Here is a 115,343-nt window from a genome sequence, read left to right as displayed (position 1 = left end):
TCAGCAGAAACTCCCAGCCAACTGGCCGAACAATGCGACGTGGTAATGACAATGGTTTCTGATGATGAAGCAGTGAAAGAAATTTATACCGGAAAAAATGGATTGCTTACAAATGAAAATTTGGGAAAGCTTGCGATTGATATGAGCACAGTTTCGCCGGAAACCTCGCGCTATCTTGCAGATGCTTGTTTTCAAAAAGGAATGGATTTTATAGATGCCCCAGTGTCAGGAAGTGTAAAGCCGGCACAGGATGGCACACTGATTATTATGGCGGGTGGAGCGCAACAGGCCTATGAAAGAGCTAAACAGATTTTTGACGTCATTGGTAAATTCTCAATTTACGTAGGAGAAAATGGCGCCAGGAAGTTCTGCCAAGCTCGCTATAAATTATTTATTGGGATTAAACCTGCAGGGACTGGCAGAAACGATCTTGTTTGCAAAAGAAAAGGGTATAAAGACAGAAGATATGGTTGCCATCATCAATGAAGGCGCTTGCAGTAATGGTATTACCAAACCAAAATCATCTAATATAATAAATAATAATTTTCAGCCTGCTTTTGCTTTAAAACATCTGGCAAAAGATCTAAGGCTGGCAGGCGAGCAAGGTTTACACTCACCCCTCTTTAACCCACTATTACACAGTTACCAAGATGCGTTACAGCAAGGCTTTGGAGAGGAGGATTGCATAGCTATATATAAATACCTGGACAAAAGCGAAAAATAAAGCGTCGGTAATTTTCAAAGTTGAAAAGATACCAATAAAAGTTTCCTCGCAACTCTATATCATTTAACGAAGTTGAGAAAGTTCGTTCACTTTATCTAATAAACGGCTAGCTGCAGTATCTCCTGCCAGGGTCGCCTCCATCAACAGTTTAGAACCTTTTTCCAGGTTTTTGCCAAAAGTGCACCGTTCATAAAACTTGTTTTGCTGCAGAGAACGTTTATCATCTGCAAAAGAGTACAAAAAACCCAGTGTTCTTTTCGCGGGCACATATCCTTTTTCTTCTGCTCTTTTTACGAGGTCAAATGCTTCTGTACACGTAATATTCAAATTCACATTCTGTAAGGCAAGTACGCCATATTCATACATTGCTTCCGGTACTTGCTGTTTTGAGAGATTATTATAAATTATTAATGCCTCTACAGTTTTTCCACTACTTAAAAGCTGCTTTGCATTTTGCAATTGCCCTGTTATTCCTGCATTTTGCGATTCTGCGTCTGACTTTTTTCTTTTGTTCCATTCATCCAATGTCATTACATCCTGGTTACGAAACCATCCCTTCAATTTTTGTCCTTTACGATTTGTTATTTCAGCATAAATAAAACCGTTTTTTTTATCAAAAGCAATTACCGTATCATTTCCGGGAATGGCATAAAAATCGGTCCTTGTAGATTCATCAGGGTCATCATATGCATACGTGTGGGAAGCAACTACTTTGTATTTCCCTATTGGCGTTGTCTGTAGCAATGATAAAAAACTTACTTTTTTGCTTTCTATTAAAATAAATGCAGCTGCACTTAATGCAATTATTACAACTATAGTAAGAATAAGACTTCTTTTGACCGGTGATTTTGACGATTTAACTTTATCAGCTTTTTCTGTATCAAACCGATTATCGGGTTTTTTATAAAAATCGGTTGAATTATTTGGATTGGATGTTGCACCGAATTGCTGATACTGCAATAACTGTTGCTGCAATTGTTGTTTTTCTCTCCGAAGCCTTTTGTTTTCCTGCTCTAAGCTGCTAACACTCTCCTTACTTATCGCGCTATTGCCAGACCTTTGAATACTATGCTCCCAAATGTATTGATGTAATTCTATGCCGTTGGTGTAGCGGTCTTCCGGCTTTTTCTCCAGGCACTTGTATATCATATTCGTTACCCAGTCGGGCACCTTCATTTCATCTTTCTTCTTTTGGTCGCTCCAATTATCAGGCAGTGACTTCTGTCGCAACGAAAGCAAGTCTGGGGGAAGGGATTCGAGATGAGCAAGCATTACCTTATTTCGCGCCGTTTCACCTTTATCATTTAATGGAAAAGGAACTTGTCCCGCTAACAATTCAAACAGTATTATTCCAAAACTATATACGTCAGTCTGAAAAAGCATCTGACCTTCATTCTGCTCCGGCGCCATAAATTCTATTGCACCCGCGTGTCGCAGGCTTGTTCGCCTTTGCTCATCAGACATTACAGAAAGGCCAAAATCGAGCAGCACATAATTCCCCGTGCTCACATTATACTTTACATTGTTACTTTTAATATCACCATGCCTTACATCTATTTTATGGCAATGTGCCAATGCAGATGATAATTGGTCTGCGACTTTAAGCACTTCCTTTATTGTAAAAACAGGATCGTGAGGCGGTTGTAATAATTCTTCCAGATCAGGTCCTTCTATATATTCCATTTCTATAAAAGGAAAGTTGCCGGAATCAGTTATGCCGTAACTAAGAATTTTAACCACATTAGGATTAGCTTGTTCATTTACTTTTTTTAGCTTTTGAACCTCATTCTGAAAAGCAGTAAAATTTTTATCCTCAGTACTCTCGCTGTGGATAGGTGTCGGCAACAATTTTATAGCAGTAATAATTTCTCCAATTCGCCTTCCTTTATATACTGAACCCTGGCCACCGGTTTTTAAAGCACCCAAATTTTCTAATCCTTCTGTTATTGTAAAAACCTTGGCCATTTTATGTTTTTAATCTTCTAAAAGCTTTATCTGTTATCAACCTTCAATTTTTCATAGCATCATCGTTGCGTCGCACACTTGTACTTTAACCTACTCATTAGCAATTTGAGGCCCAAAAACGAAAAGACACAAAGCTTAGCGAAATTCTTGCGCTGCTTTGTATATCGGTGCCAAAAAATGTTTTTTATTCATTTAAAGACTGAAGGTCTTTTTTTCGCAACCAACCTGTTGAATTCTGACCCAGCTGATTTCTAAATTCCACCAGGATAAAATCATTTTTCTCGTCTAATGCATTTAAAATAGCATTATTTGAAGGAACAACAAATGCATTTCGCCGGGTACTTTCATCTGGAGCGTTATAAAAATATGCTTTTGCGGTAACCATGTATTGATGTTGAGTTCTTTCAGGCGCTTCCGGGGCCTTTTGTTCTACCCGTTGACTATCTCTTGCAGCATTATCCTGCTCATTCCCGGTTTGGCCTTGCTTTACCTGTACCTCAGCATCTCGCGCAGAATCATTTTTTATAGTATTAACAGGTGCCGCTTGTATTTCATTTTTTGTTATAGTACTTTCTTTTTTTTCATTTTCGTCCGCTTGTGTTACAGCCGGCTCATTTGAAATAGTTGTCGTATCTACCAAATTTTTATTATCATCAACTAAGGTCGAGCGACCAGTTTGGGTATTATTTAATAAATTATATGCTGAAAATGTAGCGAGGCCGATCGTAAGAAAAACCAAAACAGCAAATGCTATCTTAGATACTCCCTTTTTGGCAGGCGCCGATGAAGCCCCTTTGTGTCTTTGACTTATTAATACCTTTTCACTGTCTTTATCAATAGAAGTTTTTAACTCCTCTATTTCGCTTTCTTTATTATCTAAGCGCTGCTTGTATTGCAGTATCTGTTGCCGAAGTTGTTCTTTTTCTGTCAGAAGCTGTTGAATATCATCAGGGACAACCTGTATATTACCAGCTTCTCTTTCGTTGAAAGGGTGAATACTGTTATTTATAACATATTCATGAAGCTCTATACCATTTACAAACCTGTTTTCAGGTTTTTTTCTTAAACATTTATAAATAAGTGCTACCAGCCAATCTGGTATCTTCATCTCTCTTTCCTTAGTCTCTGGTGGCCAGGTAAGTGGCAAAGCCTCTTTTCTTAAAGAAACAATATCTGGTGGCAACATTTCCATATGTGCCAGCCGAACATTGTTTCGTGCAGTTTCGCCCTTATCATGTAATGGAAACGGCACTTTACCTGTAAGCAATTCAAACAGTACAATCCCAAAACTGTAGACGTCTGTTTGAAACAGCATCTGTCCTTCGTTTTGCTCAGGTGCCATAAACTCTACTGCACCTGCCTGCCGCAAACTGGTTCGCCTTTGTTCGTCTGACATGATAGCCAGTCCAAAGTCCAGCAACACATAATTACCGCTATGAATATTAAATTTTACATTATTACTTTTTATGTCCCCATGCTTCACACCGAGACTATGACAATGTGCCAAAGCATTTGACAATTGTTCGGCAACTTTTATAACTTCTTTTATCGTAAATACAGGAGGATGAGGAGATTGTAACAATTCTTGCAAATCAGGTCCTTCTATATATTCCATTTCAATAAAAGGAAAATTGCCTGTTTCTGACAATCCTGAGCTCAAAATCTTTACTACATTAGGATTAGGTTTTTCGTTGACCCTTTTAAGTTTTTGCACTTCATTTTTAAAATCCCTGAAATTTTTATCTTCTTCATCTTCGCCATAAATGGGTGTAGGTAATAACTTAACAGCGGTTGTAATTTCTCCAATTCGTCGACCTTTGTATACAGAGCCCTGCCCGCCAGTTTTCATTGCGCCCATATTCTCTAACCCCTGTGCTATTGTAAAAACCTTTGCCATCTAAAAGTATCTTTTTGCTGCTGCAATAGTAAACTTAAACAATTCAGTAAAAAAATTGCCTGCAATTTCTATAAAAGATACTTAATTTATTTCCCGGGAAAATTTAAAATCGAAATTTATTTATTGTATAGGCTTTAAATCTTGTTTTCGTAACCACCCTCTTGAGGTTTGGCCTTTGTCATTAGTATAAACAATATAAATAAAACCGTTCATATCATCAGAAGGGGTCAGGACAGCATTATTCCAGTGAGTAATATAGGCATCACGACTGGTAGTTTCGTCAGGAGTACTATAAAAATATGCTTTTGATAATACTGTATATTTTGTCGCACTCTTATTGGGTTTCTCTTTGTTAGAACTATTAACTGTAGTTTTGTTTGTATCTGCTACAGGCTGTTGTGGTAATTTCTTTACAAGTTTTTTTTGCTTATTACCAGCAACAGAATCTAAGGCAGCCTTTTTATTATTTACCTGGCTTCGTTTCTTTTGAGCTGTTTTTTTTGTTACCGGCGTATTCGTTTTGTGCGCATTTACCTTGTCTTTGTTAGAGGCAGTACCAATTTGCTTATCCTGTTTTACATTTTTAAAATAGGAATAACCTGAAAAAGCTGCCAAAGCAATCGCAAGAAAAAGTACTGCTATAAAAGATGATTTTGCAACGCCATTTTCATCAGATGAAACAGAATTGTTTTTTACTTCTAAAAGCTGAATTCCAGCGTTTTTATTATTAGCTTTTGCCTGCAGTTCTTCATACTCTCTTTCTTTTAAGATCAATTCATCCCTATACTGTAAAAGCTGCTTTTGCAATTGCTGTTTCTCTTGTACCAATAGCGCAGTCTTCTCAGTATCACCGGCATGTAAAACATGAACACTATTTTGAGTAATAAAAGTATTCAAACTGCTACCATTACTAAACCTGTTTTCAGGTTTTTTATTAAGGCATTTGTAAATAACGGAAATGAGCCAATCAGGTATCTCCATTTCTCTTGCACGTTTGTCTTCAGGCCAAGTAAGTGGCAAAGCCTCTTTTCTTAAAGAAACAATATCTGTTGGCAACGTTTCCATATGTGCCAGGCGAACATTGTTCCGTGCAGCTTCTCCCCTATCCTGTAGTGGAAATGGCACTTTACCTGTCAGCAATTCAAACAGTACAATCCCAAAACTGTATACATCTGTCTGAAACAACATCTGACCTTCGTTTTGCTCCGGTGCCATAAACTCTACTGCACCTGCCTGCCGCAAACTGGTTCGCCTTTGTTCGTCTGACATGATAGCCAGTCCAAAGTCCAGCAACACATAATTACCGCTATGAATATTAAATTTTACATTATTACTTTTAATGTCTCCATGCTTCACACCGAGACTGTGACAATGAGCTAACGCATTTGACAATTGTTCGGCAACTTTTATAACCTCTTTAATGGTAAATACAGGAGGATGAGGAGGTTGTAACAATTCTTCCAAATCAGGTCCTTCTATATATTCCATTTCAATAAAAGGAAAATTGCCTGTTTCTGACAATCCTGAACTCAAAATCTTTACTACATTAGGATTGGGTTTTTCGTTGACCCTTTTAAGTTTTTGCACTTCATTTTTAAAATCCCTGAAATTTTTGTCTTCTTCATCTTCACTATAAATGGGGGTAGGTAATAACTTAACAGCAGAAATGATTTCTCCGGTACGTAAACCTTTGTACACAGAGCCCTGGCCACCCGTTTTCATGGGGGCCATGTTTACCAATCCTTCTGTTATTGTAAAAACCTTCGCCATTCAATTATATTATTTGTCCACATCTGAAGTTCGAAATTCAAGTACAGCCGATTCGCCTAATACTATTTGATCACCTTCCTGTAGTCGATGTCCAATTTGAGTTGTTTGGAATTTAACAGGAGTGCCCCCTTCCGTTCTCACTTTCATTTTATTGTGAGGCGGTATTCCACCTTCATCAGCAAATATATAGAAAGCGCTTGCTTCAGTATCCCATTGAATATGCGCATGCTCCCGGCTTACCGACCGGTTGCTTTCATGCTTGCTTGCATCGATAAAAGCAATTTGATTCTCCCTGTAAAAACCTTCTGCGGTCTGTGCTTTTCTCTCGCGGCCAATATTTATTTTACCACTGGTTGAAGTTATTGTGTATACAGGTTTCTCTGCTTCGCCATTCAAAACTCTTATATAAGCTGTTGAAGTCGCATGGATCTTTGGTTTTTTCTTTGTTGAGATAAACAACGCAGCATCTACAACCTGTGCTTTGATGGCTTCCGGTGGCGCCTCATCAACAAACGAGATTTGCATTGTCCAGGTTGATGGCAGGTCTATCGCAAAATCATCTGCTATCTTTTGCACTTCTTCCTCTTTAAAACGATTTTCTTCATCCGCATAAATAGCCCCTTCATACAAATGCTTTTCCTCCGGCTTGCAGGTGATATACAAGTAAATTCCCCGTATATTTTTTCCTTCGCCTCCCTCAGCTTTCTGCAACTGGTCTTTTATAAACTGTAGTAGTTCCCCGCGAATTCCTTTTGTATCGCCTGGTCGGCTTTTAAGAAAATCAAACATTGCTTTTATTAAAAATTTTAATTCTTATCTTTTGGGCTTAAAAAGTAAGAAAAGTTACTTTAAATAAACATACCTGGAATTGAATATAATTGTAAAACTTTTGCTCCTGTCGCCCCCAAAATGAACCCGGAAAGTTATCTACACTCATTGTGTCGTATCAGAAGCGGGATCGTCTCCACTTTTTAGTGTCAACGCAACTCGTTTAATTATAGGTTCCTGACTATTTTTTACCAGCGGATTCTTTATTGTTGGATTTGCTCTTCCTTCCTTTTCAAAGCTTTTTATATAGCCTCTTTTTACCAATATGGGAACAACATACGTTCCTGCAAGTCTTACTGCTTCGCTTGACCCTTTCGCCGCTTCCAGCCGGATACACGTTACAATATGTCCCGTTCCACTTGCTTTGGGAGCAAAGAATACATACCATCCGTCATTTATCCTTTCACTCTTCCAAATACGCTCAGGCGTGCCTGTTTTTCCTGCAACTTTCAATCCCAGCCGCTCTGCCTTATTCGCACTTTGCTCCAGCATATAATCTGTTATATGCTGAGCATACCTGGGATTTTTCGCTATACGCACGCCTGCTTGCACCGGAACCATTTTGCCACTTACACTTAGCACATACCGGTTTGGCATTAGTGTTCCGTTATTCGCTATTCCCGCTGCGACCCTTGCAACCGAAGCTGGCGTTGCAATCAATTCGCCCTGCCCCCAAGCCATACCTGAAACACCTTTACCTCGTGTTCGTTTTATATTGTTTGGATTGTAAGTATTAATGCTCTTAAATTCCGTTTTGCGCCAAAGTTTGCGCCATTCGTTTTGTTGTTCTGTATTGTTTGGCTCGCTTTCATAATAATAACCTCCTACACCGTGTAAAAACATTCCCGTTTGCAGATACAAAGTCCCCATTTCTTCCTGTAACCTCTCCTGGTTGGCAAGACGTATAAAAAAGGAATTATTAGATTTTACAATTGCTCTTTCAATAGATATGTTACCGGCTTCATCAGGTTCCGGGCCTTTTATGCGTATGAGGTCTTGTGGCAGCACACGTATAGTTTTCGTTGCGGCAGCTTCTCCTAATTTGTTAAAAGCGGCCAACGCAGTCACAAGCTTTGCAGTCGAACCTGGCTGTGTCGCGTGTGTAAATCCCATATCACTGTTTACATTCCAGCCAGGAAATTTATTCAGCTCCGCTTCACTTAATGTTAGCATATCCCAATCATTAACAGGGGGTAACGGATATGATGCTGAAGCAAGCACGTCACCTGTATTATCTTCCATTACTACAACTGATACACGTTTTATTTTTACACTATCATCCGTTGCCAGGGCTTTTTGCAAGTTGGTTTGCAGTGCGGCGTCCATAGTCAATTGCACATCACGGTTTTTTCGTTTAAATGAATCCACCTGCTTACTGTTAATACCTGCTAGCAGCAACCTTGAAAGTGCAGTGTAATCTCTTTTAGTTACTGTCATTTCTGTAGATGACTCAGGCAGAAACCTGTCTTGCCTAAACCTGTGGGCACTTACTTCGAATTTTGTTGCAGGTGTAGGAAAGCCGCGTAATTCTGCCGCATGTTCGTACTCACCAAAATAACCATTTGTTGAGCCATTAAAAACTCCGGTATTTGCATCACCTGTCCAGAAAAACATTTGTTCGCCGAACGGGTAATACCTGTCTAAACGTTTATAAGCAAAAGCCTCCAAATTTTCTTTTGGAATGCCGACCGCTAACAGTGAATCTTCCTGGTTTTTAACAAGGTCAACATGGCTGGTGGCCAATATTCTTCCTTTCCTGTCTAATAAATTTCCGGCCTGCAGCCTGTTTATAAGAATAGAAATGCGCGGGTTATAACTAAACATTCTTGCCCCGCTTCTGTCTGCCACCAGTGCAGGTTCTACCACCCATTTATTATTATTAAACAAATATTTTGAAACATTGATACCTAATAATACAATACCGATACAAGCAGCCAAAAGTGCAGGAAGCAAATTTTTATCTTGTTGCTTTGTTATAAATTTCATTTGGGCTGCTGTGCCTTGCAGATGAGAAGCAGACAATAAAAAACCGGCTGCGAGCATGTTACAAAGCAATGATGAACCTCCATAACTCATGAACGGCAAAGCGACTCCTGATAAAGGCAATGCGCCGGTAGAACCCCCTGCAATTAAAATAAATTGTATAAATGTGCTAACCCCAATACCGGCACACAGGTAGAATAAAAAAGGCGTTCCTGTCTGCCGCCCGATATTAAAAGAACGATGCAGGTATATTAAGAAAAGAACAAATATGCAAATGATACCGGCCCATCCAAACTCTTCTCCCATTGAAGGTAGAATCATATCTGTATGCGCTTCCGGAATTGTTTTGGCAAAGCCTTCACCCGCACCCTGTCCTGTAACGCCTCCGCTTGCCATAGCCCAAATTCCATTTGCTACCTGGTCACCACCAAATACCTCGTTGTTCCATGCGTCGAGCCAAATTGCTTTTCTGTCTGTTAACCTATGAACAGGTCCGGGAATAACTTTATCTAAATAAGGAACCTGGTCGAGCAACAAAAAACCTGCAATAACTACCAAAGCCATAATGGACGATTCACTTAATCGCTTTTTAGCAAATAGCATGTAAATAAGTAAATAACCAACTGTAACCCCTGTAGCTATCCAAACATTTTTAAGCACCCATAAAGAAAGAACATATAGAACGATGGCGGCTACCATATTTGCAAAATCGCCACGGGAAAATGAGAAAAGTATAATAAAAGTAAAACAGCAAACCATAGCGGGGCCTAAATCTCCCAATATTAAAAAGAGAAGAATAGTGCCGAGGATTGCAGCCAGGGCGAAAAAGAAAAACGAAAAGCGTTTATGCCAGGACGTATATTGTGAGATGTATTTTTCATTAGCGGCAAAAAAACCAGCAAGGAAAATAATCACCAAAAACTTTACTATTTCGCTTGGCTGAAAACCCAGGAGATTCACTTTCACGCCGCTTCCTTCAGGGCCTGTTCCAAAAAGAATGGTAAGCATTAATAAACCCATTGCTATTAATGCCCACTGCCATCCATTAGCAGCGCTTCGGAGATTCTTAAATACAAATAATCGAAAAAGACCTGAGTCGGAAGTAAACCTTTTAAGATTGAATAACATTAATATAATAATACCGAAGACACCAAAGCCAAAATAAGTCAATGTACTTTTCGCGAAAAAGCGGTCTCTCAATGGATCCTGTAAACTAAATAACGTTAAAAACGAAAGCCCGGTTAAGACCATTATGACCGGAAGAATAAATTGATCGGCTCGTGGAAAACGAACAGTCAGCAGTAGATGAAGAAGCCAAAAGGAAGCAATAAAACTCACTACAATTATCCAAAACCATTTACTTGCTTCCTCAGGTGTACGAACAATTAATGATTTTTCTTTTTTTAAAGTATTAAAATCACGCGTAGAAAACAGTTTTATGGTGTTGGGTATTTGGTAAAAAGTAAATGATGCATTGTTTTCTAATTTTTGCACTCCCTGCGAACGGCCAAACTCATAGCCGGGTTGCAGAGGTAATACTGCAAACGAATTATTTTGAGGCAAACCTGAAAAAGAAAATTTTCCATTAGCATCCGTACGGGCGTAAGCGGTAAAAGATTGCAACTGGCGATGCCCGAGGGAATCGAGTGCGAAAATTTTTCTGACACCTTTAGAATTGACTGTTATTTTCCGGCTGATATCATCTACACTTTCGCTATACAAACTATCCTGTGGCAGGATAAGCTGCAAACGTACCAATACACCTTGCACGTGTATTCCAGCTGTCTTTACAATTTCACCATTTATTGTTCCGCCTCCCATTGCAACAGCGTTAGCTGCCGGCAAGGGGTCTGGTTTTCGCCTTTCTCTATCATATAAAGATGAATCCTGGTCTGTAAAACCTATTAATGACCGCTCAACCTGTGCTCTTCTTTTAAACTCCTCTCCGCCATTTAGTGATGCATCTTCAATGCTTACATTGTATTTGCTTTTATTTAATTCGCCAACGTTATCGGTAATCCCAATAGTTTTGTTTCGGCCCGCTGCCACAACGGAACTTACCAGGTCTATATCACGTTTATCATGAAAGTAAAAACCTTTTGACAGTAAAACTTTTATGCGTTCGCCCGGTTTATCGTCATTAAGATTCATAATAGTACCGTCTCTTAATCGTTTTGGCACATCTGCGAAATCTCGCTTAAGTACCGCAAACAATTTATAAAATAGTACAACCATGACTATTGTAACCAGCAGCAAAAAAACCCTCTCAATATTTCTTGAATAAAATCGTCCGTTATCTGACACCATTCTTAGCGCAATAATTATTGTGAGTTAACTTCTGTATTGTAAAACAGTGTATCCGCAAACCTGCCATTTACAACAGAGGTATCATTAAACATAAATTCCTGTTGCACGGGAACGCGGCAGTTTTTGAATTGAACCTTTTTAAGATGTAAACCCCGGTTTTTTACAAGTACACCAATATCAAAGTTTTCTAAAGTAAGGCTGTCTAATAAAACGTATTTACAGGCAGGAGACAAAGTGAAAGCAGGACCTTTGTAAGTCGTATCACTTTTTATAGTAACACCGTTTCCGATTATATGTAGCGAATCTTTATTTACATAAATAGAATCGGTTATAACAATGGGTGGATTACCGGCTTGGTTTAGCACAAAAACTTCATTTGTTTTCGTACCATTTATACTGTCAGCTAATACCTGCTCCTGTTCATTTCTCCTCTTCAGTATAACATTGTTCGCAACGTTTTTTTCATTCTTATTATTGTAATTCTGATACAGCAACCAGATAAGTGCGCCTAATATCAGCAGGCTTAAAAAGATGAAAAGAGGAACGGAACTACTTTTTTTCTTTTTGTTTGAAACAATTGTTTGTTGAGCAGAAGTACTTTTTATTTCTACTAACTGTTCTTTATTTTTACTATCATTATCTTTTACTGTCACTGCAGGTTTTGTTGCCGTATGTTGTAATGGCGTCTTATTGTTTTGAACCAGAACCACTGTAATATTATCTTTTCCACCAGCATCGTTTGCCGCATCTATCAGCGATTTTCCTTTTAAAGATAAATCTTTGTTCGTATCTAATACAGATGTGATTGTTCTGTTATCAATCATATCTGTTAGGCCATCGCTACATAAAAGAATCATGTCGCCGGGCAGAAAAGGCGATTCGCCGGTCTCTATATAATCCGGCGTTCGCATCTGAGAGTCGAACCCCAGGGCCTTATTAATCTCATTTCGTTTGGGATGCTGCATGGCGGCCTCTTCAGACAAACGTCCACTATCTTCAAGAAAACCAACAAACGAATGGTCTCGCGTGACTTTCACCAAAGAGTTGTCCCTGAAAAGATAAAGCCTTGTATCACCGACATGAGCATAATAAAATTTATTATTAGCAAGGTCGGCAAGGGCCAGTGTAAGCACACACGCCATTTGCTCGTTTTCTTTGCTAATTTGTTTTTCCTTATAGATTGCTTCATTTGCAGCCACCAGCGCTTCTTTCATCACCAGGGTAATATCTGAGCTCCTGTTTCTGTCTATATAAGAAAGAATAGCATCATGAGCCAGGCGGGCAGCTACTTCTCCACCTTCATAACCACCTACGCCGTCAATAACACAAGCAGCTATAAACTGATTATTGAGAACCGGCTCAGCAATAAAAGTATCTTCGTTGTTACTTCTTAACTTTCCTGTGTCAGTTATTCCAAAATAGTTTTTAGCCATTGTGGTTATGTGTATTTTTTATGTCCCAAAAATTAGCAATCAGCAATAAAATACAGATTACTAACAAAGCTATAGATAAAGCGCTGTCCATAATTCTCTTTACAATTTAAAAATGTTTACTCCCACTATTCCATTCAATACCATTCTCGAATTAATAGGCAACTCGGTCCAAACAATATTATTGGTATCGCTTGCAGAGACTTCATTCTCGTTTAAAATGGTTTTTTCACCAAAAGAAGCTACATAAAATTTTCCATCAGATTTATTATAACGAATGCGTAAGTGAGGCGTATTCACCCAGTCAGAAGGAATTTTAAAAATGTTCGATCCTTCTTTGTGTTCATCCTTTCCACTTACTGTAATTTCTTCATCCTTCATCAGGTATTCAATCTTTTTTCCTGCAAAATCCCTATCCGGAATTATTGTTTCAAAACGCGCAAGTACGCCGGTTTGTGCTTTGCTAATCTTTCCTTCCTCAAGAACCAGGTTTTCCTGGTAAGGCACTTCGTAATATCCCTCACTATAAAATGTAAAATCCTTCAAAATGTCATTGTTGACGTCAAACGTTTCTGCAATGCCTGTTTGTCTTGGTATAAAAGTTACCCTTAGATTTTCTTGTTTTTGATGGGTGCTTCCTGGTAGCAATTTTCCTATAAAGCTTTTGTCTCCCTGCCTATAATCAGGATGAGACACAAAACGAAAAACCCATTTATTGCTGGATGGCTCCACGGTTTTGCCCTCGGCCCTGTATTTTTTTAAAATCTGGTAAAACTGTTTAACTGACTCTTGTATGATTAAACCGAAAATACCTCTTTTATTATCCATAAAATTATTGTAGTCTTCGGGGCTGAAGCAAACAATATATTCATGAAAAAAAACAATACGGTTTGCAAATGAAAGCTCCTTTATAGATTCATTGAACTTCTCTACAATATATTTAAATACATCGTCAGGAGTAAGCGTTAAAGTTTGATGCGTTGTTTCAAAAGCTTCTTTCTTAAGAAACCAATCATGCAAGCCCATCCGTTGCCAAAAAGTCGTATTCGATTTCATTCAAAAATTTCTTAAATTGATAAAACTCACTGAAAAAAAGGAGCTGTTACATAAGGCCTACTCATCTTCTTTTTTCTTTTTATGTTTTCCAAAAATCTTATTTAAAAACTTCTTTAATCCCTTTACTACTTTTTCTTCCTCTTGTTCAGGCTTTACCGCTGCTGCCCTCTTTTGCACTTTACGCTCAGTTACCTCGGGGCCTGCTATTGCCAAGGCTGTGTCGGCACTAATTATATTATACAACCTTCCAATGTACAACTTTCTGTGTGCAGGGTTGTCTTTGTACACATTATAGTCATCACTATACACAATAATCTTCTCGCCCAAAGTCGCCGGCTCTTTATCAGAAATGCTCACAACACTGTCCCATGTTTTTCCACCATCTAATGAATAAAGGAAGTTTTTTTTCTCGATATTGTAATACACGTTTTTCTTAGGAAAATAATAAAATTCAAAATTTTCCTTTTCCTCCTGGTTATTCTTGCTTTGGCACGATACTAAAAAGAGTTGTAAGCTCACAACTATTATTATGAACCCTACAACTCTTTTCATTTATTAGTATTTATTGCAAAATCTATTCAAAGATTGTTCCAATGCCGAAATGGAATTGATAGGATAAATATATTGTTTTGGAAGTGAACGTGTTTATATTGTTTTGTTAATCAACTTTACATTGACAAATAAATATTGTCGCCGCTCTCGGTTCTTCGCAAACCTTGGTCGCCCTTTTAAAACGGCAAAAAACCGTCAGTTGTTGGTCAATACATTATAAACAAAGGCTGTTAATCCTTACTCCTCCTTTTCTCCTTTCAACCTTTTTACGCAGTTTGACAAAGAACGAAAGTGATGATAAGTACCTTTCCAAATATGCCCTTTCAACGCTGTTTTGCGTTGAGGTTCTTTATCGAGCCCTTCTTCATACCAATCGCCGTATGTATGATCTATCAGGTAAGTTTGTGCGTATTGCCAAAGTTGTTTAAACTTATCAAAATAGTTCATTGGATCATTAGGAAAGTGATCGGACATTAGCAGCAGCGTGTTTAACCCTTCGGCTTGTGCCCACCAGTTTTTACTATCTAAAATAATAGATATACCGGGCTTGTTTTTAAAATAATATCCCTCGTCATAAAAGCCACCCAGTTTGTTGTCCCAGCCATTTTTCAGGGCATGGTCAACCATTCGTTTGCCAACTGTCATGGTAGTAGTGTCGTCTTTTAGACCCAATGCATGAGAGGCTTCGAGCATAAGATAAGCGGTTTCAACATCATGACCGAAAGAAACATGATCTAAATTGCGATGCCGTAATACAGATGCCTCAGAAGAATCCCTGAAAGATATTGGTGTCCAATCAGGTTTAAAGAAAAGTATAAGGTCTCCTTTTCTATTTGTTATTTTATCTCTTATCAGATATAGCAGTTCCTGCAATCGCTGTTTCACCAACTCATCGGGCCATACACTGTACAATTCTGTAAATGCCTCCAACAGATGAATAGAACTATTTTGATCTTTATAACCAAGATCGGAAGTGTTAGGCACAGTATTATCTCTTTTAACCGGCGTTCCGTCTCTTAGTAAGTGTTGATAGTAACCTTTGTAGATCTGGTCGTGGCTATGTTTCTCCAGCCACATAAAAGCTTTTTTTGCGAGGTTGAGAGCACCGGTATCACCTGTAGCCTTGTTGTAAGCCGCCAAAGCATATATACCAAACGCATTTCCATAAGCCTCTTTTGGTTTTTTGATGTCGCTCTTATCATTTCCCTGCCTGTCAACAAGATTATAGAATCCTCCATATGTTCCATCCCACATCACATCTCTTAAAAATTTATAACCTTGTTCCGCGCAGGTTTTATAATAAGAAACATTCGGGTATAGCTGAGAAGCTTTTGAAGTTGTCCATATATGACGAGCCTGTGTAACAATCATTTTGTCATGGGGACCCGTAGGTTTAAAATCATAAGTAAAGGTGCTAAGAAAGCCGCCGTAAACACTATCTACCGCCTGCGGATACCATTTATTTAATAGCTCAGTTTGTATAGAGTTCTCCATTTCTGCAGCTATTTTCATTCGCTCATCTTTGGTTTGAGAGTTTTTAGTTTGGGCCGTTATGGCAGAAGAAAATAACGCATAAGAAATGAATAATAAGAAGGCAAAAACAATCCGTTTCATATTTCTTTAAAAATTGGTATTAATTAAAACTTATAATAAAGATGGAACATTTATCAATATTAATCATTTTGTTTTATTAATGTTATGGAACTCCCATGCGTAAGTATTTTTTCTACTCGCAACTGACCAGCTAATCGAGACTTTCTTATTATTTTCTGTTTTTCATTTAAAGCTGATAAGTTTAGTATTTACACCTTGTACCTCAAAAGTTATAAGATATACTTCAGCCTTTCATCCCATACCTGCAGCCTCCACTCTTTAAACAATTCATCTTACTTCTATCTAAAGCTTTCAAGATAAATTGTTTATTTAAATTTTTACTTCTATTTTTGGACGAAATTCTGAATTTAGTCGAAAAATGGTTGAGCAAATAACAAAAGACGAATCAATGATCAGGGAAATACTTTCCACTGCTAAAAAATTATTTGCCCAGCATGGTTTGAAAAAAACAACCATGGAAGATATTGCCAATGCAATGGGCAAAGGAAAAAGCACTTTGTACTATTATTTTCCTGGAAAAACAGAAATATTTGAGGCTGTTGTTGATGAAGAATTAAAAAACCTGTTGCGCATTACCCGGCAAGCTATCAACATGGCAACTACAGCCAAAGATAAACTGAAAGCATACGTAAGGACCAGAGTATGTGCTATGGAAAAGTTTCACAACCTTAGTACAGTTATATATGAAGATATATTTAACCATTTAGCAGAAATCATAAAAATAAAAATAAAGCACGAAGAGATTCAGATCGACTTGATTAAAGAGATCATTAAAGGCGGAGTACAATCAGGAGAATTTAAAGAGCTTGCAGAAAGAAACATTGAATTATTTTCCTGCACTTTGGTTGCCGCTTTTCGTGGAGTTGAATTGCCTTTACCAGTATCTAAAATTATAAAGAACCGCGAAAACGGGCCTGATTTATTAGTAGATATTATGGTTGATGGTATTAAGGGCAGGTATTAGAAAAATGGACGAAAAAACGTTTTTGGTCAAAAAATTCCATACCAAAAAAAGATTTTTTAAGCAATGTTTATATCTGCTTACAGCATAAAGAGGATACTAACATTTATATAAGTAAATTTTAAAAACGGTATTTTAAATAAAAAATGTAGGATAAACAAAACTTACATTTTTAAATACTTGAACAATGATAAAATACGTTTTTGTAACTGATTCAAATTTTTAAATTAAACTTAAAAGCTAAAAAAGCTGTATTGAAAATCGTTAATTGACTATTTTTACTTTTAGTGTTTTTAACTTTTGAAAGGTAAAGATGCAAATACTGTTAAGGCACGAGAGACAATAATAATCTGGATAAACTATTTTAATAAAACGATGAAATTGCTTGTTAAATATTGGATATGATGCAGAAAAAACTACATAAGAAGATTGAACAGTTTCATGATGCTGCTCTTGTGAAAGAACAGGGTATATATCCGTACTTCCGTGTTATAGAATGCGGTCAGGATACGGAAGTTATTCTTGATGGGAAAAGAGTTTTGATGTTTGGGTCGAACTCCTACATGGGGTTAACCAATCATCCCAAAATAATAGAAGCAGCAAAAAAAGCAACTGATAAATATGGTACAGGTTGTGCCGGTTCACGTTTTTTAAACGGTACGCTTGATATACATATAGAACTTGAAAAAAAACTTGCATCATATGTAAATAAAGAGTCGGCGTTGCTTTTCAGTACAGGGTTTCAGGTAAATCTTGGAGTTTTATCTTGTGTAACTGGCAGAAACGACTACCTGATACTTGATGAGTACGACCACGCTTCTATTATTGATGGCACACGTCTTTCATTTTCCAGGGTAATCAAATATCGCCACAATGATATGGACGATCTTGAGCAAAAATTATCTAACCTTCCTGAAAGTGCAATCAAGCTCATAGTGGTAGATGGCATATTCAGTATGGAAGGTGATATAGCAAAGCTGCCCGAAATAGTAAATATAGCAGACAAATTTGGCGCAAATATAATGGTAGATGATGCCCACAGCCTGGGTGTTATAGGCGAAGCAGGAGCAGGAACAGCATCGCACTTTGGTCTTACCGATAAAGTTGATCTTATAGGCGGTACTTTTAGTAAATCCCTGGCCTCTTTGGGAGGGTTTGTTGCAGGAGATGAAGTGATTATTGATTATTTAAAACATAAAGCGCGGTCTCTGATCTTCAGCGCCAGCATGACTCCTGCTTCTGCAGCCAGTGTTATTGCAGCTCTTGACATTATACAAACAGAACCGGAGCGCATTGAACAGCTTTGGGCTAATACGAGGTATGCAAAACAGCTTTTACATGAGGAAGGTTTTGAAATGGGACCAACGGAAAGCCCTATTATTCCTGTATACGTAAGAGACAATCACAAAACCTTTTTGCTAACGAAGATGTTACAGGAAAACGGCATTTTTGTAAACCCGGTTGTTTCACCCGCGGTTCCTTCAGATGCGTCACTTATTCGTTTTTCATTGATGGCTACACACACATTTGCTCAAATAGAAGAGGCTGTAGAAAAACTGACAAAAGCAGCAGCCCATTTGGAAATTCCAAGATTGAAGGAAAAGTTTCAACTATGATAACCATCAAGCCGGTAACTACAAAAAAACAACTCGCAACTTTTATTGATTTTCCACATGAGCTTTATGCTGATGACCCAAACTATGTTCCTGAACTGCATATTGCACAAAGAGATATTTTAACGCCGGGAAAACATCCTTTTCACGAACATTCTTCACTCCAATGCTTTTTGGCGGTAGATGAAAAGGATAAAGTAAAAGGAAGAATAGCAGCCATTCTTAATAACAATCATAATAACTTTAATAATACTAACGATGGCTTCTTTGGTTTCTTCGATTGCGTGAATGATGAAAGTATTGCAAAAGCATTGTTTACAGAAGCATCTGAATGGCTTAAGGCGAAAGGCCTTGCAACTATGATTGGGCCTGTTAACCCATCTACAAATGAACCCGTCGGTTTGTTAATAGATGGCTTTAATGAACCTGCGGTGGCAATGATGACTTATAACAAACCTTACTATATCGATCTTGTTGAAAAAAACGGGTTTCATAAAAAAGTAGATTTGTTTGCCTATGATATCAGAACAGATACAGTAAGCGACAGGGCGTTGAAACTGCAGGATGCACTAATGAAAAGGCTCGAACAAAAGAAAATTACCATTCGCCCTATAAAAGTAAAGGATTTTAAAAATGAGGTAAGAAAAGTCAGGGAAATATATAATTCAGCATGGGACAAGAATTTGGGGTTCGTGCCTATGACGGAGAGCGAGTTTAATTACCTGGCCAAAGACCTAAAAAATATTCTGAATCCTGACTTTTGTCTTGTAGCCGAGCATGAAGGGAAAATGGTGGGTTTTGCGCTGGCAGTACCGGATATTAACCAGATACTCATAAAAATAAAAAGAGGCAGATTATTGCCCACAGGAATTTTTAAGCTTTTGTTGGGCTTGAAAAAAATTAACTACTACCGGGTAATAACATTAGGTGTTATAGAAGATTATAGAAGACTGGGGATCGAAGCGTGCTTTTATGCCAAAATTATACAAAAGGGTGTGGATATGAAATTAAAAGGTGCCGAAGGATCCTGGATTTTAGAGACAAATGATATGATGAATAAGGCCCTGCAAAACATTAACGGAAAAGTATATAAGACTTACCGTATTTACGAGAAAGCATTATGAAGCAAAAGGTTTTAATAACAGGCGCCAGTGGTTTTGTAGGCTATCATTTAATAGAAGCTGCTCTTGCAAAAGGTCTTGATGTGTATGCTGCTATTCGCAGAAGCAGTGATATAAAACATTTAACCCCTTATAATATTAAGTATACCTACCCCGATTTTACTAATGTAGACAAACTTGCAAAAGATCTGGATGAAAATAGTTATGATTTCATTATTCATGCAGCAGGAACTACAAAAGCAAAAAACGAGGACGAATACAACCGTGTAAATGCCACCTATGCAGCTAATCTTGCAAAAGCAGCAAAAATGGGTGCAGGACTGCAAAAAATGGTGTTTCTGAGCAGCCTGGCAGCGTTAGGCCCATTAACCGATACAAATGAATTAATAACTGAAAGTACACTTCCATCGCCCGTTACAGCTTATGGCAAAAGCAAATTATTGGCAGAAGCACAATTAAAAGATATTGATTTACCACTGATAATTTTGCGTCCAACGGCGGTCTATGGTTCAAGAGATAAAGACATTTTTATTATTTTAAAGACTTTTAGCAGGGGACTCGAACCCTATATTGGTAAAAAAGCACAACAATTAAGTTTTGTTTATGCCAAAGACCTAGCTCTGGCAACTGTAAATGCCCTGTTCACTGAAGAAACAGCAAATGGCATTTACAACATATCTGATGGTAACTGTTATACTCGCTATGAAATGGCAGACATTACCAAAAATGTGTTAAGCCGAAAAACTATAAAATTTCATTTGCCTTTGACAGTTGTTAAAGGCCTGGCGGTACTGTTAGAAAAAACATATGGGCTGTTTGATAAAACACCAGCATTGAATGTAGAAAAGCTTAATGAACTAACAGCTGTAAACTGGTGCTGCAATATAGAAAAAGCACAGAAAAATTTAAATTTCAACCCTGCTTACAATTTACAGCAAGGGTTGAAAGAGGCGCTGGAATGGTACAAGCAGAATGAATGGTTTTAGTAACACCATCCTAAAAAAGTAAAGGGTTCATAAAATAAAAACATACGCAAATGAAAGAACAAATTTTACCGGCAGAAGGTAAACTTGGTATTCTTATGCCTGGTTTAGGTGCGGTAGCGACAACATTTATTGCAGGTGTTGAAGCTGTTAAAAAAGACCTGGCCCAACCTATTGGTTCTCTCACACAAATGGGCAGCATCCGGTTGGGTAAAAGAACGGAAAACAGGTATCCTAAAGTGAAAGATTTTGTACCTCTTGCACATTTAAATGATGTTGTTTTTGGAGGCTGGGACGTATATGAAGACAATGTTTATAAGGCTGCTATGCACGCAAAAGTGCTCGATAAAGAATTATTGGAAGCCATCAAGCCTGAGCTGGAAGCAATTAAGCCAATGAAGGCAGTTTTTGATAAATCGTATATTCAAAATCTGGATGGGACAAATGTAAAGACAGCAGCTACAAAATATGAACTGGCTTTACAGGTAATGGAAGATATCAGAAAATTTCAGGAAGAAAACAATTGCTCGCGGCTAGTTATGGTCTGGTGCGGTTCAACAGAAAAGTATATTGAAGAAACAGCAGTTCATTCTACTATCGAAAGTTTTGAAGAGGGTTTAAAAAACAACAATACACTCATAGCCCCAAGTATGATATATGCTTATGCGGCTATTAAGTCAGGCGTACCTTTTGCTAATGGTGCACCTAACCTTACATGCGATATTCCTGCTTTAATTGAACTTGCAAAAGAAACAGAAACGCCGATTGGTGGCAAAGACTTTAAAACAGGGCAAACATTAATGAAAACGATTCTTGCTCCGGGTTTACAGGCAAGATCATTAGGCGTTCGAGGCTGGTTCTCTACAAACATTTTAGGTAATCGCGACGGTTATGTTTTAGATCATCCTGATAACTTTAGAACAAAAGAGGTTTCTAAATTAGGTGTTTTGGAAGACATCCTTCAACCCGATATTAACCCGGAGTTGTATGGAGATCTTTACCATAAAATAAGAATAAATTATTATCCTCCTCATGGCGATAATAAAGAAAGTTGGGACAATATTGACATTTTTGGATGGCTGGGCTACAGCATGCAGATTAAAATAAACTTTCTTTGCAAAGACTCTATTTTGGCTGCTCCAATTGTGCTTGACCTCGCTTTGTTTCTTGATTTAGCTAAAAGAGCCGGAATGATCGGTATACAGGAGTGGCTATCTTTCTATTTCAAATCGCCGCAACATGCACCTGAACTTCGTGCTGAGCACGATATTTTCAAACAGTTGATGAAACTGCAGAACACACTTCGCCATATTATGGGAGAAGATTTGATAACACATCTTGGTTTGGATTATTACCAGGAGCTCGTAGACACTTTATGATAAAGCTGCATAAGCTAATAGCCACTGCGCTGGGAATTGGTTATGTGGGAAAAGGCGGAGGGACTATAGCAGCGGCAGTATGTTGTATAATCTGGGTTATAATGCCTGTCAGCAATTCTACAATCTACTCGCAAGTATTAATGACTATTTTGATTTCAGCTTTAGGTGTTTGGTCAGGCAATGCTGTAGATGCAATTTGGGGAAAAGACAGCAGTAAAGTAGTAATAGATGAGGTTGCGGGTATGATGATTACATTGCTACTGATACCGGTACAATTAAAGTATGTTTTAGCCGGATTAGTATTATTTCGATTTTTTGATATAGCGAAACCTTTCTTTATAAGAAAAATGGAATTGCTGCCTAAAGGCTGGGGAGTTATGGCAGATGATATACTTGCAGGAATTTATGCGAATATATTGCTTCAGATTATTGTAGTTTACAAAATATTGTAAAGAGAAATAGAATAATTGTTGCGTTTAAATTCGTTTACAACTGTTCAAACATTTATAATTATTTCTGTCCTCAGTATTGTTTTTAGTTTTGCTTGCCGTGAGAAAAAATCTATAATATCAGGAATTTTTTATTATTTTTCTATGAAAGAAGTGAGAGGGTTATTGCAATTATTGCAGAATAAAATAACATATAAAACCAAATTGTAAAGAATAGTTTGCTTTTTTGTATGGAGTTTTTTAAAGATTGTTGCTTTGTTCTCTTTTCATATTGCACTAAAATCTTTTGGCTTTTTGAAAGTAGCGATGAAAGTTATGAAAGTCCGGAAATCTCCGGGAAGGGAATGAACATCAGTAAAATTAATTAATAGTAAGCAGCTCTAATAGCAGGCGTAACGTAACAAAGATGATTACTTTTCTCAAGGCAAATATATCCTCTTCAATTGCTTCTTTTTTTGATTACCTGGTAACAATTTTTTTGGTAAATTTTTTTCGTATAGATGTCGTTATTGCCAGTACAACAGGTACACTGTGCGGGGGAATTATAAATTTTTTAATTGGCAGAAACTGGGTTTTTGAGTCAAAAAACAGGAAGACGCACCATCAAGCGATAAGGTATGGAATAGTTTGGGGGGGAAATTTGCTTCTGAATACCGGGGGGATGTACCTGATGACCAAGATTTTTAAAGTGCATTATGTAGTTGCAAAGCTTTTTGTATCGTTAATTGTAGGTTTTGGTTACAACTATACTATGCAAAAAAGGTATGTTTTTAAAAAATAACCGAAAATGCAGGAGATAAAGAACAGGGTTATTTTGGTACTGTTACTGTTATCTGCTTGTTTTATAACATCTTATTCGCAAACTGTTGTAAAGGGTGTAATAAAGGATGCAGCTTCTCAACAGCCATTACAATCTGTAAGCGTTTATTTCAAGGGCGGCAAAGGTGTCACCAGTGGTGCAGATGGCAGTTATACGCTTAGGACTGTTAATGAGAAATTTACAACAGTACAATTTTCTTATGTAGGGTACAAAACGGTTACAAAAACCATTTTCCCCGGCAGGGAGCAGGAGATAAATGTACTACTTGAATTAGCAGACGCTCACAATAATGTGTATGTAAAAACAAATAAAAGAAGCAAGTACAGCAACAAAAATAATCCCGCAGTAGAACTGATAAGAAAGGTTATAGATAATAAAAATAAAAACAGGATTTCGGTGTATGATTATGTGTCGTATGACCAGTACGAAAAAATGGAACTGATGCTGACTAAAACACCGGAAAAGCTTTTAAACAATAAGCTCTTAAGAAACTGGAAGTTTATTTTTGAAAACAATGACACAACCAAAATTCAGGGAAGGGTGATGTTGCCTGTTTACCTTGATGAAACCTTTTCTAAAAAATATTACCGGAAAAATCCTGAAAAAAATAAAACTTATATACTCGGAGATAAAAAAGTAAATTTTGGTGAATATGTAGACATTGGTGGAGTCAGCTCTTATTTAGATAGGTTATATGAAGATGTAGATGTTTATCAAAACAATATTTCTTTACTATCAAACACATTTCTCAGCCCTATTGCTGATATGGCTCCCACTTTTTACCGGTTTTACATAGCTGATACAACTGTTATTGATGGCACCAAACTGGTAAGATTAAATTTTTCTCCGAGAAATTTAAATGATTTGCTTTTTAAAGGAACCCTGTTTGTTACACTTGATGGCAACTATTCTGTACAAAAATTAATTATGAGTATTAGCAAACATGCTAATCTTAATTTTGTGCGCGAGTTGCATGTAAATCAAAATTTTGAAAAAGGCTTTGATGGGCGGTATCACGTTATAATGAGCAATACTATAGTGGAGTTCGCTCTATCTAAAAATGCAAAAAGTGGTATTGTGGGAGAAAGAACCGTTTCTTTAAAAAATCTTACAATTAACCAACCCGGGCCTGATAGTGTCTATGACGGAGCTGCAGTTGTTCATTTAGAAAATAACAAAAATGAAGTTGACAGCTTTTGGGTACAACATCGTTCTCCTCCGTTATCAGAGGCTGAGTCAAAAGTATATTCAAACATAGACAGCCTGACACGTCTGAAATCTTTTAAAACTTTTATGGACATTGCCACCTTGCTTTTGGCAGGCTATAAAAGTTTTGGACCGTACGAGGTAGGACCTGTAAATACTTTTTACAGTTTTAATCCTGTGGAGGGCTTCAGGTTGCGCCTGGGAGGGAGAACGACTCCTAAATTTAACCAGAACATATACCTTGAAAACTATTTTGCATATGGTTTTAGAGATGAAAAATTTAAATATTTCGTTTCTGCCGCATATTCGTTTAACCGTTCATCTTACTACTCGTATCCTCATAATTTCTTGCGTTTCAATTATCAGCACGATACGAAAATTCCTGGCCAGGAATTGCAGTTTGTCTCGGAAGACAATTTTTTTCTGTCTTTTAAACGTGGCAAAAACGACAGATGGCTATATAACGATATTTTTAAGGCGGAGTATGAAAGAGAGTTTGGAAAAGATTTTGCTTACAATTTCGCCTTAAAATACTGGAAACAAACGCCGGCGGGTGTTATCTCATATATAAAATCTGATGGAGCAGGCCTTACAAACGTACCCAACCTTACTACAAATGAAATATCAGCAGAACTTTGTTGGTCTCCTCACCATCAATATTACCAGGGAAAAGTCTATCGAATTCCCATTATAAACAAATATCCGATTCTCCGTCTAAGGTACATAGCCGGTATAAAAGGACTTGTAAAGGGCGAATACAATTACCACAATATAAATCTTACTATAGATAAAAGAAGTTATTTGTCTCAATTGGGTTTTGCAGACGTAGTACTTGAAGGAGGTTATATCTTTGGAAAAATTCCTTATCCTTTAATGACCGTTCACAAGGCTAACCAAACATATTCATACCAGCTGCACTCTTACAACCTTATGAATTTTATGGAATTTGTAAGCGATCATTATGCGGCATTAAGCATTGATCAGCACTTCAATGGGTTTTTCTTCAATAAAATTCCATTGTTGAAAAAACTAAAGCTTCGTGAAGTAGCTTCAGCCAAAATTTTATACGGAGGGGTGAGAAATGAAAATAATCCTGATTTTAATCTTTCTACCTTTAAATTTCCCGTAGATAAAGAGACAGATTTACCAACTACCTATACCCTGAATAAAACACCTTACGTAGAAGTAAGTGCTGGCATTATGAATATTTTTAAAATTGTAAGGGTAGATCTTGTAAAGAGACTAACGTATTTGGATCATCCGGATATTGCAGAATGGGGCATTAGAACACGAGTAAAAATAGATTTTTAGAAAAAACATGAAAAAACAATTGTTAAGAGATAGACTGCAGAAGGGAATTTATAAAGTAATTGATCCTTTAGTAAAAGGATTGATAAAACTTGGCCTTACGCCAAATGCGGTTACTACTATAGGACTGATATTGAATATTTTTGTAGCCGTTATTTTTATAGTAGGGGCCGAAGAAAGTAATCGTGGAGATCTTCAATGGGTGGGCTGGGCGGGTGCACTGGTTCTATTTGCAGGCCTATTCGATATGCTTGACGGGCAGGTGGCGCGCCTAGGCAATATGAGTTCTATTTACGGAGCCTTGTTTGATTCGGTCTTAGACAGATATAGCGAGTTTGTAATGTTTTTAGGCATTTGTTATTATCTCGTCGCCAAGCACTACTTTATCAGTTCATTATTTGCTTTTATTGCGTTAATAGGCTCTATGATGGTAAGTTATACCCGCGCACGAAGCGAAGGTTTAGGAATACAAAATAAAGGAGGACTGATGCAAAGGCCCGAAAGGGTTGTACTGGTAGGTGTTTCAGCTATTGCGTGTGGCATTACGGCACACTTTATAGGTGGCAACTACAAATTATTTATTCCCGGCATTCGCTACCATGTATTTGAGACCATGTCGGTCTTTACACTGCCCATTACGGTTATGGCAGTCCTAACTAACATTACAGCCATCAAAAGAATGATTGATGCAAAAAAAGCTCTCGAAAAAAAAGAAAAAATTAAACTAAATGAACCGACTTATCAATAGAAAAAAAATATTCTATTTATCGCTCATAGGGCTTCTTGCCTCGATAACGTTGCACGCGCAGGAAAAGTTTCCTGTACCTACCGGCAACAGCAACCAGCTCTTTTATCTGCAAAGAAATCCTAATACAAATACAATAGTGTATGAGGTGAATTACGAAAAGAATACCATAAATGCTGAAGATCCAGTACACGTATATTGGATAAGGTACAACGAGCAGGGGCAGCAGGAAGAATTGAACTTTATACAGCGAAAGTTTGCTTATGGCTTAAAATCAACTTTAATTGCTAAAGATAAATACCAATTGCATTTTGTTTCTTATAAGAAATTCCCCATGTTTTTGATTAAAGGAGCCAATAATAAGTATAATGTTTTTGCAACTATTAACCAAAAACAAGCAATACTCAATCGTATCTTTGTAAAAATAAGCGGAGGTTCTTTTTGGACGCCAAATGTGGAATACGTTGAAGTGAAAGGAATAGACCCTGCTACAGGCAAAGAAGTAATGGAAAGAATGAAAATTTAATTATTGATAACTGCTTTATAATTATGAAGAAGAATTATATATCCAACTCAGAGGAATCAGTCAGAATGTTTAAAAATGACTTCCTGGAAAATCTTTCTAAAATTCATTTTTCTGTGCCCTTATTTATTTATGTACCTGTCATCATATATTTTATTTACCAGGCTTTTGTAAATCATATTGGCATTGGTGCATTTGCCTTGTATTTTGCACTGGGTATTTTTATTTGGACTGCTACCGAATACGTTTTGCACAGGTATATTTTCCACTTTGTTCCCAAGTCAAAATGGGGTTTGCGGCTGCACTTTATTTTTCATGGCGTGCACCACGATTATCCAAGAGATTCTAAGAGACTGGTAATGGTACCCTCTGTAAGTTTGCCATTAGCTGTTGCTTTTTATTTTTTGTTTGCATTATTTTTAAGTCCTGTTCATCTTTATTCATTTTTTTCAGGCTTCATTTTTGGGTACCTTATTTATGACATGACTCACTATGCTATTCACCATGCTAATTTCAAAACTCCGTTTTGGAAAAAAATCAAACAGCATCATATGCTTCATCATTATGATGATTCATCAAAAGGCTATGGTGTCAGTTCAGCCCTGTGGGATAAAATATTTGCGTCAGATTTTCCAAAGAAAAAATAATGTATCAGCCTGCTAAAACCGCAACTACTTATACCAGCTTATTTACTAAAAAAGATATTCTTTTTACCACAATTATATCTCTGTCTTACCTGCTGCTTGCTAAAATACTGATTGGATTTAAGGTAGAGCAAGTAGTTATAGTGCTGATATTTAACAGCCTTTATTACGCTTCTTTTCCAACACGAAAATTTATTACAGGTTTTTCGGTGTTTATAGTTTTTTGGATAATATTTGATTCAATGAAAGCTTTCCCAAATTATATGTACAATACTGTGCATATAGGCAGCTTGTACAATGCTGAAAAAAGCTTTTTCGGTATTCATTTTCAAAACCAAATTGTCACTCCAAACGAATTCTGGAGGCAAAATACCAATACTTTTTTCGATATAATAAGCGGTGTTTTTTATTTATGCTGGGTACCGGTTCCTCTTATTTTCGCGGGCTATCTTTTTTTTAAGAACCGGGAGCAGTTTATGCACTTCTCGCTTACTTTTCTTTTTGTAAACATTATTGGTTTTATCATCTACTATATTTACCCTGCTGCTCCACCATGGTATGTACAGCATTACGGCTTTCAATTTATTGCTCACACTCCCGGAAATACAGCAGGCCTTCAACGCTTCGACAATTTTTTTCACGCGGGAATTTTTAATTCACTGTACGCCAAAAGTTCAAATGTGTTTGCTGCTATGCCTTCTTTACATTCTTCTTACCCATTGATTACCCTATATTATGGTATTAAAAACAGGTTAGGCGCAATCAATATTGTATTTGCTATTATTATGTTTGGAATTTGGTTCGCTGCTGTTTACAGCAGTCATCATTACATTTTAGATGTGCTTGCTGGTATCACTTGTGCCATTGCAGGTATAATTATTTTCCAAAAATGGATTGCTCCAAACGGCAAGTTCCACGCTACTTTTGTCGAGAAATTTGTTAATGATTAGATTTTACTTCTATTCTTATTATTATACTTCTTATTCAATACCACTGGGTCTTTCAACCCAACAGCGTAGTTGGCGCACTTCCTACCCAATAAAACTTCACGAAGCTTTTCAAGCAGATATAAAATAAAATTGGTAGGCGAATCTTTATTGTGATTATTTAAAGAATACAAAGGCGTCTGTTTAACAAACTTCAAAACGCAGTTTTTGCAAATACCATATTTATGGGATTGATAGAAATTGCTATCCAAATTAGATTTACAGAGAATAACATTCGATAGAGATTAGAGAATAACATTCGATGTTACTGACCGTGCTACACTACCCCCACTTACAAGAAAGAATTAAAGAAATTAAGAACATCTACTTCAAAGTATGCTGATTGTATAATGCAGTTACATTATTTAAATCAGGAAAAATTACTTGAAAAATAAATTTATGGAAATGCATTTAGAGAACTCTTTCATCGGCTCCAGATTTGGTCAGATTGCCTGGGTGGTACCAGATATTCAATCGGCAGAAAAATTTTTTCGTGAGGTTATTGGTGTACAAGAGTTTGTAAAAATGGAAAATCTTCGTGCGGACCAGTTGGAAGGTATGGCCTACGGAAAGCCAGGAAACTTTGTCTTCCACTTGTATATGACTTATTCCGGCGGATCTCTGCTCGAACTTATTCAACCAGTATCGGGACAAAGCATATTTCAGGATTACCTCGACAAGCATCCCCAGGGCGGAGTACAACATATTGCATTTATGGTACCGGAGACAGAACTGCGTCAATGTGTTTCTGGCTTAACTGATAAAGGCTATTCTTCGATACTCAGTTTAACTCTTCCAGTTGCCAAAGTTTCCTTCTTCGATACTACAAAGGAGATTGGTGTTTTTACTGAAATTATTGGGGTTACAGAGGCAGGAGTTGAATTTGTAGAGCGGTTAAAAACCAAGGCAGCTTGATTTTCTTAAAGTGTGCTTGTAATAATAAATAAAAAAAGGTTCGTTATTATCTCTCAAAAACATATGTTTTATTAACTCTGAAAATTTCCTACAACAAAAGTTACTTCTTATGATTACTGAAAATTTCGCTTCTGCTACAGAAAATGCAATACAAGTTTATGCTGCCAAAGATTTGCAACCATTAATCAACGGCTCAATTATTACCCCGGGAAATGGTGAGTATAATACTGTAAGAAAAATATGGAACGGCATGATTGATAGAAATCCTGCTGTAATTGTTCGATGTATCAATACTAATGACATAATACATGCTGTACGATTTGCAAGAGATCATGACCTGCTGATTTCTGTTCGCGGTGGCGGACATAATGTTAGCGGCAACGCAGTTTGCAATGGAGGAGTTATGATTGACCTTTCTTTGATGAAAACAGTAAAGGTATATCCGGAGGAAAAACTTGCGTATGTAGAGATGGGTGCTACCTGGGGTGACTTTGATAAGGCAACACAGGAGTATGGTCTTGCTACTACCGGTGGCTTGATCTCTACCACAGGCGTGGCAGGTCTTACGTTAGGAGGAGGAGTTGGCTGGCTTGTGAGAAAATATGGTTTAAGCTGTGATAATCTTATCGAAGCAGAAGTTGTTACCGCTGATGGAAGGCTGGCAAAGGCAAGCCTGCAGGAGAATGCCGATCTTTTATGGGGATTGAGAGGGGGAGGAGGCAACTTTGGCATTGTTAGTTCTATGAAGCTCCGCGTTCATAAAGTTGATACTGTCCTTGGAGGAATGATTATCTATACAAGGGATAAAGCGAAAGAAGTTATACAATTCTATCGTCAATTTATACAAACAGCGCCGGAAGAATTGACCTTATATGCAGGCTTAATGACTTCGCCTGACGGTATTCCTGTAGTCGCACTTATAGGATGTTACTGTGGTGATATTGGAAAAGGGGAAACGGTTATGAAACCAATCAGGGATTTCGGATCACCAGTTGTTGACTTAATACAGCCCATTCCATATGTGCAAATGCAGTCTCTTCTTGATGGAGGTTTCCCCCATGGTTATAGGTATTATTGGAAATCTGGTTTCCTTGAAGATCTTTCCGATGAAAGTATTGACATCATTATTTCGCATATGGCTTCTAATCCTTCGCCATACTCTGCAATAGTACTGGAGTATTATGGAGGAGCCGCAGCCAGGGAGCCTGAAGGCGGCACTGCTTATCCTCATCGCCAATCTCAGTGTGATCTTGTAATAGGTTCCGGCTGGGTAGAAAAGCAGGACGACGAGAAGAACATTACCTGGACCCGTAAAATATGGGATGCATTACAGCCTTACTTAAGTCATAAAGTATATGTGAATACTTTGGGAGTTGAAGGCGAAGAACGTGTAAGAGAAGCTTATGGAGATAATTACTCTCGTCTTGCCGCCTTAAAACGTAAGTATGATCCTGATAATATGTTTCGGATGAATCAGAATATTCTTCCGGCTTAAAAAAATTCTGTTAGATATGTCACTCCGTTTTATGATGGCTTCAGCATCATTGATGTGGTGGCAAACAATAACTTTTAACTTTAAAAGTGTAGCTGTTAAGGTATGCCTGTAAAGCAATTTTTTAAAAATAAAAATCTCTGCACATGGCTCAGTTTAAATCATTATTAACCGCATCATTGCTTATTGTTTATGTAATAACAGTCGTAAGCTGTAATCCAAATGAGAAAGCTGAAGGCCAGCCTACATCCAAATCTTCCGTTACTCCCTTAGAAGGTGCATGGGAAATGGTATCGGCTGATGGAAAAGTTACACAATTTAAAATATGGCATGACGGCTTTTTTTCGCTCATCATGCAAGATTCTGCAGGCAAATGGTCTGATGCGGGAGCTGGCAGTTATTCGATAGATGGAAATACTTATAAGGAAACGTTTCGCTACTGCAGCATCCCAGAATTTGTAGGCGCAACTAACTGGCAAACATATGAACTAAAAGGTGATACGCTTTACTTCGAAGGTTTCAACAAGGTAGTGTATGCAGATGGGAGCGACAAAACAAACCAGTTTGGCAGCAAATTTCAAGAAAAAAGAGTAAGAGCAAAATAAGAAATAGAAGTAGACGCGGCTAACGGGTGTATAAAATATCTTTTTCAATTAATATTTTTCCAAGTCTAAAACAAGTAAAACATGTCTGTTATTTTAATTACCGGATGCAGTACCGGTATAGGATATGCTGCTGCAGAAAAACTGGCCCGCAACGGTCATACTGTTTACGCCACTATGCGTAATCCTGAAGGATCGCCTCAATTAAGCCAGCTTGCAGAGGACAATGACCTTCCTATAACTGTGTTGCCTTTAGATGTTAATGACGAACAATCCATACAGAGTACAGTCAGTCTTATCCTTGACAATGAAGAAGCTATTGACGTGTTGGTAAATAATGCCGGCGTTGCTTCATGGGGGGCAGCAGAAGAATTACCGATAGAATCTTTTAAAACTGATATGGAAACAAATTACTTCGGAACTCTTCGTTGCATTAAAGCTGTACTACCATCAATGCGGAAAAGAAAAAGTGGTTCAATAATTAATGTAACCTCTATTGCAGCAAAATTTCACGCCAACTTCTTTTCCAGTTATTGTGCTTCAAAAGCTGCCGTAGAAGCCTTAAGTGAGGCGCTAGCACAGGAATTAAAGCCGTTTAATATAGAGGTGACGATAGTAGAGCCGGGGGTCATTAAGACTCCAATTTTTAGTAAAGCCGTTAAAGCAAATTACATTCCTGATAATACAAATTATCCAAATGTCAGGAGACTTCTTTCTTTTTTTGCCGCGTCACTCGAACGTGAAACACCTCCTTCTGTTGTTGCCGATGTTATTAACGATATTGTCGAAAGAAAAAGTAACAAAATCAGGCATCCTGCTGGCTCAGATGCTGCAGGTTTATTAGAAATGAGAGCGTCTACCTCTGACGAAGATTGGGTAACAGTAGGTGGGATTGACGACGATGATTGGATTGCAGCCATGGAACAGATGGGGCTTGAAGTAAGAAAATATATGCAGGCAGAAGAATTGCCAAGGTTAACTGTCGATGACCTTTCTATGCAAACAATTCCAATAGAATAACAAAAACGAATATAAATAGATCGAAGACGCCAGGTTCTTTTTCTCCGAATTAATTGCGCCTGCATGAACCAATATAAAAACAGTACTATGAAATCTTATAGTAAAATATTATATTTATTTTATGTACTGGTTAGCATTTCGCTTATTGGGCATAATGCTTATTTGTGTATCCTCTATTGAAAATATACAGGGACAAAGAGAAGTTGTACCCTTATCTCTTAACAAAATCAACCGTGATTCTCTTGCCATAATAATTCATCAAAAAGAACAAGAAAAAGATTACCAGGCACTCGGGGATATTTACGCAGGCATTTACAGCTATTTTTATGAAACAAGGTATAAGGACTCAACTCTCTTTTATATTGGTAAAGCGGAAGAAAACCTGCTAAAGGCAGGAGACTCATCGAAGTATTATTTTACCCAACTCCATTTAGGTCAAATTTACTTCGGAGGGTTTCATTTAGATACTGCCAGGTCTTATTTTACTAAAGCAAAAAATTACTACAGCAGCGTCAATAATTTCAAAATGCTTACGCATTGTTTGGATGGTTTATGGAATATTTATGCAGCCCTCAGAGACACTCTAAATATGATCAGGTATAATCGGATGGCGCTCGAAGCAAATAAAAAGGGAAAAGATACACTAGCTCAAATTATACTTCAACACCGGGAAGCTTTTGCGCTGACAGAAAAAAATAGATTGAATGAAGCGATCCGCATATTGGAGGAAAACGTGCAATTGATCAGACAGGCAGAAAAAATCGGTAATAGTGAACATCATAGAATATTCTGGAGAGAAAACGAATTGACTTTGCTTGCAGACTGCTATTACCGTAAGCGCAGTTATTTACAGGCAATCCGGTATTTACGACAGGTTTATAATTTCAATGACGTAAATGAAAAAATTACTGATGCGAGTTCTATAAGAAAGTATCGTCTTTTAGCTATTAGTTTTATTAAATTACACAAAATAGATTCGGCAATAAAATACCTCGAAACTTTTTTTGCCCGCTCAAAAATTACCGTTACCGCTCTTAATCCCGAGAAAAGTAACGAACTAATCATAAAGTACGAAACCGAAAAAAAACAAAGGCAAATTGAGCAACTGCAACAGCAGAATGAATTACAGCAACTGCAGGCTTCTAACCAGAAAAAACTAGATATAGCTTTAGCGATCATTTTCTTCCTGGTGTTGACAAGTGGTTATTTGATAACAAAAAATACACTGCAAAAAAGAAGGGCGGCAATGGAACTCGCCAGGCAGGAAGTGGTAAATGCACAGCAACTGCATAAACAAAAAGAATTAGAATTAAGAAACAAGATAAGTCGAGACCTGCACGATGATATTGGAGCTACGCTGAGCAGCGTAAAAGCTTACTCTGAAATCTTACATACCCATCCTGATAATTTTTTAATAAATGATCTTATCAGACAAAATGCGATCGAAATGATTGACCAACTGGAAGTAATAGCCTGGGCAACAAATCCGCAGAATGATAACTTACAAAGTCTGAAAAATGCCATGCGAAAATTTGCCCAACCTATTTGTCATATACGTGATATTGAATTGATTTTTGATGAAAAAGTCGCAGATGATCATTTGGAAATTCCGGGAGATATCAGGCAAAATATTTTGTTGATTTTTAAAGAAGCGATAAATAATATGATAAAATATGCAAACGCTTCTCTTTGTTATGTATCCATATTTATACAAAATGAAAACTTTTGTATGGAAGTCAACGATGACGGTGTAGGCATAGATGAGGTTATTAAAGGTGGAGGTGCGGGTGTAAAAAATATGGCAAAAAGAGCCGAGGAAATCAATGGCAAGTTTGATATTGAAAGTGTGCCAAGAAAAGGAACAACGCTCAGATTATCTATACCATTTCCATTTAAAATACCAAATAAATGGGATAAAAATAAGTATGAGTTGTAGCTAATTTATTGTTTGCAATTATGATTAAGGTTGCTGTCATAGAAGATAACCCACAGTATCGTACTACCATTTCTATCATTTTGCAGTTAAATGAAAACCTGAAACTGATTCATAAACTTGAAGGAGCATCAGAAATGGTACCGCTGTTTGAGGTTGATAAACCTGATGTTGTTTTAATGGATATAGATTTGCCGGTTAAAAACGGTATCCAGGCTACCTGGGAAATAAAAAAGATTTGGCCTGAAATGAAAATACTGATGTTAACAGTGTTTGAAGACGATGATAAAATCTTCGGCGCAATAAAAGCAGGTGCAAACGGATATTTGCTAAAAAAAGATAGCCCGCAAAAAATTTTAGATGCAATTGAGGCTCTTTATAATGGAGAGGCTGCAATGAATGGAATAATTGCCTCAAAAATGTTGGAATATTTTCAAAAGCAGCAGCAGGATGTTTTAGATATGGAAGAGACAAACCTAACCGCACGAGAAAAAAATGTTTTACAATTATTGGTAAAAGGTCTGACGTATAAGGAAATCGCAGGAAAAGCATTTATTTCTATTGAAACGCTTAATTCTCATATCAAAAATATTTATCGCAAACTCAATGTACATTCACGAGCTGAACTTACAGCCAAATATGGACATATTCTATAATTCCACACAAGCCTTTATAACATCCTAAAAAGTTTTTCCGACATTTTAATTTTAAAACCAAGAGTCATTCTAAAACCTAATAACAAAGTGCTGAGGCACTTTTTGTTCTTTTCTAAAGAAAACTATGCCGATGAAAAATAAATCTATAGTTAGTGTCACTGAAGAATGCTGCTTAATATACTCCCACGCCTCTTCCATTCCTTTGCTCCAATGAATATCATCAAAAATAAAAACAGAAGATTCAGTTGATTTTTGCAGCAGTTGTTCGAAGTAACGGATAGTAGGTTCTTTACGATGATTTCCATCAACAAAGGCGAAGTCTATCTTGTTTATTTTATTTAATTGAGGCTGTAGGGTTTCGTCAAAATTTCCTTCAATTACATCGATATTATTTAATGCCAATTGACTGAAATTATCTTTTGCTATTGCTGCCACCTCTGACGCCCCTTCAAAAGTATAAACAGTGCCGAGCAGGTTTCCTAAAGCCAGGTAACCTGTAGTTATGCCCAAAGAAGTGCCGAGTTCAACAATAGTATTTGCGGAGTAATAGTTAACAATTCGAAACATTAATTGAGAAAACTTCTTTGGTTTTAAAGCAGAGCGGGCAATATCACTCACTTTTCTTTTATTACTTTTTGTTACAGTTGATCCTGCGCCAAAATCTGTGATGCTTAATACTTTATTATTTTTTAATACACTTTGCCTTACCTGTTCTACTGAATTATAGGCATAAAAGTGCCTGTTGTCGTTCATTACCTTTGTTATAAACTCAAATACAAATGGAGAATGTACACCGTGCCCTTTCCCGTTTAAAGCAGTTATATAATATTTAAAGAAACGAAAACCTACATGTATAGGATGATACGAATTTGAAGAAGATATAAAAGGCACTTTTTTATCGAATTTATTTTAAAACCCTTATTGTTAATTCTTATAAAATCTAGACGAAGAAATGCATTATTCTTATTGTTTTTCCCAAAGTTGAAAAGAATAATTATACTTATGCTTTTCATCCGCGAAGCAATCCCTGTTAGAAACCAGCTTCCATTTTTTCTTATCAATTTCAGGAAAGAAAACATCGCCCTCTATTAACGTATGTACCCGTGTCATATAAATTCGATCTGCTTTATGCATAACATCTTTAAAAATTTCACCGCCTCCTATTACAAAAACTTCTTTCACGTCAGCATCTTTGGCTACAAATAATGCGTCGTTCCAGTTTGTAACTATCACCACACCTTCTGCTTTAAAATCTTTCTGCCGAGTTATAATAATATTTATCCTGCCTGGCAGCGGTTTATATCCATTTGATTCAAAGGTTTTTCTTCCCATAATCATAGGCATGCCCCAAGTCGTGTTTTTAAAAAACCTCATGTCAACAGGCAAGTGCCAGGGAAGCTGGTTGTTTTTGCCAATAACATTATTTGTAGAAGCTGCTGCTATCAGCGAAATAATCATAATTTTTTTACTTGTATTAATTGTATTTTAAACCAACCCAAACGGTTGATGGAAAAAAAGCGCATTACCATTCCTACTTTAGATATCACCTCTACTCAGGATTGCTGTCTTTGTCTCACCAATCAACCCACCTCGCAATTACCAGTAACTACTGGTTACACAGCGACCTCACCCTTAATAGGTGAATGATGGTGGTAATTTTCCAGAGTAAAATCTGCGAACTGAAAATCAAATATATTTTTAACTTCCGGATTTATCTTCATTTGCGGTAAAGGATAAGGAGACCGGCTCAACTGCAGTTTTACCTGTTCGAGGTGGTTGTTATAAACATGTACATCGCCAAAAGTATGAATGAAATCGCCACAATCGAGGTTACAAACCTGAGCGATCATCATAGTAAGTAAAGCGTATGAAGCAATGTTAAAAGGAACGCCTAAAAATACATCTGCACTTCTTTGGTATAACTGGCACGATAACTTTCCTTTTGTCTCACCCTTCGCTACATTAGGAGGAGCTACGTAAAACTGAAAAAGTGCATGGCAAGGCATAAGAGCCATTTCCGAAAGCTCGCCAACATTCCAGGCGCTCACTATCATTCTTCGGCTGTCAGGATTATTTTTCAATTGGTTAATGACGTCTGATATCTGGTCTGTTATTTTTCCATCTGCACCTTGCCAGCTTCGCCATTGTTTGCCATAAACAGGACCAAGATCACCGTTTTCGTCTGCCCATTCATTCCAGATTTTTACGCCATTGTCTGTAAGGTATTTTATATTGGTATCCCCTTTTAAAAACCACAACAATTCGTAAATAATGCTTTTAATATGTAGCTTTTTTGTTGTCACAAGCGGGAAGCCGTCTGCAAGGTGAAATCGCATTTGGTAACCGAAAACGCTGATAGTTCCTGTACCGGTTCTATCAGTTTTTGTGACCCCGTTGTCTAAAATATATTGAAGAAGTTGCTGATATTGTTGCATGGGCGCAAATTACAGCAAAAGCTGAACGAATGGAAACAGGATTAAATTGTTTGACAAAAGTGTGAATTAAAATACTTTGGTAATGGTTACAACTTGTAACAAACAAAATTCCCTTGTTGCTAATAAAATAAAAAGCTCCCGCAATTTTTACCTGCAGGAGCTTCTAAACAAATAACACGCTTTTTATGACTTTATAATCTTTCCGCTGCCAGAAGATTTTAAATTAATGTTTGTGGCCGAACCCTTATAGTAAATATTTCCGCTGCCACTTACTTTCGCGTCGATACTTCTATTGGCATATACCTTTATATTTCCGCTGCCGCTTACATGTGCAAATACATCGTTGCAGGCAACATCACTGCAATCAATATTTCCGCTGCCACTGATAGTCGCATCTATATTATTCGTACTCTTTCCTTTAAGCGTAACATTGCCACTACCGGAAACAGCAATCTTGGTTTCGTTAAAAGAATTCATTCCAACGTTTATATTTCCCGAACCCGATACCGCAATATTTGTTTTACCATCGTTGGTAAATTCGCCATTGCCTGTAATGTTTCCACTTCCGCTGACCTTTAACTCTGTAACTTTTGTTAAACTGACATATACCATTAATTTGCTTTTAGTTTTAAGGCCCGTTCTATTCTTTGTTTTTACCTGCAACACGCCATCCTGCACCTTTGTCTCAATGTATGGCAAAAGATTTTCATCGCCTTCAACAGTTATGGTGTTAGAAGTTCCGTAAGCTAATTGAACATTCATATTACCTGATAATGCCACACCGGTAAACCCCGTTACTTCACGCGTTTCTTTTTTTACATTTCCGTTTCCGGTTATAGTTTCCCATTGTGCAAAGCTGCAAACAGTAATGAAAGTAAATAATGATAAGAGTAATTTTTTCATAATTGACAGTTGTTTTCAGGTATAACGCAGGAAGATAATATAGGTTACAATTAATGATAATTTTTGGATAAATGGCAATAAGAACATTCATACCCACGGTTCTGAAAGGATAAGTGGTAATTTATTTGCTAACCTTATTACTTTTCTATCATAAAAAAATACCGCTGACGCTCTTTAGCTATGTAGCACGACGAATAACATATGCAGGATAAAAAGCAATTGCCAGGAAAGATACTTTTTACAAATGAAGTTGCATGTTTTTTACTTTCTTTCCATTTATTTTTCAGCTCATTGCAAAGCTTTTTAAATGGTATAAATATTGCAGAATTTATTGCTTGCCTTAACAGTTAGCATAACACGGAGTAGGAATGTAGCAAATAGTTTTGATTTACCCTTATGCAATTATTAATTTTATCGGCTCAAAAGTTTTTCCATTCATCCATGATAACCAGAAAATTGCTGCTTAGCTTTTCCCTTTTTCTATTTGCTGCCTGTATTAAGAAGAAAGAGACCGATACTTATCCTTCATTGCCCGGTTATGATCTTACAAATCCGGTAATGATACATTTAAAAACAAACCTTGATGAAATTTCCGGAATTAATTATTATCCTAAAGATACCAGCATTTTTGCGGTAGACGATGAAGAGGGTGTTTTATACAAAATATACATAAGAAAGCAGGTACAGGTTAAAAAATGGAAATTCTCAGGGGAAGCGGATTATGAAGATATATTACTTTACGACAGTACTTTTTATGCTTTACAAAGCAATGGTCATGTGAAAGCTTTCACTTTTTTATCCAAAGACTCTTTGCAATCGTCAGGTTTCTCCATTTCTCTTCAGGGTGATAATGAATTTGAAACCCTCTATTATGACCCATCCCCAAAAAAGATAATAGTACTTTGTAAAAACTGTGCATCTGATAGCAGCAAAAGTACTTCTGCATATGCATTTGATCCGGGTAATCACACTTTTTCAGATACGCCTTTTTTTACTATAAATACTGATGATATTGCAGAAGAGATAGGTGTTGATAAAATAAAATTTAGTCCTTCGGCAGCCGCGGTTCACCCTTTAACCAAAGATGTTTATATAATTTCATCTGTTAATAAACTGCTTGTCATTGCTAACCATTCAGGAAAAATAAAGGATGTTTATGAACTGGATCCCAGGCTGTTTAAACAACCTGAAGGAATCACGTTTACTCCCGCCGGCGATTTGATAGTTTCTAATGAGGCAGCAGATCTTGGTGCGCCTAATATTTTAATATTTAAATACAAACCATTTCTTCATGATAAAGGTTAGTGCACTTCTTCTATTGATATTAATAAGGATAAATGGTTATTCACAAAATGATAGTTTACAGGCAAGACTTATACTTATCGGCGATGCAGGTGATTTTAAAAATGGAAGACACCCGGTAATAGATGCAGTGAGGAAAACAACCAAATTGGACAATAAAACAACAATTTTATATTTAGGTGACAATCTTTATACAACAGGATTGCCTGATGAACAAAGTTTTAATTATGATATCAGAAAAAGCGTGTTAGATACGCAAATAGCAATTGCTTCCGGAACAGATGCAAAGGTTTATTTTATTCCTGGCAATCACGATTGGGACCGGGCAGGAAAAGGAGGATGGGATGCTATAATACGGGAACAACAATATGTAGATCAAAAAGGAGGAAAAAATGTAAAATTTTATCCCGAAGACGGATGTGGCGGCCCGGTAGAAGTAGAACTTAGTAAGGATGTTGTCATGATCATTTTTGACAGCCAATGGTGGATCCATCCGTACGACAAACCCGGCGTAGAATCGGATTGCCCGTATAAAACCAAACTGGAAGTGCTGAATCAAATTGAAGATATTCTTTCAAAAAATTCAAAAAAGCTGGTAATACTTGCCTGTCATCATCCTTTTAAAAGTTATGGTATTCATGGCGGTTATTTTACTTTGAAACAGCACATTTTTCCTCTTACCGACTGGAAGCCGAACTTGTATGTTCCACTGCCGGTAATAGGTTCTATATACCCGATAGCCCGCGGTGTTTTTGGTCTTCCACAAGATCTGTCGCATCCTGCCTACGCTAATATGATACATGATGTGCAAAAAGTAGCAAAGGCACACCCAAATGTTATTTTTGTTTCCGGACACGAACACAACCTGGAATATATTAAAGACAGTAGCTACAACTATATCATCAGCGGAAGCGGCACAAAAAGTACCCGCGTATCTCCCAACAAAAAAGCTCCCTTCACTTCCGACTTAAACGGTTTTGCAGTTCTTGATATATTTAAGCAAAAAAAGGTAGATGTAACTTTTTATACAGTTAGCGATTCTATCAGGAAAGCTTTTAACAGCCCCGTACTTGATTTTTCAAAAATACCTGTACCCGCATCAGAAGATACTATTCCAATAGTGTATGTACCTTACTCAGCAGACAGTATAACCATATCGGCAAATGCTAAATATGCCAGGGTATCTAGATTGCAGAAATTTTTAAACGGAAGTAATTACAGAGATGTTTGGGCAACACTTGTAAAGCTAAAAGTGTTTCGGGTGAATGAAGAATTGGGTGGATTTACAATAACAGGCCTTGGTGGTGGCCACCAGACAAAGTCACTTAAATTAAAAGATAAAGATGGAAAAGAATGGAGCTTGCGAACCATCAATAAAGATATTACAAAAATACTTCCGCAAGGTGTGCAGGGAAGTGCAGCAGAAGATTACCTGCAAGATTTCATCTCATCGGCCCATCCCTATTCTCCATTAATTGTTCCCACTTTGGCAAAAGCAGTAAATGTAGTAGCAGCCTCTCCTAAAATCTATTTTGTTCCTAATGACCAGGCTTTGGGCATTTACCGACCTTTTTTTGCAAATAGCGTTTGCCTTCTCGAGCAAAAAGAACCTACGCCACATGGTGAAGACACCAAAAGCGAGCAAAAACTGGTAAACAAGCTACTGGATGATAACGACAATCACGTTGATCAAAAGGCTTTTCTCCGTGCACGCTTACTCGATTTTTTAATAGCAGATTGGGACAGGCACTTTGATCAGTGGCGGTTTGCTGAAAAAGATACGGGCGAAGGAAAATTGTATTACCCCATTCCACGAGACAGGGACCAGGCATTTTCTTATTCTAACGGATTGCTGGTGAAATATGCAACGCAAAATTCAATTCCTTTCCTCAAAGGGTTTAAAAAGCATATCCCTTCCATTAAGTGGCTGGCATACTGGGCAAAAGATTTAGACAGAACTTTTCTTACCGGTCTTGATTCTTCCACCTGGAAGAAAACTATTTCAACTTTTAGAGCAAGCCTGCCTGATAATGTTATTGACAAAGCAGTTAAAAATCTGCCTCACGAAATATATGCGTTAGATGGTAAAGAATTAAGCGCAAAACTAAAAAGCCGCAGAGACGACTTACCCAAAGAAGGAATGAAATACTATAAATTTTTATCAAGGCAGGTAAACATTACAGGCAGTAACAAAAATGAATTTTTTAAAGTGGAATCTGCCGGTAAAAATTTAAAAGTAAGGGTGTACAAAAAAACGGATAAGACCGACTCTGCCTCTTTAATTTATAGCAGGATTTTTGAACCTTCGGTGACAAAAGAAATAGATCTATACGGGCTTAACGGAGATGATGTTTTCGAAATTGATAAAAAAGTAAAGTCACCGATTACACTTAGAATTATTGGTGGAAAAGGAAACGACACTTTCAATATTAATGGCAGGATAAAGAATTACGTGTACGATTTTACAAAAGAAAATAACCTTATTAAGAATACGAGTCAGACTATTAATAAATTTGAAGATGATCCGGAAGTAAATAAGTATAGCACTACAGGTTTTAAATATGATAAATACAGTTTTCCTAATCTAAACCTAGGTTACAATGCAGAAGACGGGCTGATGGCAGGAGTAGGTTTTTATAGAAAAACATATGGTTTCAGAAAAGAGCCTTATTCTACCCTTCAAAAATTAAGTTCGTTATATGCCCTAACCAGTGGTGCGTACAAAGTGTTTTACCAAGGTGAGTTTAACCACGTTATTGGTAAAAATGATATTGTTGCTGATGGCGAGTTAGGTAAACCTGCACTTAACAACTTTTTCGGCTTAGGAAATTTCACCAAAATACAAGACACAAAGGAAATTGAATACTACCGTGTGCGTTATAATTATGCTTATGCCGATGTAATGCTTCGTCGTCGTTTAGCCAATATTGTTTCAATATCAGCCGGGCCCTCATTTTATAATTACTGGAATCATTTAAAAGACAATGAAAATAAGATTTTAAGCATGCCTTCACTTGTAGGTCTAGATTCTGTAAATGTATATAAGACAAAGGTGTACGCAGGAGGCAAACTGGCAGTGCAAATAAATAATGTTAACAGTGAGTTTTTGCCAACCCGCGGCATCTTATGGAATACAGAATTTTCTGCTTTAGCAGGTATGAATAAAAACAGCAGGGCATTAACATCATTCACTTCTGATATGACTGTTTATTCAAGCCTTACCGACCCGGCCGGGGTGGTGAGTGTTCTTCGCCTGGGCGCAGGCCATATTTTTAGTAAAGATTACGAATACTTCCAGGCTATGAATCTCGGGCAAAATAATTTTTTAAGGGGATTCAGAAAAAACCGTTTTTCAGGCTCCTCTGTTGCTTATGGCAGTCTAAGCCTTCTTATAAAATTATTTGATTCCAAATCTTCTATTTTCCCTGGTTCTGTTGGCATCATTGCTTTTGACGATATTGGCCGGGTTTGGGCTAAAGATCAGAATAGCAATAAATGGCACAACGCCTTTGGTGGCGGATTGTATTATTCACCTTTTAATATGGTAATTATGTCTGCAACCGTTGGCTTTTCTGAAGAAGAGACTTTGTTGAATATCTCAATTGGCACTAAATTCAACCTGACATTTTAAAACAATCTCATGGACTATAACAATATTTATAAAAAAGTGGAGACATATGTATCAGACATGTTTGCACAGTCGCACGATCCTAAACTTGTTTATCATAATCTTCAACACACTCAAAAGGTAGTAAGCAGAGTGAAGGAAATTGCAGGACATTATAATCTTATAGATACCGATGTGCTGATTGTATATATAGCAGCATGGTTTCACGATACAGGCTACCTGGCAGCAGAACCTGCAGTGCACGAAGAAAAGAGTGTGGAATTGATGAAAGATTTCATGAAGGAATATCCAGGGGAAGTGGATTTGATCAAAAGTATTGAAGAATGCATCATGGCAACTAAAGCAGATGTAAAGCCCTTAAATCTATTGCAGCAGATAATAGCAGACGCCGACACCTACAACCTGGGAACCAAAGAATTTAATACGACAAATTACCTGGTATATAAAGAGCACACATTACGCAACGGCTATATGAGTATGCAGGACTGGAATAAAAAAGCCTTGAAATTTCTACGACATCACGAATACTACACCTCGTACTGCAAAGAAACATTAATGGAAAGTAAAAAAAAGAATATCAAAAAACTGAAGAAAAATATTGAAGAAAACAAGGATGATACCACACCTGCTGTTATAGACAAAGAAGCAGTGAAAGCAACTAATAATTTAACTACAAAGGGTATACAAACCATGCTGCGGCTTACTTCAGAAAACCATATGAAGTTAAGTGATATGGCAGACGGTAAAGCCAATATACTTATATCAGTAAATGCGATTATTATCTCCGTTATATTGTCTGTGCTGCTTCGGCGGTTACAAGTCGACACTTATTTAACCATTCCTACCGTAATTTTTCTTACATCTTCTGTTTGTACAATTGTAGTTGCTATACTGGCCACACGGCCTAAAGTAAGCCTCGGTACGTTTAGCGACGAAGACATAGATAATAAAAAAACCAACCTGCTGTTTTTTGGCAATTTTTATAAAAGCAGTATGGAAGAGTACGAAAAGGCTATGTCTAAAATGATGGTAGATTCCGAATATTTGTACGGTTCTTTGGTAAAAGATATATACCAGCTGGGCGTTGTTCTTGCACGAAAGTACAGGCTTATACGCTGGGCTTACAATATTTTTATGGTTGGAATAATAATTTCTGTCATTGCATTTGCCATTGCAGCTATCTTTAGCCATAGTGCAGATGGAGTAATTACAAATGCACAGGGAACTCCTCTTTAATATATGAAACTTCCTTTTAGAAATTTATTCAACTTTAGTTTTGTAAGCAGGTATAGATTTTTACTTATATTTTATATTTCCGTTTGCTGGACGATAATTGACCTGATAATGGTACTTACCCGCCCGGAACCCACTTATTATAGCTTTGCTTCCGCCATTGCTCTTCGTTCATTCCTGTTGTTTATTATGAGCCTGGGTATTGGCTATCTCCTGATCTTTAAGCTACGCCGCATGTTTAGAAACAGGCCGTTAGCAGTCAGCTTTTTTTATCGCAGCAGCATTTTACTTGTTGCTGCGTATGTCATCAATTTTATTATACATACAGCTAACATTATCGCGACTCTTCATTATACTGTTTTTGATGCTTTGCACAAATATGCACAGGATGCAACCGATATTCGTTGGATAACCCAAAAAATGCTTTACTGGATGGTGCTGTTTGTACTTACCCAGCTAATAATCGAGGTAAATGAAAAGTATTCACCGGGAGTCTTTATGGACATTCTTTTAGGTAAATATCTACAGCCTAAAATTGAAAAGCGGGTCGTAATGTTTATGGATTTAAAAGATTCTACACCTATTGCGGAAAAACTCGGCCACCAGCAGAATTTTAAATTCATCAGGGAGTTCATTTACCAGATCTCAAATGCCCTGATTGAACATGGCGGCAATATATACCAGTACGTCGGAGACGAAGTGGTTGTGTCGTGGCCACTTGAAAAAAGAAATACAAAAAGATGTATGGAAGCTTTAATAGAAGCCAGGAAAAACCTGCAAAAAAGAAATGAACATTTTCGTAGAAGGTTTGGCGTAACTCCCGAGTTTAGAGTAGGCATACATGCCGGCGATGTGACTGTAGGAGAAATAGGAGTCATAAAAAAAGACATCGCTATGAGCGGGGATACTATGAATACCACTGCACGTATACGCACCGCTTGCAGCGAGCTCAATCAAAAATTTATTGTATCAAAAGACTTTCTTGATAATGCAGATCTTAAAGAATGGCAAAGCGAAAGCCTTGGCATTATAGAGCTAAAAGGAAAAAACCAGGGAATTGAATTATTTTCTTTAAAAATTTAAATAATGAACACGTAACAATGAAAAGGGAACAGTGAATAATAAGAAGAATGAAAAACAACAGATTTCCACTTAGTGTCGTTAATCCATCATTGTTAATTATTAATTGCTCTTGATCACCCGCCACCAAAATTTGTTTCAATGTTTTCTAATGCTTTTGGCAAATCAATTCCTTCGCCCAGCACGCCTTTAAAAATATCTCCCTGTTCTTTTATCTTGTCGATTGCATTAAATATATTGAAGCTTTGAATAGTCATGCCTTTCTTCACTTCTTCCCAGTGCAAAGGCATTGAAACAGGGGCGCCAGGCTTTGGCCTCAAGGAATAAGGACCAGCAACAGTAGCTTGTGGACGATTTTGTAGAAAATCAATGTACATCTTGCCTTTCCTGTCAGAAATTTTCCGCTCAATGCTTGTAAAATCAGGCAATTGTCCGTGTATCAGTTTTGCCAAAGATCGTCCAAATTCTTTCGAATCTTCATATATGTATTTTGCTCCAAAAGGAATATAAATATGCAATCCTGTTGAGCCGGAAGTTTTACAATATGCAGTAACTTCAATAGCATCTAAAATCTGTTTCGTTACACATGCAGTTTCTATCACCTGTTCAAAAGTATTTTTATCCGGGTCAAGATCTATAATGCACCAGTCAGGGTTATCGGGCTTATCGGTACGGCTACTCCAGGGGTTAATTTCTATACAACCCAGCCCCGCAACATACAGCAAACTAGCCTCATCAGTTATTACAGCAAACTCTTTATCGCGGCCATCAGTATAGCTGTGATAAGGAAAGGTCTTAACCCATTCTGGCGCTTTACCTTTTACATCTTTCTGATAAAAAGTTTTCCCTTCAATTCCATTCGGATACCTGTTCAATGTCTGCGGTTTGTCCTTCACATAGGGAAGCATATACGGAGCAACCTGGTAATAATAATTAAGCATGTCCCTTTTAGTCACATTTTCCTTCGGCCAAAAAACCTTGCTTAGGTTGGTAAACTTCAAATCATGCCCGCAAATGTTTCTAACCTGTGATTCTTCTGCCGGGTTTAATAATGTTTTCCGTTCTTCTTTTCCGGGGGTTGCGAGAACTTTTTTCCTAACTAATGAATTTTCTTCATTCACTATTTCTGTAACCGGAGCGGGCTTTTCCCTAACCACATCTTTTGCATCTTTATCCTCGCGCAAGCCTTTGAACGATGGATGACGAATAGCTCCGTCTTTAGTCATTTCACGATAGCTAATCTCGCAAACCATTTCAGGCTTTACCCACGTTACTGTAGCGTTAGGCGGATTTGGCCTAAACCTGGATGGTTTATTAAAAGCGGGAACATCTATAAATGGACAGTTTTGTATTACCAATGGCTTTAGTTTTTCTACAATCTCCTTTTGCATTTTTACAGTAAACCCGGTACCAACAGGAGTAACATGATGAAATGCCCCATTTTCAAATAAACCCAACAACAAGGCACTGAATGGTTTTGGTGAACCTTCATTGCAAGTATAACCACCAATGATCAATTCCTGGTGTTTTTCCGTTTTTATCTTCAGCCATTCTTTCGAACGTGAATCGGGAGTATAGAAACTGTCGGCTTTTTTAGCCATTATTCCTTCAAGGCCCATTTTTTCTGCCAAAGCAAAAAATTCATTACCTGTTGCTTCAAAGTTCTCACTCAGCTTTATTATGCCTTCTTTCGGTACAACAGATCTTAAAATTTCACGTCGTTCTTTCAAGGGTACATTCATCAGATCCATACCATTTAACCACAATATATCGAAGACATAAAAAACCAATTTTCCATCTGCTTCACTTCTCCACGCTTGCAGACCGCCGAAATCCGGTACTCCTTTACTATTTAACACAACTATCTCTCCGTCTACTACAGCATTCAATCCTGATTTCTTTAATGCTTCAAAAACGGGGTAAAACTTTTCATTAAATGATTTATTATTTCTGGACCGCAACTCTGCCTGCCCTTCATTTACATAACCAATAGCACGGTATCCATCCCACTTCACCTCATACATCCAACCGGGTTCATCGAAAGGCTTATCCACAAGAGTTGCCAGCATTGGCATAATATCAGAAGGAAATGGTGCTTTTTTTCCTTTTACGTTATTTTTTTTATTCTTTAATGTTGAATCTGCTATCGGCTCTTTCGTTTTCATTACTATGGCATTAGTAATTACAGTGTAACAAACTTATGCCAAGCGGGAAAAAGGCTTAAACAAAAGGTTAGAGCGCCATGAAATTGCAGGTATTAGATAGAAGTTTAAAACTCGGCGCTGAAAGAATTTGCTGACACAATCTAAGCGCGACTTTCCATTGGGGCCTCAAAAGTCGCATGCAAAAAGGTAGGTTGATATGCAAGGTACTAAATCGCTCCCAATAACCGGACTGCCGCTCCGGAAATTACACTATAGGTAGCTTTCGTAATAGCATCAATACTATTTACATCGGCAGGGTTTGCAGGCGGCTGAAGCGTTGAAACATTTTCTGGCGCTGTTAGCCATTTTTGCCGGATGAATTTTTGTTGAGGTGTTGCATTATCCATTGGCGCGAGTTTGTTCAGCTCAGTTTTAGTCACTTTAAACACATTGGCTTTTAATAAAACAGTGTCTACATCGCCGGCTTTATTCTTACGTCCAACCCGCACTTCATAATTATCACCTTCTTTCATCGTACTTTTAATGCTGTCTATGACATGCACCAGGTTTAATGGACTAACTTTTACTCCATCAATTGCATATAATTCATCTCCAACCTTATAGCCCACTTTTTTACCAAACTCATTCATCGGCGGCCCCGGAGCTATAACCACGATCCCTTTTTCCGATATTGAAGGAACTATTCCACCCATAGAAAATATTTTTGTTTCTGCCCTGGGAGAAAATTGTATTCCTGCCAGTCCAAAGAAATATTCATAAGGAATAGGTGAAGAGCCGGCAACATACTTATTCAAAAAATCTTCAACTTCGGGGTAGGTTAATTCTTCAATTGCACCGAATAATTCATCATCATTAAAATATCTTTTTTTCCCATACCTGATTCCTAAATCATGGGTAAGATTTTTTAAGCCATAGGTTCCATTAGACAAATGGAGAAGATATATATCAAGGCAAGCCGCAATCAACGCTCCTTTTTCATACACATTACCATATTGCCTGGCGTACTTGCCCGCGCTTCCCTTACTTAATTTTGTAAAAGGAAGTGTATCGTCGTAAGTTGTTCGTGAGTTTGTTATTTTTTCAGATAGCTTATCCAAAAATTCCTGAACACTTGTTAATCCATATTTTACCTGTACATAGTGAGCAGTATACTCTGTTACACCTTCATACAGCCACAAGTGTTTTGATAAAACGGGTTTGTTATAATTAAACTCCTTTACTTCTTTTGACGCAATAGTCAGGGGTGTTATAATATGAAAAAACTCATGTGTGGAAGCATTTACAATGGTGCTTTTTATCAGGTCGGCAGGCATCTCAGGAAGGTAATAAAACGAAGAAGTAGTATGTTCCAAAGCTCCGCCAAGCCCTGCCGGAAATGAATGTTTTACCTTATTTCCTTTGAAGTAATATAAGAAAGCATATTTATCTGCAGGAAGTTTTCCTCCAAGGTATTGCTTTGCAGCGTCGAGTATGTCACTCATCCATTTTGCTATTTCTTCTGATGTAAGCAGTTTATTTGGTGAGTAAACAGATACTAATACATGACAATTACCTACAGTTACCGTAGTAGTGTCAGGCACAGAATACATGATAGGCGAGTCATATAAGGCATCAACGTTGTTTACTTTAAAAACATCTTTTTCGGGAGTTTGTTGGGCAGCGATAAGGCTGGTGGAACCATAGAGGCTTGCAGGTTTAGCTATACTAATTGTAAAAGGCAGTTGAGCATATCCGTCAAAAAAACCAAAAAAACCAGGAGTATTGATCACAAAATCTTTCCCTACTTCGAAATTAGTAGCAGCCATGGGGTAAATATTGTGCTTGATCTTTGTATCAAAAATATCAGAAACCTTATAAGTCAACCTGGTTAAAGAATTAGCATGTGTTATCTTCCACTTATCTTCAGAAAGTTTAGACACAGGCAATCGTTTTCCTGTATTATCAAAAGCTTTTACCTGGCTTATAAATTTTCCATAGTCGCTGACAGCATATGTGCCGGGAATAATTTTAGGAAAGCAAAAAGTAACATGGCTCTTTTGCAATTTAGGCACTTGTAATTCAACATTTACCGTATCATTCTCCACCTTAATCAAATCTACTTTATAGCGGTATTCACGTTGACAGTATATGACTGATGAGAAAGCCAGTAGGCCAACCAATAATAACGCTCTAAATCTTTTTTCCTTGCTCATAAAAACCTTCATTTTAATTCTATTTCTTTTAAACTATTCTACAAACGTTTATAAATATCCGCGCAATTTGTACGAATATAAGCCATACGATACTGCGGTCTGACACTTGCAAAAGTCTTCAATTACCACGGATCTCCTTATTTACAACCTTTTTATTGAAGCATTTATAAAAAGTGAGTTTTCCTGCGCTCTTTAATCAAAAAGTCTGAAATATTCGCCTCCTTATTATTTCCAATTACAGATTTCTGTCAATCCATTACAAACAGGAATATTTTTGTTCGCCCATAATAATTGCTTCCCCTAACTTTATTCAAAATACTTTTTACAAAACTATATATGAAAAAAACTCTTCTGTCTTTTGCTTTGCTGATTTATGTTAGTTTAACTTTTGCCCAATTTCGCTTACCATCGGTTATTGGCAATAATATGGTATTGCAGCAAAAATCTTCTGTTGCGCTGTGGGGATGGAGCAACCCTTCAGAAAAAATAAAAATCACTACTTCGTGGAATAATAAAACCGATTCTGTCTCTGCAACGCGCGACGCAAAATGGAAAATGATGGTACAAACTCCTGCTGCGGGTGGGCCATATACCGTTACAATTAAGGCAGGTAATGATGAAGCTGTTCTAAACAATGTATTTGTTGGCGAAGTATGGGTTTGCTCAGGCCAGTCTAATATGGAATATAACTCCTCGTACAAAGACTCAACAGATATACAACCAGAATTAAAAAATGCGCCCAACAACAATATTCATTTGTTCCGTGAACCACGCTACACCGCTATGTATCCACAGGACGACTGTAAGGGAGAGTGGACAATAGCAGATTCCAATAGCTTGAAGTTTTTTAGCCAGGCGGGCTATTTTTTTGGTAAGAAGCTGAATAGTGAAATGAATGTACCTATAGGTTTAATACAAGCTGCCTGGGGTGGCACTCCAGCCGAAACGTGGACACCTGCACCGGTTGTAAATACAGATGAGGAATTGAAAGAGGCTGCACACAAGCAAACCCCATCAAACGGTTGGCCTTATTGGCCGGGCTATGCCTACAACGCGATGATAGCGCCAATAACGAATTACAAAATAGCGGGTGCGCTTTGGTACCAGGGCGAAAGCAATACTGCGGCACCTAGTACCTATGCAAAGTTGCTTACTTCAATGATAAAATCATGGAGAAATGCCTGGAACAAAAATTTTCCTTTTTATCTGGTACAAATAGCTCCTTTCACTTACGGTACGAGATATTCTGGCAGTGCGATACAGGAGCAGCAGGTTAAAGTGCTGGATTTGGAAAATACGGGCCTGGTAGTAACTACAGACCTTGTACCAGATACCACTGATATACATCCGCCACTTAAACGTGCTGTAGGTGAAAGGCTGGCTGCATTAGCTTTAGCTAAAACATATAATAAAGCATGCAAGCCCTATGCAAGCCCCCTCTACAAAAGTATGAGCGTGGAAGGTGGCAAAGCAATCATTACTTTTAACAATGCAGAAGATGGATTAATGGTAAAAGGAAATACGATATCACAATTGTATGTTGCCGGAAATGATAAGGTATTCTATCCTGCTGAAGGAAAAATAAATGGCAACAAACTGGTAGTATGGACTGATAAAGTAAAACAACCTGTTGCCGTTCGTTTTGGATTTAGCAATGCTGCAATTGGAAATTTATTTGCAAAAAGCGGGTTACCAGTAGCACCTTTTAGAACAGATGATTGGGATTTGGGCATCAATGCACCGAAATAAAAAAGCGGTTTAAAACTTCGATAAATAATTGTATACTATGGTTTAAAAGCACCGCAAATTCCAATCATCCTTGTATTGATTATAAAAGAAGCAATGCGTAGCAACCAGGTTAAATTTGAAAGGCGTAACAATACGTGCACTATAAAAAAGCGTTCGCTGAATTACTTTTGAAAATATGGATATAATATAGCTTGCATTCAAGCTTCTATAAAAACATTGGAACGAAAATATCATACTTTTTTAATAAAAGATATTCATCTCTTTAAACAAAAACTACTGCAGTGGGCGGCAAAGTATAAGATTGCTTGCTTTTTAGACAATCATCAATACGATTCACATTATTCAGCATACGAGTGTCTTGCAGCAGCAGGATGCATTAAAAGATTTGATTTAAAAGAAGATCTTTTTTCTTCACTATCCTCTTTTGTAAATAATACCAATGATTGGATTTTTGGTCACTTGAATTATGACATAAAAAATCATATTGAAAATCTTTATTCAAATAATATCGATAACATTAACTTCCCTGATGTTTTTTTATTTGTACCAGAAATTGTTTTAATCATTAAGCAAAGCACACTTACTATTGGCCTGATGGCTTCTAATGCAGATGTTATTTTTAATGAGATCAACCAGCAACAAATACGCGAAGAGCACCTTCAACCAGTAAATGTAGCACCGCGTATAAGTAAAGAAGAATACATTCAGAACATTCAACACCTGAAACACCCCATTTTAAGAGGAGAATGCTACGAAATCAATTATGCCCAGGAATTTTATGCAGAAAACGCTCATATTTCTCCTGTGGTTTTATATCGCCTTCTCACCCGGGTTTCGCCGAATCCTTTTTGCTCTTTTTACAGGCTAAATAATAAATACTTACTGTGTGCAAGTCCCGAACGATACATTAAAAAAGAAGGTGAAAACATACTTTCACAACCTATAAAAGGGACCGCAAAAAGAGGCGTAAATGACGAAGAAGACCGACAAATTAAACAAGCATTACTTAACAGTAAAAAAGACCGGAAAGAAAATATAATTGTAGTTGACCTGGTGAGGAACGACCTCAGCAGGATATGTGAAAAAGGCTCTGTACATGTGGAAGAATTGTGCGCAGTGTATACTTTTCCCGGAGTGCACCAGCTGATATCTACAGTAAAAGGAAAATTGCGGGCCGATGCAGGATTTGGAGATATTATTAAAAGCACTTTCCCAATGGGAAGCATGACCGGGGCGCCAAAGAAGAGAGTAATGCAACTGATAGAAGAATATGAGCAAACAAAAAGAGGCATTTACTCAGGTACTGTAGGCTACATCACTCCCGCTAAAGATTTCGATTTTAATGTCGTTATCCGCAGCATAATGTACAACGACGAAAAAAAGTATGTAAGTTACCAGGTGGGTGGAGCTATTACTTTTGAAAGCGACCCGGAAAGCGAATACGAAGAATGCATTGTAAAAGCTGCAGCTATTACACAAATACTTTCTGGCAAATTAGAAAAAAACACGTAAAAAAATGCTCCGCGCTATGGTCTCAATTTATTTAAAAGCTGTACCTGATTTTATTGCAGACTGCATACAGTTTTAAGCTTTTTTTATACAGTCTCAGATTTTTGTTTCCTTTGTTTCACCGAAAAGAACAATAATAGGCGGGATTACATAAAACATCATGCTATGACCGAATATATAAACTGGAACGGCAAAATTGTGGAGAAAGACGTCTTTCATATTTCACCTGATAACAGGTCATTCCGCTACGGAGATGGCTTTTTTGAAACCATGAAAGTAGTTGATGGAAACATACTGCTTGCGGCTTTCCACATTACACGTTTTTTTTCCTCACTGCAACTGCTCTCATTCGACGTACCTGCGCTTTTTACTCCTGAATATATAACTTCCCAGGTGCAAAACCTGGTGATTAAAAACAAACATTCATCTTTTGCACGTGTACGATTGATGGTGTACCGCGGTAACGGGGGTTTATACGATCCTGAAAATCTTCACCCCAATTTTGTTATTCAAAGCTGGCCATTAGAGAAGACAAGTAAAGAGTTAAATACAAACGGCCTTAATATAGATATTTATACCGAAGCGAGAAAAACCTCCGATTCTTTTTCGATGGTAAAAAGCAACAATTACTTAGGCTATGCGATGGCTGCGTTATGGGCCAAAAAGAACAAGCTAAACGATTGTCTTCTTTTAAACGCATACGACGACATCTGCGACTCTACCGTTGCGAATATTTTCATTGTCGAAAACAACATCATAAAAACCCCGGCAGTTGCTGAAGGTTGTATAAATGGTGTAGCACGAGCCTACCTGATTGAATGCTGCAAAAAAGACGATATAGCTATAATGGAAACAACCATTTCTGCGCAAGATGTATTGAACGCATCTGAAGTGTTTTTAACCAATGCTATTGCAGGCATAAAATGGGTAAAGCAATTGGGCGAGTGCCGGTTTAACTCTCCTTCTGTAGCATTACAATTACACAACGACTATATGAAAAATAGAAGGTGATTTTTTTTCTTTTGTTCGACGCTAAAAAGAAAAACAGAAAACAGGTAAAGTATTAATGTGGTCGCCTTTACACTACTTTGCGTGAATAGTAATAAAATATTCTCCCTTCCTATATTTACACATGGAAAATTTCCAAATCGTCATTTTTATACTCACCATTCTTATCGTTCTGTCAGCATTTGCTGATAGGATAAAATTACCTTATCCCATCCTGCTGGTAGTAGTTGGACTAATTATTGGCTTTGTGCCAGTATTGCCCGACCTGGAACTGAACCCGGAAATTGTTTTCCTTGTTTTTTTACCGCCCCTGCTGTACGATGCCGCTTCTAAAACTTCCTGGCACGACTTCAAAAACAATATACGACCCATATCTACCCTTGCCATTACGCTTGTTTTCTTTACCACCCTTACCGTAGCCGTTGCCGCACACTATCTTATTCCCGGCTTTAGCTGGCCTTTGGCTTTTGTATTAGGCGCTATTATTTCTCCGCCAGATGCAGTAGCGGCTACAAGCATTACCAGGGGGCTTGGACTAAACCGCAGGGTAATTACCATTATCGAAGGGGAAAGCCTGGTAAATGATGCTTCTGCGCTTATTGCTTACAGGTATGCAGTGGCAGCAGCTATAAGCGGAACATTTGTGTTTTGGAAAGCGGGCGTACAATTTTTAATCGTGTCGACCGGTGGCATATTAGCAGGATTATTTATTGGTTTTATAATGGTTTTTGCGCATAAGAAAATTAAAGATAATACCGTTGTAGAAAACAGCTTAAGCCTGTTAACGCCATTTATGGCTTACTTGCTGGCAGAGGAATTTCATACATCGGGAGTTCTGTCTGTAGTTACTGCCGGATTATTTATATCATGGCGTTCTCGCGAGGTATTTTCGTCAGAAACAAGGCTGCAAACAAAAACCATCTGGGACACTGTAATTTTTCTATTAAACGGAATGGTATTTATTCTTATCGGCCTGCAGATGCCGGCCATAGTTCAAAACCTTAAAACCGGAACTGTATTTGAAATTGTAGGTTATGGTCTTATTATAAGTTTAGTTACAATTATCATTCGCATATTATGGGTATTTGCAGGTGCCTACCATCAAACTATTTTTAAGCGAAGGAGCAGCAGCCCATCTGAAACCAAAAGCGATGACACTTCGTGGAAAAATGTGTTGATAGTAGCATGGACCGGAACAAGAGGTGTAGTGAGCTTAGCCACCGCACTTGCCTTACCCTTAACGATAGGTAATAACGAGCTTTTTCCAAAAAGACATACGATACTGCTTCTGGCTTTTATTGTAATACTTGTCACCTTAGTAGTACAGGGACTAACCCTGCCCTTGCTAATAAAGCTACTAAAAATTAAACCCCAGGATGATTTGCAAAAACACGAAGAAAAAGACCTGCAGCTAACAATGACAGAAGATGTTCTTCGGTTTATAGACAAAGAATTTCCTTTTAAGCTCGATGAAAAGGTATTGGCACAAATCAGGAAGCCCTATGAAGCTAATTTTAATTTACTTTCTAAAGAATTATCAGAGGAGAAGCCAGAAACCCAACAGAATTCTGAGCATGTAACCTTTATAAGTCAACTGCTTTCTGCAAGGCTTGAGTTAATAAAATACCGGCGTGAACTACTCATAAAGTTTCACAAAGAAGGAACTTACAATGATGAAACTATTTCAAAAGCAGAGCGGGAACTGGATATAGAAGAGCTGCGCCTGCAAGCCATGATACAAAAAGGAGAAGACAGCAACATAGAATTTCGCCAACCCGAATAATTACATTAATCCTGGTTCTCGTACTATCATCACAACTATCGGTGATAACTCCATTTCCAGCTTATTTTAAAATATCCCCTGAGAGTTTTCTTCTATATAAATCTCCCAATTCTTACTTCGCAACTATTCTTTTCCCAAATGGCATTAAAGAAACTTCTATCAGTTTAAAATGCTGTAAACCAAAAGGGATACCTATAATTGTGAGGCACAACAAAGCGCCAAAAGTAAGATGTGCAACTGCTGCAGCGAAGCCACCGCAAACAATCCAGATAACATTAAGTAGTAATGAAAGACAACCAGAAGAACTTCCGGTACTAACAGCCTGTAGTCCAAAAGGTCTTAAAACAAAGACTCCTATTTTAAAACATTGCAAGCCAAAAGGAATACCAACAACTGTTAGGCAAAGCACGAAGCCACCTATAAAATAACCTAACGCAGCTATAAAGCCACCAAAGATGAGCCAAATGAGATTGCCGAGAAGATTATCGGGACGCATAGAGGTAAAAAATAAATCTAAAATAGCTAAATATACGAAGCGTTTTAGTTCGTTGTCATTTCGAGTGTATGTGCCCATTTTGCTTGTCGTAGGTAAGCTCTTTTTTTATGATATTTCCATAGCCGGAGCGCGATTTATAAACGGAAGTATTTGCAGCCATGTTGTGATTTAACCAGTCCGCATAAACAAAAAAAGCACCACTTAGTGGTGCTTTTTTTGCAAGATATTTTCGTTTTTAATTCCCGGACTCCTGCAATGATGTATCCTGCTGGTCTGCCATTCCTTCTGATGAAAATATATTTTCTTCAGTAATATTACCTTCTCCAACAGTTCCTTCATCCCGCATTTCACCATCACCAATATTTGTTAACAGTTCCTTTTTAGGATTATCTACTGCATAGTAGTCATCATTAACCTTATCGCTTTCAAACTCTTTTCCCGACTGCAAACTGCTATCATTTAGGAATACCCTGCTTGTATCTTGCGCTGCTTCTTCAGCTTTTCCGGGTATGATTTGTTCTTCGTTCATTACTATAAAGTTTTAAAATTTCTATAAGGTACTAAAATTAGTTGATAGCGGTTTTAAAAGATTGATTGTTTCCGAAAGACTATCGGTACTTACTGGCTGCAACCCACAGAGCCCCAAAACGAATACACTATTTTAAAACATTGCAACCCAAAATGAATGCCAACAACTGTTAAGCAAAGCATGAAGCCACCTATAAAATAACCTAACGCAGCTTCGAAGCCACCAAAGATTAGCCAAAGGATATTGCCGAGAAGATTGTCAGGTCGCATGGTAAATATTTATTTATCTAAATCTATTATCCCTTGAAAATTACATCAAGGTGAAATTGCAAAAAATTTTTATTAGGATAATATTTCGTGGGCAGTATTATTTTTTTTCCAATCAAGGGTTTGAAATATTGATGATAGAAAATTTCCTTTTGCTTTGTATGTAGAGAAGTTGAAAGAAGCATTTCAAAATTTTCATTAATTCCAATATAACCTTTATCGTATGCCTTGTCATACAAAGCAGAAAGGCAAATACCGTTTTCAGGATTCAATCTTTGTTCTTCGTTTTTCGACCAGGGAATTATATGACTAGCGACGAGTAAATCAGGAATATCAATTCCGGTAACAGCACATCTTCCAGAATAGTTTGCTATTACAATTTGTCTAAAAACATTTTGATTAACCCTTGTTTTTACTTCTCTAATTTTTGTTTCTCCCTTTAAATTTTCAGTTCCTGTAAGAATGTCTTCATATTTACTTTCTATTGTTTGCTGTTCTTTTTCAGCTAATATCCTTTCACTTTCAAAAAGTAATTCGTCTTTGCTATTTATAAATTCATTCCAAATTGGGTCTACTTGCTTCTTTCCACCTGATAAACCTTTAACACCTCTTCCTATATGATAAGGATCAACACTAGCAAAATTATTTAATCGCATTGCAACTGAACCTGGCGTTCTTTCAATAATGCGAGCAAGATGTATAATTTCAGGCGTTCTTGAATGAAGTTTTCCAAATGGTAATTTTAAATAAAGATTCAAAGCAAGTATTAATTCATCTCTTGTCCAAGCCCTTATTGACATGTTATCCGCTTATAATACAACAATTGTGTTACCTTTTAACTTTAGAAATAGTATAAAGTTCCAAATGCTCTAAAACGATATTAGCCGTTTTGAAAATAATGATCGCTTGGAAGGCATCATTTAGTAATGCCATTATTGGCAATAAAAAAGACAATGTAAATAAATGAAATAATCAAATAACTTTATCTCAATCTTCTCTAATATTATCTTATAATGAAAAAGGTTGCGCTGTTTACAATAAGTTTTTTACTGGTTATTTTGATTTCGGCGATTTCGTTTGTTCTAGGCAGGCGGTACCAACATGAGTATATACTGGAGCATGAAAAAGATTTAGCAAAAGAGGAACCTGCTCCGCATGACGGAGTTGGCATGTCTACCGCTTATTCTTTCTTTTCTAAAGCGCCTGGCCTTAAACTCGCTTTTCGTAAACGCGTTTTAAAACCCGGTTCAGCCATTGGTTATCACTTACAAAAAGGAGATGAGATTTATTACATTCTTTCAGGCACAGGCATCATGAAAATGAATAGTGATAGCTTTGCTGTTAAAGCCGGTGATGGTATTCTTACCCGTCCGGGCAGTTCGCATGGTCTGCAACAAACGGGCACAGACAGTCTTGTTGTCATTATTAACTACACGGTAAAATAGGGTTGTCCTGAAACAAGTGCAGGATGACGTGTGAAACAAGTTCAGCATGGCAAGAGATACTGGAAACATTGCCGGTGATATATAAAAGATGCGATATCCTTAACTTCGCGCTCTTTAAAAACTACTATGAGCTTTGTTATTCTTGTCGCTTCTATGTTTGTTGGTTCGTGTAATTCTAACTACGAACGGAATACTGATACTCTTGCCTTAAAAAAAGATACCATTACAGAGCTGAGGTGCTTTGCTAAAATTCCATCATCATCACACCACTATTATAATCAAATTCATGCTTGTACGTCATCAACAACACCTTTTCAAACGACAGAAAACGGCGTGACAGGTAATTTAATTCACGAATGGGCAGAAGATGAGCGCAAATTAGGGATATTGTAAGGTATTTTACAAGGCGCAACACGTTCAGGCTGACAGGCAAGAAACAAGTTTAGGATAATTTGTACAAACAACCACAAGAATACGTTGACGCCGGATAATTTCTCATAAGCTTTTTACCCATTATTAACAAAATACTTTTTACTATAATTCGCATTGTGGCATAGTTTTCTCTAAAGAGGTGTTTGTGACAATTTTATAGTGAAATGCAATAGGTGTAAACTGAATGGTATCTACCAGCAAAACCAACAAATTCGCATAAACACTATCATTATTCGTTTAGTATAAAACAACTTACAACTGCCTATACTTTCATGTAAAAGGCAGAAATAAAATCACCGTTAAAAAGAAAATTATGAAAAGAATATTATCCATTTTTGCAATAACTGCAGTTTTTGCAGCTTGCAACAGCAATCCTAAAACAGGAACTGATACAGCTACATCTGTAACCACTACAGACACAGCAACTACAACTCATAACGCTTTTACAGATAAAGCTACTGAGGTACAGGTTAACGGAGTTAATGACACAATTGTCTCAAACGATGGTAGCAAGTATGTAAAGGTGCAACCTAAAGAGGAAGAAAGTGCTTCAGCAAAACCAGCTACAACTGTAACTAAAGAAAAATCTACTGTTCATCATACCCGCACTCATACCCATAGAACAGGCACATCCGGACCTGCTACAGATACAAGTACATCTGGCTCAGGAAACAGTACAGTTTCTAATGGTACCCATGGAACATCCGGAACTGGCACAAGCGATACAGGAACCACGACCACTACAACGACAGAGACCAAGAAGAAAGGCTGGAGTAAAGCTGCTAAAGGAGCTGTAATTGGCGCCGGAACAGGTGCAGCTGCAGGAGCAATCTTTAGTAAGAAAAAAGGTAAAGGAGCTATTATAGGTGGTATCATAGGTGGTGCAGGTGGTTATATAATAGGCCATAGTAAGGATAAAAAAGATGGAAGGAATTAGTACAATGTCCTTTTGCGAGCCGAATTTTTAATTTAAGATGGAAAATCCAATATAGTAAGATCAGGGCCCTTGTATTCAATATCAATAGATAAATCGAACATAGTCAGTAAAGATTAAATCTTATTCTGACTATGTTTTGCCCTTATCCACTTCTACCCGAAGGAATGCAGTAGGTTTTTAAATCAAGATGAACCGTTAAGACCAGGGAACGCTTCTTGCGAACCAGATGAAAACAAGTGGTACTTACAATTGCGCCGAAGCTGACGTGCCACTTGTTTTATTAACGGCTTTTACTCTCTGTTTACTCCTAACGAATAATTAATTTTTTTCTTACTATTCCTTTTATTAATACTTTAGAAAAAGGTTGATAATTTCTTTCTTTCCTAAAATAATTAATACAAACTGTTTCCTCTTATCACTTGCGAAGGCATTTCCACTTCAAGATGAAGAATAGGGACTGCATTAGCTAATTTTTTCCTACCGCCAGGTTATTTAAAATGGCATGATAATTTCAATCTCTACAATTAGTATTCTTTTATTATAAACATTAAAAACAGGAGGTTGATATGTTAACCGTTATTGAAGATTTTGAGATAGAAACGGATAGACTCGAGGTAACTGGCACGGGTGAAATCAGGGTTACAAATACTGGTGGATCCAGTGCTTCTGAAGGCGGCATGGGAAGTGACAGTGATGACGATAAGGCAAAAGGAGACTTAACAACAACCGGAGGAAAAAAAACCGGGAATGCCGCAGGAGATGAAAAAGATGAGGATACAACGTTTGACCCGATTAAAAAAAATGTAAGAGAAGCTGAAAAGAAAGGACATAAGGATTAAAAAGTCTGTCTCTTACGAAACATACCAAGGGTGTTATAAAGAATATATAGTAATAAGTTAAACTGACTACAGAGAGACGACCATGGTCATAAAGGCTATGTTACAGAAATAAAATTTTAGTAAAAAACTTATAAATGTATGAATAACGATAGGGAATTTATTGAACAGGAAGCTCCTGAAAAAAATACTGATAATGCTTTTATAGAAGTAGGTGCCAACGGCTCGCCAGTCCTACCTGGTGCTTCTGATAAAAAAACTGACATTGAAAAAGATCAAAGCTCTACGACATTAGATAAACGGTAAAATGCAAATTGTATCAACAAGAGAAGAGCCGGCAGCAATAACTCTTGCAGGCTTTTCTCTCATTTAATTTCTGCACAATCGCTAGCCAGTAAGTAAGTCTCTATATCCAGTGCGTCTGCTTTGGCAACCACAGATCCTGCCAAATAAAAAACTTATTTAATTCAACCGTTATTCCATATAATAGCTCTCTCACTATAACAATTTGTACATCTTTCCGGGCAAAGAGGCAACTACGTTTTGAAATTCTAGATTAAGCATTGCGGCTGCCACTGTACTGCTTGTTAAACCACTTTTCAAAAAAATTTCGTCTATATGCACGGCTTCTTTCTGTTTCAAAACATCTACTAGTGCCTGCTCATCATTGCTGAGGGAAATAAACAATTCTTTTTGTTTTTTAGGTTTTGATTTTTTTGTCGTCCAGCCAAGTATTTCTACTAGGTGTGTGGCGTCGGTAAGTAAAATGGCTTTGTTATTTTTAATAAGATGATTACAGCCGGCACTCTTGCTGTCAGTCACTTTCCCGGGAAAGGCAAATACATCGCGGTTATAACCATTTGCAAGTTCCGCGGTTATCATGCTCCCACCCTTTACGGCTGTTTCAATCACTATTGTTGCATCCGCCATTCCTGCCACTATCCGGTTACGTCTTGGAAAATTATGCCTGTCGGGAAGTGTTTCTTTTCTAAATTCTGTAAGCAACCCTCCGTTGTACAACATTTGTTTTGCAAGAGTAGCGTGCGCAGAGGGATAAATAGTGTCGAGGCCATGAGCAAGTACGCCAATGGTTGGAAGATTGTTTTGAACAGCAGCTTTGTGGGCGATCGCATCAATACCATAAGCAAGTCCACTCACGATTAAAACCTGCAGATTTTGTAACTCATTAATTAATTGTTCTGTTACCTGCCGTCCATAATCGGTATTATTTCTTGTACCGATTATGTTTATTACTTTCGAAACATTTACATCTGCATTTCCACGATAGTACAATAGAGTTGGAGAGTCATAGCAATTGAGCAAGCGCTTCGGATAGTTTTCATTAGTAAGAAAAAGCGGTTGAATTCTATGTTTTTCAACAAACTCAATTTCTTTTTCAGCGCTTAAAAAATTATCGAACAGTTTTATACTTTTAGCTCGTACTTCTCCGATACCTTCTATATTTCCAAGCTCTTTTTTTGATGCTTTAAATATATTTTCTGCATTCCCAAATTGCTCAGTAAGTATTTTAGCTTGTACAGGGCCAATGTTAGGAACAAGAGTAAGTGCAACCTGGTAAAGCAAATCGTTGGTCATGCTGAGCAAAATAGGGAAAAGTTTAAAAACAATTGAAAACTGTTGAAAACTACAAATGGGCGGTCGCAGTAAGATTATAAAAAGTTGTAGAAACGTTATCTTATTTCTTTCGGGTCTCATTTGATTCAGACCTCTTTTTCTACTGTAAAACGTTATTAACAGTGACTTATGATTTGCGCAAAATGGGTATTGAGCCGACCGGCAGGCGATAATTATTATTATTTTAAATCTGTGTTTCTTACCTTTGTTAGGCTTTTAAATTTAAGATTATGATAAAAACAGGCAATCCCGTTATCAGTATATATACAGAGATGACACCGAATCCGGAAACAATGAAATTTGTTGCCAATAAACTCTTGTATCCCGGAAAGAGTATTGATTTTCCTGATGAAAATACTGCAGGGCCCTCTCCATTGGCGAAGGAACTTTTTAGTTTTCCTTTTATTAAGAGTGTATTTATCGCCAGCAATTTTGTAACACTTACTAAAACTGTCGATACAGATGATTGGCAGGATGTAATACCTACTATAAAACAATTTTTAAAGGACTATCTTGAAAATGGCGGCCCGGTAGTTAATGAAGAGGATATTGTTGTAACAAAATCTGACGCAACAAACTTTATAAGTGCAGACGATGATGATGTTGTAAAACGGATAAAAGAACTTTTAGAGAACTACGTTAAGCCTGCAGTGGAAATGGACGGTGGTGCCATACAGTTCAGAAGCTATGATGATGGTGTAGTAAACCTGATGCTTCAAGGTAGCTGCAGCGGATGTCCGTCAAGCATGATTACGCTTAAAGCAGGAATTGAAGGAATGATGAAACGGATGATTCCGGAAGTAAAAGAAGTGGTAGCTGAAGCAGAATAGTGATTAAATACTACTATAATTAAAAAAAGCGAACGCCTTAAAAAAATTAAGGCGTTCGCTTTTTTTGTGCTATTTACTTTATGTATCAACTATTTCTCGTCTAACTGCGTTTAGCAGAACCGTTGGGCATTTTTAGTAATCGCTTAACCCTTACCGCTAATTCTGTCGGGTTAAATGGCTTTGTTAAAAAGTCATCAGCTCCTAACTGAAACGCTTCCATCACCGTATTTTCCTGGCCAAGGCCCGATAGAACGATGATAGGAACTTTTTTGTATTCATTTGATTTCACTATACTAATAAATTCAAGACCCGATGTATAAGGCATTAAAATGTCGGTAATGATAATATCAGGTACAAAGCTTTCCAAAGCCTTAAGTGCTTCCCGACCGTCGGAAACCCCCACTACTTCAAACCCTTCATTGCGCAGCTTGGCTTCGATAGCCATTAACATAAGCGGTTCATCTTCAGCAACTAAAATTTTCATATTTATCTGATTATTGCAGAGTTGTCTCTGTAATCTCCTGCTAATTTACAAACAATAAAACCTTTCTTTACAACCTTGCCAAAAGTATTATTTCGACAGAATTCTTTCATTAAGAATTACTTCTGCAAAGAAATATTTTTCTTTTATTTCTTTTATCAGCCCAGGTAACAGATCCAAATCTGTTTCGTTTTTTGCAATTAGTTCTGCTTGCACTACCGTATCAAACATTTCACCTATTTTAATAATCGAAAGTGAAGACTTTGCAAAATGTGCAGATCTGTACACATTTTCCCAATCCTGGTTATCCAGAGCTTCTTCCATTTTTTTTATTGTTCCCGGCATTGTTCTTAGAAATGTTTGCAACATTGTAATGATAAAGCTTTCATCATTACCTGAGATCTCGTACAACATACTAATATCAATCGAAACATTTTCACTGGCAATAATATGCGGAAGATTATTTATCACAGAGGTAGACTTTTCATTTGGTTCAACAGTAATCATCAATATTTAAATTAAAGTATCTAAATGATTTAATTCATTAATAACGAAAAATTTACCTTATAATTTTACAGCTCTAAGAATATTAATTTTAATAATAAAACATTTTATTTAATGATGTTTTATTATTTTTTCCGTAAGGTAAAACGTTTCTAAAATTTCCCTACCCTCCTTTTATTGTTGGCATTATTACAAATAATATAAAAAACCCTTTTACAAATATCCACTTCCTTTTCTTTTGACTTTATTTTAACCAATTACATGAACTCAATTCAGTTATTTTTGCCACTTTCTTAACAACTGCCTGCAGAAAGCTAATACTTCTGCATCAAAACTTTATTTTTTTAGAAAACACTTTATGAAGAAATTTTTCTTTACTATGGTTTGTATTTTCAGCCTGCTGGCCGTTAATTCACAAACCATTCCTGCAAACCCAACAACCGATAGTACGATCATATCATCACAGCCTGCAACTGAAAAAAAGAACCCAAAGAAAATTGATCTGAGCAACCGCTCCAATGATCATTTTATGTTTCAATATGGTTTTGATAACTGGTCAGGTACAAATGATAGTATAAGCCCAAAAGGTTTTTCACGTTTTTTCAATGCTTATGTAATGCTTGATAAACCATTTAAAACCAATCCAAAGTTTAGCGTAGGTTTAGGCCTGGGTATTGGAAGCAGTAATATCTTTTTTGATAAAACTTATGTTGATGTTAAGTCAGCTTCTTCAACACTTCCATTTACTAATGTTGACTCACTCAATCATTTCAAAAAATTTAAACTCACCACTATTTTTCTTGAAGCTCCTGTAGAACTAAGATATTCTTCTAACCCGGAAAATGCAAATAAAGCAGTAAAAATAGCTTTAGGAGTTAAAGTAGGTACGTTGTTAAAGGCATATACAAAAGGAAAAACACTTGAAAACAAAAGTGGTGGTACAATAAATAATTATATTGAAAAGGAAAGCAGTAAGAAATTTTTTAACTCTACAAGGTTAGCTGCCACTGCAAGGATTGGTTATGGTATTTTCGGCATCTATGGCGCTTACCAGGTCACTTCGCTGTTGAAAACCGGGGCCGGTCCTGATGCAATTAGACCGTACTCAATCGGAATTTATATTAGTGGCTTATAATTTGAAATATATTTTTTGGCTGGCCACCGGTTACAAGCCGGTGGCTTTTCTTTTTTAATATTATCTTTAAAAAAAGTAGCAATTGATCGATAAAAAAAATAAAATAGCCGAGGAGGAAAAAGCCATTCTTGTTGGTTTAGTAACTAAAGAACAAAATGAAGCACAGGTAAAAGAATACCTTGATGAGCTCGCTTTTTTAGCAGAGACCGCCGGTGCTATTGCCGTTAAAACGTTTTACCAAAAACTTTCTCATCCTGACAGTAAGACCTTTATTGGAAAAGGTAAGCTGGGTGAAATAAAAGATTACGTATGGGAAAAAGAGATACAGCTTGCCATATTTGATGACGAACTAACAGGATCGCAGATTTCCAACATTCAAAAAGAACTTGGGATAAAAACAATTGATCGGAGCGATCTTATTCTTGACATTTTTGCCAGTCGCGCCCGTACGGCACAAGCAAAAGTGCAGGTAGAGTTGGCGCAATACCAATACATTTTACCCCGCCTACGGGGAATGTGGAGTCACCTTGAAAGACAAGGAGGTGGTATTGGCTCAAGAGGACCCGGTGAAACGGAAATAGAAACTGACCGTCGTATTGTTAAGGACAAAATTAGTTTGCTTCGTAAACGACTTGTCGAGATAGATAAGCAAGCTTTCACGCAGAGAAAAGACCGTGGCGAATTTATTCGTGTTGCATTGGTTGGCTATACGAATGTAGGCAAAAGCACCATTATGAACATTTTAAGCAAGAGCGAAGTTTTTGCTGAAAATAAATTGTTTGCAACGCTTGACACTACCACCCGCAAGGTAGTGTATGAAAATACTCCTTTTTTGTTGAGTGATACTGTTGGTTTCATTAGAAAGCTTCCTCATCATCTTGTAGAAAGTTTTAAGAGCACGCTTGACGAAGTGAGAGAAGCTGATATTTTATTGCATGTTGTTGATATTTCTCATTCCCAGTACGAAGAGCAGATCGGAGTCGTAAATAAAACCCTGCAGGAGTTAGGAGCTTTCGAAAAGCCGATCCTCACCATTTTCAATAAGATGGATTTATACGAACAAAATACTTTTGATAAATGGCTTGAAGACGATGTGAAGCAGGAGATTTTAAGAGACCTGAAGAAAAAATGGGAAAACGTTACCCAAGGTAACTGTGTTTTTATTTCGGCAACTCAAAGAAAAAACATTGATGAATTGCGTGAAACGATTATGAGAAAAGTTAGAGAATTATACGAGATACGCTTTCCATATAAAACTGATTTTTTTTCTGGTAATGGGCAATAAAAATATTAAATGGTATAAAGTCGCTGATAATAAAAATGAGATTAACTGGCAGCAAAATAACTTAGCAGTTATAGAAGCAGGCGGCAAAAAAATAACTCTTGCAAAAATTGGGGATGAATTATTATTTGCCTGTGCCTATAAGTGTCCACATGCAAGTGGTATACTCGCAGATGGATTTATTGATGCAACAGGTAACATAGTTTGTCCTCTACATCGGTACAAGTTCAATCTTTTAACCGGACGAAATATTAGCGGCGAGGGTTATTATTTAAAGGTTTTTGCTGTAGAGGAAAGAGAGGCCGGTATATTTATAGGTTTTGAAGAGAGCAGTTGGCTTAATATATTTAAATGACGGGTATTTTTGATAAAACAGGGATAATTATATCCTTTTGTTAGAAATTAATTGGAATAATAAGCAGAAGTGTAGGAGATAGAATTTTTATTAAAAATAATTTTTGCTGGTATGTTTTATCCCCTATTTTTGCAACCCAATTCTGACATAAGAATTAAAAAATTCCTCCTTAGCTCAGTTGGTTAGAGCATCTGACTGTTAATCAGAGGGTCTCAGGTTCAAGTCCTGAAGGGGGAGCTTGAAAGACAAGGAGTTACAAGAAAAGTAGCTCCTTCTTATTTTTTGCTCCGACACATTTCCGACACATTGGACTTCTTTTTGATGTTGTCAAACATCCTTTATAGTCGCTATTGCGTTAGATACTTGTTAACCTTCAACTTTTAAAGAAGGCTCTAACTAATCTAATTCTTTTGCACCTATCATTGCTTTTGCCTTAACCATAGCCTGACAAAAAGTATAGGATTTTGTAGATTGCTGAAACATGACTGAAACTCCACCTTGCACTTCCCATCCATTATTAATGTTTTCATTTACATTTTGTTCAATTTCAATTACACTCTCTCCCGTTATGATTTTATATTGTGATAGTTTATTCATAATTTAAATTAATTAAAAATTTTACATCAGTTCACATCTTTACCCTTAACGAACATACTTCCCACCAACCGGATTGCTGCAAATCCAAATGCAAAATATGTGTACAAGTTATTGAAGTCAGTGGTGTTCGATGCTTTGCCATATTCATACCTGCTACTGCCATTGCAATCACGGTTGATAGAACCATAATGAATAACCACCCACAGGATAGGTTAAAGATAATTTTTAGAGTTATTATCATAGTTGGTAAATTTATAACCTTTACAGTAAATCCGGTTTGTATGACTTTATATGCATTTAAATCACTAACGGAAGATGAGCAAACTGAACTAATATGGAATGAAGGTGATTTTGTAGCTGATAGGCAGAAAGAAGATCATTGTATCTTATTGTATAGATATATGCTTTTTATGTTGAAGTTGCTTATTCAGCCAGCGTAAATAGATTTAAAATACAACGCTCCTTTAGTAGTACAGATCAGTTAGAGCCCTATTTGGAGCAGATTGATATTTCCGGATTAATGATGCATTAATAAAAACATCATGTAATACCTTGAGAGATAATAACAGGAATAGTTGCTAATCTTTAAACTTCAGCTTATCTACTATTTCTAACTCTTTCCATAGTTTAAGCTATTTACCCAAAATGAAGTTTACTCCCATATTCTGGAAGATGGTCTACAGCGATGGAAATATGCTCAGGTTTAATTAAATTCTTTTTCCTTTCATTCCAATCTTGGATTCTTTCAAAAACTTCTATTTCAGTTAGTTCAGGTTTTTCATTAATTATAGAATGTGTTGATGAGAGTATTTCTAATGAGAGAGGGGTTTCGAAGCCTTCAATTACTTTAAATAAATTTTCCAACCGTTGCTTCTGCTCTGAAGTCAAATTCGATTTTACATAAGTTTCAACCTCATCATACCTTTCATAATTCAATTCTAAGGGTTCAAATGCTCTGGCTTTCATTTGTTCCATTCCTTTTAAATATTTAGCTCGTCGATACTTAACAGCTTCTGATAAGATTTTGTAATTCCTGTCCATTTCCAGCTTTCAATTACTTTTTAACAGGATCTACGAGTTTCGCCTTTAAATTTTACAGTTGTTCCGTTGTTTCTTTATATACTTCCTTAGTTGGTCTAAATTTATCTTCAGTTTCTTTAACGTAATTTCATAATATCTTTTATTGCAGCTTCAGTTAAGTTCAATTGTTATTTTCATAGATATATTTTATAATCCGTTGCAGTTATTGTAATTGTTCCATAGTTTACATATCCTTCTAATTTGTTATGTCCTATCCGAAAATTATCATCTCTTAGTGGTAAGAAAGTTAGCATTCTACATTCAGCATCCTCCGATAAGCTTTTAATAAAACCTTCAGGCATGTGTAGGCCGTACGTTCCTGCATTGTATTGTGCTATCTCAAAAGCAATATGTTTTAATGCAGGAATATGTTCTTCATACTTGTTAGACCGAATGTTAATCGAAAAAAGCAATTGTTTCATATAAAAAAGGAAAATAAGAATTTATATTAGAGGCGTTTGTCAGAAATCAGAGGTTACTGATAGTTAAAATAATACCTACTACCGCAATAATTACTCCTATAACCCGAATTTCAGCACTATCAATTTTATGATTTATGTCAATTTTATCATTCTTCTTAAAAAGGCAATCTTTTAAATCATCCATGTTTTTCATGTTTGAATTTCTCATTCATATCACGATTAGGTTTTTTTAGATGTAGTGCTATAACGCAAGATTGTTTTATAATAATCAACTATTGACATTACCACTTCACAATATTAATTTTAAATGCCCAAAGTAAGCTAAATGAAAAGGCAATTTATTATAAACAAAAAGGAGTATCTTTTTCAGGGGAGCAGCTTATCCTGCAAGATTGGCTAAAAGCTTCCGCCATTATTAATTATAATAAAAATATATTAAGGAGGGATAAATTAAATCATGAAACTCCTTTTAATATTGTTATCATATCGCTTTAGAAAATTGATTTTCTCAAAGCTCCTCTGTAACTCCTAACCTTTATTTCTTGGGTTTCTTCTTCGTGCTTCTCTTATTTTTTCGCGTTCTATAAAGGTGCTACTCATTTGTTTTCCTAATGCAGTATCGTTTGCAATCTGTGTTCTTGCCCAAATACCTAACTTTAGAATCCACTGAAATTCTTCAGGTAAGTAATGCCATCTATAATTATTACAAGTTCTACAGGTGGGTAAAAAGTTGTCTGTTAAACTTGTTCCTCCACTCGAATGGGATTTAACATGATCTGCTTCAAATTTATCTACCAAAACATCCTTGCCACACACATGGCACTTACCTCCTGTTTTTGCATGTATTATTTTTCTCTCTTCTTTAGTCAATCTATATATTCTATCCTTCTTTACTTTCCCATGTTTTCTTAAAGCAGCAATTCTTTTTAGCTCTTGGTGAAAATGAATTGGATCATCAATAAAAGGTAACTCATTCATAAATTTGTTTCAAGAAAGTTTGCTTTTTAATATCCATAACGAACTCTTGCTGGTATAGGAGAGCGTTTAGGTTCTCTTTTACGCTGGTGAAATTTAAATAGCTGCACGTATAGAAGAAAAAACTTTGTTACGCATATAGGCTTTTACTACGTCTCCAAACTCCTTCTCATTAAGTATTTTGCTAAAAATATCCTGATTTTGATCCATCCTATCTATCAACTTTTCTATAAATCGTTCATCAAAACCATATTTAAAGTTATCTATTGTATTGTTTTGTGCCTGTTGTATTAATTTTTCATCCGCTACTAACTCCGCTTCAATTTGATCAAAGAACAATTGATCCCCTTCAGTAAAATCTGTAGCAAACCTGTCGTTCAATACCTCCACGATTTCTGAAAGCCTTGCTTTTTCTTCTTTATCCCTTTTCATTCCAGTTTCAGCAGCACCTTTTAATTCATTACCTCCATTTGCCTCTAAAACAATGCTTCCTTCTGCTATTTTTTGTAAACGGTAGTATTTCAAGGATACCTCATCAGTGAGCTTTAAACGCTCTGTAACGTCTTTCTTTGGTAGCTTGTCAAGAAGCAATCTTCCGTAAGCATAAAACTTCTCCAGTTCTACATCTTGAAAGGGAATAATTTGAGATAGGAAGGAATAAAGCCTTATCCACTGTGTTAACTGCCTTTTAAATTCCTCCTGTTTTTCTTCTTCTAACTGGTTATACCTCTGAACAGCAGGTTCTACTAATGAGTATAATCCTTTCTGATCTTTTTCAGTAGCATTTTTGTCAAAAAATATCTTGCATAAATTATCTATTTCACTAAACTGATAAACTTGGGTTGCATCCAGCTTGTGTTTTAAATCATATAAGAGATTGGGATCAGTAGTTTCTGATAGGGTAGTACTTTCATAATACGGTTGAAAGGAACTTAAAATTACCTCCCTGTCATTTGAAAAATCGAGGACAAAAGTATCCTCTTTCCCTGCTGCTGTCCGATTTAACCTTGATAGGGTTTGTACTGCCAGTACTCCTGATAGCTTTTTATCTACATACATGGTATGTAAAAGAGGTTGATCAAATCCTGTCTGGTATTTATTTGCTACTAATAATAATTGGTATTCCTCTGTACCAAATTTTTCTGGTAGTTCTTTTTCTTTAAAACCATTTAGCTCTACTTCTGTAACACCATCAGGATAAGCTGTATCTACTACCTTCCCTGAAAAAGCTACAAGTGGCTTAATATAACCATAACCTTTTTGCTGGATGTACTTTTTAAATTCAAGATAATAGCGTAAAGCATGTAATCTTGATGAGGTTACCACCATTGCTTTTGCTTTACCCCCTATTTTTTTCAGGGTTACTTGTCGGAAGTGTTCGACTATAATTTCTGTCTTTTGAGCAATATTATGAGGGTGAAGGGAAACAAACCTTCCAATAGCTATAGCTGCTTTCTTTTTATTCAGTTCAGGATCATCTTCAATTTGTTTGGATAATTTGAAGTACAGGCTATAAGTAGTATAATTTCTCAGCACATCTAAAATGAACTCTTCTTCTATAGCCTGTTTCATAGAATAAAGGTGAAAAGGAACTGGCTTTCCATCCGTATCAACTTCTCCGAATACTTCTAAAGTTTTAGCCTTTGGGGTAGCGGTAAATGCAAAAAAGGAAAGGTTAGTCTGCTTTCCCCTTGCATTCATGCTCTCCCTGACATAATCTTCTCCATTGTAATCCTCTGCTTCTTCTTCCTGTTCTGCTTCTTCTAACGTTTTCACAGCTAATATCTCTTTCATTTTCTTAGAAGCCTCTCCACCTTGTGAACTGTGAGCTTCATCTACAATAACTGCATATTTTCTATCCGGTAATACACCTACTTTATTAATAATAAAAGGAAATTTCTGAAGGGTAGTTATTATGATGTTTGTTCCTGATTCAATAGCTTTAGCCAATTGGTCTGAATCCCTATCAATTTTTTGAACAACTCCAGTTTTATGCTCAAACTGATAAATATTGTTCTGAAGCTGCTGATCCAGTACTTTTCTATCAGTAACGACAATAACAGAGTTAAACACCCTTTTATCCTCATCACTATGGAGGGAAGATAACCTGTAAGCCAACCAAGAGATACTATTACTTTTACCTGAACCTGCACTATGTTGAATTAAATAGTTTTTACCTGCACCTCTTTTTTTAGCATCTGTAGCTAATTTTCTCACAACATCCAACTGATGATAACGTGGAAAAACGATAGATTCTTTAGTATGCTTTTTACCTGTTGTTTTATCTTCTATTTCTTCGGATTGAACATGAATGAACTTGCCAATAATATCCATCCAACTATCTTTAGATAATACTTCTTTCCATAAGTATTCTGTTTTATATCCGAAAGGGTTAGGAGGATTACTTTTACCGTTATTAAAGCCTTTATTAAAGGGTAAGTATCTTGTACTTTCCTTATCCAGTTTAGTAGTCATATACACTTCATCAGCATCTACTGTAAAGTGTATTAGTGTTCTTTTTTTAAACTGGAAGATTAGTTCTCTTGGATCTCTGTCATAAATATACTGGTGCTTTCTTCTGGAGTATTTCAAATGCTTTTAATTGATCATCTGTAAAGGAAGATTGCTTTTGTGAAAGTAATTCAACTACGTTTACCTGAAGATCTATTCTGCCTCCGTTTAATTGTACCTTTTTTGTCAGGTATGCAGTGCATTCAATAATTTGTTCTGGTGCTAATTGGCTTCTTATTATAGCAGGAACTACTAAAGTGATACAGGTATCGGAAGTTTCCTCCTTCAAATTATCATAATAAAATCCTCGATAATTAATACCATTTCCTATAGCGTAAATACCCTTTATCCTGAATATTTTCTTTGTAACATGATTAGTAAGGGAATTTGTAAAAATATTTAATAAAGAAGATGGGTTAAGAAATAGTTCTATGTCTGATTGTGTTACTGCCATACTCTTTAAAATAAGTTAAAGGTCAAAAGTAAACACACCAATAATTAATTAAATCACATGTTATTGTGTTTAATTAATTTTTTTAAATGTTATCAAATCATTTACTTTCAGAGATCCGTCTGCCAAAGCTGTTAAGACTGTAGTAGTACCATTGCCTTCATCATATTCAATCCTATCCTTGTACTGCTTGCATTTTATTTTTTTTATTCCGGTCACTGAATTATTAGTTTCTACATCATTACCATCAATCTTAACAGTTACGTCATAAATCATTACATGAGCATGATATGTACCATCATGGTAGTGATTGCTGGAACAAGAGGTGAGGAGGAAAACGGTTAAACAAAAAGTGGTAAATTTTGATTTCATGTTGTGTGAGAATGTATAAATTAATTAATTATGACCCGCTCAAATATAATACACATACGTGTACGTGTGAAATAAATTATACGGAGATGATTATTTGTGGAAGCACAAATACAATGGCAAAATCACTTCATTCTCCAATAGAGCAGTATGTGATTGATGTAGTAAAAAAGAAGAGGATAGAGAAGGGATATTCACAAAAAGAACTGGCATACTTGCTGGAGAAATCAATTGGATTTATTGGTGATATTGAAAACCCTAATTACAGGGCAAAGTATAATTTAAATCATATTAACGAGCTTGCTAAGGTGTTTGATTGTTCACCAAGAGACTTTTTACCGGAAGTGCCGTTGTAAGCATTCCTTTTTTTGTTCATTTTATTTTTCTTGAAACTAAATTCATATTTTGGTTCTTTGAAATATCTTATTTGATCTAAGTAATCCAACATGCATAAAAATATACTTATAGCTGATGACGATATGGATGACATGGAGCTATACATGGAGGCTGTATTCTTATCTAAATTACCTGTAACCATTACGCCTGCTGGTACTTGTGATGAAATTTTGGAAGTTATCAAATTAATGGGAACACCTGATTTGGTGATTATTGATGGAAATATGCCTTTCAAAACTATTGATGAGTGCGTTTCTGCAATACGTTCTGCAAGAGAACTTAATGAAATTCCGTTGATAGTGCTGTCAGGTGCAACTATAAACGAAAATGTGAAAAACTATTATGATGCTGGAGTAAACTTATATTTGACTAAGCCTGACTCAATAGATGAAACTATAAATATCTTTAGCAGGTTATATAATGCAGACTGGAACAATAAACCAGTATTAACAGCAGAGGAGTTTTTTAACAAAAGTAGTTAGCTGAGTAAGATTACATCCTTTAATGAACTTTCTACTTTATAAAAGATGTTATCTTTCCGGCACATATTTGTTTACTAAGTTGATTTAATTCTTCCATACAGCGTGGTTTTATTACATAATAATCAGCTTCTAATAAATAACATGCTTCAATATCCTTTTTATTGGTTGAAGTGGAATACATCATTATCGGTACTGCTTTCATTAGTGGATTGCTTTTGATAACTTTTAAACACTCCTTACCATCCATGACAGGCATGTTAATATCAAGGATTATTAAATCGGGTGGAGTAGTTGTTTGCAAAATATCCAGTAAGTTAGAGCCATTATTTACAAGTATAAAATTCAAATCGGAACAAGTTTTTGTAAGAGATTCTTTCAGCATTTCTATATCTTCAGGATCATCATCTACAATCAAAATATGTTTAAATTTAGAAAGCACAGGATATTTTTTACTTTACAAGGCTGGTATTACCAAATAGTATTTGGATGAGGGATAAAAGTAATTTTTTATCCCTGCCATAACTATTAAAATTTTTTAATAATTGTGGTTACAAAAGGCAAAAGTGGGAGAGCAGAGGTTATCAAAATGGATGTTCCGTTTTCTACCTTGAAGTTTAACGGTGAAAGCTGCATTATCTGTCACATCAAAAAGCCTTCACAGTTAAGTAAAGGCTTCTGTTAGGAGGATTTTAAAAAACGGAGACTTTATTCCTCCCTTTAAGATGTTAACATTTTATAAATGGTTGCAATTGCTATAAAAAAAGAAAGCCGGATAGAAATCCAGCCTTCATGAAAAAGAAAAATTTTACTTACTTAAAAGTAATACCTTTTATATTAACATTATAAATAATTCATTAAATTAATTAGTTATAATTGAGTTCTGGATGTAAAATCAATTGATAAAAGAATAGGGAGCAGTACTTTACTCTTGTGGGGGTACAAGCTGGCAAGCACATAATTGCTCCCTAAATTATTTTTAATGTCTACACTTTGATTCTTCAAGAAAGGTATGGAACATAAATTGGAAATGCAATAGGGTTTTTAGTATGTTAAAAAGTTCTCCAGTAATTGTATAGATTCTACTACAATGATTTAAAAGTTTGTACAAACGCAAACAACACAACAGCAATTTCCAGCAATTATTGAAAGTAATGGTGAACCAGCAGTATCAGCAAAAGGTTTACATTCCTATTTAAAAAGTAAACAACAGTTTGGTAACTGGATTAATGATCGTATTGATAAGTATGGTTTTAGAGAAGGACAAGACTTTTTAATAAACTTATTAAAAAGTACCGGAGGCAGACCAAGTAAGGATTATGTACTTACAATGGATACTGCAAAAGAGATTTCAATGGTAGAAGCTATTTAATAAACTTATTAAATAGGGTTGATGGTAGGGGTGGAAAGAAAAGAACTAATTACATCCTTTCAATGGATTGTGCAAAACACATAGCTATGGTAGAGGACAGTGAAAAAGGTATGCAGGTAAGAGATTATTAATACGAAGCAGAATTAACCTTGTTATACCACAGAGAAAGGCCAACTAAACCTATTCCGACTCCCATTAGAAAACCATCTGCAAAATCAGGTAGTTTTATAAAATGCTTAATAAAAAATGTAGTTTCAAAAACCTGTAGAGGTTATTTATCTTTATTCTGCAACCAATTTTAAACCCTTAAATACCTAATATGTAAATGAAGTAAACAAAAAACCTCCTAAAAATAGAAGGTTTTTCCACGTGGGGGATATGATATTGGAAGACGGGTTTTTCTTAGGATAAATTTATTGCATCAATTTTTATACCAGCCGTTTATCAAAACTCATGCAGCTATTCCTAATTTCTTAATCTTGGTAATAGTGTTTATGTTAATATCCAACAACTTTGATATTTCTACAGCCTTATAACCTTTCTTCAAGTACTCAAGTGCTTTTGCATTTTTCTCTTTTTACAGAGTTTACCAAAGGTAATAACTGAATGTCCTTTCCCTAAACATTACCTGACTATCGCTTCAATAGCTCCTGCAATAGCTGTTAATAATTCCATATCAATTTTTTTACCTTCGACCTTTTCAGGATCTATAGTTGCCCTGTAATTTCTTTCTTCATCCGGTTCAAATAATACTTCATTACTATTTACATCAACTTGTATCTTGTAACTATATCTATACACTAATAGCTTAGCAGAAAATGTGACCTCCTTCCCTTTATAAGTTACAGACAAATTAAAAGTTTCATTCATTGCAAAGTTATCAAAGTACTTTTCCTTCCATCCACATTATATTCAATACCTATAATTGCCATTGTAAGCACCATAGACAGAATAAAAAGGAATGACCATACACAATATAGGTAAAAGATTATTTTTAGGTTTAGTGCCATCTGTGTTAAAATTATATATCTTTCTGCAAATCCGGATTCTATGACATTATACGAGTTTAAATCACTGCCAAAGAACCAACAAACTGAACTTGTATGGAGTGAAGGTGATTTTGTAGCGGATAGGCAAGAAGAGGATCATTGTATCTTACTTTATCAGCTATATTCTTTTTATGTGGAAGTGGCTCATGCTGGGAGTGAAAATAAATTTCAAGTTTGTCGTTCTTTCAGTAGTATAGACCAATTAGCACCTTATCTGAAGGAGATTGATATCTCCGGATTATTCATCTAAAAATAATAGGGATTTTAAAGGTATTGTGAAATCGACCTAATCATTGATAACAATAACATCAAAAAAAATAATAGTTGAAAGCCTCTGATAAAAAATAGTTGCTGCTAAGCCTACGACTGCTGTTTTAAAGAATATAGGGGAACTGTTTTTGCATCAGTATTTGAGGTTTGATAAGACAGCCCGAACATTATGAACACGCAGCCGATATTAATCATAGATGATGATTTAGATGATAAGGAATTTATTCAGGAGGTATGGAAAGAGTTGCCGTACTTAAATGAACTGATGTTTTTTACACATCCTCAAGATGTGCTAATATTGTTGAAAGATGAGCAAATTATCCCATTTTTAATTATTAGTGATATAAATCTCCCCACAATGAGTGGATTTGAATTTAAAAGGAAGTTGCTGGGGGATACCGCCCTAAATTACAAAAGTATTCCTTTTGTGTTCTTTTCCGGTGTTGCATCGAATGAACAAATCCAAAAGTCTTATGAGTTAGGGAGTAACGGTTTTTTTGTTAAAAACGGAAGCATTGCAGAACTGAAGGAAACATTCATAACAATAGTTGAATATTGGCAGAAAAGTAAAGTACCGCAATTACGGAAAGTAGAATAAATACGAATAATCTTTTTACTTAATTAATAGGATTGGTATTTACCAGAAAAAATTGTTACAGAACTTTATATAAGGCTTGATGGGAACTCTTTAAGGCAGAAATTAACGGAATTGTAAAAGTGTCGCAAAAATTGTTTCATAGTAAATTAATAAGTTCTATTAAAATAAACCTATATTTATATAAAATTAGGGAGCAATACTTAACAATTTGTCGGGGGGTCAAGTTGCCAAGCATCTCGTTGCTCCCTGATTATTTCAATGTCTACACTTTGATTCTCAAGAAAGGTATGGAACATAAATTGGAAATGCAATAGGGTTTTTAGTATGTTAAAAAGTTGAATTTTCTTGAAACACTTAATGTCAGGAAAAATACAATTACTTTTCCGCGTATATTTTTAACCGAACTCTAATTGGTTTTCAAAAATCATTTATAGCTTTTACGGCTGGTGGTATTGCCGGAAAAAAATATATTTTCGTTTTAAGCCAGATGCAACCATATGTAAACCGGGCGATAACTTTCAGGTAACGGTAGTAACAGAGCAATTTGTCATTGCATATAAAATGACTTTAGGCAATAATAATTCAGGAGAGACTACAGTTATTACTATCAATCCAAATGAAGCAGTACAAACTAATAACTACAATAAAGTAGGAAAGGAGGATTTTGCAGATTAAGACCTCATTAATGTACATAGAAAGCCTTGAAGGCGGGAAGAATGCTAAGATAGTTCTTGCATTTGATCAGGACAAAGAGGGTGCTAAATACGATCTGCGGTTTTTAATAGAGAACAATAAAGACCTATTTCCGGCAGCCTCAGTGCGTATGTCTAAAGCTTTCCTTAATGTTGAGATTCCGTTACTGTCAAAAGAGGTCGAAAGCGCAGCTAAAAGTATTGAGGCGGGATTAGAGCGTTATAATAAACCATATGAGGAACAGGCAAAGGGAGTCGAAAACGCAGAGAAAAAAAACGATATGATTCTGTTTCAACAATCCCAAGCAAATAGTATTGTCAATATTAGAATTCCCAACTCTTATCAAGCGATTTCATTTTTTAATAGTGAACTTTTAACCGTTTTAAACATTCATCATAAGTTCAAATTGGAGAAGGCACAAAACAAAGACTTTAATAATGATTTGAATTTAAAGAACAAAGGCCAGCAAAGTGAAAATAAAAAGGCGGTTTATCATCGCAGAAAAATATAAGCCATTTTCTTTTCACTTTTGTTATTGGTTGTAGTTTTGCCTCACGTTAAGTGGTAAACCAGCTCTTATGACCTTATACGAGTTTAATTTGTTAGACAACAACCAGCTTAAAGCAGAGGCTGTATGGGAGCATGGAGTTTGTATTGCAACCCGCGAATCTCCTTTACACTCTGATGTTACAATACTTTTATACCAGCTCCCTAAGTTTTACGTAGAGGTATTTTATCAAAAAAAACGTAATGAGATATTGAGGCTCTTGTCTTTTTCTTCTGTAGATAATCTGGAGCCTTATCTTTTAAGTATTTGTATTGATAAAGCGTTTTTGCAATAGTTCGTAATTGTTATGGTAGAAGTATAAATGAGTACCTAAAATATCAAATCATTATAGTCCAAGTATACCGTTGCCCGTATTTACCCCATTGTTTAAGAGAATTTTGTAAGGTAGTTTTAAGGGAACTTACATTTGTTTTTTTGCCTTTTTTTGGTGGAAGGATTACGTTAGTGTTCGGCTCTGTCACTTCGAGCTTGGTTGCAAACCATGTAGTATGCATACGGGGAATCGCGATTCCCAGTATCATACCCGGTAAACCTGCAAAAGACTCAGGTCCTCCGCGGGGAACAATCTGATCGGTATAAAAAGCAAACACATAAACAGAATCCATGATGGTAGTGGTTGCTTTACGACACTCAAAACCCGCAATTGTCCTTTTGTCTGAAGTAATTTTCCATTGAGCATTTCTGAGGCTGTCCTGAATATTGTAAGTAGTTTCAAAGACACTTTTTTGGCTGCTGAAAGTATTAGACGAAAGATCAGAATAAACAATATTATCTTCTGCAGGGCCTTGCATCCATTCCGGCACTTTCTTAACTGTTTCTACAACCCGTCCAGGTTGATATAGTGTTTTATTCCCATCAAAATATAAATTAAAATAAGAGGTCTTGTATTCAGGGAGTTCTTTTTTTAAGGCCTCAATTATACTTGAATTGCCATCTTCGTCATCTTGTTCCAATCGTTTATACAAGTTAGTCGTGCGTTCAAATTCTATTTTCCCTTTATCAATAAATTCTTGTTGTTGTGCGTTTACACTCAGTCGAAAAAATAAAAAAGTAATGATAAAATAAGTTATTTTCATACAGTTTAATTAGAAGGTGAAACACCGCCGGGTGTTTTGGAAAAATTCCATGTAAAGTTTATTTGGAAAAATCTTCTTAGCGTCGTGTAGGAATTTTCGGTGACAACGTTTGATCCGATATACCGGGAAAAACCTTTATTCTGATCAAGCAGGTCGTTGCCTCTCAGACTGATAAGTCCTTTATCGTTTTTGAAAAGCTTTCTTCCGATATAAGCGTTCCAGACAATAACGTTATTATTTCTATCAAAAGCGCTTGTCTTTTGTCTAAATTCTGCATTAACGTTGGTGTTAAATTCAAACTTCCAGGGAAGAGTGTAGTTTAGATAGAACTCTTCAGTGTGTGTGAAGTACTTTGTCTTCACATCTTGCCTTATAGAAGATCTGGAATGATTATAAGCCACATTCGCGCTCAAAAAAACAGTAAACTTTTTCTCTTTGTATTTGCTTAATCCTAAGCGCATTTCATAGCTTTCATTGTTTGTAACATTGTTTAAATTATTTACAATATTATTAGACCTGTTTATGTTTATACCCAAGCCTGGACTAATACGTATATCAGGCTTTGTCCATTTAAAGGAAAAGCCTCCGCCTCCATAGCCATTATAATTTCCGTTTACATTCACATACTGATATATTGTCTTTCCTATGCTATCTCCTGACGTCGCCGTATATTGATTAGAAGATATGGCATTCCTTATTGTATTGAAATTAAAATAGGTATAGATATTTTGCTGCGACAGCACCTTGTAAGAGTTATAACCTAAATTAAAACTCTGCCTGAACTGCTGCTTAAGATTAGGATTTCCGACGAAAATGTTAAGTGTATTACTGTTGTCTCTTACGGGTTGTATTTGCTGTATGGTTGGTTGTTGAGTATTGCCATTATAGGAAAAATTGAAGTTGCTATTGCTGTTGAACTTGTAAGTAAAGGTTGATTTAGGAAAAAGATTGGTATAGCTGTAAGTGGATAAGGTGTCTTTGAAAATGTCCTTTTGCCTATAGTTAGTTTGAGCAATATCACTTCCGAGACTGACATTAACTTTCTTACTATTATATCTCCACCCCATTCCGCCACTGTTAGTAACTATATGATAATTGTAATTGTTACTGAAAGTATCATTTAAAGCGTCATATTTGCCATCGCCCGTGTTATCATAGGATAATTTTTTCGAATCGCTGTTATTTACTCCCAAGCCATAATTTAATTCAACAAAAACATTTTTAACAACCGGTTCTGTATATACAAGCCTGGAAGAAACACTTCGGGTTGTCAGATCATACAGCTTCATTTGATCTATCCGGCTTGTATTGATAATCTGATCATTTGTTCCGTAGAAATCATTAATTGAATTAAGAAAACCATTTGTATTGGTTTGAAGATATTCCTGGGTGAAGTTTAACGACAATGTTCTTCCTATTTTCCTAAAGCGCTTTCTAAAGACAAAGTTGCTGTTCAAGCTGCTATTGTCGCCGTTGGTTGCGATAGATCTGGAGCTGCTGTTTACCCGGCTGCCTGCCTTGTCTATGGATTGAGCAACATAATTGCTAATAGAACTTTCAGTTCCCTTGTATGCGTTAGCTTTTATTTTAATTGAAGTAAAGCTGTCCAACTGCACTTCGTAAGTGCCGTTTACAGAATTTCTTTGCCTGCTGCTATTAAAGGTATTATTGTCGCGTTGATAGAAGACGGTGTCCGGAAGAATAAATTGAGAGTAAGTATTCGCCCCTCCTTGCGTTAAGAGTTTGTTGTACCGGTAGTTGCCATTTACGATTTGTTTATCGTTGTTAAACTTGTTACTGTAGTTTAAACCGGTGCTCCAACTCTTTGGTATACCCTGTCCAGAAAAATTAGATTGACTAAATTCATCATTGCCCCCGCTGTTTAAATATAAACCACCGTCGTCGCTCGTTTGCAAATCTATGCCTTCGCCAAACTTTTCCTGCTCGCCCCAATCGAGCCCTGTTTTACCGGTGCTGCTCATAATGCCATACACGGAGAATTTTCTTTTTGCCCTAAAGGAATTTAGCATTAATGTATTATTCCATTTATCATTTAAACCGCCGGCCAATTCCAATTTTCCGAAATATCCTTTCTTTTTATCATCCTTCATCGTCAGATTAATGGTCTTTGTTTTTTTGCCATCATCAATGCCGGAAAAAACAGCCTGGTCACTTTTTTTATCAAAAACCTGAACTTTATTTATTGCATCTGCAGGGAGGTTTTTAGTAGCCATTGTAGGATCATTTCCAAAAAATTCTTCCCCATCAACAAGTACTTTTTTGACCTCCTCTCCCTGTGCGGTAATTTTACCATCTTTGTCAACCTGCAATCCTGGTAGTTTGCGCAACATTTCTTCTACAGAGGCTCCTTCACGCACTTTAAAACTATCGGCAGTATATTCCGTCGTATCTCCCTTTATTCTTATGGCCGCAACTTTAGATTTTACTAAAACGTCCTGCAGAATTTTCGATTTGAGCGTAAGCATTATCCTCCCCAATAACTTGTTCTCATTTGCTTTTACACTTATTGTATCTATGTAATCTGCATAGGAAGGATAGCTGAAAAGAATAATATACTTTCCTTCATTTACATTTCTAAGACTGAAATTTCCCTTGCTATCGCTTCTTTCAAAATTAACTAGAACAGAATCCTTATCTCTTAGGAGGGAAATACCGGTACGGGGAAGTGTTTGCTTATTTATGGTATCTTCTATTGAACCGCTAATTGTTGTGTGTTGTGCGAAGGTGACTAAAGAAAATAAAATGCACGTGATAACGAGGGTAGCAAGTCTTTGCAAGGTATTTCGGTTTTATAATTTAATTATTGACTAACGTAAATAATTCATAAAGACCTTAATTACCTTCCAATTTTCACTTATTTCCTTTCAAAGACTATTTTAACACCTCACAGGCAGTTAACTCTTTTACCAGTATTTATGAGATTGCTAATATCCTATCAAAATATTTAAAAATGCGCGTATAAATACGCGAAAAGCCTTAAAATAAGTCTCGCAACAAACAATTAACAAACTGTTTTATTTTAATTTTTAGGTATATGCGATTCGTTAGTTTAGCTAACTGGTAGCACTCGATAAATACTTTTATTTTTGGTCTATGGTAGAAGTGTATCCTAAAATTTTAGAAGGCATTAAAATTGAAATTCGGCAGGCTAGACTAAAGGCTGCTTTGAGTGCAAATGCACACCTGCTTTCTTTGTATTGGCAAATAGGTAACACTATACTAGAACAACAACAGCAGGCCAATTGGGGTGATAAACTAACAGAACGGCTGTCAGATGATTTGAGGCGCGAATTTCCTGATATGAAAGGATTCTCGCACCGGAACATAAAATATATGCGGCAGTTTGCTTCGACCTACCCATCCTTTCAAATTGGGCAACCGGTCGTTGCCCAATTACCATGGGCGCATCACGTAGTGATATTAGATAAGGTTAAAGACGAAAATCAAAGGCTTTTTTATATGAAAAAAGCCATTGAAAATGGCTGGTCAAGAGATATTCTTAGCCTGCAGATCAAAAGCAGTTTGCATATAAGGCAAGGTAACGTAATCACAAATTTTGAAGCTACTTTGCCCTCACCACAATCTGATCTAGCCCGACAGGTATTTAAAGATCCTTATATTTTTGATTTCCTGACGATGGCTGATGATTACCAGGAAAAAGACATCGAGAGGAGCCTGATAGAACACATAACTAAATTTCTTGTAGAGCTAGGAGCTGGATTTGCATACGTAGGAAAGCAATATCACATCGAAGTGGGGCAAAAAGATTATTACTTGGATCTTTTATTTTACCATTTGAAGCTACGTGCCTTCATTGTAATAGAACTCAAGAAAGGTGAATTTAAACCCGAGTATGCCGGCAAGCTTAATTTTTATCTTTCTGTAGTAGATGACATGCTAAGGCACCCAAATGACCAGGCAACGATTGGGTTACTGATATGCCAGGACAAAAACAAAATAGTAGCGGAATATGCTTTGAAGGATATAAATAAGCCTATAGGAATATCTGAATATCAACTGACACACGCAATTCCTGAAGATTTGAAAGGTAGCCTTCCTACCATAGAAGAATTGGAGCAGGAATTGGAGCAGGATGTGGATGAATAAAGAATAAGTAATCAAGTTCTTTAATGTTTGCTCAGCATATAAAATGTTACTTTAAAATACTTTTTTCGTACTTATCTTAAATTCACTCATTAGCAGGGAAGGATAAGCTCCCAGAATTTTAGTGACATTTTAGTAGAGAAATATGGAATTCGAACGAAAGGTGCCTCCTAGGTAGCAAAAATTTATTCTGTGAAAGGTTCCTTTACAGGTATCACCTTAAAAAAACTCAATGGCACCCCAGCTTGTTTATGCTCATTATTTGTTGTTAGCAAATCATATGAACATAGAAACTCTTCTTTATACTTAGACGGTTTATGACTTCTCCGAAGTAACCAGATAAAAATTTCATCTCGGTTAAATAAGTTTTGAATATTTGAATTAAGGAAATACGTTTCATTGAAAGGCGAGTCTTGTCGGATAGTAATACGAATAAAGTTGTCTATATCCTTTTCAAGGATAAATTTCCTCAACAACGGCTTTGCCGCTTCAATTATTGTATAACTAACCGTGTATGTATAATCAACATTTTGCACTTCGCGTCTTTCTTCACAACGCAAGTAATGATGCCATAATCCAATTGATAATTTATCACTTTTGTTCAGAGCATTTATGAAATTTGTAAGTAATATTTCACTTATTTCCTCCTGCACCATTATTGTTTGAATGTAATAATAGTTTTCGTGCAATAGAGAGCTCACAAATTCATTAGTGTATGTGTAGTGATTATTATTTGTTATAAACAGTTTGTTGAGAAAATTCTTGTAATCGTCGGTACTATTGTAAAACTTTAAAACTTTTTTGCCTCCTAACAATTCAGCTAACTTTTGTCCTTCATACCTAATAGAATCAAATCCATAATTTTTTATTTTATCGGGATGAGGCAAGTTAGCAAAGTAAAAAATAGTCTTTATAATCTTTTCAAAATCATCTTTATTATCAAAGTCTTTTATCTCCTGAAACCGTTCAGATATTTCTATCAATAAGTCTTCGTTTTTTGCTAGTTCTGCTATCTCACTGCTAAACTCACTAAAAGGTAATTGCCGAATTTTACTGAAATGAATTTCTGACAGCTTACCTTCAATTCCTAGAATAAAATATCTGTCATACATTGACGGTCTTGTAACTGATAAATGTGAATTCATAACTTTATTTGCTCCTTGAGATATACCATTTGGTCGAGGAAATAAAGCATTATATGCACTTACTATGGAAAGAATATCTGCATTAGATAATTTATAAACTGTTCTGTGGTTTTTTAGATATTCTTCTAACCTGAAAATTCTTGTATCAATTAGATTTTCATCTTTTATGAGGCTTAATGAATAGGAGTAGGCATCAATAATATTGTTATTTCTTGTGGCTTCTGTTGTAAAGAAAGTAGCAGAATTTTTGTAAACTTGAGCAAATATTTCTGGATGTTTAAACCTAATGAATTCTAAATTATAAAAATCATGAAAGCATATTTCCTCTTTTACAAATTCATAAGACAACTTTAAAGAGTTTACAAACCGTATTACGTCTCGAAGATTAAATACAAATTGTGACCCCAAGTTAATTTTGGTTTGATTAAATGGTAGTAAGTCCGCGTCAAGAATTTCCTGGTAAGCTTTTTTACTTTCACTACTTAAAAAACCATCGAACTCATTAGTAATTGCATCCTGCAAAACTTTATCTTTAATGGGTGGCAGTATAAACTCTACTTGAAAAATCTTCTCTAGGAATACATGCGACTGGTAGGAATTGATGTCTTCAATAGCATTTAAAATGTAATTTCTGTCATAGGCGACAATAAAGAAAGTGTTTGAAAAATTTGCTGTGTTCCTTATTAGTCTCAGAACTTCGTAAATTTCGTGTTTATCCAATCGATCAATATCATCAATAAGAATTATAATCTTTTTATTAATTTTTTTTATTTCTTTATTGATTGAATCATATTGCTTTTCAATACTTGGATTAGAAAAAAACATCTCCGTTAAGTTCTTTACTCGATTGAAATTTTCATTTGTTGTGCCTTTTAATAGGGTATCAATATAATTTTGAATTTCACTGCCAATATTCAAACTATAACGTTTTAATTTCTCCTTTAAAACGTTAAAAAGGATTTCAATTATTTGGCTTGTGTTACTACATTTCCAAACATTAAGATCAATAACGATAAAATCAGGATTAGCAAATTCCAATTTTAACGTATTTAGGAATGTGGTTTTCCCGTTTCCCCAGGCGGCGACAATACCAATAGGAAACGAGCTCTCCTTTGAGCTTGTATTCTTTATTTTGATTGCTATTTCTTCTATGAATTTATAGCGACGAAGTATGTCTGCATTTTTATCGATGACAATAGGCTTGTCGGTAGTACATCCATTTATATTTGAATTAACTGAATCTTTTGTTTTTTTATGGGAAAGATAATTACTGCATAAAACAATAAAGGGAGTAATACTAAATAAGTCTAGAAGTTTGAGTTTATCATAAAAGCTAAATGGAGTAAAAAAAATGCACTATTGTATTTTCTGTAAAAGACGTAAATGCATCCGTACGTGAGGGTGATACAAGACCACTTAAAAGGAATAATTACACCATTTAATGTTCTGGGAAGTATTTGTTTTAATGTAATTAAAAACAATATAAAGATAGCAATATCATAAGACCAATTTGCCGGATAAATCTTAGAGAAAACAGGATTGATTAAAAAAGTTGTTAAGAATGATTCTATCGGTTTTTTAAATATAACAAACAAACAGACCGGCAAGATAAAATACAATATAAGAAGTTTAAATTGATCTTTTATGATCTTCATTTAGTTAGCTTTTTTACTTGAATAGTTGATGTTTCTGCAGTATTGCTCTGACTTGAAAAAATTCAAGGGGTGGTAATTAAGACATGGCCAAGGAATCCTGGCATTCACTCCACACCCACCTTATCGATCTCCCTCATCAACCTCTCTGTTTCTGCCAAAGCAACAATGATCTTTTGATAGTGCAGAATGTCGTCGAACTCTAATTTGCGGTCTTTCCGGTCTTTGAGCCATTTTTGTGCGGGCTGGTAGCCGCCTATATAGAAGTTCCAGGCTAGCTCGGGTACGTTGGCGAAATACTGAATTTCGTTGATGTACACTTTGCCGTCCTGGTATTTTACTTTGCGCACAGTATTGTCTCCGTCTATCGGGTATTGTGTTATGTATTGCTCTACTACCGGGCTTTCGAGCAGATGTATTTGCCTGATCTCTCCGCCTAATTTTACCAGTTGCCAAAAGGTAGTTGCATCTTTTGGGTACGGCACTCTTGGAAAGTCTATTTTAAAAAATTCCTTGTACTTTTCTCTATAGGCAGGGCTATGCAGGACAGCATAGATGTAGTCTAAAATGTCGATCGGTGCAAATGTGTTGGGCGTTGTCTCTTTTTCGTTAGTGAATGTTAAACTTACACTATCGCCAATCAATTCAACTATTGAAACATCTAAATTCGGTATTCTTGCAGTTGCTTTATAAAGTGGCGTATTTGGATAGACATAAAGAGGTAAAACATAACCTGTCTCTTTAGTTTGTGAAGATAAAGAACAAATGTCTGAGATATGTTTTGTAACAAAGACATGCTGAAAATCAAAAGTGCTTTGCTGTCGGCACGTCAGCAATCCAATGTTATTTTTATTAATTAGATGATACATCCGTTTTGAACCCGGAGTACCAATAAAACCGCGAGTTGTCCCAGTATAATATGTATATCGTTCATCAAAAGGCCTATAAAGATTAAGGACATAAAAATTATCATTATTATTTTGAAGTACGTCTTTTTTTGCGTTTAGAACTTTCCAATCACGCGTGTCCTTTACGTGATATTTGCTTTTGATTTCCCCTTCCGATAAATTTCGGAAATCATTAATTACATTAACCATCTCACTACGTGTAAATTGCTTGCAAATGTCGTCCCTTTCATTTTTTACTCCACTACCATTTTCAAGAAAAATATCAGACAGAGAAAATGAAACATTGTATATTTTATCACCTGAAAAATCTTTAGGCACAAAAAAGAAATTAGGCTCTTTAATATCTATTTTGTTCCAATTTATAGAATTCAGGGTGTTTTCACTAAGCGTATGATATTTGTCAAGTCTTCGTCCATAAAAATCAAAATGATTTACTTCCGTCAACCTTCCCTTTTTATTTAAATCACTTCTTATAAAAATATTGATACTTACCCCCTGTTGTATATCAAAAACATTCTCATCTTTACTTCCATCTACAGCAGCTTCATTCTTTTTTGCACTGCCATGCAAGTCTAAAATATAAATCTTATCAAAGCTTTCTAATAAATGTTTTCTCATCTGTCGATGAGTAATGCCATCAATAAAACTGTTATTAGAAATGTAAGCTAAAATACCACTGCCATTTTTATCAATAAAATGCTGCCCGTACCGAATGAACTTTATATAATCATCATCCAAATTTATCTTTCGTTCATTCAAATCCTTTTTATAATCATCTATTAATTTTCCAATCCAGGTTTTCTTTCCTTCACTATCTATGCTTTTATTACTACTGCTAACAGCGTATGGTGGATTCCCAATTACACACATCACTGGCGTATCTCTTATTATCCGGTTCGCCTCATTCGCTTCGGTACTCAACCAGTTGGCAAACAGCGTTCCTGTATCAGGGTGACTTTCTTCGAGACTGTTGGTAAGAAACACTTTAAAGCGCTGGTCTTTTGTTGGCTTGTAGCCTGTCTCTGTTAATAGCAAATCGAGTTGCAAATGAGCCATTGCATAACTTGCCATTAAAAGTTCGAAACCGTTGAGGCGAGGGAGTAAATGTCTTTTTACATAATTGCTCCAAATGCCTTGCTGCCCGGCAAACTTCTTATGTATTTGCTTTATCACTTCTGCCAAAAAGGTTCATGTGCCTGTAGCTGGGTCAAGTATCTGTACGCGGTGTACTTCTTCTTCTACGGTTTTAATGTTTTGTTTGTACCGTTTATCGGTCGCCTGAAGGTTTACTTTTATTTTGGTTTTGCTGGTATCTGCAAGACCTTGCGGCAGGTTAAATTCTGTTTTTAAAATATCATCAACGGCACGAACAATAAAGTTTACCACAGGGGCAGGTGTATACCAAACCCCACGGGCTTTACGCAATTGCGGGTCGTACTCACTTAAAAAGGTTTCATAAAAATGAATGATAGGATCTTCCGTTTTGGTGGTCTTGCCATAATTCTTCAAAATCTCTTCTACGTTACATGCGAGAAAGATTTCAACAAGGCTATCCACGATCCATTTGATACGGTCGTCAATATCGTGGCCTGCAATGTAGCCAAACAGTTTCCGTAAAAAGGGATTGGATTTTGGTATCAGTTCTGCCGCTTCCTGCCTGCTGAATGTGGGCAGAGTAGGATCGTGAAGACGAGCAGCAAACATACCATATGCAATCGTTTGGGCATATACATCTGCAAAACCTTTGGCGGTAATGTCGTGTATGAGAATGTCTTTAAAAGCAAGCATCTGATCCCTAAGACTGCTGTCTTCCTCGTTAGCCTGATCGCTGCTTAATGCCTTTTCTATCACTTCAGATAGCAGGCGTGCTTTTCCGGCCATCATCTCAGCCAGTTTTTTTGGGCTTTTAATGGTTTGTCCAATATGGGTGCAAAAATCTTTTACCAGGTTGGTAAAAGAGGCAAAGTTGGCCGGAACAGGAACAATCGAACCATTCTGTATTTCGCCAATCGCTATTTTGGTAACAAATTGTCCATCCCTATACAGGTGAAAGTGTAAATAGTCGGTAAAAATGAGGTTACTCAAAGATGCTTTATAGCGGTCGAACTGCTCTTTGTTTCCTGTTTTCTTTGCGCCGTCAAGATCTTTATCCCCAATATCTTTTGCTTCAATAAAGCCCAGTGGAATATCATTTTTTGTAATGATGTAATCGGGAGCGCCGCAGGTTTGTCTTTTAGGTTCGTTGGTTGCTCTTATTTCAGGAACAAGGCTTTCTATCAGTTGCTGAAGGTCGCCACGAAAGGTATGTTCAGTTGCATTGCCCAGTCTATACCTTTTATTTAGGCTAGCGATGTATTGGTCTAACGTCATTAGGTGGTTTTCAGAAAAAAAGTGAAGTATTACTAGGAAATATTCATCGGGTAATTACTGTATTGAAAATGCGTGGATCGCTACATACAAAAGATATCTGCGAGTTCGACATTACTGAGAACGGTATGTCGATAAGTAGTAAACAGTTTAAGAAAATGAGTGGTATACTGGGAGGAATGCCGCTAGTAACAGGCGAATGAACAGCCAGTCTGCAAAATTAGATTGATCTATATCGTAAGAAACTTAAAGGAAACTAATTAAAAAATGTTAGAACTCCCTAAATCCGCACCAAGTGATCTAATGAATGTTATTCTTGCAAACCTGTTAGATGCTGTTCTGATTGTTAACTCAGCGGGAGCAATAATCTATGCTAATAAGGCAACCGAAAATTTATTTAATAAGCCGATTGCTCAACTTCTTAATCATGATTTTGGCTTTCCTGTGTATCCTCATGAAGTGCAGGAAATCCAGGTGTTGCAGCAGAATAATCTTTTGACTGTTCAGATGCTGGCTACAACAATAGAATGGCAAAGCGAAATAGCTTTTCTTCTTTCACTACGAGATATAACCAGGCAAAAACACGCAGAAGCTGAACTTGAAAACGAGCGTAAGAGGCTTGAAGTGGCAAGCTTTGAAAATTATCAGTATGCTTCACTAGCTTCTCATGATTTAAAAGAACCAATACGGAAAATAAGAATTTATATAGATCTGCTAAGGAAGAGAACCGAAGGTATATTGGATGATCTATCAAATGGGTATATTGAGAAAATAGAGGCTTCCGGAAAGCGAATGATGAACCTTCTTAAGGGAATTGCCGAATTTTCGCAATTTTCCGGAAATAAAATTGACTATATAAAAACAAGTTTACAAGATATAGTTGACCACGTATGCACAGACCTAGAACTGCGAATACAGGAAACAAGTGCATTAATTGAAGTAGATATTTTGCCCGAAATAGAGGCAAACCCTGTACAGATGTACCAGCTTTTTTCGAATCTCATATCCAATTCAATTAAGTATTGTAGCAATGGGACTAATCCACGTATAAAAATCAAGTTGCTGAAAGATCAAGATGACGTTATAGAAATTGGTGTAAGTGATAATGGTATCGGGTTCGATAATAAGTTTGCAGACAAGATATTTCAACCATTTTCGCGGTTACATAGCGCAAATTATGACGGCAGTGGAATTGGATTGGCTATTTGTAAGAAGGTATTAGAGGCCCATGCGGGCTCTATATATGCTACGAGTATCCCTAATCAAGGCTCTCATTTCATTTTTACACTTCGAAAAAAACAGAACCAGATCTACTAGGATACAACTTTACTCACATTAATAAGTCTATTAAGGCTTATGCAGCTTATACTTATAATGATGTGTTATCACAGGTTATCTCATATAAACAATTTAGGAAAAAAAATTAGCGCTTTGCAAACTAAGAGACACTTTCGTTTTTGCCAATAACGTCTAGAATATGTGAGTTAATTAGGCCGACCCAGTTTAGCAATGTATTTAAAGATTTTATAAATCAAATTCCTTCCGAATCTTTTTCGGCTAATATTACTATTCCAAAGTGTAATGGGTCTTGGGATAAAATCGTATACCTGATAGGATAAAGAAGGCGGTTAAATTTCAAAGTGTAAGCCTGAACTGTTTGAATAAATGTTTGCTGCATATTAAATTAAATAAATTATGCAGCTAGTTTTGATTAAGCAATGAAGTTAGGAGCAAGTATCAATACTAATGCTTAAATTATTTTAAGATCTTTTAAAAAGGGCATAAAAAAATATATCGTTTCTTGATATTTATCTTTTAAGCGGCACACAGGTTAGCTACCTAAATAATTTTTTTCAATAGCAGCACCAATTACACTGACAAATTCCAGATCAATACCTGATTCTTTCGCTATCCAACAAAACTTATCACATTCATCTTCGTAAGGACTAATCGTGAAAAGATATCTCCATCCATCCAAATTTCATAGATTGCGTAATTAAGACCACCAGACATCGCCCTTCAAAGCTCTGCTTCCAATTCCTGTCCTTTGTACTTAAAACACGTCTTTAGCAATGATCATCCTGTCTCTGAATAAGTACCGCCCCTGCTTCCAATAAAACTCCCTCTGGTGGCCGTTTCTTACTCAAACAAAATATCTTCTTAATATTGGAGCTATTCCTGTAATATCGCACAGTTAAAAGTTTAATTACTATCCATTCTATGAAAATCAAGGACATTGTAAATCGTGGAGTAGCAAAAATTAATACTTGTGAGAGTGAGCCAATCCACATTCCCGGCAGCATTCAGCCCCATGGGTTTCTACTTGGGGTGAATAAAAAAACAAATACTATTGAATTTTGCAGTGCGAACTCTGAATTGCTTTTTGACGAAGTTCCGGCTGATCTACTTGGACATTCTCTTTCCTCCGTACTTCAAAAAGAGTGGTTTGAACTGGAAAGCTATCTTCTAAGCCCGAATTCGGCTTTTAAGCCCTTCTCACTTAAAATAAGAGGAGGTTCATACGATATAATTAGTCATACAGTTAATCACCTACGTATTATTGAATTTGAAGCATCTAACAACGATCGTCAAGAGGATAGTGAGCTATTTGAACAAACCAGAGAATTTGTTCTACTTATTGAAAGAGCAAGATCACTACAACAGTTATGTCAAAACATTGCCGATGAAACTAGAAAAATAACAGGGTATGACCGCGTTATGATTTACCGGTTTGACAGAGAGTACAACGGTGAAGTATATGCAGAAAGCAAGCGGGAAGGCTTGGAACCTTTTTTTGGGCTTCATTATCCGCATACCGACATCCCCGCACAGGCAAGAGCATTATATATGCGTCAACAGTTGCGCATTATTGCTAATGTAGATTATAAACCAGTCCCCCTATTAACAATTGACGAGGGAACTGAAAAAACACTGGATTTGAGTGATGTGGGCTTGCGTAGCGTCTCCCCGATCCACATACAATATTTAAAAAATATGGGTGTAATGGCAACATTAACCATTTCACTTATACAAGATGGAAAGCTCTGGGGCCTTATTGCCTGTCATCACATGCAGGCCAAGACAATTTCTTTCGTTATCAGGCAGCGAGCTTTATTGCAAGCACATTTTCTTTCTTCGCAAATAAAGGTGCGACAGGTAGCAGAAGAGCATGAAGTAAACATTCAAGTAGAGGCTCATCTGCAGCAACTTCTGAGTAAAATAAACGCTGAGGAGGATTTTAGTTTGAAGTTTGAACAATTCAGTTCTTTACTAGCGGTGTGTGGAGCCTCTGGTGTAATCATTTTACACCGGGGAGAATTTTTTGAAAAAGGGTTGGTGCCATCACGAGAAGAGATAACAAAGTTGTTGGGTTGGATTGATAACAATATCACTGGAATCAACTTTGCAACATCTGCATTGCATACTCGCTACCCTGGTGCCGAAGACATTAGTCAATATGCATCCGGCATTGTTTATCATTCACTGGGACGACCGAAGGAAGATTGTATCATTTGGTTTCGGGAAGAAGTAGAAAAAACGATTAATTGGGCAGGCAATCCTAACAAGGCGGTGCAAAGAGATGGTATTTCAAATATGCTTACCCCACGTACTTCCTTTGCTCTTTGGAAGGAAAGAGTCCGTAACCAAAGCAAAGAGTGGTGCATTGCCGAGGTTAATGCAGCCAGTCGTTTTGCCACCGCTTTACAAAACCACTTCCATCTTCTACATTTGAAAAGTGAAGACTTCAGGCTACGTATTCTTAACGACAAATTGCAAAAAGCCAACCAAGAACTTTCTAACATCAATTGGATAACCTCTCACGATCTAAAAGAGCCCTTAAGGAAGATCCAAATTTTTTCTTCAAGAATTGCCGGAACCAAAGATCAGTCTATCTCGGAAGAAATCAAGCAGTCAGTTGACCGAATTCAAAAGTCAACCAAACGAATGACAGATCTTGTCAATGATATTCTTACTTATTCGCTTACTGAGGGAAGAAAGAGTGATTTTACAAAATCCGATTTAAATGTAATTTTAGAAGAAGTGTTGAAGAGCTTTGAGGAAGAAATTTTAGAAAACGGTGCAATTATTAGTGCATCTCTTTTACCGCAAAATGTTGACGTAATACCACATCAAATTCAGCAATTATTTACAAATCTAATTGGCAATGCATTAAAATTTTCTTCTCCTGATCGTAAGCTTCACCTATCAATCACCTGCAATAAAACTAAGGGAATAGATGTGGTTGACGCTGTTCTGTTGCCTCGGGTTAGCTATTATAAAATAGCTGTAGTAGACAACGGAATTGGATTTGATCCACGGCTTCACCAACTGCTTTTTAATATTTTTTATCGGGGCCACAACGATCCTCAATTTAAAGGGACAGGAATAGGCCTCGCAATCTCTAAAAAGATTATGGAAAATCATAAAGGTGCCATTACTGCACAGCGAAATAACGACCAAGGGGCAACATTTACGCTTTATCTGCCATATAATTGATAAGGTAGATATATTAAAGGAAGAATTCAAAAGTCAATTATCCTCATAAATCAACAGACGCACAAGCACCTTATGAAGATGCTGTATGGTGCCTTAGAAAAAAAATTCTAGCAATGGTCAACGGGTTTTTATTTCGAATATGGTAGGTCGGAAGATTTATTCACTTATTTTAAAATTGACCCTTTAACCGGTCGTCCACATTCAATTACTGGTAGTAAAAAAATCAATACTGTACTAGCCTCTTATTTAACAGTTAATCGTTATACAAAGGGTAAAAAAGGATCCAAACGCTTCTCTGGTTCAAAAACATTTCAACTTATTTTACTACTTAGGTTAGTTTTCCCGTTTAAACAGTTTCAAAGCCGTTCTATAAGTGCAACTTTGTATTCTATTTGTAAATGGAACGCGTGAAATATTCTCCGTTAGAGCTAATCCTAAAATTCATTTATGGCATATGCTAGTTCTGGCTATCAATTATGGCTGTGTCGACACTGGTTATAGCAATAATATCAGATGTAGATCGCGGAAGGGTATGGATGCAAGCTTTATTTGTGAATAGATATACTTATTTCGCATTTTTTTACCTAATTGCAACTTTAACTTGGACGATTGTAAAACAAATACGGGAAACAAAATGTGTAGGACTCGAATTCTCTTTTTAAAAATTTCTAATTAGTCTTTGCTTCCTCATAACTCAATTCCTCAAACAAATCGATCTTAATCTTTTTATCCCGTTTCTCATTCACAGCTTTGTAGCAGGTAAAAAGCGTAATACTGGAGTATCACAAAGGCCAGTATTGGATGTCTTTGTGGATTGGATGGAGGTGATGTTCAAAGATGTTTACGATCCTTTGGAAGGAAGAATAGTTAATGGTGGAATAAAGGTTAAACTGGGACTATATTCTAGTAAGTTATAATAAAACGGTCGTTTTTTTATAAACTGCATCGCAGAATGGGATGTAAACAGTTAGAAATCGGAGTATCTTATTATAAGGGTTAGACCGTAAAATTGTGAATAAAGATTTGATAAGCATTGCTCGCCGAAATATCATTTAACTTTAGCGGATTTCCCGATTCGGAGCTCATGGTAGCTTTAAAGTAGTTGTTCCTAATAAGCTTAAGCTATTTGCGGGTAGTTGGAAGTAAAACACAGATCCTTTCCCTATTTCACTTTCTACCCAAATCTTTCCTTGCTGAGCTTCGACAAACTCCTTTGAAATGGCTAAACCTAGACCTGTACCCTTTTCTTTTGAACCCGGAACCTGGAAATATCTTTCAAATAATCTTGGCAAATATTCTTTAGCTATTCCCGGCCCATAATCTTTAACAGAGAAAACTACAGAGCCATTTTGCTGTGATGCTTCTACTTCAATAGAACTATTGTTGAAAGAATATTTTATTGCGTTCGCCAAAAAGTTATTTAAAACCCATGTTGTTTTATCTGCATCTGCCTGGATTGAAGGCAAATTTTTATCGGAGATGTACTTAATTTCTATATCCTTTTCTTTTGCATTGCCGGACACCGACTCAATTGCATTTTCAACAATTTCATTGGGACTTACTGTATTAACGTTTAGTTGTATCCGGCCGGCTTCCACCTGTGACATGTTCAATAATTCACTTAGAATTTTAAGCATTCGTTGGTTGTCATGTTTCAGGCTTTCAATTAACTCTTTTTGTTCCGACGTTAATTGACCGATACGCTGATCTTCCAATAATTTCAAACTTAAGTCTGAAGACGCCAAAGGTGTTTTTAATTCATGAGATATAGTTGCTATGAAGTTTGTCTTCGCTACATCTAATTCTTTAAAAGAAGTGATGTTTTTTAAAACTATGACTTTGTTTTTAGCTTCTCCCTGCGCTACTTCAATTATCTCTTTTACAAAGTAATTCTCCCTGTTGTCCACTACAATTTTAAAAGGTGTGGTCGTTTCCTTCTCAATCAAAAAACGAAACAGGTCATTCTTGTTTTTTACATCATCAACAGGCTTGCCTACTACATCTTCTGCCCGTAAACCTAAAAGTTGTAATGCCTGGTAGTTGGAAAAGAGCACCATGTTGTTTTTATCGATCCCTATGCTTGCATCTTTTAAACTATTAATAACTGCTTCTGCACGGCTTTTCTCAAACATTAATTTATTTAAATTGCTGCTTTCAAAATACTGAAGTCGTTCGGCCATCTCGTTAAAAGCATCAGCCAGTTTGCCAAATTCGTCCTTATTGTCGATATGAATGCGGTGAGTATAATTCTTATTTGCAATTTCCTTTATAGCTTCTGCTAAACGATTAATAGGATTGGTAACTACAGAAGGGAAGTTGACAATAAATGTAAAAGCGATCAGGAAAACAACTACGCCCAGTGCAATGATTATTGTGAGCGCATTGTCAGCAGTTTCCTCTGCTGCTTTACTTTTCCTTTGAATGGCTTCCATATTCAGAGAAAGAATAGTTTGTATACCACTCTCGATCGCATGTAGATTTTGCCTGCTTGTATCACCAGCTTGGAGTTTATTAAAATCGTTTCTCAAATCGTTTGTCACTTTGTTTTCCCCCGGTTCGGTAATGTTGCTTTCCTGCCTTTTTAGAGCATCTTCAAAATTGTGCACCGACTGAATGTACTGCCTGTCGATATTACCCAATTGCTGTTGCATGTTATGGCAGTAAGACAAACTTTCATAGTTTGCTTTTAGCACATTTTTCCCATCATTTTTCAATTTTGCCATGTAATAAATACCTACACCACCTGTCAACAATAACAGAAGAAACAGGAACAATGTACCCAGCCATATTTTCTTTTTTACACTTACTGCCATTTATGAGAAAATAACAATATCGATATTATTTTTAGAAAGGGTCTTTAACAACTGGTTAAACACGCTGGTTCGTAAAATAACCTGGAAGAGGTTGAGGTGCGGTTTCCCTAAGCATAGGGTGGTTATTGATTTTTCGTTTACTGTTTCAATAATAACCTTTGCTACATTATCCCCTTTTTTCTGGATGACCTCCGCACCTAGTTCCGTCGCATTCTTAAAGTTGTTTATTAAATGCCGTTGAGCTGCTAAAGGTATCTTATCGGCTGATTCTTTTGCCGTTTGCACATACAACACGTACCACTTGCTGTTGTAGTACGAGGCAAGCCTTGCCGTCTTACGGATTATTCGCTGCGCTACTTCCTCGTTGGACGACACACAAGCCAAAAAACGTTCATGTCGGAAAGTCGTTTGCTTTGCTGTTATCTGGTAGTCAACTTTTCTTTCTACCTGGCCAGCAACCTCCTTCAATGCCAGTTCACGCAGTTGTAAAATCTGGTTAGGCTGGAAAAAATTTGCCAGGGCTTGTTGCACTTTTGCGTGATCATAAATCTTACCTTCTTTCAGACGTGATATAAGTTCGTCTGCTGTTAAATCAATATTTACCACTTCGTCTGCTATTTGCAGCATCTTATCCGGTATCCGTTCCTTTACTTCAATTCCCGTAATTTCTTTTACGTCTTCATTAATGCTTTCAATGTGCTGGATGTTAACGGCTGATATTACATCAATACCTGCATCTAAAATATCCAATACATCCTGCCATCTTTTTTCATTCTTACTGCCAGGGATATTTGTGTGTGCCAATTCATCAATAATCACTACTTGCGGATGAAGCAACAGGATAGCTTGTACGTCTAATTCTTCCAGCCGTTTGCCTTTGTAAAAAACCTCGCGCCGTGGAATAATTGGCAAACCTGCGGTTAACGCCTGCGTTTCCTTTCTGCTGTGCGTTTCGATGTAACCGATCTTCACATTCACACCGTTCTGTATCAATGCATGCGCCTCTTGCAACATCCGATAAGTTTTTCCCACGCCGGCGCTCATGCCAATATATATCTTAAGCTTGCCACGATTGTCGCTCTGCGTCAGCTTCAAAAATCCGCTAGCCCTTTTTTCCCTATCGTCTGTTTCATTCATCTAAAAACTAATAGCAAATGATGTTGTTAATACAGTATTACCAGTAGTTGGGGTTGTATTTGGTTTTACGAAAACCGCATCTTTACTGCTTAAAGTTTTTATTTCGGTTCTCCAAACAAAGTGGTCGCCTATATTTCTGTCAATCTTGAACGAAGCTCCGAAAGTTTTAAATCCATCGTGCGTCTTTGTACCGATCATAACTCCATGTTCATCGCTGTAATATTCTCCTCTTACAGCAAATGCCCATTGTGCATTAGGTGTAAAGCGAAGAATAGCGACAGGTGAGTACCATGTATATAGTTTAGAACTTCCTTTGCTTAACTGTTGTTGTCCAAGGTCAAGATCAAGTATCAACCCTACTTTGCCGGTGAACTGGAAAATTCCATATAAGTTATGATAGTAGCGCCATGCTCTTACAGTATCGGGCAAATCAGTCCCAAAAAAGGTACTATAGTTTATGCTCACTTTAGAAGATGGAGTAAACGTTATTTGGGTGCCCCAGCTCATTAATGAATTTCCGGCTACACGTGTAATTCTTTGCCATCCGTTCAAACCCATTGCGCTAAAAAACCACTTAGTGTCATCAGTAGTGTAACTAATTTTTGCCCCACTTTCAAAGAAAGGAGTGTTGTCGGCAACGATACTCCTTGTCAGGGTCCAGCAATTTTTTCCAACAGCACTTTCAAAGCCAATATGCGATGGCATTATACCGGCATCCATCCAAAGGTTTTTCTTCTTGGATATTTTAAAACCTGCATCCGCCTCAAAAATATTTTTTAGAACTCCAGCTTCTGCTGAATAATTGGCATTCATGTAAGTTCCTGCACCGATTGCAAAATTGCCACGAACCCTGTCTTCATTATAGCTTGCTTTCACGTATGCGAGATTTACATTGAATTCATTATGCCTGTTATAGCTATAAACGAAAGCCGGGCGATTATTATCCACCGGCTTATTAAAGTCATAGCCATAATAAGGTTCGATATAACCACTAAATGTCAAAGGATTACTCCGTTGCTTACTGGAATCTTGTGCTTTTGCATTCATTCCACAAACAAGGGCAATGCCTATAAAAATCCTTTTCATCGTCATTTTTTATTTCAAACTCTCTAAATCAATATTCAATTGCAGCACATTCACTCTTTCTGTTCCAAACAAGCCAAGCAGTGGCTTCTCTATATGTTGATCTACCAGCGCTTTCACCTTTGCTTCAGAAATACTTCTTGCGGATGCGACTCTTTTCACCTGCACATACGCACCTTGTACCGAAATATGCGGATCAAGCCCGGCTCCCGATGCAGTCACCAGGTCAGAGGGAATATCGGTTTTTTGAATACCGGGATTATGAACCAAAAATGTATCGATCCTGTCCTGCACCTGTTTTAAATAATCAGGATTGGTTGGCCCTTTATTACTTCCGCCAGAACCGTCAGCATGATAATCGACTACTGAAGGCCGGCTCCAGAAGTATTGGTCATCAGTAAACTTTTGTCCTAAAAGTTTCCAGCCAACAATCCTGTTGTTTGCCATTACCGTTTCACCTTTCCCCTTACCCGGCGCTGCCTGTGCCGGCAACCAGATGATTAAAGTATAGACACCCATAAAAAACACCATACACACGATTGTCAATCGTATTGCCGGTAAAATATTTTGTTTCATTGTTTTTTTGATTTTTACTTTAAAACCAGTTAGATACCAACAGGTCAATCAGTTTAATTCCGATGAAAGGCACTATCACGCCGCCGAAGCCATAGATCAATAAGTTTCTACGTAGCAATGCACTTGCCCCTATTGGCTTATACGCAACGCCTTTTAATGCCAATGGAATTAATAAGGGAATAATAATGGCATTGAAAATGACGGCAGAAAGAATAGCACTTTCAGGACTGTGCAAGCCCATGATATTTAAGCCTTGCAATGCAGGAATTGACGCTATGAATAGCGCCGGCACAATGGCAAAGTATTTTGCTACGTCATTGGCAATAGAAAAGGTGGTCAGGGTGCCGCGGGTCATTAATAGCTGCTTGCCAATTTCAACAATTTCTATCAGCTTTGTCGGATCATTGTCTAGGTCTACCATGTTGCCCGCTTCTTTTGCTGCCTGTGTGCCGCTGTTCATAGCAACGCCCACATCTGCCTGTGCAAGGGCTGGAGCATCGTTTGTTCCATCGCCCATCATAGCCACCAGTTTTCCGCCTTGTTGCTCTTTGCGGATGTAATTCATTTTGTCTTCCGGTTTTGCTTCTGCAATAAAATCATCTACCCCAGCTTTTTCAGCAATGTATTTTGCTGTTAACGGGTTATCGCCCGTTACCATAACCGTTTTTACACCCATCTTGCGAAGCCGTTCAAACCGTTCCTGTATTCCCGGCTTTACGATGTCCTGCAGTTCGATTACCCCTTTTACTTCGCCGTTTTTTGAAACAACCAGCGGGGTACCACCATTCTCTGCAATCAGCTTAACACGGTCTGATGCTTCTTCCGGCACTCTATTTCCGGCTTTTTCCACCAGCTTCCTGATAGCATCGAATGCGCCCTTGCGGATATTTGTACCGTTGCCTAAGTTTACACCACTGCTCCTTGTTTCTGCAGTAAATTCGATGAAGGTCATTCCTGCTTCCTTCGTTTTAGAAACACCCTTCGATGCAGCCAATTCCACGATTGATTTTCCTTCCGGTGTTTCATCAGCCAATGACCCCCAAGTGGCGAGTTCGATAAACTCATTTTCGGTAATACCGTCGGTAGACCAAAAGTTTGTCGCCCTACGATTGCCAATAGTGATGGTTCCTGTTTTATCGAGAAGGATAGTGTCAAGGTCACCGGCAGTTTCAACCGCTTTGCCGCTTTTGGTAATTACGTTCGCTCTTAACGCCCTGTCCATCCCGGCAATACCGATGGCCGATAACAGGCCGCCGATGGTAGTTGGAATAAGACAGACAAACAACGAAATGAATGCACCAATGGTAATGGGCGTGTTGGCATAATCACCGAATGGTTTTAGCGTAACGCAAACAATAACGAACACCAATGTGAACGAAGCTAATAAAATGGTGAGGGCAATTTCGTTGGGCGTTTTTTGCCTGGAAGCACCTTCGACCAATGCGATCATTTTATCTAAAAATGTTTCACCTGGCTCTGTGGTGACTTTTACTTTTATCCTATCCGATAACACTTTTGTTCCGCCTGTTACGGATGATTTATCGCCGCCTGCTTCCCGAATAACGGGAGCCGATTCACCAGTGATTGCCGACTCGTCTATAGTGGCGATTCCTTGAACGATCTCGCCATCCATTGCGATCACATCGCCGGCTTCGCAAACAAACAGGTCACCTTTCCGCAATTGCGATGAAGGAATGACTTTTATTTCGTCCACATATATTTCTCCAACAGAAAATACTTTTTTAGCAGGCGTGTCTTCTCTTGCTTTTCGCAGGCTGTCTGCCTGTGCTTTTCCTCTTGCTTCTGCAATTGCCTCGGCGAAATTGGCAAACAACAATGTAATAAAAAGGATGGCCGTAATAACCATGTTATAGGCCAGGCTTCCCTGGCTGGTCTCACCGGCGGCGATCCAGACGCTCACAAACGCCATCACCAATGTTCCGATCCATACGGTAAACATTACCGGGTTGCGGAACTGGATAACCGGGTTCAGTTTTTTGAACGATTGAGTAACCGCTTCTTTTACCTGTTTAGGTTCAAATAAGTTATTTTTTCTTCTATGTACTGACATGATTAGTTCGTTTTATTTCATTCCAAAAAATTCTGCAATTGGTCCGAGAGTTAATGCAGGGAAAAATGATAAAGCAGCCACAATAAATATTACGGCAAATACCATAACACCAAATGTGTTTGTATCTGTTTTTAAGGTACCGGCACTTTCAGGAATGTATTTTTTCTTTGCCAAAATGCCGGCAATAGCAACGGGCCCGATGATGGGTAAAAACCGTGCAAGCAACATCACTGTTCCGCAGGCGATGTTCCAAAACGGGGTGTTGTCACCCAAGCCCTCAAAACCACTTCCGTTGTTGGCAGATGAAGAAGTGAACTCGTAGAGCATTTCGCTGAAGCCGTGGTTCCCCGGGTTATTTAACCAGTCCGCATAGGCACTGGGATTGTGCGCAAACAGGTACGATGCTAATGCAGTTCCCGCAAGAATTAACAACGGATGCAGCAGTGCAATGAGGGCAGCGATCTTCATCTCTTTTGCTTCTATTTTCTTGCCGAGGAACTCTGGTGTTCGTCCTACCATCAACCCGCTGATGAATACAGCAATAATAATGAAGATGTAAAAGTTCAGGTAACCCACGCCCACACCACCATAGAAGGAGTTAACCATCATTCCCAGCAAAGCGCTCATGCCGGCGAGCGGGGTAAAGCTGTCGTGCATGGCATTTACGGAACCGTTTGAGGTAACAGTGGTTGTTACTTCCCAATATGCCGATGCGGCCGGCCCAAAACGCACTTCTTTTCCTTCCATGCTCCCCAATGGTTGCGAAATACCCATCTGGCCGATCATCGGGTTTCCATGCATTTCATTATAAACCGCATTAAACAGTAATAAAAAGAATCCAAGCGTCATTACACCAAACACCATCCATGCAAACCTTCGCCTTTTGATAATGTATCCTAAAGCAAACACCATTGCAATCGGGATAAGAATAATACTGATATTTTCTACTATGTTGGTTAAATAATTGGGGTTCTCTAAAGGATGCGCAGAGTTGGGGCCATAGTAGCCACCTCCGTTCGTTCCCAGTTGTTTTATGGCGATCATAGCGGCTGCCGGTCCACGGCTTACATGGACGGTATCGCCCTGCATGGAAATGTATTGCGCCTTGCCTTCAAAATTCATTGGAGTTCCGTTGAACGCAAGTATCAATGCAACTACAATGGCCAGCGGCAATAATATTCTCGTACACGATTTAACGAAGAAGTTGTAAAAGTTGCCCAGGTTTTCTGTCGTTCTTTCTTTCATTGCCATAAACACCGCTACACATGCGGCCATACCCGTTGCAGCACTGATGAATTGAAAAAGCATCAGCGTTAGTTGTCCTAAATACGAAACCCCTGTTTCGCCCGAATAGTGCTGCAGGTTGGTGTTGCTGACAAAGCTTACGGTGGTATTGAAAGCAAGATCTGCCGGCATAGATGGATTACCATCAGGATTGAGGGGTAGCCAGCTCATATTCATCAGTATGAGCATTGATAAAATGAACCATACCAGGTTAATGGTAAGCAATGCCATTAGGTGTTGCTTCCAGTTCATTTCTTTAGCAGGATTGATACCGCTGAGTTTGAAGAAAATTTTGTCTAATGGATGCAAGATTTTATCGAGCCAGGTCTTATCGCCTTCGTACACTCTACCAATATAGCGTCCCAGCGGAATAGCCAACGCAACGGTAAGTACATACATGAAGATGATGCCTGCAATTTCTGTTGTCATGATTACTTGTGATTGGTTTAGAATTTTTCGGGCTTTATCAATACATAACATAAATAGATAAAGACCATGATGGCGATAATGAATAGTAGTGTCATAGTTTATATTTTTTCGAACCAGTCAATGAATTTGAAAAAAAGCCAGAAGCCGACGAGGCCGGCAACAATCAGTATCAGCGTTAGCATGATTTATTATTTATTAGTGAATGAATATTTTGGTTTTAATAAAAACAATGAAAAGGAGACTTATAGCTATCAACGAGGCTAAAACAATCAAAGCAGCATTTGATATTTTGTTTCCTTTTTGCATGTGATATAATGTTACATGTTCAAGTTTGTAACTGCAATGACCAGCGTAGGTGGCAAAGGTGACACTGGTCATCTTTCTTTTTCGTTTAATGCAGCCAGCCTAGCTTGAAATAGGCAATCCAGGACAATGCAATTAGTACCAGGAAACCCATTATTACCATCAGGAAATCTTTGCCACTAGCTGCTTCATCCCCGTAGTAATTTGTTTGTATGTTTTTTTCTCTTTTCATCTCAAATCTTTTTTCTTCAGACTATAATGCCAAAAGGGATGCCTCCTTATTATGAAGTAAAGAGCAAAGGCATGAAAGGCTTAACCAGTGAGGCTTTGCCGAAATTGGAAGGAAATTGAACGAGGTTCGGGCAACAAAAAACCCTTTCAAAATGAAAGGGTGCATTTTCAAAATGGAAGAGTTTGGCTATTTGGCTATGCCGTATTCTTCCAGCTTCCTGTAGAGTGTTGTCAGACCAATATTTAGCAAACGGGCGGCTTCTGCTTTGTTACCTTTTGAGAAGGCTAACACCTTTTGAATGTGTTGTTTTTCCATTGCAGACAGGTCAAAGGAATTGGCTGCAATTTCTGTATCGTTCTGAATGTCGAATGGCAATACACTTGTCGTGAGGTATTCACTGTCTTCTAATATTACTGCTCTTTCTACAATGTTTTTTAATTCACGGATGTTGCCTTTCCATGAATGTGCTTCCAATAATTTCAACGCTTCTTTTGTAATTCCTTTGATCTTTCTGTTTGTTTTAGCGGCAAAGAATTTTGTGTAGTAGTCAGCTAACAGTGCAATATCTTCTTTTCTTTCCCGCAACGATGGCAGGTCAATGGTGAAAACGTTCAATCTGTAATAAAGGTCTTCACGAAATTTACTTTCCTTCACTTCTTCGAGTAAGTTTCGGTTTGTAGCTACAATGATGCGAACGCTGACCTTTGACGATTTGGTATCACCTACTTTTATAAACTCACCTGTTTCTAATACCCGTAACAACTTGCTTTGCAAATCAACCGGCATCTCCCCAATTTCATCCAAAAACAATGTACCTCCGTTGGCTTCTTCAATTAATCCCTTCTTGTCTTTTACTGCGCCGGTGAATGCACCTGCCTTATGTCCAAACAGTTCGCTCTCCAACAACTCTTTTGAGAAAGCTGCACAATTGAGAGCAATAAATGGCTTAGCCACTTTTGAACTTGCATTGTGTATTGCCTGGGCAAAAATTTCTTTACCCGTTCCTGTTTCTCCCAACAATAAGACGGTTGCTTCAGTTGGGGCTACTCTTTTCGCCAACTCAATAGCTGACCTGATTGGTTGAGAGCTTCCGACAATACTTTCAAAACTGTATTTCCTTCCGACAAGGCTTTCCAACTGCAGCACTCTTTTTTGCAATTGTACTTTTTCCATTGCTTTGCTTAACAATGGAATTACCTTGTTGTTATCATCTCCTTTTGTTATGTAATCGAAAGCACCATTTTTCATTGCCTGAATGCCATCAGGTATATTGCCGTAAGCGGTAAGCATGATAAGTTCGATAAGTGGGTGTTTCTTCTTTATTTCAGTGATAAAGTCCACACCATTACCATCAGGTAATTTCACATCGCAAAGCACTACATCCGGTTCTTCTGTATCTATAGCCTTATGAGCAACTTTTAAGTTGCCTGCTTCGGTTATGGCATAACCCTCCAGTTTCAGCAGTCGTGCTAAAAGGCTTCTTAGCTTTTCTTCATCGTCTATAAGCAGGATTTTTCCTGTCATCCAGGAACAAAGATGGTAATTTCTGGCGTGAAAATTTCTATCAGGCTTTGGTAAGGTCACAAAAAAGCCGAAACGCTTAGAAGGGAAATGGCCGTAATAATTAGTACCCTTGCGATCGCTGACCTAATCCAGGTTAAACGATTTACGGGAACTTATGACAACGATGTCAAGTAACACATAATGATCCACTGGAAAAGCTAATATCGCTCAATGTGAAGACAATAGCAATAGCAAGTATTCTTAAATAACATTAAATACTATCTATTGTTTGTATATTTAGTGTAAGATTTATCAGCATATGTCATCTCACTCTAAACGGGCATCGGTTGGTGGCTTATTAGTTGCATTAGGTATTATTTACGGAGATATTGGAACTTCTCCGCTGTATACTTTTCAAACAATTCTTACAGAAGGTGGCGGAATAAATACCGACCTTGTCTATGGGGCTATATCGTGTATCTTCTGGACACTTACCCTGCAGACTACTTTCAAATACGTTTTAATAACTCTGCAGGCTGATAACCATGGTGAAGGTGGAGTATTTTCTTTATATGCGCTGGTAAGAAGATATGGAAAGAACCTAGTCTATCCCTCAATTATTGGGGCTGGCACTTTGCTTGCCGATGGTATTATAACACCTCCAATTACCGTTACTTCAGCCATAGAAGGGTTAAATATGGTAAAGGGACTTCATGAGCATATTGTACCCGGCAACGCCCTTGTTATAGAAATTGTATTGGTTATTATTTTGTTGCTTTTTCTTTTTCAACGGTTCGGCACCAAGGTAGTTGGGGCTTCTTTCGGTCCGATTATGTTTATCTGGTTTACCATGATGGGAGTACTTGGTATCAGCCAGATCATTCACTATCCACAGATTTTTGCAGCATTGAACCCTGTCTACGGCTTTGAACTTTTAGTCGGGCATCCACGCGGATTTTGGTTACTTGGTGCGGTGTTTCTTTGCACAACCGGTGCCGAAGCTTTGTACAGCGATCTCGGGCATTGCGGAAGGCAGAACATCCAGCTAAGCTGGATCTATGTAAAGGGTACGTTAGTTCTCAATTACCTCGGACAGGGAGCATGGGTGCTGTTGCAGCAAAAACAGAATCTTAGCGGCATTAATCCTTTTTTTGCCATAGTACCTACCTCATTTTTATTGCCCGCCGTGCTGATCGCTACTTTGGCATCCATTATTGCCAGCCAGGCTCTCATCAGTGGTTCATTTACACTAATCAGCGAAGCGATCAGTTTAGGTTTCTGGCCGCGTATTAAAGTAAAATATCCCACCAATATCAGGGGACAGATCTATATTCCCAGCATAAATTGGATACTGTTTACCGGTTGCCTGCTGGTAGTACTTTATTTCAAAACCAGTGAGTCTATGACGGCAGCTTACGGTTTCTCAATAACAGTTGCCATGCTCATGACCACTTGCCTTATGTATTACTTTCTACGTTATATAAAACGTTATCCGTTCTGGATAGTCGGTGCTATCATTACCGCTTTTGTTTGTGTCGAAACGTGTTTTTTTGCAGCCAACGCCGTCAAGCTGCTGAAAAGGTTGTTCTTCCTTGTATTCGAAATTGGGCTCATTACAACCATGTATGTGTGGTATAATGCTCGGAAGATCACCTTGCGGCTGTTAACTTTTGTAAATTTAAATAACGTTCTGCCTGCACTCGAGCGCCTATCTAACGATAGCACTATTCCAAAATATTCGACCCACTTGGTCTACCTAACAAAAATGCAGAGCCACAAACAGATAGAAAAAAGGATCGTGGATTCTATTTTCAGTAATCCCGTAAAACGCGCCGATGCGTACTGGTTTATCAACTTCGAAAGAGCCGATGACCCTTATACCATGAACTATGGAGTGGAGGAATTGGTTAAGGATAAGGTAATACGGGTAGATTTTCATTTGGGTTTCCGGATACAGCCCAGGATTGGCATAATGCTAAAAAAGGTGGTTGAAGAAATGATAAACAATAACGAGATAGTGATACCAAACGGTATCATTGACATACATAAAGATGGGCTCAAAGATTTCAAGTTTATTATCCTTGAAAGGTTCCTGTCATACGACAACGAATTTTCCCCCCGTGAAAAATTTGTTTTGAACAGCTATTTCAATATACTTAGACTCGCCAGGTCCGATAGTGAGGCTTACGGTATAGACCTTGACCAGGCTGTATTCGAAAAGGTGCCACTGGTAGTAGCTCCGGTAACAAACATATCGCTTAAAAGAGCTTATTATAAAGGCGTTTCCCGCGAGAGTTAAACGTGTGAATAGGGTCATTATTTTATACGTGGTATTTGTACCTATCTCCTCCCGAACCCTGACGGTAGCACAGCTAGACTGACCGTTTAATTCGACTTACATTATCTCGTGCACTTATCGACCTTTCGCTAAATTTTTTACCGTTCCGTAGCAGTTATAATAAAACGGTCGTTTTTCTATAAACTCCTCTCCTACTTAAAAACTAAGCTACTAAAACTTTATAAAAAACTATTTTAATTAATCTAATTATAAAAAATATATGGTGCATACCTTTTTCTAAAAAGCCTTCTTATAGAGACTGTCTTAATAGAACTATTAATATGCTTTCAAAATCTTAAAATATATGAAATACGGTGATATAAGATTCAAAAAGCAGGATCAGAATGACAATTTGCATTTGGATGCATTGACAATTGCATGATGTGATAAGATCTTTTCGGAAAATTCCCGAGCAAATTGTGAAAGACCTGAATTGATAAAATTATTAAATACTCTTACTAAAGGCGATACACTTGTTGTATGGAAATTGGATCGGCTTGAAGGCCATGTATAAGAGTTAATTAAGTGAATGATCTTAACGCCCAAGGCATTCTATTCTTACATGAGACAGATCGAGCAGGAAAAGAGTAAGCTGAAATAGAAGTCGCTGAAGATCGTCTTTCTAATCTAAAACTTTAAAGTGGTACCAAAAGGTCTGTTTTTGTGGATATTTCGTTGAAGTTCACCAGTTGATTTCGTGGCAAATTGACCACCTGTTTTGCTGGCGAAGAGTTGTATAGTTTGCTGTAAAAGCAGTTATCAAAAATAATAAGTTTACTGGTTTATAATCATCTTAGTTTTCTTCTNTTGGTTGCCTTTTCTTTCTTAGTGATTCTCCTTTCAGTTCCATGCGATGCGCATCGTGTATAATGCTATCACGTATGGCATCTGCTATTGTTTTCTCTCCTATCACTTCATACCATTTGTTAACTGGTAGTTGTGATGTTATTATCATTGATGATTTTCCATGTCTGTCTTCAATAATTTCCATAAGTGATTGTCGGCTTTGTGCATCGAAGGGTTGTATACCAAAGTCGTTCTATTTTGGTTATCTCTTTAATGTAGGAAGCATCGGCTTTAGCCATTTTGAGCTTGGCAAAGATTTTTGGGGTATTAGCATAGAGTACGCGATAACCTAACATGCATGCCTGTTGACCTAAAGCAGATGCGATATAGCTTTTACCAATACCTGTGCTACCTGTTATAAGTTCTTAACGCAGCTTGCGTTGGGGTAGCTACATGAGGGAATCTCCCTTTGCTGATTCCGTAAGTATTAGATTCTCAACAAACAGAGATGTATTGCTAAGCCCGTCCATTTTGGTGTCTTGCTCTAAGTCGACGCTGTTCGTATGGTACTTTGGATAGTCCACTAATACAGTTCCAGCTGGTTTTACCGGATTGCTCATAAGGATTCAGCTACAAACTGACTTTTAGTGTGAGCAATACAGATGAAGTGGTCAATAGTTGTCCCTGCCGGCTGCCAAATAAGATATCAGAAGAGAAATTAGGTGGAGAGTGTTAGAGAACAATACAATAAAAGTCCTCCTTCATATCAATCCTTCGCAAAGTTCCTAACAGTATTTCTGAAAGCAAGGTCTGCACCTTCGTGCCTCCGGCTTGCCACGGTTTTTAAAAAATAATCTCCACCGCTCTATGGATTAATACTCTGATTTTCAAACGGTAGTATTTTTTTTTAAAAAACCTTGCTTTCCGAAATCCTGTTTTAGGGCCTGGTTGCTACGATTAGAACGAGCGAGGTGTATGCAGAGTTCAAACAATTCATTTAAAATTTCAATCGTATGCTGCACACCACACACCTTTCATCTCTCATGCGATTATCATGGGAAATTCAAGAAAGAAAAAAAGGACGCGTTCAAAAGCGTTACAAGCTGCTTGGGCGCTTTGGCTCATTCACACTAATATAATTCATTCAATCACCATTTAAATATTACAGTTATGGAAATCACAGCTAGAATCACCAAAGACGCAGTTGTTAGCAAACTGAAAGATGAAAGAGAAGTCGTCAATTTCACTGTTGCTATTAATGATTATTACAAGCCTAAAAACAGTTCGGAAGGAAAGAAGATAACAACTTTTGTTAATTGCAGCTATTGGATCAGCAGCAATATTGTTATGCTATGAGTAGTCCTACTCAACAAGTCGCTACTACTACAGGAACTGCATTTGGCGCTTATAATGCCGTTACCGGATATTTTCAAAACGTGCGAACTTATAAAAATGAAGAAGCAAAATTGAGATCAGTTTTATTTGGTGGTACAGCACAACTGCGCACCCAAGCAGCATTTGATTTATGTGAGGCCTATTCTCAAAAAGGTTCACAAATCTTCCTTCTTAATTAATTATAAAGAAGCGGGATTACACTCCCCTTTTCTCCACTTTTTTAAAAATACTTTTTATGAAACCGCTAAATAAATTATCCCCCGTAGAAAAAGCTGAATTGTTATTTAAATTTTTCCGAACGAGATGCCAAGACTTATAGAATTCTCAACAGAACTAACTGAGTCTATTATAGACAATCCCGAAGAGATAAAAAAAAAGCATTAACCTGCTACATTCTACCCCGTTTTGGTTCCAATTAGTAAACAAAGCCAAAATTAATTTTGATACTTATGGCAACAGCCTTGCCGAAATAAGTAGTTTGTTTTCCAAACAGTTATTCGACAGGTCTGACCATATCCATGCATCTTATTGCCTCCATCAATACTTGATAAAAGAGATCACATTATAATTTGTAAAGAGGCATATTTTAAATTTGCTGATGAGGGGTTGCTTTAACCCTTTTTTATTAATCTAGAAGCGCCCAAATCCTTAAATTTCTTGACAAGTGCCAATTGATTTTTCCTAAATATCTTAGTAATTTTATAGGCATCATTAATCCTGTTTTATTATGAAAAGGTCAACTATATTTCTTATTGTAATTTCCTTATTGATAGTAAGCTGCGGTTCAAAAAAATTAAGCCGGGAAGATGCCCTGCGACTTGTTCGGGAAGGCAAACAATACCCTAAAATAATTGATTTTGATATCTTCTGCAGCGACCCTCTGGATGCAAAAAAAGTTTGTATGCAGGGCTTGAAACAGCAGGATTAGTAACAGTTCAGCGGACACAAAAATTGAGTGAAATTGGAAGCCATTTAATACGGTTCACAAATAGAGCAAGGCCCTATTTTTTGCCTATGTCGAAAGATGCTAAAACTTCTGATATACAAAAGGTAAAACTGTCAGATGAGGAGTTAATTGAAATCACGCTGATCAAACCAGGAATAGACGAAAGAAGTGTTACCACAGAATAACAAAATGTTACGCCCTTTTCTGTTTTGGAACCGATAAATTTTAAAGTGCATCCGACACGTAAATTCTATTTTACTCTGATGACGACGGGTGCAGACTGGAAGAGAAGCGATAATGTAGGCAGTATTGCTCTCGAATTCATGGTATACTCTTATACTCTTCCCCGCTTTTTTCAATTCATTTACTGGAACTAATATCCTAAAAAAACCGTCTCCCCTTAAGGGGACGGAAGGGGTGAATTTAAAAAGTTCACTGAAAGTGGTTGGCAGTAGTTTGCAAGAGCGTTTAACCTGGCTAAAATTTTGCCATCTATTGTTGGTAAACCTTATCCATTCTACCTTTATCGGAGCGAGATTTTTTTGCTGAATAAAGATGAAAATGAGGTGTATGAAAAGCAAAATCACAACATAGTAAGTCACCCAAAAAGTTGAATTTAATAAAGAAATTAGTCTACAACAATAGTTCTCTTTCTAATAGCCGTTCAAACTCACGCCTTCCTTCATTTCATTTTCTAATTTATAAAAACATTGCGAAATCTCGGCAAGGCATTAATGTGCCTTGTACCGCACATGGCAAGATGTACAAACGTTATACGTTTGACAATCTTGCCCCTTCACTCGGAACTCGTACGGGGGGCACTACAGGACAGATAATGTTTGTTAACTACATAGTTGAAATTATGAAGAAGTCGGAGAATGAGGTGAAAAAGAAAATGGTGGCTATGAGGATGAATTATTCTGATTTGGAACGTTTGGAAAAATTTCAGAAACAGAGTACAGAAAAGTACCTAAGCAATTACTTACGAAAAGTGACTTTGCAAAAACTGGTAATAATTAAATATCTTAACCAATCAGCTGACGATTTTCTAGAAGACATGCTGGAACTTAAAAAAGAGCTACATGCAATAGGAAACAATTTTAGCCAGTTGGTAAAAAATTATTCTTGCTTGAAAAGATACCGGAATTCAGGGTATGGATACCTAACAACAGTGCTTTATTTCATGGTATGGTAAAGAAGGTTGACGAAGCAAATTGCGAATAAATCCATACCATGAACAATGGTTGCAAAAATAACAACACAACACCGGTAAAAGATGCATTGAAGGACGGCTCCTTATATAGCGGTTTCTTTCTATCGCACCATTGGATTTATTATACTTAATATTTCCTGGCCAATTTTGAATTACCGAGTCAACCAAGAAATATCGCGGCTTTATCATTTGCTTGCTAAAAAAGATGCCGTTGCTGGAATTTATAGCCAACGTTCAACAGACCAAATTCACAATCCTGAATTTAGTTTATTCAATCGTGTCAACGAAATACAACACAACAATCCGATACAGATTGAAGAAAAAGCGCTGATAAAAGAAAAGGAACGCCGGCAGAAAATTTAGCACTGCAGGCAGCATTCGTATTTGTGCAAGTATAGCGGAATGTTGACAGCTTCGGCTGTAGTTTGTTCATTATTCTACTGTCATTCGGGCCGAAGAATTTATATTAAGCTGCAGTAGGTCATCATCAACAGCAGTATCTTTAGACAGTCATTTGTTCCGCCTGGAAATTTCAAATACCGTACCTGCACAAACACGTCCAACGTTGGTAGCCTGGGTTGCAAATATTGGGTGGTACGAAGTGTTTTCTACAATTACTTTTCTGTACATGAGCAAGTCCATCGATTATCTGGGATAGTAGGGAAAACAAGAAAGAACTTATTTGGTCTATCGATTTTCTCAGCTTTACCCTTATCAAGATATCCTCCAAAGAATAATATATTTCCACTTTTATCCACTGTAAATTTTCCTTGACTCGACTTCTTAAATCCTAGGTAAGAATAACTTCCATTTTTTGCTATTGTAAAGGAACCCCGTGGCGCGTATTCATAAAAAACACCGTTGTATTTACTTGTTGTACAATTATACTTCCCGTATTTAAGTGAAGAAGATGCGGTTTGTGCGGAAATAGTCGAGGGGTTAAGTGAAATAAAAAAGGCCAATAGCACAATTGAGAATTGTTTTTTCATTTTAGGTTAGCAGGTTAGTGGAAACAATAAACAAATTTAGCTTAGTGAATGAAAAAATGCCAACTCTTTTTCATAATTAAGCTGAAAAAGTAATTTAAATTCACGGCATCCAACAAAGGTTGGAGCAATTGTGGCGTATGAATAGCTTCTTCAACATTTTGTAGTGGAAGTCTCAAAATGTTGTGGCTTTAGATGAGGTCGTAGCATGGAAAAATGGTTCATTTAATTTTCTAAAAGAGCTGGACAAGCATCTGGAAGATTTGAAATCGGGGCTGGCCACGTCAACCTTCGAGGTGCAGGGCGTTGCTGCCTTACGATATTTATGAAGACAAGCTGATGAATACTGCAAAAGAACTCATCCTCACTACCAATCTTTCAATGGGCTGAAATAGCAAGGGTGGTGACTTTCGATCCTTTCAACTACAGGAGAGAAGAGCTATTGAAATTTTACCTATTTCAATTTTTTTTGCAAATCACCGTGATTAATTAATTTAAATGGGCAAAGAATAACATTAAAAAGGAACTAGTTATATCATTTAAGAAGAGTAAGCGGACCGCTTAGCGGTTTCTCTCCATTTTTTAAATCAATTAAGTAATAATAGGTAGCGACAGGCATAGGCGAACCATTAGACGTTCCGTCCCAGGGTTGCTGATAACCCTTTGAACTAAAAACCTTACTGCCGTAACGGGTAAATATTTCTACCGTGCAGTTATCATAATCTTTAAGTCCTTTAATAATCCATTTGTCATTAATATTATCTCCATTAGGGCTGAAGGCATTAGGAATTGTGAAAGTTTTAAAATGTTTACTAACCCTTTTAGACAAATAAAACATTGAATTATCTAATATAATTCTTCGGGTGTTTACTATAGCAGAAGCAATAGGAAAAGAACCGGTAATATTTCCCGGNGACTGNGCCGGGTTCCATAAAAAAGGTTTGTCCCATTTAGAATTTCTATAAATAGTTATATAACTATTATTGCGCATGCTTTTAAAAACTTCACTTTCGATA

The 115,343-nt window shown here is 37.0% G+C and carries 107 protein-coding genes, 1 tRNA gene and 1 pseudogene (1 of these 109 running past the window's edge); 58 read left to right on the top strand and 51 right to left on the bottom strand.

The window, feature by feature from the left end; genetic code table 11:
- Together B154_RS30050 and B154_RS32975 are read left to right on the top strand one after the other, a co-directional pair.
- Positions 1–486, top strand: the 3' portion of a protein-coding gene (locus B154_RS30050) for an NAD(P)-dependent oxidoreductase (protein ID WP_211217470.1). The gene continues 126 nt to the left of window position 1, outside the view; the window shows 486 of its 612 coding nt (coding positions 127–612); its start codon lies off the left edge, out of view; its stop codon occupies positions 484–486.
- On the top strand, positions 395–724 hold the full coding sequence (locus B154_RS32975) for an NAD-binding protein (protein ID WP_211217469.1): 330 nt from the start codon (positions 395–397) through the stop codon (positions 722–724). Before B154_RS30050 ends, B154_RS32975 begins: the two co-directional genes overlap by 92 nt.
- Before the next feature lie 63 nt (positions 725–787).
- Here the strand turns inward: B154_RS32975 and B154_RS31800 are convergent, their stop codons facing one another.
- The 9 genes from B154_RS31800 to B154_RS0108250 form a co-directional block, all read right to left on the bottom strand.
- Positions 788–2,689: a serine/threonine-protein kinase gene (locus B154_RS31800; protein WP_018613323.1), complete on the bottom strand. Its 1,902-nt coding sequence runs from the start codon at positions 2,687–2,689 to the stop codon at positions 788–790.
- A gap of 184 nt (positions 2,690–2,873) precedes the next feature.
- On the bottom strand, positions 2,874–4,586 hold the full coding sequence (locus B154_RS0108285; protein ID WP_018613321.1) for a serine/threonine protein kinase: 1,713 nt from the start codon (positions 4,584–4,586) through the stop codon (positions 2,874–2,876).
- 120 nt (positions 4,587–4,706) lie between these two features.
- On the bottom strand, positions 4,707–6,356 hold the full coding sequence (locus B154_RS0108280) for a serine/threonine protein kinase (RefSeq protein ID WP_018613319.1): 1,650 nt from the start codon (positions 6,354–6,356) through the stop codon (positions 4,707–4,709).
- A gap of 9 nt (positions 6,357–6,365) precedes the next feature.
- Positions 6,366–7,145, bottom strand: coding sequence for an FHA domain-containing protein (locus B154_RS0108275; protein WP_018613317.1), 780 nt, complete (start codon positions 7,143–7,145; stop codon positions 6,366–6,368).
- Positions 7,146–7,289: 144 nt separating this feature from the next.
- On the bottom strand, positions 7,290–11,402 hold the full coding sequence (locus tag B154_RS28015) for an FtsW/RodA/SpoVE family cell cycle protein (RefSeq protein WP_211217468.1): 4,113 nt from the start codon (positions 11,400–11,402) through the stop codon (positions 7,290–7,292).
- An 86-nt stretch (positions 11,403–11,488) separates the two neighbouring features.
- Complete coding sequence (locus B154_RS30615; RefSeq protein WP_018613312.1) at positions 11,489–12,907, bottom strand: PP2C family protein-serine/threonine phosphatase; 1,419 nt, start codon at positions 12,905–12,907, stop codon at positions 11,489–11,491.
- A gap of 99 nt (positions 12,908–13,006) precedes the next feature.
- Entirely contained in the window at positions 13,007–13,960 is a 954-nt protein-coding gene (locus B154_RS0108260) for a hypothetical protein (protein WP_018613310.1), read from the bottom strand.
- A 57-nt stretch (positions 13,961–14,017) separates the two neighbouring features.
- Positions 14,018–14,512 carry a hypothetical protein gene (locus B154_RS0108255; protein ID WP_018613309.1) on the bottom strand — a complete coding sequence of 165 codons (495 nt, stop codon included), beginning with the start codon at positions 14,510–14,512 and terminating at the stop codon, positions 14,018–14,020.
- 237 nt (positions 14,513–14,749) lie between these two features.
- Positions 14,750–16,126 carry an AGE family epimerase/isomerase gene (locus tag B154_RS0108250; protein WP_018613308.1) on the bottom strand — a complete coding sequence of 459 codons (1,377 nt, stop codon included), beginning with the start codon at positions 16,124–16,126 and terminating at the stop codon, positions 14,750–14,752.
- A 358-nt stretch (positions 16,127–16,484) separates the two neighbouring features.
- On the opposite strand from B154_RS0108250, the gene B154_RS0108245 reads away from it, so the two are divergent.
- The 18 genes from B154_RS0108245 (at position 16,485) to B154_RS0108155 (ending at position 35,482) form a co-directional block, all read left to right on the top strand.
- Positions 16,485–17,090, top strand: coding sequence for a TetR/AcrR family transcriptional regulator (locus tag B154_RS0108245; protein ID WP_026260049.1), 606 nt, complete (start codon positions 16,485–16,487; stop codon positions 17,088–17,090).
- 398 nt (positions 17,091–17,488) lie between these two features.
- Positions 17,489–18,703 (top strand): serine palmitoyltransferase, encoded by a 1,215-nt coding sequence (gene spt, locus B154_RS0108240; RefSeq protein ID WP_018613303.1) that lies wholly within the window; start codon positions 17,489–17,491, stop codon positions 18,701–18,703.
- A complete protein-coding gene (locus B154_RS0108235; RefSeq protein WP_018613302.1) occupies positions 18,700–19,824 on the top strand; it encodes a hypothetical protein in 1,125 nt (374 codons plus the stop codon). The genes spt and B154_RS0108235 overlap by 4 nt, the downstream gene beginning before the upstream one ends.
- Positions 19,821–20,807 carry an NAD-dependent epimerase/dehydratase family protein gene (locus tag B154_RS0108230; RefSeq protein WP_018613301.1) on the top strand — a complete coding sequence of 329 codons (987 nt, stop codon included), beginning with the start codon at positions 19,821–19,823 and terminating at the stop codon, positions 20,805–20,807. The genes B154_RS0108235 and B154_RS0108230 overlap by 4 nt, the downstream gene beginning before the upstream one ends.
- A 50-nt stretch (positions 20,808–20,857) precedes the next feature.
- Complete coding sequence (locus tag B154_RS0108225) at positions 20,858–22,183, top strand: inositol-3-phosphate synthase (protein WP_018613299.1); 1,326 nt, start codon at positions 20,858–20,860, stop codon at positions 22,181–22,183.
- A complete protein-coding gene (locus tag B154_RS0108220) occupies positions 22,180–22,635 on the top strand; it encodes a phosphatidylglycerophosphatase A family protein (RefSeq protein ID WP_018613296.1) in 456 nt (151 codons plus the stop codon). The genes B154_RS0108225 and B154_RS0108220 overlap by 4 nt, the downstream gene beginning before the upstream one ends.
- Positions 22,636–23,038: 403 nt before the next feature.
- The gene (locus tag B154_RS28005; protein ID WP_018613294.1) at positions 23,039–23,413 is read left to right on the top strand and encodes a GtrA family protein; all 375 of its coding nucleotides are present in this window, start codon (positions 23,039–23,041) and stop codon (positions 23,411–23,413) included.
- A gap of 6 nt (positions 23,414–23,419) precedes the next feature.
- On the top strand, positions 23,420–25,969 hold the full coding sequence (locus B154_RS0108210; protein WP_018613292.1) for a DUF5686 and carboxypeptidase-like regulatory domain-containing protein: 2,550 nt from the start codon (positions 23,420–23,422) through the stop codon (positions 25,967–25,969).
- Positions 25,970–25,976: 7 nt separating this feature from the next.
- Complete coding sequence (locus B154_RS0108205) at positions 25,977–26,714, top strand: CDP-alcohol phosphatidyltransferase family protein (RefSeq protein ID WP_018613290.1); 738 nt, start codon at positions 25,977–25,979, stop codon at positions 26,712–26,714.
- Positions 26,695–27,237, top strand: coding sequence for a DUF4833 domain-containing protein (locus tag B154_RS0108200; RefSeq protein WP_018613288.1), 543 nt, complete (start codon positions 26,695–26,697; stop codon positions 27,235–27,237). Before B154_RS0108205 ends, B154_RS0108200 begins: the two co-directional genes overlap by 20 nt.
- Before the next feature lie 23 nt (positions 27,238–27,260).
- Positions 27,261–27,881 carry a sterol desaturase family protein gene (locus tag B154_RS0108195; protein WP_026260048.1) on the top strand — a complete coding sequence of 207 codons (621 nt, stop codon included), beginning with the start codon at positions 27,261–27,263 and terminating at the stop codon, positions 27,879–27,881.
- Entirely contained in the window at positions 27,881–28,828 is a 948-nt protein-coding gene (locus tag B154_RS0108190) for a phosphatase PAP2 family protein (RefSeq protein ID WP_018613284.1), read from the top strand. Before B154_RS0108195 ends, B154_RS0108190 begins: the two co-directional genes overlap by 1 nt.
- Before the next feature lie 441 nt (positions 28,829–29,269).
- Positions 29,270–29,779 carry a VOC family protein gene (locus B154_RS0108180; protein WP_169337653.1) on the top strand — a complete coding sequence of 170 codons (510 nt, stop codon included), beginning with the start codon at positions 29,270–29,272 and terminating at the stop codon, positions 29,777–29,779.
- Positions 29,780–29,888: 109 nt separating this feature from the next.
- The gene (locus tag B154_RS0108175) at positions 29,889–31,274 is read left to right on the top strand and encodes an FAD-binding oxidoreductase (protein WP_018613278.1); all 1,386 of its coding nucleotides are present in this window, start codon (positions 29,889–29,891) and stop codon (positions 31,272–31,274) included.
- Between the two features lie 143 nt (positions 31,275–31,417).
- Entirely contained in the window at positions 31,418–31,876 is a 459-nt protein-coding gene (locus B154_RS0108170) for a hypothetical protein (RefSeq protein WP_018613276.1), read from the top strand.
- 81 nt (positions 31,877–31,957) lie between these two features.
- Positions 31,958–32,893: an SDR family oxidoreductase gene (locus B154_RS0108165; protein ID WP_018613275.1), complete on the top strand. Its 936-nt coding sequence runs from the start codon at positions 31,958–31,960 to the stop codon at positions 32,891–32,893.
- 121 nt (positions 32,894–33,014) lie between these two features.
- Complete coding sequence (locus B154_RS0108160) at positions 33,015–34,829, top strand: tetratricopeptide repeat-containing sensor histidine kinase (RefSeq protein ID WP_018613274.1); 1,815 nt, start codon at positions 33,015–33,017, stop codon at positions 34,827–34,829.
- 20 nt (positions 34,830–34,849) lie between these two features.
- Complete coding sequence (locus B154_RS0108155; RefSeq protein WP_033411358.1) at positions 34,850–35,482, top strand: response regulator transcription factor; 633 nt, start codon at positions 34,850–34,852, stop codon at positions 35,480–35,482.
- Positions 35,483–35,551: 69 nt separating this feature from the next.
- Here the strand turns inward: B154_RS0108155 and B154_RS0108150 are convergent, their stop codons facing one another.
- The 4 genes from B154_RS0108150 to B154_RS0108135 form a co-directional block, all read right to left on the bottom strand.
- Positions 35,552–36,373 (bottom strand): O-methyltransferase, encoded by an 822-nt coding sequence (locus B154_RS0108150; RefSeq protein WP_018613272.1) that lies wholly within the window; start codon positions 36,371–36,373, stop codon positions 35,552–35,554.
- Between the two features lie 72 nt (positions 36,374–36,445).
- On the bottom strand, positions 36,446–36,940 hold the full coding sequence (locus B154_RS0108145) for a dihydrofolate reductase (protein WP_018613271.1): 495 nt from the start codon (positions 36,938–36,940) through the stop codon (positions 36,446–36,448).
- A gap of 155 nt (positions 36,941–37,095) precedes the next feature.
- Complete coding sequence (locus B154_RS0108140) at positions 37,096–37,917, bottom strand: thymidylate synthase (RefSeq protein ID WP_018613270.1); 822 nt, start codon at positions 37,915–37,917, stop codon at positions 37,096–37,098.
- Positions 37,918–38,100: 183 nt separating this feature from the next.
- Positions 38,101–38,820 (bottom strand): head GIN domain-containing protein, encoded by a 720-nt coding sequence (locus B154_RS0108135; RefSeq protein ID WP_018613269.1) that lies wholly within the window; start codon positions 38,818–38,820, stop codon positions 38,101–38,103.
- Positions 38,821–39,261: 441 nt separating this feature from the next.
- On the opposite strand from B154_RS0108135, the gene B154_RS0108125 reads away from it, so the two are divergent.
- The 4 genes from B154_RS0108125 to B154_RS30610 are packed head-to-tail and all read left to right on the top strand — an operon-like array spanning position 39,262 to position 46,066.
- Positions 39,262–40,125: an SdiA-regulated domain-containing protein gene (locus B154_RS0108125; protein WP_018613267.1), complete on the top strand. Its 864-nt coding sequence runs from the start codon at positions 39,262–39,264 to the stop codon at positions 40,123–40,125.
- A complete protein-coding gene (locus B154_RS0108120; RefSeq protein WP_018613266.1) occupies positions 40,112–43,753 on the top strand; it encodes a BamA/TamA family outer membrane protein in 3,642 nt (1,213 codons plus the stop codon). The genes B154_RS0108125 and B154_RS0108120 overlap by 14 nt, the downstream gene beginning before the upstream one ends.
- A 9-nt stretch (positions 43,754–43,762) precedes the next feature.
- Positions 43,763–44,986, top strand: a complete 1,224-nt coding sequence (locus B154_RS28000; RefSeq protein WP_018613265.1) for a Pycsar system effector family protein — start codon at positions 43,763–43,765, stop codon at positions 44,984–44,986.
- 3 nt (positions 44,987–44,989) lie between these two features.
- Positions 44,990–46,066 (top strand): adenylate/guanylate cyclase domain-containing protein, encoded by a 1,077-nt coding sequence (locus B154_RS30610; RefSeq protein WP_018613264.1) that lies wholly within the window; start codon positions 44,990–44,992, stop codon positions 46,064–46,066.
- A gap of 113 nt (positions 46,067–46,179) precedes the next feature.
- Here the strand turns inward: B154_RS30610 and ligD are convergent, their stop codons facing one another.
- Both ligD and B154_RS0108100 read right to left on the bottom strand, forming a co-directional pair.
- Positions 46,180–48,228: a DNA ligase D gene (gene ligD / locus B154_RS0108105; protein ID WP_018613263.1), complete on the bottom strand. Its 2,049-nt coding sequence runs from the start codon at positions 48,226–48,228 to the stop codon at positions 46,180–46,182.
- A gap of 206 nt (positions 48,229–48,434) precedes the next feature.
- On the bottom strand, positions 48,435–50,420 hold the full coding sequence (locus tag B154_RS0108100; RefSeq protein ID WP_157580573.1) for a M61 family metallopeptidase: 1,986 nt from the start codon (positions 50,418–50,420) through the stop codon (positions 48,435–48,437).
- Positions 50,421–50,756: 336 nt separating this feature from the next.
- Here B154_RS0108100 and B154_RS0108095 point away from each other — a divergent pair, with 336 nt between their 5' ends.
- The 4 genes from B154_RS0108095 to B154_RS0108080 all read left to right on the top strand — a co-directional run bounded on the left by B154_RS0108095 (position 50,757) and on the right by B154_RS0108080 (position 56,469).
- Positions 50,757–52,169: a sialate O-acetylesterase gene (locus tag B154_RS0108095; RefSeq protein WP_018613261.1), complete on the top strand. Its 1,413-nt coding sequence runs from the start codon at positions 50,757–50,759 to the stop codon at positions 52,167–52,169.
- 216 nt (positions 52,170–52,385) lie between these two features.
- The gene (locus B154_RS0108090; RefSeq protein ID WP_018613260.1) at positions 52,386–53,681 is read left to right on the top strand and encodes an anthranilate synthase component I family protein; all 1,296 of its coding nucleotides are present in this window, start codon (positions 52,386–52,388) and stop codon (positions 53,679–53,681) included.
- A gap of 162 nt (positions 53,682–53,843) precedes the next feature.
- Complete coding sequence (locus tag B154_RS0108085) at positions 53,844–54,689, top strand: aminotransferase class IV (protein WP_018613259.1); 846 nt, start codon at positions 53,844–53,846, stop codon at positions 54,687–54,689.
- Positions 54,690–54,810: 121 nt separating this feature from the next.
- Entirely contained in the window at positions 54,811–56,469 is a 1,659-nt protein-coding gene (locus tag B154_RS0108080; RefSeq protein WP_018613258.1) for a Na+/H+ antiporter, read from the top strand.
- A gap of 112 nt (positions 56,470–56,581) precedes the next feature.
- On the opposite strand, the gene B154_RS0108075 is transcribed toward B154_RS0108080, so the two are convergent.
- From B154_RS0108075 to B154_RS0108065, 4 genes are all read right to left on the bottom strand, one after another.
- Complete coding sequence (locus B154_RS0108075) at positions 56,582–57,043, bottom strand: YccF domain-containing protein (protein WP_018613257.1); 462 nt, start codon at positions 57,041–57,043, stop codon at positions 56,582–56,584.
- Between the two features lie 157 nt (positions 57,044–57,200).
- A complete protein-coding gene (locus B154_RS0108070; protein ID WP_018613256.1) occupies positions 57,201–57,494 on the bottom strand; it encodes a hypothetical protein in 294 nt (97 codons plus the stop codon).
- Positions 57,495–57,583: 89 nt separating this feature from the next.
- A complete protein-coding gene (locus B154_RS31315) occupies positions 57,584–57,763 on the bottom strand; it encodes a YccF domain-containing protein (RefSeq protein ID WP_083934937.1) in 180 nt (59 codons plus the stop codon).
- A 26-nt stretch (positions 57,764–57,789) separates the two neighbouring features.
- Positions 57,790–58,560 (bottom strand): HNH endonuclease, encoded by a 771-nt coding sequence (locus B154_RS0108065; protein ID WP_018613255.1) that lies wholly within the window; start codon positions 58,558–58,560, stop codon positions 57,790–57,792.
- Between the two features lie 213 nt (positions 58,561–58,773).
- On the opposite strand from B154_RS0108065, the gene B154_RS0108060 reads away from it, so the two are divergent.
- The 5 genes from B154_RS0108060 (at position 58,774) to B154_RS32225 (ending at position 61,716) form a co-directional block, all read left to right on the top strand.
- Entirely contained in the window at positions 58,774–59,205 is a 432-nt protein-coding gene (locus B154_RS0108060; RefSeq protein WP_018613254.1) for a cupin domain-containing protein, read from the top strand.
- A gap of 126 nt (positions 59,206–59,331) precedes the next feature.
- On the top strand, positions 59,332–59,598 hold the full coding sequence (locus B154_RS0108055; RefSeq protein ID WP_018613253.1) for a hypothetical protein: 267 nt from the start codon (positions 59,332–59,334) through the stop codon (positions 59,596–59,598).
- Positions 59,599–59,950: 352 nt separating this feature from the next.
- Positions 59,951–60,574 carry a YMGG-like glycine zipper-containing protein gene (locus tag B154_RS30605; protein ID WP_018613252.1) on the top strand — a complete coding sequence of 208 codons (624 nt, stop codon included), beginning with the start codon at positions 59,951–59,953 and terminating at the stop codon, positions 60,572–60,574.
- A gap of 566 nt (positions 60,575–61,140) precedes the next feature.
- Positions 61,141–61,413, top strand: a complete 273-nt coding sequence (locus B154_RS0108045; RefSeq protein ID WP_018613249.1) for a hypothetical protein — start codon at positions 61,141–61,143, stop codon at positions 61,411–61,413.
- 138 nt (positions 61,414–61,551) lie between these two features.
- Positions 61,552–61,716: a hypothetical protein gene (locus B154_RS32225; RefSeq protein ID WP_018613247.1), complete on the top strand. Its 165-nt coding sequence runs from the start codon at positions 61,552–61,554 to the stop codon at positions 61,714–61,716.
- Positions 61,717–61,908: 192 nt separating this feature from the next.
- Here B154_RS32225 and dprA read toward each other — a convergent pair whose 3' ends face one another.
- Positions 61,909–63,006 carry a DNA-processing protein DprA gene (gene dprA / locus B154_RS0108035; protein ID WP_018613246.1) on the bottom strand — a complete coding sequence of 366 codons (1,098 nt, stop codon included), beginning with the start codon at positions 63,004–63,006 and terminating at the stop codon, positions 61,909–61,911.
- 269 nt (positions 63,007–63,275) lie between these two features.
- Here dprA and B154_RS0108030 point away from each other — a divergent pair, with 269 nt between their 5' ends.
- A complete protein-coding gene (locus B154_RS0108030; RefSeq protein ID WP_018613245.1) occupies positions 63,276–63,875 on the top strand; it encodes a NifU family protein in 600 nt (199 codons plus the stop codon).
- Positions 63,876–63,975: 100 nt separating this feature from the next.
- Here the strand turns inward: B154_RS0108030 and B154_RS0108025 are convergent, their stop codons facing one another.
- Positions 63,976–64,359, bottom strand: a complete 384-nt coding sequence (locus B154_RS0108025; protein ID WP_018613243.1) for a response regulator — start codon at positions 64,357–64,359, stop codon at positions 63,976–63,978.
- 87 nt (positions 64,360–64,446) lie between these two features.
- Positions 64,447–64,863 carry an Hpt domain-containing protein gene (locus tag B154_RS0108020; protein ID WP_018613241.1) on the bottom strand — a complete coding sequence of 139 codons (417 nt, stop codon included), beginning with the start codon at positions 64,861–64,863 and terminating at the stop codon, positions 64,447–64,449.
- A gap of 355 nt (positions 64,864–65,218) precedes the next feature.
- Here B154_RS0108020 and B154_RS27985 point away from each other — a divergent pair, with 355 nt between their 5' ends.
- The 4 genes from B154_RS27985 to B154_RS0108000 all read left to right on the top strand — a co-directional run bounded on the left by B154_RS27985 (position 65,219) and on the right by B154_RS0108000 (position 67,869).
- The gene (locus B154_RS27985) at positions 65,219–65,995 is read left to right on the top strand and encodes an outer membrane beta-barrel protein (protein WP_018613239.1); all 777 of its coding nucleotides are present in this window, start codon (positions 65,219–65,221) and stop codon (positions 65,993–65,995) included.
- A gap of 82 nt (positions 65,996–66,077) precedes the next feature.
- A complete protein-coding gene (gene hflX, locus B154_RS0108010; RefSeq protein ID WP_018613237.1) occupies positions 66,078–67,280 on the top strand; it encodes a GTPase HflX in 1,203 nt (400 codons plus the stop codon).
- On the top strand, positions 67,270–67,632 hold the full coding sequence (locus tag B154_RS0108005) for a Rieske (2Fe-2S) protein (protein ID WP_018613236.1): 363 nt from the start codon (positions 67,270–67,272) through the stop codon (positions 67,630–67,632). Before hflX ends, B154_RS0108005 begins: the two co-directional genes overlap by 11 nt.
- Positions 67,633–67,795: 163 nt before the next feature.
- Positions 67,796–67,869 (top strand) — tRNA-Asn (locus B154_RS0108000).
- Positions 67,870–68,028: 159 nt separating this feature from the next.
- On the opposite strand, the gene B154_RS0107995 is transcribed toward B154_RS0108000, so the two are convergent.
- Entirely contained in the window at positions 68,029–68,229 is a 201-nt protein-coding gene (locus tag B154_RS0107995) for a DUF1737 domain-containing protein (protein ID WP_018613234.1), read from the bottom strand.
- Between the two features lie 26 nt (positions 68,230–68,255).
- Positions 68,256–68,429: a hypothetical protein gene (locus B154_RS32220; protein ID WP_018613232.1), complete on the bottom strand. Its 174-nt coding sequence runs from the start codon at positions 68,427–68,429 to the stop codon at positions 68,256–68,258.
- Between the two features lie 81 nt (positions 68,430–68,510).
- On the opposite strand from B154_RS32220, the gene B154_RS32215 reads away from it, so the two are divergent.
- Complete coding sequence (locus B154_RS32215) at positions 68,511–68,669, top strand: hypothetical protein (RefSeq protein ID WP_157580570.1); 159 nt, start codon at positions 68,511–68,513, stop codon at positions 68,667–68,669.
- Between the two features lie 196 nt (positions 68,670–68,865).
- Here B154_RS32215 and B154_RS0107980 read toward each other — a convergent pair whose 3' ends face one another.
- The 7 genes from B154_RS0107980 to B154_RS0107950 all read right to left on the bottom strand — a co-directional run bounded on the left by B154_RS0107980 (position 68,866) and on the right by B154_RS0107950 (position 74,040).
- Entirely contained in the window at positions 68,866–69,270 is a 405-nt protein-coding gene (locus B154_RS0107980) for a hypothetical protein (RefSeq protein WP_018613228.1), read from the bottom strand.
- A 173-nt stretch (positions 69,271–69,443) separates the two neighbouring features.
- Complete coding sequence (locus B154_RS0107975; protein WP_018613226.1) at positions 69,444–69,731, bottom strand: hypothetical protein; 288 nt, start codon at positions 69,729–69,731, stop codon at positions 69,444–69,446.
- 46 nt (positions 69,732–69,777) lie between these two features.
- Positions 69,778–69,939, bottom strand: a complete 162-nt coding sequence (locus B154_RS32210) for a hypothetical protein (protein WP_018613224.1) — start codon at positions 69,937–69,939, stop codon at positions 69,778–69,780.
- 320 nt (positions 69,940–70,259) lie between these two features.
- Positions 70,260–70,709: an HNH endonuclease gene (locus tag B154_RS27980; protein ID WP_018613223.1), complete on the bottom strand. Its 450-nt coding sequence runs from the start codon at positions 70,707–70,709 to the stop codon at positions 70,260–70,262.
- A 93-nt stretch (positions 70,710–70,802) separates the two neighbouring features.
- A complete protein-coding gene (locus tag B154_RS0107960; RefSeq protein ID WP_018613221.1) occupies positions 70,803–73,298 on the bottom strand; it encodes a type I restriction endonuclease subunit R in 2,496 nt (831 codons plus the stop codon).
- Positions 73,261–73,671 (bottom strand): hypothetical protein, encoded by a 411-nt coding sequence (locus tag B154_RS0107955; RefSeq protein ID WP_018613219.1) that lies wholly within the window; start codon positions 73,669–73,671, stop codon positions 73,261–73,263. The genes B154_RS0107960 and B154_RS0107955 overlap by 38 nt, the downstream gene beginning before the upstream one ends.
- 69 nt (positions 73,672–73,740) lie before the next feature.
- Positions 73,741–74,040, bottom strand: coding sequence for a hypothetical protein (locus B154_RS0107950; RefSeq protein ID WP_157580567.1), 300 nt, complete (start codon positions 74,038–74,040; stop codon positions 73,741–73,743).
- Positions 74,041–74,153: 113 nt separating this feature from the next.
- On the opposite strand from B154_RS0107950, the gene B154_RS0107945 reads away from it, so the two are divergent.
- Together B154_RS0107945 and B154_RS0107940 are read left to right on the top strand one after the other, a co-directional pair.
- Positions 74,154–74,393 (top strand): helix-turn-helix domain-containing protein, encoded by a 240-nt coding sequence (locus B154_RS0107945; protein ID WP_026260044.1) that lies wholly within the window; start codon positions 74,154–74,156, stop codon positions 74,391–74,393.
- Positions 74,394–74,483: 90 nt separating this feature from the next.
- The gene (locus B154_RS0107940; protein ID WP_018613213.1) at positions 74,484–74,915 is read left to right on the top strand and encodes a response regulator; all 432 of its coding nucleotides are present in this window, start codon (positions 74,484–74,486) and stop codon (positions 74,913–74,915) included.
- A 31-nt stretch (positions 74,916–74,946) separates the two neighbouring features.
- Here B154_RS0107940 and B154_RS27975 read toward each other — a convergent pair whose 3' ends face one another.
- Positions 74,947–75,354 carry a response regulator gene (locus B154_RS27975; protein WP_018613211.1) on the bottom strand — a complete coding sequence of 136 codons (408 nt, stop codon included), beginning with the start codon at positions 75,352–75,354 and terminating at the stop codon, positions 74,947–74,949.
- 699 nt (positions 75,355–76,053) lie between these two features.
- Between B154_RS27975 and B154_RS33800 the strand changes: the two genes are divergently transcribed.
- Together B154_RS33800 and B154_RS33795 are read left to right on the top strand one after the other, a co-directional pair.
- Positions 76,054–76,284, top strand: a complete 231-nt coding sequence (locus tag B154_RS33800) for an antA/AntB antirepressor family protein (protein WP_083934941.1) — start codon at positions 76,054–76,056, stop codon at positions 76,282–76,284.
- On the top strand, positions 76,284–76,415 hold the full coding sequence (locus tag B154_RS33795) for an antA/AntB antirepressor family protein (RefSeq protein WP_083934940.1): 132 nt from the start codon (positions 76,284–76,286) through the stop codon (positions 76,413–76,415). The genes B154_RS33800 and B154_RS33795 overlap by 1 nt, the downstream gene beginning before the upstream one ends.
- Before the next feature lie 493 nt (positions 76,416–76,908).
- Here B154_RS33795 and B154_RS0107930 read toward each other — a convergent pair whose 3' ends face one another.
- Positions 76,909–77,154, bottom strand: a complete 246-nt coding sequence (locus tag B154_RS0107930; RefSeq protein WP_018613209.1) for a hypothetical protein — start codon at positions 77,152–77,154, stop codon at positions 76,909–76,911.
- 180 nt (positions 77,155–77,334) lie between these two features.
- Between B154_RS0107930 and B154_RS0107925 the strand changes: the two genes are divergently transcribed.
- The 4 genes from B154_RS0107925 (at position 77,335) to B154_RS27970 (ending at position 79,736) form a co-directional block, all read left to right on the top strand.
- A complete protein-coding gene (locus B154_RS0107925; RefSeq protein WP_018613207.1) occupies positions 77,335–77,583 on the top strand; it encodes a hypothetical protein in 249 nt (82 codons plus the stop codon).
- A 189-nt stretch (positions 77,584–77,772) separates the two neighbouring features.
- Positions 77,773–78,201, top strand: coding sequence for a response regulator (locus B154_RS0107920; protein ID WP_018613205.1), 429 nt, complete (start codon positions 77,773–77,775; stop codon positions 78,199–78,201).
- Positions 78,202–78,886: 685 nt separating this feature from the next.
- Positions 78,887–79,405, top strand: coding sequence for a hypothetical protein (locus tag B154_RS0107910; RefSeq protein ID WP_018613200.1), 519 nt, complete (start codon positions 78,887–78,889; stop codon positions 79,403–79,405).
- A 67-nt stretch (positions 79,406–79,472) separates the two neighbouring features.
- A complete protein-coding gene (locus B154_RS27970) occupies positions 79,473–79,736 on the top strand; it encodes a hypothetical protein (protein WP_018613199.1) in 264 nt (87 codons plus the stop codon).
- A gap of 43 nt (positions 79,737–79,779) precedes the next feature.
- On the opposite strand, the gene B154_RS0107900 is transcribed toward B154_RS27970, so the two are convergent.
- Together B154_RS0107900 and B154_RS0107895 are read right to left on the bottom strand one after the other, a co-directional pair.
- The gene (locus tag B154_RS0107900) at positions 79,780–80,538 is read right to left on the bottom strand and encodes a GLPGLI family protein (RefSeq protein WP_018613197.1); all 759 of its coding nucleotides are present in this window, start codon (positions 80,536–80,538) and stop codon (positions 79,780–79,782) included.
- A gap of 5 nt (positions 80,539–80,543) precedes the next feature.
- Positions 80,544–83,336 (bottom strand): outer membrane beta-barrel protein, encoded by a 2,793-nt coding sequence (locus tag B154_RS0107895; protein WP_018613195.1) that lies wholly within the window; start codon positions 83,334–83,336, stop codon positions 80,544–80,546.
- A 316-nt stretch (positions 83,337–83,652) separates the two neighbouring features.
- Here B154_RS0107895 and B154_RS0107890 point away from each other — a divergent pair, with 316 nt between their 5' ends.
- Complete coding sequence (locus B154_RS0107890) at positions 83,653–84,666, top strand: PDDEXK nuclease domain-containing protein (protein WP_018613193.1); 1,014 nt, start codon at positions 83,653–83,655, stop codon at positions 84,664–84,666.
- A 182-nt stretch (positions 84,667–84,848) separates the two neighbouring features.
- On the opposite strand, the gene B154_RS0107885 is transcribed toward B154_RS0107890, so the two are convergent.
- From B154_RS0107885 to B154_RS32965, 3 genes are all read right to left on the bottom strand, one after another.
- Positions 84,849–86,960 carry a P-loop NTPase fold protein gene (locus B154_RS0107885; RefSeq protein ID WP_281166853.1) on the bottom strand — a complete coding sequence of 704 codons (2,112 nt, stop codon included), beginning with the start codon at positions 86,958–86,960 and terminating at the stop codon, positions 84,849–84,851.
- A 607-nt stretch (positions 86,961–87,567) separates the two neighbouring features.
- Positions 87,568–89,541, bottom strand: coding sequence for a type ISP restriction/modification enzyme (locus tag B154_RS32970; RefSeq protein ID WP_245542570.1), 1,974 nt, complete (start codon positions 89,539–89,541; stop codon positions 87,568–87,570).
- Between the two features lie 15 nt (positions 89,542–89,556).
- Complete coding sequence (locus B154_RS32965; RefSeq protein WP_018613186.1) at positions 89,557–90,738, bottom strand: hypothetical protein; 1,182 nt, start codon at positions 90,736–90,738, stop codon at positions 89,557–89,559.
- Between the two features lie 264 nt (positions 90,739–91,002).
- On the opposite strand from B154_RS32965, the gene B154_RS27960 reads away from it, so the two are divergent.
- Complete coding sequence (locus B154_RS27960) at positions 91,003–92,052, top strand: ATP-binding protein (protein WP_018613181.1); 1,050 nt, start codon at positions 91,003–91,005, stop codon at positions 92,050–92,052.
- Between the two features lie 514 nt (positions 92,053–92,566).
- Here B154_RS27960 and B154_RS32205 read toward each other — a convergent pair.
- Positions 92,567–92,713: a hypothetical protein gene (locus tag B154_RS32205; protein ID WP_018613177.1), complete on the bottom strand. Its 147-nt coding sequence runs from the start codon at positions 92,711–92,713 to the stop codon at positions 92,567–92,569.
- Between the two features lie 242 nt (positions 92,714–92,955).
- Between B154_RS32205 and B154_RS0107860 the strand changes: the two genes are divergently transcribed.
- Complete coding sequence (locus tag B154_RS0107860; protein WP_018613175.1) at positions 92,956–95,232, top strand: ATP-binding protein; 2,277 nt, start codon at positions 92,956–92,958, stop codon at positions 95,230–95,232.
- A 1,082-nt stretch (positions 95,233–96,314) separates the two neighbouring features.
- On the opposite strand, the gene B154_RS0107855 is transcribed toward B154_RS0107860, so the two are convergent.
- The 9 genes from B154_RS0107855 to B154_RS0107810 form a co-directional block, all read right to left on the bottom strand.
- Entirely contained in the window at positions 96,315–98,045 is a 1,731-nt protein-coding gene (locus B154_RS0107855) for a HAMP domain-containing sensor histidine kinase (RefSeq protein WP_018613171.1), read from the bottom strand.
- Positions 98,046–99,182 (bottom strand): histidine kinase, encoded by a 1,137-nt coding sequence (locus B154_RS0107850; RefSeq protein WP_018613170.1) that lies wholly within the window; start codon positions 99,180–99,182, stop codon positions 98,046–98,048.
- A complete protein-coding gene (locus B154_RS0107845) occupies positions 99,183–100,268 on the bottom strand; it encodes a porin (RefSeq protein WP_018613169.1) in 1,086 nt (361 codons plus the stop codon). It lies immediately after the preceding gene.
- A 9-nt stretch (positions 100,269–100,277) separates the two neighbouring features.
- Positions 100,278–100,841, bottom strand: coding sequence for a K(+)-transporting ATPase subunit C (locus B154_RS0107840; RefSeq protein ID WP_018613168.1), 564 nt, complete (start codon positions 100,839–100,841; stop codon positions 100,278–100,280).
- A gap of 19 nt (positions 100,842–100,860) precedes the next feature.
- Positions 100,861–102,912 carry a potassium-transporting ATPase subunit KdpB gene (gene kdpB / locus B154_RS0107835; RefSeq protein ID WP_018613167.1) on the bottom strand — a complete coding sequence of 684 codons (2,052 nt, stop codon included), beginning with the start codon at positions 102,910–102,912 and terminating at the stop codon, positions 100,861–100,863.
- A gap of 12 nt (positions 102,913–102,924) precedes the next feature.
- Positions 102,925–104,625, bottom strand: coding sequence for a potassium-transporting ATPase subunit KdpA (gene kdpA, locus B154_RS0107830; protein ID WP_018613166.1), 1,701 nt, complete (start codon positions 104,623–104,625; stop codon positions 102,925–102,927).
- Between the two features lie 17 nt (positions 104,626–104,642).
- Complete coding sequence (kdpF, locus tag B154_RS31300) at positions 104,643–104,720, bottom strand: K(+)-transporting ATPase subunit F (protein WP_071595268.1); 78 nt, start codon at positions 104,718–104,720, stop codon at positions 104,643–104,645.
- 296 nt (positions 104,721–105,016) lie between these two features.
- The gene (locus tag B154_RS32725) at positions 105,017–105,160 is read right to left on the bottom strand and encodes a hypothetical protein (RefSeq protein ID WP_018613164.1); all 144 of its coding nucleotides are present in this window, start codon (positions 105,158–105,160) and stop codon (positions 105,017–105,019) included.
- A gap of 186 nt (positions 105,161–105,346) precedes the next feature.
- On the bottom strand, positions 105,347–106,744 hold the full coding sequence (locus B154_RS0107810) for a sigma-54-dependent transcriptional regulator (protein ID WP_342664105.1): 1,398 nt from the start codon (positions 106,742–106,744) through the stop codon (positions 105,347–105,349).
- Between the two features lie 238 nt (positions 106,745–106,982).
- Here B154_RS0107810 and B154_RS0107805 point away from each other — a divergent pair, with 238 nt between their 5' ends.
- Positions 106,983–108,962, top strand: a complete 1,980-nt coding sequence (locus B154_RS0107805; RefSeq protein ID WP_018613161.1) for a KUP/HAK/KT family potassium transporter — start codon at positions 106,983–106,985, stop codon at positions 108,960–108,962.
- Between the two features lie 430 nt (positions 108,963–109,392).
- Complete coding sequence (locus tag B154_RS33790; RefSeq protein WP_083934935.1) at positions 109,393–109,515, top strand: recombinase family protein; 123 nt, start codon at positions 109,393–109,395, stop codon at positions 109,513–109,515.
- A 279-nt stretch (positions 109,516–109,794) separates the two neighbouring features.
- Here the strand turns inward: B154_RS33790 and B154_RS34070 are convergent.
- A pseudogene (locus tag B154_RS34070) lies at positions 109,795–110,173 on the bottom strand (ATP-binding protein).
- A gap of 784 nt (positions 110,174–110,957) precedes the next feature.
- On the opposite strand from B154_RS34070, the gene B154_RS27950 reads away from it, so the two are divergent.
- The 6 genes from B154_RS27950 to B154_RS32950 all read left to right on the top strand — a co-directional run bounded on the left by B154_RS27950 (position 110,958) and on the right by B154_RS32950 (position 113,704).
- Positions 110,958–111,143 (top strand): single-stranded DNA-binding protein, encoded by a 186-nt coding sequence (locus B154_RS27950; protein WP_018613159.1) that lies wholly within the window; start codon positions 110,958–110,960, stop codon positions 111,141–111,143.
- The gene (locus B154_RS0107785; RefSeq protein ID WP_018613158.1) at positions 111,140–111,361 is read left to right on the top strand and encodes a DUF932 domain-containing protein; all 222 of its coding nucleotides are present in this window, start codon (positions 111,140–111,142) and stop codon (positions 111,359–111,361) included. The genes B154_RS27950 and B154_RS0107785 overlap by 4 nt, the downstream gene beginning before the upstream one ends.
- Before the next feature lie 548 nt (positions 111,362–111,909).
- Positions 111,910–112,110 carry a hypothetical protein gene (locus B154_RS0107780; protein ID WP_018613157.1) on the top strand — a complete coding sequence of 67 codons (201 nt, stop codon included), beginning with the start codon at positions 111,910–111,912 and terminating at the stop codon, positions 112,108–112,110.
- Entirely contained in the window at positions 112,080–112,313 is a 234-nt protein-coding gene (locus B154_RS0107775) for a hypothetical protein (RefSeq protein WP_018613156.1), read from the top strand. The genes B154_RS0107780 and B154_RS0107775 overlap by 31 nt, the downstream gene beginning before the upstream one ends.
- A 425-nt stretch (positions 112,314–112,738) precedes the next feature.
- Positions 112,739–113,323: a hypothetical protein gene (locus B154_RS0107770; RefSeq protein WP_026260042.1), complete on the top strand. Its 585-nt coding sequence runs from the start codon at positions 112,739–112,741 to the stop codon at positions 113,321–113,323.
- 207 nt (positions 113,324–113,530) lie between these two features.
- Entirely contained in the window at positions 113,531–113,704 is a 174-nt protein-coding gene (locus tag B154_RS32950) for a hypothetical protein (RefSeq protein WP_018613155.1), read from the top strand.
- A gap of 251 nt (positions 113,705–113,955) precedes the next feature.
- Here the strand turns inward: B154_RS32950 and B154_RS0107760 are convergent, their stop codons facing one another.
- Positions 113,956–114,330 (bottom strand): hypothetical protein, encoded by a 375-nt coding sequence (locus B154_RS0107760; RefSeq protein WP_018613154.1) that lies wholly within the window; start codon positions 114,328–114,330, stop codon positions 113,956–113,958.
- A gap of 532 nt (positions 114,331–114,862) precedes the next feature.
- The gene (locus tag B154_RS33780) at positions 114,863–115,165 is read right to left on the bottom strand and encodes a T9SS type B sorting domain-containing protein (RefSeq protein ID WP_425423102.1); all 303 of its coding nucleotides are present in this window, start codon (positions 115,163–115,165) and stop codon (positions 114,863–114,865) included.
- Between the last annotated feature and the right edge of the window lie 178 nt (positions 115,166–115,343).

The sequence above is a fragment of the Segetibacter koreensis DSM 18137 genome (genome assembly GCF_000374045.1).
Taxonomy (GTDB): domain Bacteria; phylum Bacteroidota; class Bacteroidia; order Chitinophagales; family Chitinophagaceae; genus Segetibacter; species Segetibacter koreensis.
This window is presented reverse-complemented; position numbering and strand designations above follow the sequence as displayed.

Excerpts from the sequence above, each read along its gene's own strand:
- B154_RS31800 (WP_018613323.1), bottom strand. The coding sequence starts at position 2,689 with ATGGCCAAGGTTTTTACAATAACAGAAGGATTAGAAAATTTGGGTGCT.
- B154_RS0108285 (WP_018613321.1), bottom strand. The coding sequence starts at position 4,586 with ATGGCAAAGGTTTTTACAATAGCACAGGGGTTAGAGAATATGGGCGCA.
- B154_RS0108280 (WP_018613319.1), bottom strand. The coding sequence starts at position 6,356 with ATGGCGAAGGTTTTTACAATAACAGAAGGATTGGTAAACATGGCCCCC.
- B154_RS0108275 (WP_018613317.1), bottom strand. The coding sequence starts at position 7,145 with ATGTTTGATTTTCTTAAAAGCCGACCAGGCGATACAAAAGGAATTCGC.
- B154_RS28015 (WP_211217468.1), bottom strand. The coding sequence starts at position 11,402 with ATGGTTGTACTATTTTATAAATTGTTTGCGGTACTTAAGCGAGATTTC.
- B154_RS30615 (WP_018613312.1), bottom strand. The coding sequence starts at position 12,907 with ATGGCTAAAAACTATTTTGGAATAACTGACACAGGAAAGTTAAGAAGT.
- B154_RS0108260 (WP_018613310.1), bottom strand. The coding sequence starts at position 13,960 with ATGAAATCGAATACGACTTTTTGGCAACGGATGGGCTTGCATGATTGG.
- B154_RS0108255 (WP_018613309.1), bottom strand. The coding sequence starts at position 14,512 with ATGAAAAGAGTTGTAGGGTTCATAATAATAGTTGTGAGCTTACAACTC.
- B154_RS0108250 (WP_018613308.1), bottom strand. The coding sequence starts at position 16,126 with ATGAAACGGATTGTTTTTGCCTTCTTATTATTCATTTCTTATGCGTTA.
- B154_RS0108245 (WP_026260049.1), top strand. The coding sequence starts at position 16,485 with ATGGTTGAGCAAATAACAAAAGACGAATCAATGATCAGGGAAATACTT.
- spt (WP_018613303.1), top strand. The coding sequence starts at position 17,489 with ATGATGCAGAAAAAACTACATAAGAAGATTGAACAGTTTCATGATGCT.
- B154_RS0108235 (WP_018613302.1), top strand. The coding sequence starts at position 18,700 with ATGATAACCATCAAGCCGGTAACTACAAAAAAACAACTCGCAACTTTT.
- B154_RS0108230 (WP_018613301.1), top strand. The coding sequence starts at position 19,821 with ATGAAGCAAAAGGTTTTAATAACAGGCGCCAGTGGTTTTGTAGGCTAT.
- B154_RS0108225 (WP_018613299.1), top strand. The coding sequence starts at position 20,858 with ATGAAAGAACAAATTTTACCGGCAGAAGGTAAACTTGGTATTCTTATG.
- B154_RS0108220 (WP_018613296.1), top strand. The coding sequence starts at position 22,180 with ATGATAAAGCTGCATAAGCTAATAGCCACTGCGCTGGGAATTGGTTAT.
- B154_RS28005 (WP_018613294.1), top strand. The coding sequence starts at position 23,039 with ATGATTACTTTTCTCAAGGCAAATATATCCTCTTCAATTGCTTCTTTT.
- B154_RS0108210 (WP_018613292.1), top strand. The coding sequence starts at position 23,420 with ATGCAGGAGATAAAGAACAGGGTTATTTTGGTACTGTTACTGTTATCT.
- B154_RS0108205 (WP_018613290.1), top strand. The coding sequence starts at position 25,977 with ATGAAAAAACAATTGTTAAGAGATAGACTGCAGAAGGGAATTTATAAA.
- B154_RS0108200 (WP_018613288.1), top strand. The coding sequence starts at position 26,695 with ATGAACCGACTTATCAATAGAAAAAAAATATTCTATTTATCGCTCATA.
- B154_RS0108195 (WP_026260048.1), top strand. The coding sequence starts at position 27,261 with ATGAAGAAGAATTATATATCCAACTCAGAGGAATCAGTCAGAATGTTT.
- B154_RS0108190 (WP_018613284.1), top strand. The coding sequence starts at position 27,881 with ATGTATCAGCCTGCTAAAACCGCAACTACTTATACCAGCTTATTTACT.
- B154_RS0108180 (WP_169337653.1), top strand. The coding sequence starts at position 29,270 with ATGCATTTAGAGAACTCTTTCATCGGCTCCAGATTTGGTCAGATTGCC.
- B154_RS0108175 (WP_018613278.1), top strand. The coding sequence starts at position 29,889 with ATGATTACTGAAAATTTCGCTTCTGCTACAGAAAATGCAATACAAGTT.
- B154_RS0108170 (WP_018613276.1), top strand. The coding sequence starts at position 31,418 with ATGGCTCAGTTTAAATCATTATTAACCGCATCATTGCTTATTGTTTAT.
- B154_RS0108165 (WP_018613275.1), top strand. The coding sequence starts at position 31,958 with ATGTCTGTTATTTTAATTACCGGATGCAGTACCGGTATAGGATATGCT.
- B154_RS0108160 (WP_018613274.1), top strand. The coding sequence starts at position 33,015 with ATGTACTGGTTAGCATTTCGCTTATTGGGCATAATGCTTATTTGTGTA.
- B154_RS0108155 (WP_033411358.1), top strand. The coding sequence starts at position 34,850 with ATGATTAAGGTTGCTGTCATAGAAGATAACCCACAGTATCGTACTACC.
- B154_RS0108145 (WP_018613271.1), bottom strand. The coding sequence starts at position 36,940 with ATGATTATTTCGCTGATAGCAGCAGCTTCTACAAATAATGTTATTGGC.
- B154_RS0108140 (WP_018613270.1), bottom strand. The coding sequence starts at position 37,917 with ATGCAACAATATCAGCAACTTCTTCAATATATTTTAGACAACGGGGTC.
- B154_RS0108135 (WP_018613269.1), bottom strand. The coding sequence starts at position 38,820 with ATGAAAAAATTACTCTTATCATTATTTACTTTCATTACTGTTTGCAGC.
- B154_RS0108125 (WP_018613267.1), top strand. The coding sequence starts at position 39,262 with ATGATAACCAGAAAATTGCTGCTTAGCTTTTCCCTTTTTCTATTTGCT.
- B154_RS0108120 (WP_018613266.1), top strand. The coding sequence starts at position 40,112 with ATGATAAAGGTTAGTGCACTTCTTCTATTGATATTAATAAGGATAAAT.
- B154_RS28000 (WP_018613265.1), top strand. The coding sequence starts at position 43,763 with ATGGACTATAACAATATTTATAAAAAAGTGGAGACATATGTATCAGAC.
- B154_RS30610 (WP_018613264.1), top strand. The coding sequence starts at position 44,990 with ATGAAACTTCCTTTTAGAAATTTATTCAACTTTAGTTTTGTAAGCAGG.
- ligD (WP_018613263.1), bottom strand. The coding sequence starts at position 48,228 with ATGAAAACGAAAGAGCCGATAGCAGATTCAACATTAAAGAATAAAAAA.
- B154_RS0108100 (WP_157580573.1), bottom strand. The coding sequence starts at position 50,420 with ATGAGCAAGGAAAAAAGATTTAGAGCGTTATTATTGGTTGGCCTACTG.
- B154_RS0108095 (WP_018613261.1), top strand. The coding sequence starts at position 50,757 with ATGAAAAAAACTCTTCTGTCTTTTGCTTTGCTGATTTATGTTAGTTTA.
- B154_RS0108085 (WP_018613259.1), top strand. The coding sequence starts at position 53,844 with ATGACCGAATATATAAACTGGAACGGCAAAATTGTGGAGAAAGACGTC.
- B154_RS0108080 (WP_018613258.1), top strand. The coding sequence starts at position 54,811 with ATGGAAAATTTCCAAATCGTCATTTTTATACTCACCATTCTTATCGTT.
- B154_RS0108075 (WP_018613257.1), bottom strand. The coding sequence starts at position 57,043 with ATGGGCACATACACTCGAAATGACAACGAACTAAAACGCTTCGTATAT.
- B154_RS0108070 (WP_018613256.1), bottom strand. The coding sequence starts at position 57,494 with ATGAACGAAGAACAAATCATACCCGGAAAAGCTGAAGAAGCAGCGCAA.
- B154_RS31315 (WP_083934937.1), bottom strand. The coding sequence starts at position 57,763 with ATGCGACCTGACAATCTTCTCGGCAATATCCTTTGGCTAATCTTTGGT.
- B154_RS0108065 (WP_018613255.1), bottom strand. The coding sequence starts at position 58,560 with ATGTCAATAAGGGCTTGGACAAGAGATGAATTAATACTTGCTTTGAAT.
- B154_RS0108060 (WP_018613254.1), top strand. The coding sequence starts at position 58,774 with ATGAAAAAGGTTGCGCTGTTTACAATAAGTTTTTTACTGGTTATTTTG.
- B154_RS0108055 (WP_018613253.1), top strand. The coding sequence starts at position 59,332 with ATGAGCTTTGTTATTCTTGTCGCTTCTATGTTTGTTGGTTCGTGTAAT.
- B154_RS30605 (WP_018613252.1), top strand. The coding sequence starts at position 59,951 with ATGAAAAGAATATTATCCATTTTTGCAATAACTGCAGTTTTTGCAGCT.
- B154_RS0108045 (WP_018613249.1), top strand. The coding sequence starts at position 61,141 with ATGTTAACCGTTATTGAAGATTTTGAGATAGAAACGGATAGACTCGAG.
- B154_RS32225 (WP_018613247.1), top strand. The coding sequence starts at position 61,552 with ATGAATAACGATAGGGAATTTATTGAACAGGAAGCTCCTGAAAAAAAT.
- dprA (WP_018613246.1), bottom strand. The coding sequence starts at position 63,006 with ATGACCAACGATTTGCTTTACCAGGTTGCACTTACTCTTGTTCCTAAC.
- B154_RS0108030 (WP_018613245.1), top strand. The coding sequence starts at position 63,276 with ATGATAAAAACAGGCAATCCCGTTATCAGTATATATACAGAGATGACA.
- B154_RS0108025 (WP_018613243.1), bottom strand. The coding sequence starts at position 64,359 with ATGAAAATTTTAGTTGCTGAAGATGAACCGCTTATGTTAATGGCTATC.
- B154_RS0108020 (WP_018613241.1), bottom strand. The coding sequence starts at position 64,863 with ATGATTACTGTTGAACCAAATGAAAAGTCTACCTCTGTGATAAATAAT.
- B154_RS27985 (WP_018613239.1), top strand. The coding sequence starts at position 65,219 with ATGAAGAAATTTTTCTTTACTATGGTTTGTATTTTCAGCCTGCTGGCC.
- B154_RS0108005 (WP_018613236.1), top strand. The coding sequence starts at position 67,270 with ATGGGCAATAAAAATATTAAATGGTATAAAGTCGCTGATAATAAAAAT.
- B154_RS0107995 (WP_018613234.1), bottom strand. The coding sequence starts at position 68,229 with ATGAATAAACTATCACAATATAAAATCATAACGGGAGAGAGTGTAATT.
- B154_RS32215 (WP_157580570.1), top strand. The coding sequence starts at position 68,511 with ATGACTTTATATGCATTTAAATCACTAACGGAAGATGAGCAAACTGAA.
- B154_RS0107980 (WP_018613228.1), bottom strand. The coding sequence starts at position 69,270 with ATGGACAGGAATTACAAAATCTTATCAGAAGCTGTTAAGTATCGACGA.
- B154_RS0107975 (WP_018613226.1), bottom strand. The coding sequence starts at position 69,731 with ATGAAACAATTGCTTTTTTCGATTAACATTCGGTCTAACAAGTATGAA.
- B154_RS32210 (WP_018613224.1), bottom strand. The coding sequence starts at position 69,939 with ATGAGAAATTCAAACATGAAAAACATGGATGATTTAAAAGATTGCCTT.
- B154_RS27980 (WP_018613223.1), bottom strand. The coding sequence starts at position 70,709 with ATGAATGAGTTACCTTTTATTGATGATCCAATTCATTTTCACCAAGAG.
- B154_RS0107955 (WP_018613219.1), bottom strand. The coding sequence starts at position 73,671 with ATGGCAGTAACACAATCAGACATAGAACTATTTCTTAACCCATCTTCT.
- B154_RS0107950 (WP_157580567.1), bottom strand. The coding sequence starts at position 74,040 with ATGAAATCAAAATTTACCACTTTTTGTTTAACCGTTTTCCTCCTCACC.
- B154_RS0107945 (WP_026260044.1), top strand. The coding sequence starts at position 74,154 with ATGGCAAAATCACTTCATTCTCCAATAGAGCAGTATGTGATTGATGTA.
- B154_RS0107940 (WP_018613213.1), top strand. The coding sequence starts at position 74,484 with ATGCATAAAAATATACTTATAGCTGATGACGATATGGATGACATGGAG.
- B154_RS0107930 (WP_018613209.1), bottom strand. The coding sequence starts at position 77,154 with ATGAATGAAACTTTTAATTTGTCTGTAACTTATAAAGGGAAGGAGGTC.
- B154_RS0107925 (WP_018613207.1), top strand. The coding sequence starts at position 77,335 with ATGACATTATACGAGTTTAAATCACTGCCAAAGAACCAACAAACTGAA.
- B154_RS0107920 (WP_018613205.1), top strand. The coding sequence starts at position 77,773 with ATGAACACGCAGCCGATATTAATCATAGATGATGATTTAGATGATAAG.
- B154_RS0107910 (WP_018613200.1), top strand. The coding sequence starts at position 78,887 with ATGTACATAGAAAGCCTTGAAGGCGGGAAGAATGCTAAGATAGTTCTT.
- B154_RS27970 (WP_018613199.1), top strand. The coding sequence starts at position 79,473 with ATGACCTTATACGAGTTTAATTTGTTAGACAACAACCAGCTTAAAGCA.
- B154_RS0107900 (WP_018613197.1), bottom strand. The coding sequence starts at position 80,538 with ATGAAAATAACTTATTTTATCATTACTTTTTTATTTTTTCGACTGAGT.
- B154_RS0107890 (WP_018613193.1), top strand. The coding sequence starts at position 83,653 with ATGGTAGAAGTGTATCCTAAAATTTTAGAAGGCATTAAAATTGAAATT.
- B154_RS32965 (WP_018613186.1), bottom strand. The coding sequence starts at position 90,738 with ATGACGTTAGACCAATACATCGCTAGCCTAAATAAAAGGTATAGACTG.
- B154_RS27960 (WP_018613181.1), top strand. The coding sequence starts at position 91,003 with ATGTTAGAACTCCCTAAATCCGCACCAAGTGATCTAATGAATGTTATT.
- B154_RS0107860 (WP_018613175.1), top strand. The coding sequence starts at position 92,956 with ATGAAAATCAAGGACATTGTAAATCGTGGAGTAGCAAAAATTAATACT.
- B154_RS0107855 (WP_018613171.1), bottom strand. The coding sequence starts at position 98,045 with ATGGCAGTAAGTGTAAAAAAGAAAATATGGCTGGGTACATTGTTCCTG.
- B154_RS0107850 (WP_018613170.1), bottom strand. The coding sequence starts at position 99,182 with ATGAATGAAACAGACGATAGGGAAAAAAGGGCTAGCGGATTTTTGAAG.
- B154_RS0107845 (WP_018613169.1), bottom strand. The coding sequence starts at position 100,268 with ATGAAAAGGATTTTTATAGGCATTGCCCTTGTTTGTGGAATGAATGCA.
- B154_RS0107840 (WP_018613168.1), bottom strand. The coding sequence starts at position 100,841 with ATGAAACAAAATATTTTACCGGCAATACGATTGACAATCGTGTGTATG.
- kdpB (WP_018613167.1), bottom strand. The coding sequence starts at position 102,912 with ATGTCAGTACATAGAAGAAAAAATAACTTATTTGAACCTAAACAGGTA.
- kdpA (WP_018613166.1), bottom strand. The coding sequence starts at position 104,625 with ATGACAACAGAAATTGCAGGCATCATCTTCATGTATGTACTTACCGTT.
- kdpF (WP_071595268.1), bottom strand. The coding sequence starts at position 104,720 with ATGACACTACTATTCATTATCGCCATCATGGTCTTTATCTATTTATGT.
- B154_RS32725 (WP_018613164.1), bottom strand. The coding sequence starts at position 105,160 with ATGAAAAGAGAAAAAAACATACAAACAAATTACTACGGGGATGAAGCA.
- B154_RS0107805 (WP_018613161.1), top strand. The coding sequence starts at position 106,983 with ATGTCATCTCACTCTAAACGGGCATCGGTTGGTGGCTTATTAGTTGCA.
- B154_RS27950 (WP_018613159.1), top strand. The coding sequence starts at position 110,958 with ATGGAAATCACAGCTAGAATCACCAAAGACGCAGTTGTTAGCAAACTG.
- B154_RS0107785 (WP_018613158.1), top strand. The coding sequence starts at position 111,140 with ATGAGTAGTCCTACTCAACAAGTCGCTACTACTACAGGAACTGCATTT.
- B154_RS0107780 (WP_018613157.1), top strand. The coding sequence starts at position 111,910 with ATGAAAAGGTCAACTATATTTCTTATTGTAATTTCCTTATTGATAGTA.
- B154_RS0107760 (WP_018613154.1), bottom strand. The coding sequence starts at position 114,330 with ATGAAAAAACAATTCTCAATTGTGCTATTGGCCTTTTTTATTTCACTT.
- B154_RS33780 (WP_425423102.1), bottom strand. The coding sequence starts at position 115,165 with ATGTTTTATTTGTCTAAAAGGGTTAGTAAACATTTTAAAACTTTCACA.